Source organism: Chitinophaga sp. MM2321, assembly GCF_964033635.1.
In the GTDB taxonomy this organism is placed as follows: Bacteria; Bacteroidota; Bacteroidia; order Chitinophagales; family Chitinophagaceae; genus Chitinophaga.
This window is the reverse complement of the sequence record NZ_OZ035533.1, coordinates 4844393-4959735: the sequence shown is the minus strand read 5'-3', so window position 1 is coordinate 4959735 and position 115343 is coordinate 4844393. Positions and strand designations below refer to the sequence as shown.

The 115343-nt window shown below is 45.5% G+C and carries 82 protein-coding genes and 2 tRNA genes (2 of these 84 running past the window's edge); 63 read left to right on the top strand and 21 right to left on the bottom strand.

Translation table 11 applies throughout. From position 1 onward, the window contains the following. The 5 genes from ABQ275_RS19135 to ABQ275_RS19115 all read left to right on the top strand — a co-directional run. Positions 1-1362 carry the end of a DUF5107 domain-containing protein gene (locus tag ABQ275_RS19135; RefSeq protein WP_349314767.1) on the top strand. The gene continues 1743 nt to the left of window position 1, outside the view, so the window shows 1362 of its 3105 coding nt (coding positions 1744-3105); its start codon lies beyond the left edge, outside the window; its stop codon occupies positions 1360-1362. 116 nt (positions 1363-1478) lie between these two features. Continuing rightward, entirely contained in the window at positions 1479-2375 is an 897-nt protein-coding gene (locus tag ABQ275_RS19130; RefSeq protein ID WP_349314766.1) for an AraC family transcriptional regulator, read from the top strand. Between the two features lie 280 nt (positions 2376-2655). Beyond that, positions 2656-3675: a 3-hydroxyacyl-CoA dehydrogenase family protein gene (locus ABQ275_RS19125; protein ID WP_349314765.1), complete on the top strand. Its 1020-nt coding sequence runs from the start codon at positions 2656-2658 to the stop codon at positions 3673-3675. Between the two features lie 109 nt (positions 3676-3784). Then, positions 3785-4879: a membrane dipeptidase gene (locus ABQ275_RS19120; RefSeq protein WP_349314764.1), complete on the top strand. Its 1095-nt coding sequence runs from the start codon at positions 3785-3787 to the stop codon at positions 4877-4879. A gap of 12 nt (positions 4880-4891) precedes the next feature. Next, positions 4892-5635 carry an SDR family NAD(P)-dependent oxidoreductase gene (locus tag ABQ275_RS19115; RefSeq protein WP_349314763.1) on the top strand — a complete coding sequence of 248 codons (744 nt, stop codon included), beginning with the start codon at positions 4892-4894 and terminating at the stop codon, positions 5633-5635. A gap of 42 nt (positions 5636-5677) precedes the next feature. Here the strand turns inward: ABQ275_RS19115 and ABQ275_RS19110 are convergent, their stop codons facing one another. From ABQ275_RS19110 to ABQ275_RS19075, 8 genes are all read right to left on the bottom strand, one after another. After that, positions 5678-6553 carry an AraC family transcriptional regulator gene (locus ABQ275_RS19110; RefSeq protein WP_349314762.1) on the bottom strand — a complete coding sequence of 292 codons (876 nt, stop codon included), beginning with the start codon at positions 6551-6553 and terminating at the stop codon, positions 5678-5680. A 270-nt stretch (positions 6554-6823) separates the two neighbouring features. Beyond that, a complete protein-coding gene (locus ABQ275_RS19105; RefSeq protein WP_349314761.1) occupies positions 6824-8755 on the bottom strand; it encodes a beta-L-arabinofuranosidase domain-containing protein in 1932 nt (643 codons plus the stop codon). A gap of 24 nt (positions 8756-8779) precedes the next feature. Beyond that, on the bottom strand, positions 8780-10099 hold the full coding sequence (locus ABQ275_RS19100; protein WP_349314760.1) for a hypothetical protein: 1320 nt from the start codon (positions 10097-10099) through the stop codon (positions 8780-8782). Between the two features lie 58 nt (positions 10100-10157). Next, a complete protein-coding gene (locus ABQ275_RS19095) occupies positions 10158-11474 on the bottom strand; it encodes a hypothetical protein (RefSeq protein WP_349314759.1) in 1317 nt (438 codons plus the stop codon). 45 nt (positions 11475-11519) lie between these two features. Then, on the bottom strand, positions 11520-13265 hold the full coding sequence (locus ABQ275_RS19090; RefSeq protein WP_349314758.1) for a RagB/SusD family nutrient uptake outer membrane protein: 1746 nt from the start codon (positions 13263-13265) through the stop codon (positions 11520-11522). Between the two features lie 20 nt (positions 13266-13285). Then, positions 13286-16600, bottom strand: coding sequence for a TonB-dependent receptor (locus ABQ275_RS19085; protein WP_349314757.1), 3315 nt, complete (start codon positions 16598-16600; stop codon positions 13286-13288). A gap of 265 nt (positions 16601-16865) precedes the next feature. Further along, the gene (locus tag ABQ275_RS19080) at positions 16866-18032 is read right to left on the bottom strand and encodes a FecR domain-containing protein (RefSeq protein WP_349314756.1); all 1167 of its coding nucleotides are present in this window, start codon (positions 18030-18032) and stop codon (positions 16866-16868) included. Between the two features lie 107 nt (positions 18033-18139). Next, the gene (locus ABQ275_RS19075; protein ID WP_349314755.1) at positions 18140-18739 is read right to left on the bottom strand and encodes an RNA polymerase sigma-70 factor; all 600 of its coding nucleotides are present in this window, start codon (positions 18737-18739) and stop codon (positions 18140-18142) included. Positions 18740-19064: 325 nt separating this feature from the next. Here ABQ275_RS19075 and ABQ275_RS19070 point away from each other — a divergent pair, with 325 nt between their 5' ends. Next, complete coding sequence (locus ABQ275_RS19070; RefSeq protein WP_349314754.1) at positions 19065-21434, top strand: ABC transporter permease; 2370 nt, start codon at positions 19065-19067, stop codon at positions 21432-21434. A gap of 12 nt (positions 21435-21446) precedes the next feature. Here ABQ275_RS19070 and ABQ275_RS19065 read toward each other — a convergent pair whose 3' ends face one another. After that, on the bottom strand, positions 21447-22352 hold the full coding sequence (locus tag ABQ275_RS19065) for a DUF6929 family protein (RefSeq protein ID WP_349314753.1): 906 nt from the start codon (positions 22350-22352) through the stop codon (positions 21447-21449). Positions 22353-22460: 108 nt separating this feature from the next. Between ABQ275_RS19065 and ABQ275_RS19060 the strand changes: the two genes are divergently transcribed. From ABQ275_RS19060 to ABQ275_RS19040, 5 genes are all read left to right on the top strand, one after another. Next, a complete protein-coding gene (locus tag ABQ275_RS19060) occupies positions 22461-22853 on the top strand; it encodes an acyl-CoA thioesterase (protein WP_349314752.1) in 393 nt (130 codons plus the stop codon). A gap of 70 nt (positions 22854-22923) precedes the next feature. After that, the gene (locus ABQ275_RS19055) at positions 22924-23409 is read left to right on the top strand and encodes a DUF4126 family protein (RefSeq protein WP_349314751.1); all 486 of its coding nucleotides are present in this window, start codon (positions 22924-22926) and stop codon (positions 23407-23409) included. A gap of 75 nt (positions 23410-23484) precedes the next feature. After that, positions 23485-23555, top strand: a tRNA-Gln gene (locus ABQ275_RS19050). Positions 23556-24325: 770 nt separating this feature from the next. Then, on the top strand, positions 24326-24964 hold the full coding sequence (locus ABQ275_RS19045; protein WP_349314750.1) for a carboxymuconolactone decarboxylase family protein: 639 nt from the start codon (positions 24326-24328) through the stop codon (positions 24962-24964). Between the two features lie 104 nt (positions 24965-25068). Beyond that, complete coding sequence (locus tag ABQ275_RS19040; protein ID WP_349314749.1) at positions 25069-25428, top strand: antibiotic biosynthesis monooxygenase; 360 nt, start codon at positions 25069-25071, stop codon at positions 25426-25428. Positions 25429-25674: 246 nt separating this feature from the next. On the opposite strand, the gene ABQ275_RS19035 is transcribed toward ABQ275_RS19040, so the two are convergent. Then, positions 25675-25842, bottom strand: coding sequence for a hypothetical protein (locus ABQ275_RS19035; protein ID WP_349314748.1), 168 nt, complete (start codon positions 25840-25842; stop codon positions 25675-25677). A 414-nt stretch (positions 25843-26256) separates the two neighbouring features. Between ABQ275_RS19035 and ABQ275_RS19030 the strand changes: the two genes are divergently transcribed. The 17 genes from ABQ275_RS19030 (at position 26257) to gap (ending at position 51842) form a co-directional block, all read left to right on the top strand. Further along, positions 26257-27117, top strand: a complete 861-nt coding sequence (locus ABQ275_RS19030; protein ID WP_349314747.1) for a PQQ-binding-like beta-propeller repeat protein — start codon at positions 26257-26259, stop codon at positions 27115-27117. A gap of 562 nt (positions 27118-27679) precedes the next feature. Beyond that, entirely contained in the window at positions 27680-28006 is a 327-nt protein-coding gene (locus ABQ275_RS19025) for a HipA N-terminal domain-containing protein (protein ID WP_349314746.1), read from the top strand. Next, positions 27996-29000, top strand: coding sequence for a HipA domain-containing protein (locus tag ABQ275_RS19020; protein ID WP_349314745.1), 1005 nt, complete (start codon positions 27996-27998; stop codon positions 28998-29000). Before ABQ275_RS19025 ends, ABQ275_RS19020 begins: the two co-directional genes overlap by 11 nt. 105 nt (positions 29001-29105) lie before the next feature. Then, positions 29106-29732: an RNA polymerase sigma factor gene (locus tag ABQ275_RS19015; protein WP_349314744.1), complete on the top strand. Its 627-nt coding sequence runs from the start codon at positions 29106-29108 to the stop codon at positions 29730-29732. Between the two features lie 63 nt (positions 29733-29795). Further along, positions 29796-31061, top strand: coding sequence for a FecR domain-containing protein (locus tag ABQ275_RS19010; protein ID WP_349314743.1), 1266 nt, complete (start codon positions 29796-29798; stop codon positions 31059-31061). 146 nt (positions 31062-31207) lie between these two features. Then, a complete protein-coding gene (locus ABQ275_RS19005; RefSeq protein ID WP_349314742.1) occupies positions 31208-34522 on the top strand; it encodes a TonB-dependent receptor in 3315 nt (1104 codons plus the stop codon). A gap of 11 nt (positions 34523-34533) precedes the next feature. Next, entirely contained in the window at positions 34534-35961 is a 1428-nt protein-coding gene (locus ABQ275_RS19000) for a RagB/SusD family nutrient uptake outer membrane protein (RefSeq protein WP_349314741.1), read from the top strand. 33 nt (positions 35962-35994) lie between these two features. Further along, a complete protein-coding gene (locus ABQ275_RS18995; RefSeq protein ID WP_349314740.1) occupies positions 35995-37299 on the top strand; it encodes a hypothetical protein in 1305 nt (434 codons plus the stop codon). 209 nt (positions 37300-37508) lie between these two features. Further along, positions 37509-40691, top strand: a complete 3183-nt coding sequence (locus ABQ275_RS18990) for a S41 family peptidase (protein ID WP_349314739.1) — start codon at positions 37509-37511, stop codon at positions 40689-40691. 12 nt (positions 40692-40703) lie between these two features. Beyond that, a complete protein-coding gene (locus ABQ275_RS18985; protein ID WP_349314738.1) occupies positions 40704-41255 on the top strand; it encodes a sigma-70 family RNA polymerase sigma factor in 552 nt (183 codons plus the stop codon). A 115-nt stretch (positions 41256-41370) separates the two neighbouring features. Beyond that, the gene (locus ABQ275_RS18980; protein WP_349314737.1) at positions 41371-42456 is read left to right on the top strand and encodes a FecR domain-containing protein; all 1086 of its coding nucleotides are present in this window, start codon (positions 41371-41373) and stop codon (positions 42454-42456) included. A 152-nt stretch (positions 42457-42608) separates the two neighbouring features. After that, positions 42609-45974: a SusC/RagA family TonB-linked outer membrane protein gene (locus tag ABQ275_RS18975; protein WP_349314736.1), complete on the top strand. Its 3366-nt coding sequence runs from the start codon at positions 42609-42611 to the stop codon at positions 45972-45974. A 12-nt stretch (positions 45975-45986) separates the two neighbouring features. Next, on the top strand, positions 45987-47384 hold the full coding sequence (locus ABQ275_RS18970) for a RagB/SusD family nutrient uptake outer membrane protein (protein WP_349314735.1): 1398 nt from the start codon (positions 45987-45989) through the stop codon (positions 47382-47384). Positions 47385-47415: 31 nt separating this feature from the next. Beyond that, positions 47416-48453 (top strand): cyanophycinase, encoded by a 1038-nt coding sequence (locus tag ABQ275_RS18965; protein WP_349314734.1) that lies wholly within the window; start codon positions 47416-47418, stop codon positions 48451-48453. Between the two features lie 24 nt (positions 48454-48477). Then, complete coding sequence (locus ABQ275_RS18960) at positions 48478-49518, top strand: isoaspartyl peptidase/L-asparaginase (RefSeq protein ID WP_349314733.1); 1041 nt, start codon at positions 48478-48480, stop codon at positions 49516-49518. 248 nt (positions 49519-49766) lie between these two features. Then, positions 49767-50780: a GlxA family transcriptional regulator gene (locus tag ABQ275_RS18955; RefSeq protein ID WP_349314732.1), complete on the top strand. Its 1014-nt coding sequence runs from the start codon at positions 49767-49769 to the stop codon at positions 50778-50780. Positions 50781-50861: 81 nt separating this feature from the next. Next, positions 50862-51842 carry a type I glyceraldehyde-3-phosphate dehydrogenase gene (gap, locus tag ABQ275_RS18950; protein ID WP_349314731.1) on the top strand — a complete coding sequence of 327 codons (981 nt, stop codon included), beginning with the start codon at positions 50862-50864 and terminating at the stop codon, positions 51840-51842. A gap of 30 nt (positions 51843-51872) precedes the next feature. Here gap and ABQ275_RS18945 read toward each other — a convergent pair whose 3' ends face one another. Beyond that, a complete protein-coding gene (locus tag ABQ275_RS18945; RefSeq protein WP_349314730.1) occupies positions 51873-53477 on the bottom strand; it encodes an NAD(P)/FAD-dependent oxidoreductase in 1605 nt (534 codons plus the stop codon). A 160-nt stretch (positions 53478-53637) separates the two neighbouring features. Then, positions 53638-54489 (bottom strand): hypothetical protein, encoded by an 852-nt coding sequence (locus ABQ275_RS18940; protein WP_349314729.1) that lies wholly within the window; start codon positions 54487-54489, stop codon positions 53638-53640. Between the two features lie 114 nt (positions 54490-54603). On the opposite strand from ABQ275_RS18940, the gene ABQ275_RS18935 reads away from it, so the two are divergent. The 3 genes from ABQ275_RS18935 (at position 54604) to ABQ275_RS18925 (ending at position 57894) form a co-directional block, all read left to right on the top strand. Next, positions 54604-54674 (top strand) — tRNA-Gln (locus tag ABQ275_RS18935). Positions 54675-55173: 499 nt separating this feature from the next. Then, entirely contained in the window at positions 55174-56892 is a 1719-nt protein-coding gene (locus tag ABQ275_RS18930; protein WP_349314728.1) for a hybrid sensor histidine kinase/response regulator, read from the top strand. 81 nt (positions 56893-56973) lie between these two features. After that, positions 56974-57894, top strand: a complete 921-nt coding sequence (locus tag ABQ275_RS18925; RefSeq protein ID WP_349314727.1) for a UbiA family prenyltransferase — start codon at positions 56974-56976, stop codon at positions 57892-57894. 19 nt (positions 57895-57913) lie between these two features. Here the strand turns inward: ABQ275_RS18925 and ABQ275_RS18920 are convergent, their stop codons facing one another. The 5 genes from ABQ275_RS18920 to ABQ275_RS18900 all read right to left on the bottom strand — a co-directional run bounded on the left by ABQ275_RS18920 (position 57914) and on the right by ABQ275_RS18900 (position 66297). Beyond that, positions 57914-58693, bottom strand: coding sequence for a hypothetical protein (locus ABQ275_RS18920; RefSeq protein ID WP_349314726.1), 780 nt, complete (start codon positions 58691-58693; stop codon positions 57914-57916). A 174-nt stretch (positions 58694-58867) separates the two neighbouring features. Next, a complete protein-coding gene (locus ABQ275_RS18915) occupies positions 58868-60208 on the bottom strand; it encodes an ectonucleotide pyrophosphatase/phosphodiesterase (RefSeq protein ID WP_349314725.1) in 1341 nt (446 codons plus the stop codon). 21 nt (positions 60209-60229) lie between these two features. Beyond that, positions 60230-61963 (bottom strand): RagB/SusD family nutrient uptake outer membrane protein, encoded by a 1734-nt coding sequence (locus tag ABQ275_RS18910; RefSeq protein WP_349314724.1) that lies wholly within the window; start codon positions 61961-61963, stop codon positions 60230-60232. A gap of 18 nt (positions 61964-61981) precedes the next feature. Then, positions 61982-65302, bottom strand: coding sequence for a TonB-dependent receptor (locus ABQ275_RS18905; protein WP_349314723.1), 3321 nt, complete (start codon positions 65300-65302; stop codon positions 61982-61984). Positions 65303-65319: 17 nt separating this feature from the next. Beyond that, a complete protein-coding gene (locus ABQ275_RS18900; RefSeq protein ID WP_349314722.1) occupies positions 65320-66297 on the bottom strand; it encodes a FecR domain-containing protein in 978 nt (325 codons plus the stop codon). A 199-nt stretch (positions 66298-66496) separates the two neighbouring features. On the opposite strand from ABQ275_RS18900, the gene ABQ275_RS18895 reads away from it, so the two are divergent. From ABQ275_RS18895 to ABQ275_RS18870, 6 genes are all read left to right on the top strand, one after another. Beyond that, complete coding sequence (locus ABQ275_RS18895) at positions 66497-67063, top strand: RNA polymerase sigma-70 factor (protein ID WP_349314721.1); 567 nt, start codon at positions 66497-66499, stop codon at positions 67061-67063. A gap of 803 nt (positions 67064-67866) precedes the next feature. Beyond that, a complete protein-coding gene (locus ABQ275_RS18890; protein WP_349314720.1) occupies positions 67867-71109 on the top strand; it encodes a TonB-dependent receptor in 3243 nt (1080 codons plus the stop codon). A gap of 17 nt (positions 71110-71126) precedes the next feature. Further along, positions 71127-72782: a RagB/SusD family nutrient uptake outer membrane protein gene (locus ABQ275_RS18885; RefSeq protein WP_349314719.1), complete on the top strand. Its 1656-nt coding sequence runs from the start codon at positions 71127-71129 to the stop codon at positions 72780-72782. Between the two features lie 27 nt (positions 72783-72809). Further along, positions 72810-73982: a hypothetical protein gene (locus ABQ275_RS18880; protein ID WP_349314718.1), complete on the top strand. Its 1173-nt coding sequence runs from the start codon at positions 72810-72812 to the stop codon at positions 73980-73982. 225 nt (positions 73983-74207) lie between these two features. Further along, positions 74208-78311, top strand: coding sequence for an RHS repeat-associated core domain-containing protein (locus ABQ275_RS18875; RefSeq protein ID WP_349314717.1), 4104 nt, complete (start codon positions 74208-74210; stop codon positions 78309-78311). A 1-nt stretch (position 78312) separates the two neighbouring features. Beyond that, the gene (locus ABQ275_RS18870) at positions 78313-79236 is read left to right on the top strand and encodes a hypothetical protein (RefSeq protein WP_349314716.1); all 924 of its coding nucleotides are present in this window, start codon (positions 78313-78315) and stop codon (positions 79234-79236) included. A gap of 83 nt (positions 79237-79319) precedes the next feature. Here the strand turns inward: ABQ275_RS18870 and ABQ275_RS18865 are convergent, their stop codons facing one another. After that, positions 79320-80336 (bottom strand): LacI family DNA-binding transcriptional regulator, encoded by a 1017-nt coding sequence (locus ABQ275_RS18865; protein WP_349314715.1) that lies wholly within the window; start codon positions 80334-80336, stop codon positions 79320-79322. A gap of 154 nt (positions 80337-80490) precedes the next feature. Between ABQ275_RS18865 and ABQ275_RS18860 the strand changes: the two genes are divergently transcribed. The 7 genes from ABQ275_RS18860 to ABQ275_RS18830 all read left to right on the top strand — a co-directional run bounded on the left by ABQ275_RS18860 (position 80491) and on the right by ABQ275_RS18830 (position 92735). Continuing rightward, positions 80491-83598, top strand: a complete 3108-nt coding sequence (locus ABQ275_RS18860) for a SusC/RagA family TonB-linked outer membrane protein (protein ID WP_349314714.1) — start codon at positions 80491-80493, stop codon at positions 83596-83598. Positions 83599-83618: 20 nt separating this feature from the next. After that, on the top strand, positions 83619-85175 hold the full coding sequence (locus ABQ275_RS18855) for a SusD/RagB family nutrient-binding outer membrane lipoprotein (protein WP_349314713.1): 1557 nt from the start codon (positions 83619-83621) through the stop codon (positions 85173-85175). Positions 85176-85209: 34 nt separating this feature from the next. Further along, positions 85210-87258, top strand: a complete 2049-nt coding sequence (locus tag ABQ275_RS18850) for an acetylxylan esterase (RefSeq protein WP_349314712.1) — start codon at positions 85210-85212, stop codon at positions 87256-87258. A 36-nt stretch (positions 87259-87294) separates the two neighbouring features. Beyond that, positions 87295-88731, top strand: coding sequence for a Gfo/Idh/MocA family oxidoreductase (locus ABQ275_RS18845; RefSeq protein ID WP_349314711.1), 1437 nt, complete (start codon positions 87295-87297; stop codon positions 88729-88731). A gap of 87 nt (positions 88732-88818) precedes the next feature. Further along, a complete protein-coding gene (locus ABQ275_RS18840; RefSeq protein ID WP_349314710.1) occupies positions 88819-89550 on the top strand; it encodes a glucosamine-6-phosphate deaminase in 732 nt (243 codons plus the stop codon). A gap of 293 nt (positions 89551-89843) precedes the next feature. Further along, on the top strand, positions 89844-91577 hold the full coding sequence (locus tag ABQ275_RS18835; RefSeq protein ID WP_349314709.1) for an ATP-binding protein: 1734 nt from the start codon (positions 89844-89846) through the stop codon (positions 91575-91577). Between the two features lie 150 nt (positions 91578-91727). Further along, entirely contained in the window at positions 91728-92735 is a 1008-nt protein-coding gene (locus ABQ275_RS18830) for a terpene synthase family protein (protein ID WP_349314708.1), read from the top strand. A 47-nt stretch (positions 92736-92782) separates the two neighbouring features. Here ABQ275_RS18830 and ABQ275_RS18825 read toward each other — a convergent pair whose 3' ends face one another. Then, a complete protein-coding gene (locus ABQ275_RS18825; RefSeq protein ID WP_349314707.1) occupies positions 92783-93061 on the bottom strand; it encodes a hypothetical protein in 279 nt (92 codons plus the stop codon). A gap of 154 nt (positions 93062-93215) precedes the next feature. On the opposite strand from ABQ275_RS18825, the gene ABQ275_RS18820 reads away from it, so the two are divergent. From ABQ275_RS18820 to ABQ275_RS18795, 6 genes are all read left to right on the top strand, one after another. After that, on the top strand, positions 93216-93641 hold the full coding sequence (locus tag ABQ275_RS18820) for a VOC family protein (protein ID WP_349314706.1): 426 nt from the start codon (positions 93216-93218) through the stop codon (positions 93639-93641). 304 nt (positions 93642-93945) lie between these two features. Next, the gene (gene rhaT / locus ABQ275_RS18815) at positions 93946-95001 is read left to right on the top strand and encodes an L-rhamnose/proton symporter RhaT (RefSeq protein ID WP_349314705.1); all 1056 of its coding nucleotides are present in this window, start codon (positions 93946-93948) and stop codon (positions 94999-95001) included. A gap of 8 nt (positions 95002-95009) precedes the next feature. After that, the gene (locus tag ABQ275_RS18810) at positions 95010-97130 is read left to right on the top strand and encodes a bifunctional aldolase/short-chain dehydrogenase (RefSeq protein ID WP_349314704.1); all 2121 of its coding nucleotides are present in this window, start codon (positions 95010-95012) and stop codon (positions 97128-97130) included. Between the two features lie 11 nt (positions 97131-97141). Next, the gene (locus ABQ275_RS18805; protein WP_349314703.1) at positions 97142-98416 is read left to right on the top strand and encodes a TIM barrel protein; all 1275 of its coding nucleotides are present in this window, start codon (positions 97142-97144) and stop codon (positions 98414-98416) included. Between the two features lie 12 nt (positions 98417-98428). Further along, the gene (locus tag ABQ275_RS18800; protein ID WP_349314702.1) at positions 98429-99760 is read left to right on the top strand and encodes an FGGY family carbohydrate kinase; all 1332 of its coding nucleotides are present in this window, start codon (positions 98429-98431) and stop codon (positions 99758-99760) included. Positions 99761-99816: 56 nt separating this feature from the next. Further along, a complete protein-coding gene (locus tag ABQ275_RS18795) occupies positions 99817-100848 on the top strand; it encodes a substrate-binding domain-containing protein (protein ID WP_349314701.1) in 1032 nt (343 codons plus the stop codon). A 30-nt stretch (positions 100849-100878) separates the two neighbouring features. Here the strand turns inward: ABQ275_RS18795 and ABQ275_RS18790 are convergent, their stop codons facing one another. Both ABQ275_RS18790 and ABQ275_RS18785 read right to left on the bottom strand, forming a co-directional pair. Beyond that, positions 100879-101643 carry an SOS response-associated peptidase gene (locus ABQ275_RS18790; RefSeq protein ID WP_349314700.1) on the bottom strand — a complete coding sequence of 255 codons (765 nt, stop codon included), beginning with the start codon at positions 101641-101643 and terminating at the stop codon, positions 100879-100881. 44 nt (positions 101644-101687) lie between these two features. Continuing rightward, complete coding sequence (locus ABQ275_RS18785) at positions 101688-102032, bottom strand: hypothetical protein (RefSeq protein ID WP_349314699.1); 345 nt, start codon at positions 102030-102032, stop codon at positions 101688-101690. A gap of 368 nt (positions 102033-102400) precedes the next feature. Between ABQ275_RS18785 and hisG the strand changes: the two genes are divergently transcribed. The 13 genes from hisG to hisA all read left to right on the top strand — a co-directional run. After that, on the top strand, positions 102401-103255 hold the full coding sequence (gene hisG / locus ABQ275_RS18780) for an ATP phosphoribosyltransferase (protein WP_349314698.1): 855 nt from the start codon (positions 102401-102403) through the stop codon (positions 103253-103255). A gap of 12 nt (positions 103256-103267) precedes the next feature. Next, a complete protein-coding gene (gene hisD / locus ABQ275_RS18775; protein ID WP_349314697.1) occupies positions 103268-104533 on the top strand; it encodes a histidinol dehydrogenase in 1266 nt (421 codons plus the stop codon). A 154-nt stretch (positions 104534-104687) separates the two neighbouring features. Further along, positions 104688-105761, top strand: a complete 1074-nt coding sequence (gene hisC / locus ABQ275_RS18770; RefSeq protein ID WP_349314696.1) for a histidinol-phosphate transaminase — start codon at positions 104688-104690, stop codon at positions 105759-105761. Further along, positions 105758-106894, top strand: coding sequence for a bifunctional histidinol-phosphatase/imidazoleglycerol-phosphate dehydratase HisB (hisB, locus tag ABQ275_RS18765; protein WP_349314695.1), 1137 nt, complete (start codon positions 105758-105760; stop codon positions 106892-106894). Before hisC ends, hisB begins: the two co-directional genes overlap by 4 nt. A gap of 259 nt (positions 106895-107153) precedes the next feature. Continuing rightward, complete coding sequence (locus ABQ275_RS18760; protein ID WP_349314694.1) at positions 107154-108569, top strand: anthranilate synthase component I family protein; 1416 nt, start codon at positions 107154-107156, stop codon at positions 108567-108569. A gap of 1 nt (position 108570) precedes the next feature. Then, complete coding sequence (locus ABQ275_RS18755; protein WP_349314693.1) at positions 108571-109140, top strand: aminodeoxychorismate/anthranilate synthase component II; 570 nt, start codon at positions 108571-108573, stop codon at positions 109138-109140. A 52-nt stretch (positions 109141-109192) separates the two neighbouring features. Then, positions 109193-110185 (top strand): anthranilate phosphoribosyltransferase, encoded by a 993-nt coding sequence (gene trpD, locus ABQ275_RS18750; RefSeq protein ID WP_349314692.1) that lies wholly within the window; start codon positions 109193-109195, stop codon positions 110183-110185. Positions 110186-110211: 26 nt separating this feature from the next. Next, positions 110212-111012: an indole-3-glycerol phosphate synthase TrpC gene (gene trpC / locus ABQ275_RS18745; RefSeq protein ID WP_349314691.1), complete on the top strand. Its 801-nt coding sequence runs from the start codon at positions 110212-110214 to the stop codon at positions 111010-111012. A gap of 8 nt (positions 111013-111020) precedes the next feature. Beyond that, on the top strand, positions 111021-111641 hold the full coding sequence (locus tag ABQ275_RS18740) for a phosphoribosylanthranilate isomerase (protein WP_349314690.1): 621 nt from the start codon (positions 111021-111023) through the stop codon (positions 111639-111641). A gap of 65 nt (positions 111642-111706) precedes the next feature. Continuing rightward, complete coding sequence (gene trpB / locus ABQ275_RS18735; protein WP_349314689.1) at positions 111707-112915, top strand: tryptophan synthase subunit beta; 1209 nt, start codon at positions 111707-111709, stop codon at positions 112913-112915. Between the two features lie 8 nt (positions 112916-112923). Further along, the gene (gene trpA / locus ABQ275_RS18730; protein ID WP_349314688.1) at positions 112924-113694 is read left to right on the top strand and encodes a tryptophan synthase subunit alpha; all 771 of its coding nucleotides are present in this window, start codon (positions 112924-112926) and stop codon (positions 113692-113694) included. 86 nt (positions 113695-113780) lie between these two features. Continuing rightward, positions 113781-114374, top strand: coding sequence for an imidazole glycerol phosphate synthase subunit HisH (gene hisH / locus ABQ275_RS18725; protein ID WP_349314687.1), 594 nt, complete (start codon positions 113781-113783; stop codon positions 114372-114374). Between the two features lies 1 nt (position 114375). After that, a protein-coding gene (gene hisA, locus ABQ275_RS18720) for a 1-(5-phosphoribosyl)-5-[(5-phosphoribosylamino)methylideneamino]imidazole-4-carboxamide isomerase (RefSeq protein WP_349314686.1) crosses the window boundary here: on the top strand, positions 114376-115343 show its 5' portion. 178 nt of this gene lie beyond the right edge of the window; 968 of the gene's 1146 nt are visible here — the first part of the coding sequence; its start codon is at positions 114376-114378; its stop codon lies beyond the right edge, outside the window.

Genomic DNA, 115343 nt, shown 5'->3' with positions numbered 1-115343 from the left:
ATGCCGGAACGGGCTGCCGAATATGCTGTAAAGGCAACGGATTACAACAGGTACAATATTACTGCGCTCAAATATGCAGCCATCGCATACCGTTTAAAGAAAGATGCTGCAAAGGCAAATGAAGTGCTGGCTACTATTTCAAACTTCGATGGATTGAGTCATTTTGTAAACTTTGAGAAATATATATCGGGGGGAACAGCAGACAGTAAAAAGCAGTTTACCGGTTTGATAACAGGTGAGGTATCACACGAAGAATATAATGAGCTCGGTGTATTCTATTATGGCGCCGGATGCGTGGCGGAAGCTGAACAATTGTTCAACATGGCGCTCCCGTCTGTAGAGGCGGTTTATTGGCTGAGTTATTTACAAAAGAAGCCGGTTGATTTCACAAAAATGGACATGACTTCATTACCTTTTAGATCAGAAACAGGCGGCGTGATGGAACAGTTGCTTACATCCTGCAATAACTGGCAATTAAAATATCACCTGGCGCTTATTTATGCCAATAGAAACAGGCTGCAGGAAGCCAGGGAACTGCTCCGGAAATGTGGACAGGAGCCCGATCTCGCTCCGTTTTATGCCTTCCGGGCTACCATGAGTGAAAACCCGGAAAGCAGACCGGCAGACCTGAAAAAGGCGTTGGAAATTGATAAAAGCTGGAGATACCATGCACTCCTGGCAAATTATTATGTGGAAAAATCGCAGCTCAGTGATGCGCTGTCATTAACGCAACAATATTACCAGCAGCATCCAAAAGATCCGGCGGCAGGGTTTTATCTCTCAAAACTATATCTTAAAAATGGCGCGTTCAGCATGGCCAATGAGCTGTTAGGAAAGATTGATCTTCTTCCGGCAGAAGGAAGTACAGAAGTGTATGATACTTACCGGGAAATACAGTTGATGCTCGCTGTTGAACAGATGAAAGCAGGGAAATTTACACCGGCCCTCAAATATATTAGCCTGGCGATGAAGTATCCGCAGAAATTTGGGATAGGCGCACTGTATGAAAATGAAACGGATTACCGCCTCGAGCAGTGGATGAGCTATCTTTGTTACCTGAATATGGCGAAAAACAAGGAAGCCGGCCAAATGCTTTCAAAAATAATCGATTATACACCGAGGCCTCCTGTCTGGGGAGCTTTGTCTATGGCCAATCATTTATTAACTGCTTTGGCATATGACAGGCTCAATAAACATGATCAGGCACGCTATTTTATTTCAAACGAAAGTAAAAACACACCCGCACTTGCAGGGGTTTACCAATCATTATTTGAGGAGGAGAAAGCCAACTTCAACCTGATTGAGCAGAGTACCACTACCAGGGTGTTGGAACAGTTGTATGAAATTCAGCACATGAAGTAAGTGATTTATCCGCTTTGGGCAAGGTGGCAGGATAGCGTTTCATGGTTTGATGACTAATAATTATATTTATTGAGGCAGCGTTTGCCCATTGTCATTTTATAAACCGGCCTATTGATATGAAGCTAATCCTTCAGCGACTAATGCAGGATTCGGATGAATCGTTTATTGTATACCACGAAAAGGAACCTTTTTTTTCCTGTCCCTGGCATTATCATCCGGAATATGAACTGGTACTTATTCTGAAAAGTACCGGTAAAAGGATCATTGGCGATCATATAGGAGATTTTATGGAAGGTGACCTGGTATTCATAGGCAGTGGTTTGCCACACGTTTATGATAATACCACTACTGATACTGATGAGGAAGTTGAAACCGGGTTAGAAGCAGAGGCGATGGTAGTGCAATTCCTTCCTGATTTGCTGGGCCGTAAATTTCTGCATTTGCCTGAATTCAAGCGATTCAAAAAAGTGTTGGAAAAGGCCCAGCAGGGCGTTTATATCACCGGTGAAACCAGGGATAAGGTGGCGGCGCAAATGATGGAAATGCATCAAACGAAAGGAATGAACCGGGTTATCGGTCTGCTGTCGATTTTTGCCATACTATCCAAAAGCACAGAATATGAGCTGCTGGCCAGTCCCGGATTCATGCATAATTTCGAGAATAGCTCTACAGAACGCTACCGGCATATAACGGAGTATATCATGAAGAATTTTTCGGAAGAAATTCCATTAGCTACCATTGCCGATGTAGCTAATATGACCACTACTTATTTTTGTACTTTCTTCAAGAATTATTATGGTCAGACTTTCGTTGAATACCTGAATAATATAAGAATAGGATATGCCTGTAAATTATTAGGAAGTACGGAGAAGAATATCGCTGATATTGCTATGGAGAGCGGGTTCAATAACATTTCCAATTTCAACCGGCAATTCAGGAAAGTAAAAGATATCAACCCCGCAGAATACAGGCGCTCCTTATCTGTAAAGTTGCAAAAAACACGAAAAAAGTAAATCCGGGTAGGGTGTCTCATCACCTGTACCCGGATTTATATTTTACCCCCCTCCCCACCATTTTAACCCATGATATATTACGTAAGTACCTGAATATAGTATCAAAAAACACCCTTTTAAGGTAATATTTTTGTGTCCTTGTTAAAGATGCATGAATAAAATATTTAGTTAGCATGACACAAAAGGGAATTATTCACCCAATAAATCCAATCCTGAATTTAGTAGTGGCGCCCGTTCCACGGAATGAATGCTTTTCTCATTTTTTAAAGTTAAGACGATAATGACCGATAGTATAAAGGAGCCTTTGGTTAATCCGGCAGATATAGCTGTAGCGGTAGTAGGGCTGGGGCTTATGGGATGTAGCATTACAACATGTTTGTTGATGGCCGGCCACCCTGTGATAGCAGTGGCCCCTATTCCCGGTGATATGCTGACCGCCTGTCCCCGCATCCGGGAGCATTTGAAGAAATCTTTTGAAGAAGGATTAACGGATAAAACACCTGAAGATCTTCTCAAACGCCTGCATATTACAGAGAATTATGAAGATATCAGTCATTGTACGCTGGTCATTGAATGTACGATTGAAGATATCAGTATCAAGAAAACAGTGTATGCAAAGATTGAGGCCGTGGTGAGTAATCAGACTGTTATCACAAGCAATACTTCTGCTATCCCTATCAGTATACTGCAAAGGGAAACAGGGGTGCCTGAAAGATTTCTGGGATTGCATTGGGCAGAACCTTCCCATACCACCCGTTTCCTGGAGATCATTTGCGGCGATTTGAGTGGCGCCACCCATGCAGAATGGCTCTATCAGCTATCTCACAATTGGAATAAAGAACCCACACTCGTGCGGAAAGATATCAGGGGATTTATCACAAACCGGCTGATGTATGCGATGTACAGAGAGGCATTTTACCTGGTGGAGAACGGCTTTGCAACGATTGAAGATATTGACCGCGCCTGTAGAAATAATCCGGGGTACTGGATGACATTGGTCGGGGTATTCCGCTGGATGGATCTCACAGGGGTGCCTGCTTACCATACCGTTATGAAGGAATTATTTCCAACACTAAATAATGAGATGGAAGTTCCTAAGCTGATCGACGACATTGTAAAATCAGGAGGGAAAGGGATCGCGAATGCTAAAGGGTTTTATGATTACACGCCTGAAGAGGCGCTTATGTGGAGAGAAACATTTGAAGAATTTGGTTTTGAAATCCGGAAGCTCGCTTTGAAATACCCGGCAGATGTGGTGCAGCGGAAGCTGGAAGAAAAGAAAAAGGAGGAAGAGTTGTAACCTTCCCATCGTACTATGTGAAGCAATAAATATTATAAGAGATAACAACCTGAAAGTTTCGGGTAGGGTGATAATCTCCGATGAAAAATAATGATTAGAACAGTGAACGATGAAAAAAAATAGTAACCCTGGTTTCATGATTGATGCGCATCTTGATCTGGCGATGAATGCGGTAGAATGGAACAGGGACCTCCGCATGCCGGTTGCAGGTATCAGGGAAAGAGAGTTGGGTTTGACGGATAAGCTGGATCGGGCAAAAGGTACGGTAGCACTACCGGAGTTGCGGGAAGGAGGAATAGGATTGGTGGTAGCTACACAGATCGCCCGGTATGTAGAACCGGGAAACCCATTGCCAGGCTGGCATTCACCGGAAATAGCCTGGGCAATCACACAGGCCCAGCTGGCCTGGTATAAGGCGATGGAGCGTGCAGGTGAAATGATACAGATAACGAATGTGACGCAACTTGACCAGCATTTATCCCTATGGCTGGAAGACACTTCACCCGCAGCAGAAAAACCCGTGGGATACATTCTTAGTCTTGAAGGAGCTGACTCGCTGGTAAATTTGTCTTACCTGGAGATAGCCTGGCAAAATGGTCTGCGGGCTTGTGGTCCCGCTCATTACGGCCCCGGCAGGTATGCCGCAGGCACAGGGGCACAGGGTGGATTTACCCGCCAGGGAAAGGAATTACTGAGCGAGATGGATAAACTGAAGATGATCCTCGATGTTACGCACCTGACGGATCAGGGATTCCTGGAAGCGATAGAAATATATAAAGGGCCGGTTTGGGCCAGCCATCATAATTGCCGGGCCATTATCAATCATCAGCGACAATTAACGGATGAACAGATAAAAATCCTGGTAGACAGGAAGTCCGTTATTGGAGGTGTTTTTGATACCTGGATGTTAACGGATAACTGGCAACGCGGTATCGATGATCCGTTTCAAAGAGATGTTCGCCTGGAAAGGATTATTGATCATTATGATCATATCTGCCAGATAGCAGGCAACAGTTTGCATGTGGCGATAGGTAGTGATCTGGATGGCACTTACGGGAAAGAACAATCGCCCTGGGACCTTGATACCATTGCAGATCTGAATAAACTGACGGGATTACTACAGGGGAGGGGTTATTCTAATGAAGACATTGATAATATTTTTTATAAAAACTGGCTGCGTTTTCTCAGAACAGCGTGGTCGTAACCAAACAGGGAAATGAAAACATTTAAAGATCAGGTAGCCGTCATCACAGGGGCCGCTTCCGGCCTGGGTCTGGCAGTTGCACGGAAATTATCAGCAGACGGTGTTAAACTGGCGCTGATAGATATTCATGATGAAGCGTTAAAGGATATCGCTGCTTCATTCTCTACAGAAGTGCAAACTTATTGTATTGACATCACGAATGAGTTGCAGGTGAAAAATGCCATGGATAAGATCGTAGAAAGATTTCAGCAAGTGGATATATTGGTCAATAGTGCGGGCATTACCGGAAAAACGAATATTAAAACACCGGAAACACAAACAGCCGATATCAACAAGGTGTTTGATGTTAACTTTTACGGTGCCTATTATACTTCAAAATATGCGATCCCGTATATGTTACAGCAGGATTACGGCAGAATACTGCATATTGCCTCGATAGCAGGGAAAGAAGGGAATGCAGGGATGCTGGCATACTCCGCATCAAAGGCCGCGGTAATAGGGATGACGAAAGTACAGGGAAAGGAATATGCGGAAACGGGCATTACTGTAAATGCATTGGCGCCGGCAGTTATCCGCACACCACTGGTGGAGGCGATGCCCAAAGATCAGGTAACGTATATGACGGAGAAAATTCCTGCCAGGAGATGTGGCAGCCTCGAGGAACTCGCTAATATGGTGGCTTATATTGTATCCCCTATGAATAGTTTTACCACTGCTTTTACTTTTGATCTATCGGGTGGAAGGGCTACTTACTAATGAATGCAGCCCGACGTTTCGTTTGGCTGTTTTGCTGTTTTGCTATAATGTTTTTTGACTGATTAATTCACGGTAGCTGGTAGGACTGGCGCCGTGTATTTTTTTAAACAACCTGTTAAAGGTCGATAAATTGTTGAACCCGCACTCGTACGCTATCTCCGAAATAGTTTTGTCTGCATCTTCCAGCATTTTTCCGGCATAACCTATTCTTATTTTATTAAGATATTCAGCGAATGTTTGTCTGTAATAACTTTTAAAATAGTTGCAAAAATTAGCGGGTGTCATATCCGCTACTTTTGATATCCTTTCAATCGGAATGTCATTTTTAAAATTATGCTGAATATATTCTGTCACCATTTTTGACCTGTGAGAAGTATTATGTTCCTTATTCCCGCTGAAGTCGTGCCGGGAAAGTAAATTATAATCAGTACTCTCAGCAAGGAGGTTAAGGATATTGATTAATGAGATGAGCCTGTCCAGAATATCTAAACCCGGCATTTTTTTCATCTCTGCTGTAATCAATGTATTTGTTTTTCCCCGGATGTTTAATCCGTGATCTGATTTTTTTAGTAATGCCGATATGGCGCTGACTTCGGGTGCATCAAAGAAATCGCCTCCAAGAAAATCAGGCAGAAACTGGATTACAATAGCCTCCGCTCCCCCTGCAATATCTCCTTTGATGATGGCCTCGTCATTTGTATACACATGTGGTAGCCTGCTGCCAATCAATACCAGGTCGCCAGGTTCGAAACGGCCCTCGTGATCCCCAATGATCCTTTTCCCGGTACTCTTCAGAATAAGCACCAGTTCATATTCCGGATGATGATGCCACGGAGACGTGAAATGTGGCTCCTTCTCGTGGAAGACGATGAACGATTTTCCCGGTTCGTGTATTAAGCGTTGAAGAATAAGTTTCATAGCTTAAAGTGCTTTTTAAATGTATGATTGTACTGTAATTTAAGTATCCTGCTGGTTGTACCGCGTAAAGCTATGGTTGACAGAATAAAGATAATTTTTTCCGGGATGTCTTTCTCATTTTAAAAGAGAAATGTAGGTAAATATAGATAGAAAGCGAGTTTTCATGCAGCGCCTCATAACGCATAACTTCAAAGTAAAAGGCTGTCCCATACTGATGAGACAGCCTTTTACTTTCGCTGATGAATATTCTCCGGCAGGTTTGATCTTTATCTAGCCACCCCAGTTTGCTCCCACCATTTGGGGAAACCAAATTCTGTACCGGGAGTCCGGTGAAAAAGTACTGCCTGCTGATGAAAAATTACAGAAGGTCAGGTTAACCGGCTTTGCATCCTCTCCCAATCTCCAGGAACCTACCAGGCAGGGGATAGTGACTGCTATCCAGGCATTGCTTTGAACACCTTGTTTTATGACATCCATTGGAACGGTACCCTCTTTTGTTAAAACGGGTGTAATCGTTTCATCAATATCCACATGACCGGCCATCCTCAGATCCCTGGCGAGAACGAGTGGTCCCCGCAAAATAGCGAGGTACGCAGGTTGTCCTTCTATCCTTTCTATTCTTCCACTCATGTCTAATACCAGTTCCACTTTATCACCTGATGTCCATTTCCGTGTAATGGAAACATAGTCCCCTGCTTTGTCAACCGTCACTGGCTGACCATTAACCATTAATGACGTATGTGCACTCCATACAGGAATCCGGATGCTCACAGCAAATTCTTTCGCTGCCGGTAGTTGCAATTGCATGATCACTTTTCCACTTACAGGATAATCGGTTTGCTGTATTAATGTTGCTATTTCTTTGTCGGATGTTTTAATCTTGTAAATACCATCTGCAAAAAAATTAACAGCCAGGCCATTTTTTTTGCTCATTACTGCTAATGGTGGTATGGTAAACAAGCCTCTCGGTCCGTTTGCAACGCAACAGTTGAGTCCCATTCCGCATTGGTTGCTACCCAGCGACCGGATGCCCATTGCCGGCGTATACATGCCCCAGTTAGATCCATCGGGAGTGGTGGCGCCCAGTAATGCATTATAATAGGAGCGTTCAATAGCATCGGCGTATTGCGCTTTTCCGGTCAGTTGAAGCAATTGGGCGCTTAGCGTTAACCAGGTTACCGTTACACAGGTTTCATTGGCATGTTTGGTTACAAATTGCTGCAGGGCCTTGCCTTCATACCAGCATTCGGAGGCAGAACCGGAACCGGTGATATTGATTTCATGATCCTGGATATGCTGCCAGGTTTTTTCTACGGCGGTTTTATAGGTTTCCTTTCCGGTAAGCCGGTATAAATCCAGCAAGCCATCGTAACAGGACATCATTTCATAAGCCTTCTGCCCCTGTTTAGGCCATTCGTCCGAAGCAGGGAAAGGGAACCGCTTGCCCACATCTACATTTGCTTTTGTGATCAGTTGCGGACCAACCGGTAATTCCCATTGCCGTACTATTTCTTCTGCAAAATCCAGGTACTTCTTTTCATTTGTTCTGGCATACAGCATGACTACAGGTTTCAGAATAGAAGTAGCGGCCATCCCATAGTAATTTCCCTGCTGAACGATCAATGCTTTGCGCAATGCCAGTTCATTGATCAGATAGTCGGCCATCCTGCGCGCTGCCTTCAGGGTCTGCATATCATGTTTTAAATCATAGTAGGCCAGTAATCCCAGCAGGGTGTATTTCTGTCCCCAGATATCCCATTGCTCCAGCCGATTTTTATCAGCATAGTTACCAATATAGCCATCAGGTGTTTGGGTATTTAACAACAACGGAACTGTTTTGTCCAACACTGTTCCCAGCCGCTTTTCGGGAAGATAACTGTAAGCCTGTACGGCAGACGTGAACCATTTTCCCCAGAATTCAGTTTGCCACAGATGGTCTTCGGTTCTGTTCCGGAAAGGAGCAACAAGCCGGTTGTCATCCTGCGCAAGGATGCGGTTTTGATAGGCTGCATCCAGTTTCATACCCAGGTATCCGTTTAGCTGTGCCGACTGCGCTGGCAGCTGGCTGTCATCAACAGCCGGTTTAACCGCAGACTGTGAAAAGACCGGTGTAATGAAGCCGATATTTGCCAGGAGCATAATTGCCAGCAGTTTCCTGCTATGTTTATTATTATAAAGAACTGATATAGGTTTGCTGTACATAATAATTACACTTTTCTGGGATGTTTATTTTTTTATGATATAAAGCGCGCCCATTCCGGGAGCAAGCTTTATATGAATAGCAGCCGTATTGTTTGCAATGGCTGTACCTCGCTGTTGACCCACTTCGGAGACATTGACCCGCTTCCTGAATTTTATTTCGCCTTCCACTGCAGCTGCGTGTCGCTTGTTGGCTATTAAAATATATTTTGAAGCACCGGTATCTCCAAATACACCGATGACCAGATCATCAGGTACTGATGCCAGTAAATCGGATGATTCCATGTTATCCAGGAAATAGGATTCCTTGTTTTCCTGCATGACGCCGGTCTGGTAAAGCTGCTCAGATTTTTTATCCAGCAGGAAATTACCCAGGCGTTTGATCTCCGCGTTTAAAGACTTCAAATCATTATACATCGGTGTTTTATTGGCAGCAGCGTCCAGCAATGCACCGGCAGTATTAAAATAGCTCAGTCCTTTTACACCATAAGCCAGGGCTGCATACATCTGCGCGCTGATCCTGTTTACATCCATGATACTCTTCTCCTCTGCTTTCAGATTTACCGCCTGAAAATAGAACCAAAGTGGTTTGTTATATTCCAATGCTTTTTTCCGGATATAACCAAAGTCTTTCCACAGGTCATTATTGATTAACCCGGTGGAATCATGGTTATCACGGAAAGGATAGTAATCAAAGGACAACACTTCAGGGTCTACTGTCTTCAGATAATTATCAACATACTTCGGGTAGGAGTTATCAGACCAGGTATAATCGCCTTTCGCCCATGTATACACGCCATAGCTGGGAAAAAGAACAGAGAATGCCAGCCGTGGGGCATCATGTTTCTTCAACAGATCACGCAGCTGGCGTAGTTTGGTAAAGTCTTTTTCAAAGGGTTCATCCCAGGCATAGTAGCCTTCCAGCATGGTAAACTTTTTCATTTGACTGACGTTTTGCGCAACCGTTTCTTCCGTAAACGAAGGAACCTTATCGCCAACCCCGCTGATATGCGAAAGATCTTCCGCCAATACTTTAACGCCCACATCTTCGGCAGCTCTCATCGCTGCATACAGGTTATCTGTGCTCAAAAAACTCAGCTCCACCAGGTTGATACCAGCGTCTTTGGTTTGGGTTAATATCTTCCTGTACAGGGTCGTATCACCACCAACAGCATGAAAGGTGGACAGTACAAATTCCCGTTGCTTCCAAACTTTTATCCGGGTATGTGCCGGGTTGTGTTGCTGGCTTGTAACTGACCTGCTACAACCTGTAGTTAATAATCCCGCCAGCACCATCGTACTGAGTAGCATGGTACCGTAGATGCTTTGTATATTTATTTTTTTCATTACCGTCTTATTTGATTTTACATCCGGAGCGATGATTTTTTCCATAACAATGATCAGGTCATTCTATGATATACAGCGCGGCCTCTCCGGGAGGGAGCTGGATGATGATCGAATCTGTACTGTTTGACAGGATAGCAGTGGTGTTAGTGGTTTTGTTGAATTCACTGACTTTTGCTGTCCTTCTGAGCGTTATAACGCCATCCGTTTCAGCTGAAAAGTTTTTATTGGTGACCAGCACATATTTTGTGGTGGTGGAATCGCCGAACAGGCCAATTACCAGGTTATCCGGCGCCGTGTGCAGTAGATCAGACGAATCTATTTTGTCGAGATAATACCTGTTTTGGTTCTGCGCCAGTATGCCGGTCTGGTAAAGTTCTTCCGACTGTTTATTGAATAAAAAATTGCCGATATGCTTGACCGCTGTATTTAATGTCTTCAGGTCATTAAATAAAGGCGTTTTGTCGTAGGTCGTAGCATCGATCAACGCTTCGTGGCTGGTATAATAGCTCAATCCTTTTACACCATAGGCAAGTGCCGCATACATCTGAACCTGTATCCTTTCCAGGTTCATAATGCTCGTCTGCCCTGGTTGCATTCCTATTGCCTGGAAATAAAACCATAAAGGCTTATTGTATTGCAATGCTTTTTTACGGATATAGCCAAAGTCTTTCCAGAGATCATTATTAACGAGATTAACGGAAGCCAGATTTTCGCGGAATGGATAATAATCAAATGACACTACCTCGGGTTCCACCGTGGATAAATAATTATCCACATACGCAGGATAGGAACTGTCTGCCCAGGTGTAGGGTCCGTAACTGGGCAATATAACAGAAAAAGCCAGGCGGGCAGGATCGTGTTCTTTAAACAGGTCGCGGAGGATTCTTACCTGGGAGAAATCTGTTTGATAGGGTTCATCCCAGAGGTAGTATCCTTCCACCATCGGATAATTGTTTAACCAGTTGACCGTATTAATAACGGTATCTTCTGTGAAAGAAGGCGCCGTCGTCTGGAATCCGCTGAAGGAAGAAAGATCTTCTACCAGGGTTTTAACACCTACATTTTCCGCTACATCAAGCGCAGGAATTAATGCTGCTCTGCTCAGAAAGGTAAGCTCCACCAGGTTGATGCCTGATTCCTTTGTATACGTCAGTATTTTTCTATATACCGCCGTATCTCCGCTACCAGGAAGCGCGAAAAAAGTGGAGAGCATAAATTCGTTCTGCGCCCAGGTTGCATCGCTGGTTTTTGGATTTTCCTTTTCGGGTAGCACAGCAGGAGGGTCCTGCTGTGCTATCATTTGTTTCTTTGTGCAGCTGCTTAGTATAATAGTAATGACAGCGAATGCAGTAAGCATTCTATTACATGTGCGCATACATAATTATTTACAGTGAATGATAATTTTTCCTGTTGCTGTTTACTACCATCCCGGGTTTTGGGTGAATGCAGGCAGCGTACTTAATTCGTTCAACGGAATAGGAAATATGCGGAATTGATCAGCCCAGCAGGATCGCCTGTCCACTACAATCCGTTGTTTTGTAAAACTGTTATCTGCCTCTTTCTTCCAGGCGATTCCTGTGGTCAGTTTATCCGTCTGATCAAGGATTTTCCACCTGCGGACATCCCAGAAACGTTGTTCTTCAAACGCCATTTCCACACGTCTTTCCCGATGTATCCTTTCTCTCATTTCCTCTTTTGTTAATCCGTCTGGCAATACCGGCATTTTTGCTCTTTCCCGGATGGTATTAATTGCCTCGTATGCCTCAGGTGTAGCGCCGGCTGCTTCATTTTCAGCCTCGGCATAGTTGAGATAAATCTCCGCCAGTCTGTATTTCTTCCAGCGCACATTGCCTACGTTGCCGATCCGCAAATCAGGATCATTAAATTTTCTTAAATAATACCCATTGTGCGTACGCTGTCTTAATTGTGCCAAACCATCCTCTCCTCCCAGATAGGAAGCTACATAGTGCGGTGTGCCGTTGATTACCCCATAATAGGACTGGTTATACCATACACTTGCATAAAACCTGGGATCTCTGTCTTTATACGGTTGCGCCTCATCATAACCGGAAGCGGTATTGATAACCGGTTGTAAATGTTCCGCATCCCTATATCCTGATATCGCTATTTTACCATTTGCCATATCATAACTATCCACTAATTCCTGGGAAGGTGTTGCACCTGCGAGAGCGGCACCCACCGTAGGTATCCCATTGATGAAGAACAGTATTCCACCATAGGTGGCATCGGCGTTTTTAATCTCGAATATGGTTTCTCGGTCATTGGTATTACTGGAATTTCCCTGGAAATAGCTTTCATAGTCGGTGTACAGATCGTATCCGTTTTGTGTTAGTGCATTCACTGCTTCTTTGCCCGCCGCCGCCGCCAGCTGCCATTTTGAGAGGTCGTTGCCCGGATTCCAGAGTGGGCTGGCATTGTATAATAATGCCTGGGATTTAATGGCATAGGCTACTGCTTTGGTAAAGCGACCCCGTTCTCCTTCAATTGAAATCCTGTAAGGAAGATTGGGTTCGTTAATGGCTGCATTGCAGTCATTAACGATAAACGAAACGCATTCCTCAAAAGAGTTCCGATGTAGCGTGGTATAGTCAAAATTATCGGCGAACTGTTTATCAATAACGGGCATTCCTCCGTACATTTTGATTAGTCCGAGATAGAAAAAAGCCCTGAGTAACTTTACTTCTGCTGTAAATCTTGCTTGCGCATGCTGATCGGCCATTTGCACATTGGGTATTTCTGTAAGAAAGGTATTGGCTTTTCTGATGGCGCCCCAGGCATCTTCGTAGTACTGACCATTCCATTTAATACCGCTCTCCCTGTTTGTGCCGGCATCGAGCGGATTATAGGAAGGCTTCAGCATTCCGCCGTACCACTGTGAAACATTGGACCAGCCATCCTGCGGGTCATCGCTGCCATGTGCTTCATCCGAAAAAACAGCCAGCATTACATTCGGGTAATAACGGGAACCATATAACGGGATGTAGTTATAAATAGAACTTACGTATGCCTCGGTGAGTATGTTGTCTTTAAATACATCCTGCATGGTTATTCTTCCATCAGGTGTAATATCCAGGGGATCTTTCTTGCAACCGGAGATGATGAGAACCGGAAAAAGTATTATAAAGAATATAAGGAGCTTGTTCATACCTAACGTGATTGAAAAAATTAAAAAGTGATGTTAATGCCGGAATTGAACACCCTGTAAACAGGGTAGGTAAAGGAGTTGGATATTTCCGGATCATAGTCTGCTGTATGCATTTTATCCCAGGTAAACAGGTTTACCCCATTGACATAGATCCTTATTATCTGGGCGCCTATTTTACCCGAAATATTTTGGGGTAAAGTATATCCTATCTCGGCATTCTTAAGGCGAACAAAGCTGGTATTTTCCAGGTAGAATGTATTATTTAAGTTGCTGGCAGACAGCCCTGTACTCAAAGCGGGGTAGCGGATCGTTGCATTTGTTGCTGCCCGTTCAGGTGTCCAGGCGTCCAGCATACGTTCGCGGAAATCGTATGTTTCATATACGCCGATGTCTGTTAAGAATTTGGAAACTTTTGCTACTCCCTGGAACAGGGCAGAGATACTGAATCCTTTGTAGTTAATACCAAAAGCTGCTCCATAAGTGTATTGGGGAACTGCAGAATTTCCGATCTTTGTGAGATCTTTTTCATTTATGATACCATCCCCGTTTACATCCTTGTATTTAAGATCACCGGGGCGGGGTGTTCTCCCTATATTATAAGCCGGATAAGCGGCAATATCCTGGTTATCTTTAAAATAACCATCTGTGATATAGCCGAAGTTCTGTCCGATCATATATCCTGTTTGCGAGTAACGGGCGGCATAATCAGCTGCCTTCTCCGGTTCATCTACAAACACTACTTCATTCCGGGCATAATTGAAGTTTAAATTTGAAAAGATGGTCAGATCATTTGTAATAATTTTGTTGTAATTCAGCTCAATTTCATACCCCTGGTTTTTCACGATGCCAATGTTTGCAGGCGGCCGGGCAGCCTGTGATACACCATTCAGTAGCGGTACTGAACCACGGGAAATCAATACATTATTGCGGCTTTCATTAAACACATCAACGGAGAGTTTAAGTTGGTTGAAAAGCCCTACTTCCAGTCCTATATTTGACTTTTTGGCAATTTCCCATTGTATACCCCGATTGCCGATATAAGATTCGTTGATCGTACCACCTCTTCCCAGACTTGGGCTATAACCGCCGCCACTGCGTTGTATATCATCCAGGTATAAGAACCGTTTACCTCCTAATCTATCATTTCCTACTTTTCCATAAGAAGCTCTCAGCTTTAAAAAATCCAGGACAGCTACGTGCTGCATGAATTTCTCATTACTGATGATCCACGCACCTGAAATGGAAGGGAAAAAGCCATAACGTTGCCCTTTGGCAAACTGTTCAGAACCATTGTAACCAGCATTGAACTCCGCATAATACAGATCTTTGAATCCGTAAGTTAAGCGGGAGGAAAATCCTCTTAGATTAAACGGAAGCGCATCACCCGGTTTAATCCTTTGTTCCTGCTGTGCCATTAACAGTCCGGTTACGGTATGTTTGTTTGAAAATGTGCGGTTATAATTGACGAGGAACTGGAAGTTGGTGAAAGACTCAAAGGAAGCGCCGCTGGCAAGGCTCAATGGACTATTGGTACCACCGATCTTTGAATAATACACACTGTCTGCCCCATCAGCCCCTTTTAAACTCGGGTCCATTATCTGCGTCCATATTTCATAGTCGCGGTTTGCGGCCAGCTGGTACGCCGTTTTTGTATCAAAAGAGGCCATGAATTTGGCAGATAACCCTTCTGTAAAAAAATCCAGGTTCTGCTGTAATCCCCATGATGCTGTTATATTGTTATTGGTTCCCTGAATATAGCCACTACGGTTAATCATGGCATAGGGAGAATTAGTATACAGACCAGAGCCGATGACCACTTCACCATCGGGTGTTAATGGCCCGGGTAAGATACTGGGAAACTGATTATTGATATAGCGGAATATGTCTTTCTGATACGGCGAGTTGGCTTTTTCCAGGTAGCCGGCAACGTTCAGAAATGTTTTGAGTGTTTTTGCCTTATTCAGGACGGCATCGATGTTTGACCGGAAATTATATCTTTTCAGATAGGAAGAAGGATCATAGTCTTCCTGGTCTACTTTCCATTGCCCGGCCTGATTTAAATAGCCAACATTTACAAAATACTGTACCTTTTCCCCGCCTCCGGAGATGCTTAAATTATATCTTGTTTGCGGTACAAATTTATACATGAGCATATCTCGCCAGTTATTACTGGGATAGCGAAGCGGATCGTCCTGTAGCCGGTAGTGTTCGAGCGCGTAGTCGGAGTAGGGAGGCTGACTGGTAGGATTGGAGGGATCTGCTTCGGGATGATCATTATGCCAGGCTTCATTTTTTAATCTTGCCCAGTCGTATGAGTTGAGGATGGAGTTTCTTCTGGTGAAATCCTGTATCCCTGTTTCAGCAGTCAGGCTTATCCGGGACTTTCCGGTTTCTCCACGCCTGGTTGTTACCAGGATTACGCCGTTTGCACCTCTCACACCAAACATGGCTGTAGAGGAAGCATCTTTCAGAATGGTTACACTTTCCACCTCGTTAGGGTCAATATAGGAGAGGTCACGTTCCACACCATCCACGAGGATAACAGGATTCTGTCCATTGAGGGTTCCCCGCCCGCGCAGGTACAAGGCGGTGGCATCTCTTCCCGGCTCACCACTACTTTGAATAACGGTTAATCCCGGTAACCGTCCTGCCAGTGTAACAGCCAGGTTGGCCGCGGGACTTTGTTTGATTTCTTTTGTCTGTATAGAAGCAATAGCGCCTGTTACGCTTGATTTCTTTTGCTGACCATAAGCTACCACCACTACTTCGTTCAATCCACCCGGACTGGCTTCCAGCGTAATCTGCATGGGAGCCTGGCTATTTGCCACCACTACCTGCCGCTGATAGCCTACATAGGATATTTCCAGGGAATCGGCCGGTTCCACCAGGAGCGAGAAGACGCCATTTTCATTGGTAAGGGTACCTGTTTCTTTCTTTAGCACCCTTATCGTGACACCAATCAATGGATTGCCCAGCTTGTCTTTCACTACGCCGGTAACCTTTACAGGCACGGGCGCACTTATAAGGACTTTCTCCGGCGGGGCTTTCCTTTTTACGATAATGGCTTTATCCTTCAGCATGTATGTAAACGGCTGGTCTTTAAAGCAGGTTTCCAACACCTTCTCCAGCGGTGCCTTCACGATATCGATGTCTATCTTTTTAGCCTGTTGCAGCAGATTATCTGTATATACAAACTGATAGCCTGTTTGCTTGTATATCTCGTTAAATACCTTCTCAAGGGAAGCATTCTTTTCCTTCAGTGTAATTTGCTGGGCATATGTGCTGGCCCTTAGTTGGAGGCAGGTAACGGTTAGGAGCAGTACCGTGAGCTTCATAACCAGAATATTTCGTTTGTTCAAAAGACCTTTCAAGGGAAAGGTTTTTCCATAATTGTTTAATTGCATAAATTGCAGTGCTGTTTGGATGTTGAGTGAATCAATTACCTGTTAGACGGAATATTGTTTCCAGACAATCCATACTTCCTCCAGGGGCGGGCCAACGCTCCTGGTTTTTTTATATAGATCACCGGATAGAAAAGAGTTAAGTATCATTATACTGCATAAGACTTATGTTTTTTGGTGATAAATGGTCAATTTAAATTCATGGCATTACGGATATCTTACGGCCCTCTATTTTGAAATGAACTTCTCCCGTTGCTTCCAGCATATTGAGTACCTGAGATATATTATTATTCCTGCTGATGACAGCGCCGAAAGAAGCAGGCTTTAGATTTTTTTCATAGTGTACTTCCACATCATACCAGCGGGATAACTGTTGCATAATGCTGTGTATATCTGCTTTCATAAAGCGGAAATAGCCGTTTTTCCAGGCAATTACCTGTTCTATATCGGCATCCGGCTGAAGACTTAGCAGTCCTTCTCCGGTAAGATGGGCCTGCTGCCCTGGCTGTAACAACAGGGTGTGGTCCTGACTGTTTACCTGTACCCTGCCATTGATCAACGTAGTCACCACTTTTGGCTCATCGGGGTAGGCATGTATATTAAATTCCGTGCCCAGTACCCGCACGCTTTGATGGGAGGTTTTCACCACAAACGGATGACTGGCATCCTGATGTACATCAAAGTAAGCTTCTCCTTCCAACGTTACTACTCTTGTATTACCTGTAAATACAGTGGGATATACCAGTTTGGAGTCAGCGTTGAGCCATACGGTTGTACCATCGGAAAGTGTCAGCTGATATTCCCCGCCACGGGGTGTTATCAGGGTATACTGGATCGGTTTTTCAGTATCAGTAGTTATCTGCAGGTTGCCATTGTTGATATTTACCGCATTGCCGGCAAGCATAAAACTGGTGTCATTCCTGTTTAATACCACTTGCCCGTTGCCGGCCTGTATAATCGCTTTAAACTTGCCGGGAGGAACATCATTTACGTTGTTGCTTGCCTTATGGGCAAGCGTGTTGGCCGTTGTATGCTTTTTATTGAAAAGCAGGTAGAAACTGCTCCCTGCTATTAACAGCAACACAGCCGCCGCTGCGGCATAATACCAGCTTATCCTGCGCGCTGGTTGCGCAGGGGAGTCGATTTCCGTATCCTGCTTTATCCGCCGGTATATATTTTCCCAGTCCACATCCGGAAGTTTTTCATGCTGGTGCTCCTGTATCAACTGCTGCACATAATCTTTCAGCAGGGTATCTTCGGAGGTAGATGATATCCATTCAAATAATTCCTGCTCTTCCTCCGCAGTTGCCGTGCGATAGGTATAGGCCTGCAGTAAGTAATAGACCCGTTCTTCAGAAAGTGGCATGATCAATCAATTTGTATCAGTTTATTAATAAGAGTAAAAAGGAAGGGTGGTTGTACTAGTGCGGTGAAAAAAAATCTGCTCCCCAAAAAATATGTTAGCGGAAATAACTAAAGGAGCCGGAAAATGATCCAGCTAAAAAGGGAAAAGAGGAGAGAAGTAATATGATGATAGTGAGACCGGATATACTTCAGGGCTTTCAATAGGTGGTTTTTTACGGTGTGTGGAGAAATCGCCAGGTGATCCGCAATTTCATCGCGGCTAAGGCCCTGCTTCCGGCTTAGCTGGTATATCAGTTGTTGCTGAGGGGGAAGTTGATGAATAATATCCTGGAGCAGTTGCTGGTTTTCCTTGTCTATCAACCGCTCTTCCGTAAGGCATTCTCCTACCGGATGCTGCTCACCGATATTTTGTTTCAATCTTTTTTCTATCGCCAGTTTTTTAAAATGGGCGCGTATACAATTATAAACAATGGTAAACAGGTAGGAGGAAGGATGCTCTACGGCCGCCAGGTTGGCCCGCCGCAACCAAAGGGTAACAAAAACCTCCTGAACAATCTCTTCAGCCGTTTCATCCGAGCGGGTCATTTTCAGGGCCGCTGCGTAAAATGGTTCTTTGTACAGGTCGAAGATCTTCCGGAAAGCCTTTTCATCTCCGTCCGCTACACGCAACAACAATTCTTTTTCGAATAAAACATCGGAAGACTGCATCAGAAAAAAAATGTGATAAGTCTAAATTTATAAAAAAATTAACAAAAACATAAATTTATACTACCCACCCTGTTACGTTGGCGGATGATTATCAGTAATATTATAGGGAGATGCCCACCCTCTCTTTTATATTTTTCGCAATCGCCATTCCGGCTACAGGATGACTAGAGATACGATATATCGGTGGCTGTAATTGTCCGCTACCGGACATCTCCGGTGTAAAACCGGACACCGCAACGGCTGCTTCCTATTGAAAACCAGTAGCTTTGCATCTGGCACTCCTTTGGAGCCGGGAAGTGGTCATCATCATTTTAATAGATCGCTCATGTTCCTGAATTATATCAAAACTGCCTGGCGCAATATCCTGCACAATAAGGTGTATAGTGCGCTTAATATCTTTGGATTGGCTACTGGTATGGCGGTGGCGTTGCTGATAGGATTGTGGGTATTCCGGGAATATTCTTATGACCGCTTTATTCCCGGCTATGAAAACCTGTACCAGGTAAAACTCAATTATAAAAGTAATGATGGTGATACTACTACGATCAGCTCCGCTTCCCTGGCGCTGGCCGAAGCCCTGCGCAAAGAGATTCCGGGAATCCAATACGTAGCAGAAACGGATTGGAACGACCGGCACGGCCTGATGGCAGGCGATAAAAAACTGCTGCTGAATGGTACCGGTGCAAACCCTGATTTTTTACGTGCCTTCGGCTTTCCACTGTTATCAGGACAGGTAGCGCAGGTGTTGAATGATCCTTATTCCATTGTGCTCACGGAAACCACTGCCAAGGCCTTGTTTGGCAATGCTGATCCGGTAAATAAGATCGTACGTCTTGACAACCATTACGATCTTAAAGTGACGGGTATCCTGAAAGATCTCCCGGCTAATTCCTCTTTTGGATTTAAATACCTGGTGCCTTTTAAATTTTATGAGCAGACGCAGGACTGGATGAGATTGGCCCGCACGCAATGGCTCAATAACTCTTTCCAGTTATATGTATCCTTAGCGCCGGGTGTTTCACTCGTGCAGGTATCTCCCAAGATAAAAGATATTATCAGCAGGCATGATAAAGAGATGAAGGCGACCGTTTTTCTGCACCCCATGCGTGCATGGCGGTTGTACAGCAATTTTGAGAACGGAAAAGTGAGCGGAGGTTTTATTGAGTATGTAAGAATGTTTTCTATTGTGGGTATACTGGTGCTGTTGATAGCCTGTATTAACTTCATCAATTTAGCGACCGCACGTTCAGAAAAGCGGGCGCGCGAAGTAGGTGTAAGAAAGGCAATTGGTTCGGGACGGCGCGAACTCATTTTCCAGTTCCTGGTTGAATCCATGCTGATCACGGTGATATCGGCATTTTTAAGTATCGGAATAGTGGAGCTGGCGTTGCCGGTCTTTAATCAAATCATCGGGGCAACGATAGCCATTCCTTACGGCAATCCGCTGGCATGGGAACTGTTGTTGTTATTTGTTGTCGTCACCGGTCTGATAGCCGGTAGCAGACCTGCTTTTTACCTGTCATCTTTTGAAGCCGTGAAAGTATTGAAGGGTACATTCCGGGCGGGCCGGCAGGCCACTTTGCGCAGGAAATCGCTGGTGGTGATACAGTTTGCATGCAGTGTGGCGTTGATCATCAGTACAATTATTATTTATCAGCAGATCCGGCATGCCAAGCAACGGCCGGCGGGGTATAATGCTGACGGGCTGGTTTTTACCGGGATGAGTGAAGATATGCGCCGTAATTATGATGCGCTGCGTAATGACCTGTTGCAAAGCGGCCTGGTGGAAAACATTTCAAAGGCATCGAGTCCTGTTACAGATGTGTGGTCACATACAGCCGTGAATAGCTGGAGAGGTAAAACGTCTGAAGACATGCTGAGTGTTGCCGCTATTGCGGTGTCGCCTGATTATTTCGAAACAGTAGGCATGCAGTTGGCAGCGGGCCGCGACTTTTACCCCACATGGGCGCAGGATTCGGGTACTGTGATCGTGAATGAAGCAGCGGTGAAAAGGATGGGACTTACCGATCCGGTAGGTCAGTATATTGTATGGCAGCAGGATAAGCGTGTAGCCATTGCCGGTGTAGTGAAAGATGCTATTATGGAATCACCTTTTAAACCGGTGGAAGCAGCCGTTTTTGAACATGAGCAAGATGCCGACATGCTGCTGTATCGTTTGTCTGCTAACGTGAACGCACATACGGCTATTGAAAAGATAACACCCATCTTTAATAAATATAATCCTGCATTCCCTTATGATTACGCATTTGCAGATGATGCTTATGCGCAGAAGTTTAACCTCGAAACGCTGGCAGGTAAGCTGGCAGCGATCTTCGCCGGGTTAGCCATTTTCATCTCCTGCCTGGGCTTATTTGGTCTTGCTGCTTTTATGGCTTCGCAGCGGACAAAAGAAATAGCGGTGAGGAAAGTAATGGGCGCTACTGTAATGCAGCTGTGGTTATTACTCTCAAAAGATTTTATCCTGCTGGTCATCGTTGGTTGTGCCATTGCTTCACCGGTATCATTTTATTTTCTGCATCACTGGCTGGCAAAATATACCTATCACATTACCATCGGGCCGGGCGTATTTATTATGGCCACCACAGGCGCTTTGGTGATCACTATCTGTACGATCAGTTTTCAGGCTGTCAGGGCCGCATTTATGAATCCGGTGAACAGTCTGAAGGCGGAATAAGGATTTGAGTGGTTATTTTTCTTCCGAAAAAATCATTTTTACATTGAACAGACTGGTTTCTCCCTGATCGTTATCAGCTACCATATGAAGAAAAAGTGCATCCGCAGATTCCTGCGCTACACAAACCCCTTCGATTTTCTGATGGAGGAAAACGGGGTCGGTTGCCGGCAGATTGAGCACGCCATCCAACGCAATAGTGGGCGCTTTAATTTTTTCCGCCGCATGTGCTATCCAACCGATATAGCTGTCTGCAATTTCTCCATCTTCATAAGCATTGCTGGTAGCTTCGCTGGTAATCGTTACCAGCAAAAGATCGCGGGAGGCTACATAGCAGAGTTCTGAAATTCCCGGGAAATTTTTGGTGAGTGAAGGGATACTTACCCTGGAAATAGTTAGCTGGCAGGGCATGCCTTCTTTCCAAAATTCCGGATGTACCATGATCAGCTGGTTCTCCGTATGGGTATTATTGCCGCGGTTGGCCAGTACCAGTTGTTCCCCGATAATAGTTGCCCCTTCAATATTCATTTGTGTGATACCTTCATTTTTCAGTTGATCGAAAAAATCATCTCCATAAGATTCGGGATAAAAGCGTTTATAATCTGTGGTCATCAACGGAATAAGGATCATTCTTTTTCTTTCTTCCAGAGATGCGGAGCCAAACACCAGCAGGTGCGGCTTGCCTGCCAGCGGGAGGATCACGGATGTTTCAAGATCAGCTTTTACGGGCTTGGGTATCCGCTGTTGCGGATAATCGAACAACATTATTTTATCCACCTGCTGATATTGTGCATCGAGTATCAGCACATAATTGGCATCATCGCCTACGAGGTAAAATTTTTCGTTATAATAGTTGATAGATGACCCCGATGGGAAATCGGGCAATACCTGCGACCGGAGTAGTTCAATAGTTGCTTTCATCCTGTTAAATATACATTAATCGGCCCATCCCCCGAAGGGGAGCCATGTTTTACAGGCAGGAATAAAATAGCTTTGTACTTTTATGGGTAACATCAAAATCAGTTACAGATGAATTTTTACACACGCAAATGGGTAAAGCCGGAAGATCTGAATGCACATGGTACTTTGTTTGGCGGCAGCCTGCTACGCTGGATCGATGAAGAGGCAGCGATCTATTCCATCATCCAGTTAGGTACCAACAGGTGTGTGACCAAATACATGTCTGAAATAAATTTTATTAACTCCGCCAGGCAGGGAGACATTGTAGAGTTGGGCATCAAGGCTATTCATTTTGGCAGAACCTCCCTCACTTTAACCTGCGAAGTGAGGAACAAGATCACCCAAAAAAGTATCCTGACCATAGACCGGATCGTATTCGTAAGTGTAGACGAACATGGTACGCCCGTACCCCACGGGAGATCTGAAATCACGTATACGGATGAACGTTTGAGAGAAGAATAGGGGCTGCCGCGCCGGATCTGTTGCCCACAACCAGGGTATGCATGGCACAATGATTGTGACTGCTGTTAATATGAAAAAAGCGATCCTTCCTACATTATTACGGGTAATTTGTCTGGGTGCTGTTTCCGGTATGCGCAGTACCCTCGGACCAGCATTTGCGAGCCAGTATGTAAACCGGTATCCTTCGCGGAAGCTGAAGGGATCTCCGCTGGGACTGATGCAACGGGATGTGGTGATGCGGGGCTTGCAAACCATGGCCGCCGGTGAGCTGGTACTGGATAAGGTACCGGGTATTCCTGATCGTATTGCCGCTACCGGCCTGACGGGAAGAGCCCTTTCCGGTGGACTGGCAGGAGCCACTTTATACAAGGCAAAAGGAGATAAAGCCTGGCAGGGCGCATTGATTGGCGCTGTTGCCGCCGTGGCTGCGGCGTATGCCTGTTTTTATCTGCGCCGGTCGGCAGGGAGGCAATATAAAGTGAAAGATGCCTTTGTGGGCGGTGTGGAAGACGCCATCGCTGTGGGTATTGCAGCAGCAGCTACCGTCCGGAAATAGTCAGATAACTCCATGAATATTTTGGCCGGATGTGTTTGTTATGAAAAAAAAGCTACATTTGCGTCCCGTTTACGGTGCCTAATAGTATAATGGTAGTACGATAGATTTTGGTTCTATTTGTCTAGGTTCGAATCCTGGTTGGGCAACAAAACTAGAGAGAATGGAATTTTTTCCATTCTCTTTTTTATTTTTTGACCATAAGTCGTTGGTAATGTTATAAATACAATTTAAAACTTCGTTCACTTCATAAGAAAAAAAAGTATAGTTCTTAATCGTTTTTCCCAATTGTGTTCCTCTGATCAGATCGGGATGAAAAATCAAAGCATAGCCCGACGGCTTTGTGACGATGCCTTTGCTATCAACGCCATACACCTGTCCCGGAGCCACAAAAACCAAAGTGCCATCCTCGTAATCATAAGGCTGACAGCCATACAGCATATCACCACACTTTATGTTTTTCAGGAACACGGCATAAACGCCCATATACCGCCGGAAAAGCTGAATGGTGGGCACTTCATCAAAATTAACCACACTTAACAAGCCTAAGTCCCTCATTTATACATTTAACGAAGAATCCGTAAAAATGGTAGAAAGAACTGTATTCTATATAAATCCATTGCAAACAGGATTGATGAACTTTGCCCTATCATGTTATTACAAAATGGATAAGATATGATGAGCACCTTATACATTGGCATGGAGCCAAGCTACCAGCAAGATGGTACACATTGCAGTAACCAATTTTATAAGGCGATGATAATGTGACCTGGTTAACCCCCGTAACAGACGAAGAATTTAACGAAGTAAACAAATAGTAATCGTATAAAATATGAACAAAGGCAAGTTTATAAGATGGATATTGTTTTTTGTTTTAATATTGAACATAGGTACAATGAATGCACAAAACAGAACCGATATGAACAAGGTACTGAATACCCAACAACAAGGCTTAATAACTGTTTCCGCACTTACGGCAACAGGAGATCTGGGTAACTTGAAAATCCAGTTGAATATGGCATTGGATGCAGGGTTAACTATTAACGAAATCAAAGAAGCATTGGTGCAACTATATGCGTACTGCGGTTTTCCGAGAAGCCTCAATGGGATCAATACCTTTAAAACAGTATTGGACCAAAGAGCATCCAAAGGCATTACGGATAGTATCGGAAAAGAAATCATAGTTGTAAACTATACTGAAGACAAATACGAACAGGGCAGACAAGTTTTGGAAACGTTGACAAAAACACCACAGGTAAAACCTGCTCCCGGTTTCGGGGAGTTTGCCCCACGTATCGATACCTTTCTGAAAGAACATTTGTTTGCTGACATTTTTGTTAGTGATGTACTTACCTATCAGCAAAGGGAGCTGGTTACAATTGCAGCTTTAGCCGCTATGCCTGGTGTAGAAGAGCAATTGCAGGCGCATATCGGAATGGGTATGAATACCGGGATTACAGTAGAACAGGTAAAATCCATGTGTGATATCATTGAAAAAGCTATAAGCAAGGAACAGGCTGAAACTGCAAGAGCAGTTCTCTCTAAAATGAAAAAGTAAAAAAGCATTTTAATAAAGGGGATATGGATAAAAATGATTTTCTATACCGTAATTGCTTCAAATGGCCGTTGCAGGCCGTGCTGGTAATAATAATACTCTTTAGTATGAACAACATTGTCCATGCACAACAAAAGAAAATGATGGTGCGTATTTCGGAGATTGAAATACATCCACAATATCTGGAAGAATACAAGACAATACTTAAAGATGAAGCCGAAGCATCCGTAAGATTGGAAGCAGGTGTTATTGCCATCTTCCCGATGTTCCAAAAAGAGAATCTAACACAGATAAGGATATTAGAAATGTACAAAGATCAGCAAGCCTATCTGTCCCATTTGAAAACCGAACATTTCCAAAAGTATAAAACGGGTACGCTCCACATGGTCAAATCATTAAAACTTTTGGACATGGAGGCAATGGATCTGAAAGCAGCTCAGGCGATTTTTAAAAAGTTGAAAAAGTAGAAACCATGGATAAACAATTTTCTCCATTGGAGCTAAACCGTATAGACAATGCAGATGATTTAAAAATATCGCCGCTCCGTGCCGCTGAATTTTATATATACCCGCGCGTTATGTCAATTCAAATTCCTGTATTCATTTGGCGTATAACCTACACGTGTTTTGAATAAGCGACTAAAATGGTCGCCAAAATAATTGGCCGATAAATGAAGTTCATCTGCGAAATAAGCGACTGACGGTAATCCTATACTATGGTTTTTCGGAGGTAAAATAGCTGTTTAACTTTTCTTCAAACTTCTCTAATATTCCTTTATTGATATGTTCCCGGGTGATAAACTGACGGTCGTAAAACCGCTCGCAGTAATTCAGGAACAGTTCGATATTAGAGGTGATCAGCTGTTTGCTATGCTTGTTCACAGAGTGGGTTAATTCATATTCAATCTTGGGAAAGCAATCAAAAACAATTTTCCTTTCCTTTTGAGACAGGTGCAGCTTCTTTTCAATGAAGGGCATCATAGCTGCTACAGCAAACGATTTGGCATTGGATGGTGTACTCTAAATGGCGGGTACAGCCTCTGTTCTGCTGGGCTCCCTGCAATATGCTAGCGGAATACTATCTACTGTTCTGTTGGCGATTTTTGGAGATGGAACCCCTTAGACCATGAGCTGGATCATTGCGCTGTTTACAATATAAAATCAAAAAAAAATGCCGATTGTTAATCAGTAATATTGGTAGAAGAATCTGTAATCTGTATACCCATTTAGTACTTATCAATTCGGAACTTAAATGTATCAAATGTAAGCCGATTAGAGAGTGCCTGGACTTTCCAAATGAATGATCTGGCGCAAGGTCAGGAGCCTGTGTCGAGTCAAAGTAATCCAATAATTGTTGACGGTGTCATGTATACCAATTCTGGTAAGCAGACTGTTTATGCAATTGATGCAGCTACAGGTAAAGAAATTTGGTCATGTAAGACCTTGGAAGAAGGTAAGCCCAGTGCTGCCAGCAGAGGTGTTACTTACTGGAAAAGTGGCGATGATAAAAGAATTTTATATTCTTCAGGTAATTATTTAATGGCAATTGATGCAAGCACAGGAAAGATCATTTCTTCGTTTGGTATAAATGGCAGAGTGAACCTGAATGAAGGTGTAAGAGATGACCCTGAAAAAATTTCGGTTTCACTTTCAACCCCTGGAAGGATCTTCAAAGATTTAATTATTATCGGGTTGCGAACACCAGATCTTTATGGAGCTCCTCCAGGATATATTAGAGCTTATAACTGCAAAACCGGAAAATTAGCATGGACTTTTCATACTATTCCTCATCCCGGTGAACTCGGTTACGAAACCTGGCCACCTGATGCCTACAAATATGCGGGTGGGGTTAATTGTTGGGCAGGACTGAGCATCGACCCGGATAGAGGCATGGTTTTCCTTGCGCTTGGCTCACCCTCTTATGATTATTATGGTGCCGACAGAAAAGGAAAGAACCTATACGGTAACTGTGTATTAGCATTAGATGCGGCTACCGGTCATTACAAATGGCATTTTCAGACGGTTCACCATGATCTTTGGGATTATGATTTGCCTGCCCCGCACGGAGCGAGTGCAGACACAGCCTTTGTTCAGATAGGGCAATTGCGGAGATTGCCATGCTTGCAGACGGCCTTTCAACAGCTCTTTTTTTCGTAAATGCTGAAAAACTAAATTTGTACGGTTGGGCAACATTAGGGCATGAACCCTCGATCGTTAAAGATCATCAATGAATATAAAACCCGCTACAGATACAAGTTGTAGCGGGTTTTATATTTTGGGATCTTCTTCAGGATCCGCTGAAATTTGCGAATTGTTTTACGGTCCGTTTACGATTTGCTTACGGATCCAAAAAACCGAAAAGCGCAATAAACTGCGTTTTTTATATTGATAGTTATTGAAAGGAGGTCGAAAATATCAAAAAGCAAAGTATAGTGCGTATTTTGATGTAAGTGATTATTTTTTTTAGTAATTTTAATGAAAAGCAAAGGATAATGCGGAATGAAGTGATTGATTTAGGAAAAAAACTCCGGCAACGCCGGGAATTACTTAGGTTATTACAGCCACAACTGTCGGCGCTATCAGGTGTTAGTACACGAACAATTCAGTTGGTGGAACGAGGCCAGGGTAATCCATCACTACAAACCTTAATACAATTGATTGAGCCGCTAGGTTTGCAGTTGGACTTGAATTTGAAGGAATCAATAAAAACAGGTGAATAATGAGGACCGCCCAGATATTTTATAACAACCAACTGGCTGGCTATCTTTCAAAAGGGGAGGGTATCTATCGGTTTGTATATGATAAAGAATATTTGACCGCCGCCGGCCGCCGGCCAGTAAGCCTTACACTTCCGATCAGGGAGAAACCTTATGAAAGTGACATCCTCTTTCCCGCTTTTGTAAATCTGTTAAGTGAAGGGGCAAATAAGGCCATGCAAGCCAGGATGTTGAAAATTGATGAGAACGACTATTTTGGGCTACTACTTGCCACCGCAAGCGGCGATCGGATTGGCCCGCTGACAATAAAAGAAGTTTATGGAGATTAATCACTGTCCTTCAACATTGCGTCCTGGTTTTATCACATATAGTCCGGCGGCGGAAGCGAATCTGTTTGGTAGTCGAGCCAGAAAGGTTTCCCATATTCTTCCATTTGGTCCACCAGGTAAAAACAATGAGCTTACCCGGAAGTATAATGAAAAACGCAAAAATATTAGCATAAGCGGTGTTCAGGAGAAATACAGTATAAAGCAGGATAAGGATTCTTTGACACTCACAGACACTGGCGGCACACATATCCTAAAACCGGTTCCGGTAGAAAGACTGGAACGTGTAGAAGACTTACCAGCCAATGAGCATGTAAGCATGCAGATAGCAAAACAGGTGTTCAGCATCAGGACAGCAGCATGTGGTATGATCTTTTTCGATGATGGCTCTCCGGCATACTTAACCAGAAGATTCGATTATAAACCTGATGGTACAGGCAAATATCAGTTGGAAGATTTTGCAACACTGTTGGGTAGATCCCCGGAACGGGAAGGCAATGATTTCAAATACAACGCCTCTTATCTGGACATAGCAAATATGATCAAAGAACATTGTGCAGCGGCTCCGGTAGTGTTGCTTGAATTTTTTACGCTACTGGTGTTTAATTATTTTATTGCGAATGGGGATGCGCATCTGAAGAACTTCTCTCTAATGGAAACCACACAAGGAGATTTTGTCCTTTCGCCCGCCTATGACCTTATTTGCACAAAGCTGCACATTGACGACAACCACCTGGCACTGCATGGAGGACTCTATGATAAGGATTATGACGAGAAAAGCTACTATGATGCCGGAATGTATACCGGTGCATCTTTTCTGGTATTTGCAGAAAAAGCGGGGATGAACCCGAAGCTGGCCAAACAAGTGATTGATAAGATCACGCAAAGAACTCCTATGGCCATCGAAATGATTCGCAGCAGTTTTTTAAGTGATAGTGCAAAAGAAAAGTATATAGATATACTTATACAACGGGAGAAATTATTAAAGCGCATATGAAGCACCAAAGAAGTTGGAAAGATCTATATTAGCATTTTTTAAGGAAGAGGCCACGATCTACAATATTCCTATTCTGAAAAATGGTAGGAGAAACACCCATCAAAATTGGAGCAAATTGTTTTAAACGAAGAAAAAGAACTGCTGCAGCGGCTATCGGAAGCTGATGAGCAGGCATTTATTCAGGTTTATAAACGCCACTACATGGCGGTGCTGCTGTATGCGGAAAGAATCACCAACAATGATTTCAGCATCGCCGAAGAGGCTACTGCGGATGCTTTTATAGAACTCTGGAAAGGACGGCGTTCATTCGGAAATGTAGCGCAGCTAATAAGCTATCTGCGGGTGATCGTTCACCATAAATGTATTGATAGATACCGCCAGTTCAGAAAACAACAAGCCCTGGAAAGTGAATTACTTTATCTTTCTGAGCACCAACAGGAAGCATTATTTTCCGGGGAAATATCATTGGAAGCTGAACTATTAAAGAAAATCAGGGAAGAAGTAGAAAAATTGCCCGCCCACATAAAAGAGGTATTTAACCTGGCCTGTATTCAGGGCCGGCGTAACAGTGAAATAGCCCGGATACTGAACATAAAAGACGCCACTGTAAGGAGAAGGAAAACAGAAGCCTTGCATTACCTCAGACAAGCTTTTAAAGGCATGGACTGGAGTATGCTGTCTCTTTGGCTTGTTTTTGAACTCCATTATTTCAAGGATATAGACCTTTTTTAAAATAATTGATCTTTTTTCCGCCACATTTTTACTATCCGGCCGCTTATACTGTAAGCGACTGCTATGGTACCACAAAATGATCTTGAACGTATTGCGATGCTTCTTCTCAAGGAACATCATACTGGCTTGGATGCTGAGGAAGCGGCCGAGCTGGAAAAATGGCAATCAGTATATCCGGAACAGGCCCAATGGGCCAAAGAACTGATTGCGCAGGGGAAACTGCCGGAGATACTGAAAAGACTTGAATTAGCTGATATAGCCATCAGGAAAAAATTACTGGCAGCATCCGTACCTGTGGAACACAGTCCTGCATTCCATGTGGAGGAACAAGAGCTTTCTTCTTCCCGGTTAAGTGAAGAAAATGCAACCAGGAAAGTATTTTCAATCCGTACCGGATGGTTTAGATATGCCGCCGCCATTGTCATTTTGCTGGGAGTGGGAACCTTTTTCTGGCAACAATCATTACCGGTTAAAACTGTTGGAAGCCACCATAACAATCATCTTGCAGGAAGAGATAGTTCCGGTTCCGGGATGGATAAGGCCGTGCTGACACTTGCTGATGGCAGCGAAATAATTCTTGATAACGCAGAAAATGGCCAGCTGGCTACACTGGGGAATATCAGGGTATTGAAACTTTCCAGCGGAGAACTGAAATATGAAAACAGTGATCCTGCTTCATCCGGATCAGCAGCAACGGGCGGATATAATACTATTGCAACGCCCAAAGCCGGCCAGTTCTCGCTGGTGTTACCGGATGGTTCCAAAGTATGGCTGAATGCAACTTCTTCTATGACCTTCCCCACACGGTTTGATAAAAACCAGCGCAGGGTTTCCATATCAGGGGAAGTTTATTTTGAAATAGCACAGGATATAAACAAACCATTCATCGTGGATGTAAACGGCGCTGCATCTGTTGAGGTGCTGGGAACCCATTTCAATATTAATGCCTATACAAATGAACCTGCCATAAAAACAACATTGCTCGAAGGTAAAGTGAAAGTGTCCAGGGATAAGGAAATGCAGTTGCTTTCTCCGGGTGAACAGGCCATCATCAGCGATCATATTCAACTACACAAAGTGGTGGATATGCAGCAGATTATGGCATGGAAAAACGGGTTGTTCAATTTTGATGATGCAGATATACAAACGCTGATGCGGGAACTGGAGAGATGGTATGATATCAAAGTTAATTACCAGGGTCCGTTACCTGCCATCCGGTTTAAAGGGAAAATGTATAGAAATGAAGACCTGGCTACAGTGTTGCAGTTTCTTTCAGAATACGGTCTGAAGTTCAGTGTAGAAGGGAAAATAGTAACGGTTTCAAATTAACAGAAGAGAAATAAAAAAAATACTTCATTAAGATAATTATCCAAAACAAAGCCAGCAATGGATCAACACTGCTGGCGGGCGTTCGGGTAACTTAAAAACAAAAGTCCGACAAGACAAGAATTTTATCACCCAAACACTGCAAATGTATGAAAAAAACCACTCTTTGTGGCTGGTCCGTCCATGGCGGCTATCGCCGCATTGCCAAGATCTTGCTCGTTATGAAATTAACGCTTGTATTACTTACGGTAGCAGTCCTCCACGTGGCTGCCAAAGGTTATTCGCAAAGCATTACCTACTCGGGGAAAAATGTTCCATTACAGGAAGTTTTCTCGGTTATAGAAAAACAAACGGGGTTTGTATTTCTATATACGGAAAGCTTATTAAAAGAAGCAAACCCGGTTTCCGTAAAAGCGGAAAACGTAAAACTGGATTTGTTTCTGGCGGAAATATTTAAACAGCAACCGTTAAAATATCATATCGGGATCAAGAGCATATTTGTGTCAAGGAAATCAGCAGCATTGTTGACAAACCCTGTTGACCTGGGCATCAGTACGGAGGCCTTTGCTGCCATATCCGGTACGGTTAAAGCTGCTGATGGAACGGTACTTCCCGGCGCTACAGTAAGGGTCAAAAACACCAACAAGTATACTGCTACTGACCAGTATGGCAAGTTTTCAATCGACGCTTCGGTGGGCGATGTACTGATCATTTCTTTTATCGGCTACGATTCCCGGGAGATTTCCCTGAACGAGGAAACGATCAATAGAGGTATCAATATCAAGTTAAGTGTGGCGGATAATTCCATGAATGAAACCGTTGTCATTGGATATGGAACACGGAAAAAAAGTGATCTGACAGGATCGGTTTCTTCCATTAAAAGTACAGAGCTGACTGCCTATCCTACTGCATCGGTAAGTCATGCTTTACAAGGTCGTGCAGCCGGTGTTTTTGTACAACAGAATTCCGGTGCACCAGGAGCTCCTTTACAAATCCGCATCAGGGGTACCAACTCTATTCAGGGCAGCAATGAACCGCTTTGGATTATTGACGGATTTCCCGGCGATCAAAACATGTTAAATACTTCCGACATCGAGCGGATAGAGATTCTGAAAGATGCTTCTGCAACAGCTATCTACGGCTCCCGTGGCGCCAATGGTGTTATTCTCATTACTACTAAGAAAGGGAAAGCCGGCTTAACCCGGGTAGACTTCAATACCAGCGCAAGTTTTCAGCAGGTAAGAAAGAAACTGGACATGATGAATGCACCGGAATATATAAAGTTGTACAATGAATTCTGGCAGAACACACAGGGTTCGGACTACTTTTCTCCGAGTGATATTACCGCAATCGGAGCGGGAACAGACTGGCAGGATGAGATTTTCCGACAGGCCCTGGTACAGGATCATTCCCTGAATGTAAGCGGTGGAAATGAGAAAACACAATTCGCTGTTGGAACCAGTTATCTTAATCAGCCTGGAATTATTGAAAACTCTGATTATAGCCGGACCGTATTGAGAGGCAGTGTAAACCACGATATCAGCAAAAAGTTTTCCATCTCATATAATGCCATTCTCGGGCGGACCAAAGACAATTCCTCCGCCGATAATCAGACCCTTTTGTTGGGCGCATTAACAGCTGCTCCTACGGTTGGTCCTTACAAATCAGATGGACAGTATCGGCTGCTTAATCAGTTATATCCTTTTAGTCCGGATGATATCATAAATCCCAGGGCTTACCTTAATGAGGTTTCCAGAAAACAACTGGCCAATAAAGTAATGGCTAACCTGGCATTTACGATAAAACCCATAGAAGATTTGTCGATTCGTATATCGGGTAATATTACGAATAATGATTTCCGGTCAGATAATTACATCAGTACACGCTATCCGAATTCATCCGGAAGTGCATCGGTAAGTACCGGCAATTCCGTGTATGTAAACAGTGATAATATTGTTACTTATAGCAAAACATTCAAAGAAGATCACGCGTTCGTAGCGATGGCAGGACTGACCTATGAAAACTATTCTTCCAGAACACTGGGTGCTTCCGGATCCGGTTTTCTCAGCAACGTAACGGAGACGTACAACCTGGGTGCGGCGAATACTTTTCAGACACCAGGTTCTTCTTATATGGAGTGGACACTGCTTTCCTACCTTGGCCGCTTGAATTATACATTCAAAAATAAGTATCTCGCAACGGTTAGTTTCCGGGCAGATGGCTCGTCCCGTTATAGCGATGGAAATAAATGGGGGTACTTCCCTTCGGGTGCGCTGGCATGGCGTTTTTCTGAAGAAAAGTTCATGCGTGGGCTGTCTTTTGTATCGGATGCAAAAATCAGGATTGGATACGGAGAAACCGGTAGTACTGCCATTGATCCTTACTATACGCTGGATATGTTAGTATCCGGTAAAGCACCTTTTAATGACGCCTTGTATACCTACTTTGCGCCAGGCTCGCGTTTACCGGACAAACTGAAGTGGGAAACGACGGCTCAAACTGATATTGGCCTGGACCTGGGTCTGTTTAATAACCAGATCCGGTTATCGGCAGATTACTACGTTAAAAATACCAGGGACCTCCTGAATCCGATCCAGTTACCGCGTTCTGTTGGTTATACCAATACCGTTCGCAATATTGGTACAATTCAGAATAAGGGATTTGAATTTCAGGCGGATGCAAATGTATTCAACGGTGACCTGAAGTGGAATATCGGCGCTACGATTTCATTTAACCGGAGTAAGGTGGTTAAACTTTACGATGGACAGGATATACCCGGCAGCACCTACAATTTAGTTGTTGCAAATGATTACGTTAACCTGCTGAGAGAAGGTAAATCAATCAGTGCTTTTTATGGTTATCAGGCAGATGGTTTTGATGCCAGTGGTCACTATAAATACAAAGATCTCAATAAAGACGGAAATATTTCTACAGCAGACAAGGCCTGGATCGGCGATCCCAATCCCAATTTTATTTATGGTTTCAATTCCAACCTGGGCTGGAAAAACTTTGAGCTGAGCATGTTCATTCAGGGCACGCAGGGGAATGATATTTTCGGCTTCGGTATGATCAATCAGAATTATAAATATTACCAGGGATACAATGGCCTGAGAGAGGTGTTGTATGATCACTGGACCCCCGATCATACCACGGCGAAATATCCCGCCATTGACAAAACGATTTCCACAAGGATGTCGGATATGTTTGTTTATGATGGAAGCTATCTGCGCCTGAAAACCATCCGGCTGGCCTACAATATTCCTGTTGGCCGCCTGGGGATAAACTGGATCAAGAAAGGACAGATTTATCTCAGCGGTGAGAATCTGATCACTGCCACTAAATATCCCTGGTGGGATCCGGATGTGAATTCCAGCGGTGGAAGTAACTCCGTTAACCAGGGCATCGATTATTATTCCTATCCTATGGCCAAAGGGTATACACTTGGCGCAAGGTTATCATTCTAAAGAAATATATCATGAAATATAAATTATTCACGGTATTTGTATGGATGATGCTGGCTTCCTGCAGCAAAATTTTGCAGGAAAAGCCGAAGTCCATTGCAACCGAAACATTTTATAATACGACAGAGGAGGTAAAAGCGGCGGTGAATGCTGCTTACTTCCCGATTCAGGCGAATGAATTTAATTCATATTATACTTTGCTGGAAAGCTGCGCCGAAAATATTTATGGGAAAGGAAGCCTGGCTGCGATTGAAGATTATGCAGGTTACAGTGCCGCCAATATTACCAATATGGGAGGTGTATGGACACAGCTCTACCTGGCCATCAGGAATGCGAACCTGGTTATAAAGAATACGCCGAAAGGTACCGGAACCACTGATCAGGAAAAAGCGCAGTTTGTCGGAGAAGCAAAATATGTACGAGCCTTCAGCTACTTTGCACTGGTGAGACTATGGGCAGGTGTGCCGATTCGCACAGAAGAAAACCTGGATTTAATAGATGTTAAGCGGGCTGCTGTAGCGGAAGTATATCAATTGATCCTGAGTGATCTTACTTATGCCGAAGAAAATCTACCTGATAATCCGCGCATGTTAGGTTGTGCATCCAAATGGGTGGCTAAAACATTGTTGGCAGATGTATTGCTGACCCAGGAAAAATGGCCGGAAGCCAGGGATAAAGCCCAGGAAGTGATTGCTTCCGGAAAATATTCGCTGGTAAATATCAGTACGCCGGATGATTTTGAAAAAATATATGGTGCAGATGTACTGACTACTTCAGAAGAAGTATTCTATTTTAAATACAACGACCAGTATGGCTGGGCGCTCATGAACTTCTTCCATATCACCGGTGATGGTTATAAGCCATCAGGCGCTAACTATTTTGCCTTTTACACCGACACGGAAGATAAATTTTACAAGAGCTGGGACGACGGCGATTTTCGTAAGCAACATAATTTTTATCACTGGGATATCGGATTGGGAAATAATACCCTGCTGACAAAAAAATACATTGACCCCAACGGCACCACCGGGGCATCAAACGACTGGCCGGTATACCGGTATGCGGAGGTGTTGCTGATGTATGCGGAAGCGGCCAACCGGGCCAGTCACGGACCCAGTTTGCAGGCCATGGAAAATCTGAATAAAGTACATCGCAGAGCATATGGCTATAATCCGGAACTGCCATCACCGGTGGATTATAATGCTGCCAATTATAATGAAGATACCTTTTTCGACCTGCTGCTCCGGGAAAGAGGTTATGAAACCATACTGGAATGCAAACGCTGGTTAGATCTCCTCAGAACGGGAACCGCGGCTAAAATGGTGAAACTGAATACTGGCAAAACACTGGCCGAAAGCATGTTGCTATGGCCTATCCCGGTATCAGAAATTAGTTACAATAAAGCCATCGATCCCGTGAAGGATCAGAACCCGGGTTACTAATTTAAACCTGTTGGCAGAAAAAAGCATAGCTGTATGAAATTATTTTTCACGGGATTATGCCTCTTGTCTTTCATGCAGACAGGAGGCAACCCTTCACTAAATATAAGCACAGTCACTGAACCGCCCGGTGCTGGAATGCTTTCAGATAACAGCCGGTATGAGGCTCCGGGTGGTAGCATGGCCAAATGTATGGATCAGGCATGGAAGGTTTCATGGGAAAGATTTTTTCTGCCCGGTACCCAAATGTTTTATGACTATTTAAGCAGCTACGAGCCCGGCCGGGGACTGGATCATTTGCCGAAAACGGAGGAAGTGAAGAAACAATTTCCGAATGTTTACGGATATGATACCGGTATGGAAGATTGTATGATCTCCGCAGGGGTAATGCTTTCCATGATTGTGGATCAATATTCGGTGACACGGAATGTAAAGCTTCGTAAAAATGCTTTTTCCGTATTTAAAGGTATACAACTGAGCGCCAGCGTGGAGGACGCACCCGGCTTCCTGGCCCGTTGTGTGTGTGCGGAAGATCGTAAGAGTGTTTATATCAATTCCTCCAGAGATCAGTATACGCACGCAGTGCATGGTTTGTGGAAATATTATAATAGCCCTTTATGCACTAAAGAAGTAAAGATTGAAATCGGGAAAGTCCTTTCTGCTTTTGCTGACAGGATGACTCGGAATGTAACAGCTGCCAATGACTACGACTTCTTAAGGGCCGACGGTGCCAGGGATACGCGCGGTATCAGCAGAATGTGGCATGTTGGTGCACACGAAGCGGCGCGGTTGCCTATGATCTACGCAGCGGCCTGGAACACGACGGGTAATAAGGAATATTTTGAATCGTATCGGCACTATGTAAAGGACGCCATTGACCAGTCTTTTGATATTGCAAAAAATACAACCACTTATGGGTTGTTGCAAATGCAGTGTTCAATGGAATTACTGGGATCACTGGAACAGGATACTGATTTAAAAGTAAAAATCCGGCAGATCGAAGAAAAGGTGTCCGGACTATGTGCAGGCCGGGCTGAAAATGCTGATGACAGGGCCAGGAACCTGGACCTTACCATGGTTGGAACAGACTGGAGAACAGGAGAGGGGCTCAAGCCCAAAGGCGAATACCGGAAAGTCTGGTATTGTATCCGCGAAAGCGGCGAAGCGGCACTGACGCAATTGATGAGTGAAAAAACGGCGTATCCGGAAAGTCAGCAGCAGCTGCTAACCCGTGCCATAAAAAGGCTCGACTATCAGAAAGTTTCCAGTAATGGGATCTTCTATTTACAGGCTGCCTATTGGAAGGCGCGGCAAACCGGGATTTTTACTAAATCGGATTAATAACCGGTTGATTAAACTGGTTTATTCGGACACTGGATGTTGAATAACCTGCTGCGCACAAACGCAGCAGGTTATTTTTTTTATAACCCCACTTACCTTTCAGGTAGCACCGCAAACGCAGGTATGTTTATTTAATAAGGAATAAAAAAACGGAATAACTAAAAGCAATTGATAATTTAGCTTCGCCGGAAGGCAAATCCGTTTTGCTCATGAAAAGGTTTTTCATTTTATTACTGATACTCATTCCAGGGAAAGTATTGTTCTCACAAGATGTTCCCCGTTGGTTGCGCTACCCGTCTATTTCTCCTGATGGTAAAACAATTGTATTTACCTACAAAGGAGATGTGTATAAAGTGGCTACCAGCGGCGGTGCGGCTGTTCCGCTCACCACGGATACTGCGCATGATTTCATGCCGGTATGGAGCCATGATGGCCGGTACATTGCCTTTGCCAGCAACCGTTCCGGCAATTTTGATATTTTCATCATGCAGGCAGATGGCGGGGAAGAGAAAAGGATCACTTTTCATTCAGCAGATGAATATCCGTACGATTTCAGCGCGGATAATAAACACATACTTTTTGGTTCAGTGAGGATGGATGCTGCCGGCAACAGGCAGTTCCCTTCCGATGGGATGCCCGAACTATACCAGGTGCCGGTGAACGGAGGCCGGGTAGAACAGGTACTCACCACCCCGGCGGAAGATGCGAAGGTGAGCAAGGATGGACAGTACATTATTTACCACGATAAAAAAGGCCGGGAGAATGCCTGGCGCAAACACCAGGTGTCTGCCATCGCCAGGGACATCTGGCGCTATAACAGCCGGAATGGCCAGCATACAAAGCTCACCGCTTTCAAGGGGGAAGACAGAAATCCTGTATTTGCCGATAACGATAAAGGCATTTATTATTTAAGTGAAGAGAGCGGGAGTTTTAATGTTCACCACCTGTTACCCGATAACCCCACTCATTCACAACAGATCACCACTTTTAAAAAACATCCTGTCCGCTTTTTGAGTATCGCTGCCGATGGCACCCTTTGCTTTAGTTTTGATGGAGAATTATATGTTAAAGCGCCGGAATCCGCGCCACGAAAGGTACGTGTACGGATAGCAGCAGGTAAGCAGGGGAACGATATTAAAACGGTGCCTGTTGCAGACGATATTAAAACCATGGTGGTATCTCCCACAGGTAAGGAATTAGCATTTATTTTCCGGGGAGAAGTATTTGCGGGAAGTATGGAAAGCGGCGCCATTAAACGCATCACCGAAACACCCGGAGAAGAAGCAGACCTGAGCTTTTCGCCGGATGGCAGATATTTACTGTATGCCAGCGAAAGAAATAATGGCTGGCAGATTTGCCGGATGGAGCGGGTGCATAAAGAAGAATCTTCTTTCTTTGCCGCCACACAGCTGAAAGAAACAGTGCTTATCAGCAACGATAAAGAAAACTACCAGCCTTTATATTCCGGGGATGGAAAAGAAATTGCCTATCTCGAAAACAGGACCACACTCCGGATCTATAACATCGCATCCCGACAAAGCCGTACCATTATAGCTCCCGGACAATTATTCAGCAGAAGTGACCACGATCAGTATTTCCAATGGAGCCCGGATGGTAAATGGTTGTTGGTACAATACAACCCCGAAGGCGCGGGCAACCAGGAAGTGGGGATCATTAGTACGGATGGCAACGGGAAGCTCATCAACCTGACGGAAAGCGGCTTCAATGATGAACATCCGCAATGGGCCATAGGCGGACAAGCCATGCTGTGGAGCAGTGACCGCAACGGTCTGCGTAGCTTTTCCAACAGCGGCAGCCGGCAGCGCGATGTGTATGCGATGTTCTTTTCCCAAAGTGCCTGGGAACACTTTAAACCTGCCGGAACAGATACGGCATCGTTAAATGAACAGGATGGAAAAGGATCCGAAGATTTTAAAATAGCCTGGGAAGGATTGCGAGACCGTACCCTCAAACTCACCACCAGCCCTTCTCTGTTAGCAGGTATGCTGCTCAGTAAAGCGGGCAAAACATTATACCATCTCACAAAAGCTGAAAAAAATTATAACCTGTGGGTGACTGATCTTCGGACGAAGGATACAAAAATACTTCTGACAGTACCGGCAGACGACTACACTATGCAGTGGGACAGCACGCAACAGCAATTATTCCTGTGTGCCGGCGCCCGTGTGTGGCAGGTAGATCCGGCTGGAACGAAACAGCATAGTGTTACTGTTAAAGGAGAAATGAGCGTTAACCTGGCAGCGGAAAGAAACAGTATGTTCCAGCATGTGTGGAGAAGAACCAAAGAAGCGTTTTATACAAAAGGTTATCATGGCGCCGACTGGGATGGTTATAAACGTGATTATGAAAAGTACCTGCCACATATCGGCAACAATTATGAGTTTGCAGAAATGTTGAGCGAGTTGCTGGGCGAGCTGAATGTAAGTCATAGTGGCGCTACCAGCAACGATAAAATGCCCGGAAAAGATGTGACAGCTTCATTGGGGCTGTTTTACAACAACACCTATAGGGGCGCCGGTGTGAAAATTGAAGAGATCATCCGCAACGGTCCTTTGGATGTAGCAGCGTTTCAGCTCCGCCCCGGGATGATTATCGAGGCGATAGATGGAGAGAAAATAATGCCGGATAAAGATCTTCCGCAATACCTGAACCACAAGGCGGGTAAGCGTACCGTGTTAACGATCCGTGATGGAAATAACAGCCGGGATATTGTGGTGGAGCCGGTTTCACCGGAGGAAGAAAATAACCTGCTGTATAAGCGATGGGTAGCACGCAACCGGGAAGAAGTAGAAAAAGAGAGTAACGGGCAACTGGGATATGTGCATCTTTACAGGATGAATGATGCCGCTTACCGCGATGCCTATGGAGAGGTGATGGGCCGTTATTTCAATCGTAAAGGCATGGTGGTGGATACCCGTTTCAACCGGGGCGGCGACCTGGCTTCAGATCTTAACATGTTCCTGAGTGGCCGGGAAATCCGTCGGAATACGACCGATAATTACCAGGAGGGGATTGAACCGGGTTTCCGTTGGACGAAGCCTTCCGTTGTGATTGCGAATGAAGCCAACTACAGTGATGGCCATTGTTTTGTATTTGACTATCAATACCTGCATATGGGTAAATTAATAGGAATGCCGGTTCCGGGCAGTTGTACCTTTATGACCGGGGAGACCTTGCAGGATAACAGCATGCACTGGAGTGTGCCCTCATTGGGCGTAAAAAGTATGGAGGGATATTACCTGGAAAATCATGAAACCGAACCGGATATCCGGGTGATGAATACCTTTGAAAAGGTCAGCAAAGGGGAAGATCAGCAATTGGCAGAAGCGGTGAAACAACTTTTGCAGGAAAACGGGGCCGGTAAACATTAATGTTTTGTATTTATGTCTTATGCAGCAGACAACTGTGATCATTGGGAGCGCCTGAGAAACGGCGACAAACAGGCATTGTTTGCTTTGTATAACAGCACGTATTTTCACTTGGTGAGATTCGGGCTGAAGACCTGTGGTAACGATGAACTGGTGAAAGACTGTATCACCCAACTCTTTCTGCAACTATGGGGCAAGCACAAAAATCTGCGGCCGGTCACCAATGTGCAGGCGTACCTGTTTACCGCATTAAAAAGACAGCTGCTCGATCAGTTGGCGTACCAGTCAAAGATCCACGCTGCTATTAACAGGATGACAGATAAAGAAGAAGAGAATGAATTATCTTATGAAGAGATCATTATCCAGGTTCAACAGGATGAAGAGCTGAAACAACGGCTGCACCGGGCTATGAAAGAATTGACCCCCCGGCAGATAGAACTGATCCGGCTGAAATTTTTTGAAGGACTCAGCTATGAACAGATCGCGGCCCACACTTCTCAAAGTGTAAAAACGGCGTATAATACCATCTATGACGCCGTTAAAGCGTTAAGGAAGATGATGAAATAACGGTAGATAAATACCCCGTTTTTTATCTCCCCTTTTTCTTCTCTCAAAAAAAAATCAATTTCTCTTAGGAAATCCCGGCATTTCTTCCGTCTGTATAATTAAAGACACTCCCTACATGAATTTCCAGGATTATACAGCCGCCGATTTTGCATGTGACGAATCTTTCCAGCGTTATTGCCTGGAGGGCAATGATACAGACAAGTTGTTTTGGGAAAGCTGGATCAGCCAGCATCCCGAAAAGAAAGCTGCTGTGCAGGAAGCAGTGCAGCTGATTGCGATGCTGTCAGCAAGGCAGGGGAACCGCCTGGAGCAACTGGAGCACCTGCGGGATGGCATACAGCAGTATGATATGTTGCAGCATGCCCTGGCAGATGAACCGGAGGAGGAAGTTATGCCGGCGCCGGTTCGTTCCACTCGCCGGATCATGTGGTATGCTGCGGCTTTTGTGGCTATCCTGATAACGGTGGCCGCTGTTTATCGTTTTAATCAACAGACTTCCGGGCTGCCGGGAGCAGAAAATATCCTCATCAGTGCCGGAAATGACCCCCGGAAAACACTGGTGCTGCCAGACGGCTCATCGATCATTTTAAGAAAGAACAGTACCGTGGAACTGGCAGCGGGGTTTAACCGCCTTAACCGGGAGCTTACTTTAACGGGAGAAGCATTTTTTGATGTGGTTCATGATGCACAACGCCCCTTTACGGTACATACCGCCGTGGCGGATATCAGGGTGTTGGGCACCGTTTTTAATGTGAGTGTATACGCCGGTCAACAGCAAATGGAAACGGCCTTGTTCAAAGGTAGCGTGGAAGTGGCCTGGAAAGGAAAACCGGATCAGAAAATCATCCTGACACCCAATCAGAAACTGGTGATCAACCAGCTTACAGCGGGGCAAACAGCCGCCGGTACGCAACCAATCCGGGTAATGCCCCTCGATGCGGACCCGGTAAATCATAAAGCCAAAGAAATTGCCTGGGTACGTAACAGGCTCGAAATTGAAAACGAACCACTGGTAGTAATCGCTGCAAAGCTGGAGAAATGGTACGGTATCCCCGTCACTTTTGCCGATGATGAAGTGAAAAATTACCGGTATTCCGGCACTTTCGAAAGTGAAACGGTGGTAAAGGCACTGGATGCGCTGCAATTATCTTATCCGTTTAATTTTAAAATGGTCGATGGCGGCATTATTATCAGCAAATAAATATCAATACGGGAGCAACCTCCGATGAACGGTTGGCACGGGAATAAGAGAGCAATCAACCAACATAAAAAAAGGGAAGTGCTGTGAACACTTCCCTGCATTAGGTTAGAAAATGTCCTGAAATGAATCATTAACTAAACCAAACCAAAGGTATGTTAAAACTTGTATTCCTGGAATGGAAGGGGAAGTCTGTACCCACCAGCAAACTGCTGTTAACTATGAAATTGACTGTCTTGCTATTTTTTGTCTGCCTTCAGGTGCAGGCCGTTGTCTTCGCGCAGGAAACGATTACCCTGCAGTTGAAAGAGACGAGTATCCGAAAGTTGCTGAAAACAGTGGAGCAACAAACGGATTACCGTTTCGTGTTTCATAACCAGACATTGCCCGAAGAGAAAAAGGTAACGGTGATGGCTACGGATGCCTCTCTTGATGCGGTGTTGTCCCAGGCTTTTATGGGTACCAACCTGGTGTATGCGCTAAAGGAAAATGGCCTGGTGGTTATTTTCGCGGGTACTGCTACAACGAAGCAGGCCGCCGATATGGTCATTAAAGGACGGGTAAATGGTGCTGACAATTTACCGTTGCCGGGTGTAACTGTGCGGGCTACCGGTACTACCGCCGGTACACTCACCAATGTAGATGGTACCTATACCCTGCGGGCGCCGGAGGGTGCAGCCGCTATCCAGTTTTCACTGGTAGGATATACCAGTCAGCAGATTGAAATCGGTGATAAACGGGAGATAAATGTGACGATGCAGGAAGATATAAAAACCCTGAATGCAGTAACGGTTACCGGCTATACGAATTATTCCCGCAGCAGATCTGCCACCGCTTCCGGTGTAGTTGGTGGAGATAAGATCAATGAGGTGCCGATGGCTACTTTTGATCAGATATTACAAGGCCGCGTGCCTGGCCTGGTGGTGTCTGCCGGCTCCGGTCAGCCCGGCACCAGCGCCAGCGTAACCATACGGGGCGTGGGTACTATCAACGGCAATAGCAGACCGCTATACGTGATGGATGGTATTCCTATTGAAGCAGATGCTTTCCAGGGTATTAACCCTGCTGATATTGCATCTGTTACTGTTTTGAAAGATGCATCCGCCAAAGCACTATATGGATCACGGGGTTCAAATGGGGTGATCGTGATCACCACTAAAAAGGGGAAAGCCGGTAGGATAGCCGTGGAATACAAATCGCAATACGGCTTTTCCAACATGACCAACCCGAAATTTCAAATGATGAATGCCGCACAGCGTTTGCAATTTGAAGAAGAAATAGGCGTGGAAACCGGTTCTGACATCGGTCCCGGCTGGGTGTTCTCTAAAAAGAACCCGGACTATGCCGGTAAAACACCTGCCGAACAACAGGAAGCGGATCACATACTGGATAGCCTGCGCAACACAAATACCGACTGGAAAAAGATCTTCACACAAACAGGCCAGTTCCAGGAACATCAGTTGAGTGTAAGTGGAGGTAACGAAAATGTAAGATTTTACAGTTCTGTTAATTATTTTAATCAGCAGGGGATCGCCCGGCGCTCTGATTTAAAAAGATACAGCCTGAAAAATAACCTGGACTTCAACGCCGGCAGGTTATCGGCCAACCTCAATGTAGGACTGGGTTATTCCCAATCTTCCTTTATTGAACGAGAAGCATCCAGCAGCGTGAATAATCCGTTGGCTGCGGTATATTATGCATTGCCTTATGAGTATCCTTATGCTGCGGATGGCACCCTGGTGACCAGCGGTAATGATGACATTTACCCGGTGTATGACCAGCGGGAAGGTAGTAATTCACTGGACGCATTGTTGAATACTACCAGCAAGGACAACCAGTTGAAAAGTGTGATCGGTACTTCGCTGAACTTTATCCTCGCAAAGGGGCTGGTGGCCAAAACAAGGCTGGGACTCGATTTCAGGGAAACTACCACCGAACGTTATATCAACCCCGATTCCTATGCAGGTTCCAGGGTATCTAATGGGAAAAAAGGCAGTTTTGGTGAAGGAGTATCCCGCAACTTCGGACTGGTATCCACTTCAGGATTAACCTACTCAAAAATAGTAGCAGAGAAACACGATTTTGAAGTGTCCGGATATTTTGAATTTACTAAAAATAGCTACCGCGCATTCAACTATACCGGGTATGATATAGATGGCCGTTTACCATCAACACCCGCCGGTATAACACCGGGATCTCCTTACAGCCCGCTGTTGGGAGGACAACGTTTTAAAAGCGCCCTGGCTTCCTACATGGCGGTGGGCAGGTATACTTTTGACGAAAAATATACATTGAACGCCAGCTATCGTTATGATGGTGCGTCTACCGTACCCGCTGATAACCGGTGGCATGGATTCTATTCATTCGGTTTTGGTTGGGAGATCAAGAAAGAGAATTTTTTGAAAGATGTAAGTTTTGTGGATGACCTGCGTTTCAGGGTAAGTTATGGTACCAGTGCCAACCCGTTCAGTAGCAGTGCACTAGGACCATTTGCCTACTTTGCGGCTTATGGAACTAATCAGTATGGCGGTAATCCTGCTATCATTCCTACTTCTCCCGGTAATCCAATGTATAATTGGGAATATGCCAAAGAATTTAATGCCGGTTTCGACCTGGGTATGTGGAATAACCGGATCAGAATCATAACAGATGTGTATAATAAGATAACCAGCAACCTGTTCATAGAGCAGCCATTATCCATTACTTCCGGCTTTGAAACATTATTCCTCAATTCCGGTTCTATGCGCAACAGAGGTATAGAAATGGATGTGCAGGTAGATGTAGTGAAGAACAGAAATATCACCTGGAACGTAGGTGTCAATTTTGCCTATAATAAAAACGTGATCACCGACCTGGGTGGCGCGGATGATATTACGCAGGGCAGCACGCAGATCGTACGGGTTGGATTGCCTTATGGCTCGCATTATGCACCCAAATGGGCAGGGGTAGATCCACAGACAGGTGATCCGCTTTACTATGACCGGGATGGAAAAACCACCAGTGACTACAATGAAACTGCATTAAGCGTTGCAGAATTTGGCACCTACATTCCTCCTTTTACCGGGGGATTTAATACCGGTGTCAACTGGAAAGGTTTTTATCTGAACGCATTATTCACTTTCGCAGATAAAACAATGCGTTATCTCAACGAAGATTATTTCAATGAGAACCCAAGTTTTGCTACCAGTAATCAGTCGGTGCGGATGTTGTACGACCGCTGGAAGACACCTGGTCAAAATGCGATCCTGCCTAAGTTTGACGCCAGCAGGGGATTCTCTTCCAAAGATATCCAGGATGCTTCCTATCTCCGTTTGAGGAATGTAAACCTTGGCTATAATTTTCCGAAGGAATTATTGACTTCGCTAAAATTCGTACAGGGGATACAGATTTTCGTGCAGGCGCAAAACCTGTACACCTGGACCAGCTGGAAGAGTTTTGATCCGGAGAATAACAATGGTGATGGCCGGTTCGATTACCCTGCCGCCAGAACTTATACTGTTGGTCTGAATGTTAATTTCTAAATCACTGACATCATGATGATCCGATATTTTAAACATAAAAGAAACTACCTGGTGCTGTTACTGTCTGTATGTACCCTGGCCTGTAACAAGCAACTGGATCTGACACCTACAGACACTATCGATCCTTCCAAGGCGTTCCGGACAGTGAAGGACCTGAATGGCGGCCTGTTGGGCGCTTATGGCGAATTGACCAACAATACCATTTATAGTGTGTCACTGGTAACAGACGAATGCAATCTGCCCAGTGAAAACGTTACCGGCGGCGGTGTCGCCAGTTACCGGTGGCAGATAGATCCCAGCAGTACTACCATCACCGCTTCTTTTGGTGAAAACTATGTGGCTATTGACAGGGCAAACCGCGTATTGGCCGCATTGTACCAGGTTACCACCAAGCCGGATGAGGAAATATTGAAAAACCAGTACCACGGCGAGTTGCTGGCATTGCGCGCCTATTGTCATTTTGAACTGCTGCAGAGTTATGCATCAGCATATGAACCCGCTGCTATGGGAATCCCCTACATGGATAGTTCCGTTATCGGTAAGCCTTCCAGGAATACTTTTGGAGAGGTGGTAGCTAAAATAGGAAATGACTTGCAACAGGCTAAAACACTGATCCCTGCTTCTTTTGATGATAATACCCGTATCACTAAGGCCGGCGTTTCCGCTATACAGGCAAGGGTAGCATTATATACCCAGCAATGGGATGATGCCATCACCTTTGCTACGGAAGCCATCAATGCTTTACCACTGGCATCAGCAACGGAATTTCCAAACATATGGAAAGATACAGAAGAAGCAGAAGTGATCTGGAAACTGAAACAGGTAATAGGAAATACACCCATAGGCGATGTTTATTTTAACAGGAATATTGTCCTGTATGCACCTTCTTTTGAACTGATCAATCAATTCGACAAAACGAATGATGTCCGTTATGCTGCTTACATAAGATTTGACAATACAAGAGGAGCCGGTAAATCACAGTACCTGGTCAATAAATATGCCGGTACAAGTGGTAACCCGAATCTCACAGATATCAAACTTTTCAGAACGGGTGAAATGTATCTCATCAGGGCAGAAGCGTTAGCGGAAAAGAGCAAGGTGCCTGATGGTGCCGACGACCTGAATGCTTTGCGCAGCGCCCGGATCAAGGGATATACTTCGCAATCATTTGCCAATAAAGATGCACTGATAACGGCGCTTTATACAGAGCGTTTTAAAGAGCTGGCATTTGAAGGGCATCGCCTGTTTGATCTGCGGAGAAGAGGGATGTCAGTGACACGGGAAACGGCAGACGCTATCAACGCACTGGGCGCTGTACTGTTAAAGCCCGGCGACAAAGGATATGTTTTCCCTATCCCTGATGCGGAAACAAAGGCCAACAAGAATATGAAACAAAATCCGGGGTATTGAAACCAGCAAATTTTAACCTAATTTTTTTCAGATGAAAAGTATTTATGCAGGATGCCTGTTGATAACGGCAACGGCTATATGTTCTATGGGTTGTAATAATGGTGAAGCACAGGTGAATACACATCGTCCTGCTTCAATCGGTATTATAGGTGACACGGCGGATGTGGAAACACCCGTGAAAGGCGGTGTGGCACTGATTGGCGGCGGCGGCAACGTAAACGGCGCTTTCCAGTGGATGCTGGAACGCAGTGGCGGCGGTGATGTGGTGATATTGACGGCATCCAACAGCGCCGGTTATAATGAAGATTTCAACGCGCTTGGTAAAGTAAATTCTGTAGAGACTTTAAACATCACTACGCGCGAACTGGCCAATAATGATACGGTGGCCAATATCATCCGCAATGCGGAATTGCTGTTCATAGCCGGTGGAGATCAATCCAGGTACATGGCGCAGTGGAGAGGTACAAAAGTGAATGCAGCTATTAATTACCTGTTGCAGGAAAAGAAGGCGCCGGTAGGTGGTACCAGCGCCGGTTGCGCTATCCTGAGCGGCATGTATTACAGCGGGGAAGGCGGTAGCGCGGTATCAGATTCCGTGCTGGCCAATCCTTATGATTCGCTGGTAACCTTGTATAACAACGATTTCCTGGAGGCGCCTTATCTGCAAAATGTGATCAGCGATCAGCATTATGTAGCCCGTAAACGGGAGGGCAGACACGTTACTTTTATGAGCAGGATTATAAAAGACTGGAACATCTTTCCCAAAGGCATTGCGGTTGATGAAAAAACAGCGGTATGTATTGATGAGCAGGGAGCTGCAAAAGTTTTTGGTGTGAGCAAAGCTTATTTCATCAGTACGGATTCATTGAAAAAGCCGGAGCTTTGTGTGAAGGACCAGCCATTGCAGTGGAAGGATAATGGCGAGGCGCTGAGAGTGTATGAGGTGCCGGCAACAGCTACCGGCAACGGTAGTTTCCAGGTAGCCGATTTTGATCCTGCGAAAGCGAGCGGCGGCACCTGGTATTGGTGGTGGGTAGAAGATGGTCAGCTGAAGCGGAAAGTAATTTAATCATTCAACAAAATAAGCGGGTATATGAAAGGACGGTTTTGTTATGTTTTCTTCTTTATTTGTTTGATACAGTTATGGCAGCCGGTGGCAGCGCAAAAGGGCGCTTCATCTTATGTGCTGGTGATCCACGGAGGTGCAGGTACCATTCTGAAAAAGAATATGACGCCTGAAAAAGAGGCAGCTTATACAGCCTCTCTGAAAAAGGCGCTGGAAACGGGTTATAAGGTATTACAATCCGGTGGTAGTAGTCTGGATGCGGTAGAAGCTACGGTGCGGGTGCTGGAAGATGACTCACTGTTCAACGCTGGTAAAGGCGCGGTGTTTACACATGACGGGCGGAATGAACTGGATGCTGCTATCATGAATGGTAAAACCCGTGCAGCAGGCGCAGTGGCGGGTGTTACAACCGTGCGTCATCCTGTTAGTGCCGCCAGGGCGGTGATGGAAAAATCTGAACATGTGATGATGGTGGGTCCTGGTGCAGAAAAATTTGCCAAGGAAGCAGGACTGGAAATAGTGGATCCTTCTTATTTCAGAACACAGTCACGCTGGGATGACCTGCAAAAAGTATTGTGGGATGACTCCGTAGCAGCAGCTAAAGCACACGCCTATACGAAACCCGAAAAACTGGGCATCATTAACCACGATTATAAATTCGGTACCGTAGGCGCCGTGGCGCTGGATAAGCAAGGGAACCTGGCAGCGGCTACTTCTACCGGTGGTATGACCAACAAAAAATACGGACGTATCGGCGACTCACCGATTATTGGTGCGGGCACTTATGCCAACAATAAAACGGCGGCCATTTCCTGCACAGGTTGGGGAGAGTTTTATATCCGCAATGTAGTGGCTTATGATTTGTCTGCATTGATGGAGTATAAAGGACTGTCTGTTCAGGCTGCCGGTAATACTGTAATTAAGAAAGTAGGCGATATGGGCGGCGATGGCGGCCTCATTGCATTGGACAGGAACGGACATATGACGATGTCTTTCAACACAGAGGGGATGTACCGGGGTGCTGTTACAAAAGATGGTAAAATTGAAGTACACATCTACAAAAATTAATTTTTGAAATAAATAATAAGGGAGATGAATATTTTTTGATGATAAATATTTATTGAATCCCTTCCTTTTTGTTTTGTCATAACTATGCTCAGAAGGGGAAGAAGACCAGCAGGAAAGCTGCTGCTTCTTCCCCTTATTTTTGTTTATGTCAGGGTAATATCCGGAGGAATGGCATAAAAAGTAATCGCATTTTCTTACTTTAACAGGGCAGACGGGGCATTGAAAACCCTGATCTTAACGGAGAAACAATGTTGCATACAAGTAAAAAACTGATCGTAGTGGTACCTATGCAGGGAACGTTGCTGTTGGATATTGCAGGGCCTTGTGATGTATTTACGATAGCAAATAAAGTGCTGGGAAGCGATCCTTCGCTGCATGCGGGCGGGTATGAAATTCTGCTTGCCGCTCCCGATGCCACAAAAAAAGTGATCACGCAAAGCAGTGTGGAACTACTGTGTCCCTTGCGCGTTACTGAAATAGACCGGCCAATAGACACCTTGCTGATAGCGGGTTTGGGCACCGAGTTCCTGAACAACACCCACCAGGGATTTTATAAGTGGCTGCGTGAAATGTATCCCCGGATGCATCGTGTCGGGTCTGTTTGTATAGGCGCCTATGCGCTGGCGCGGGCGGGTATCCTGGATGGTAAGCGGGCTACCACGCATTGGGAGTTTAGCCAGGACTTCCAGGATACTCATCCGCAGGTGAAGGTAGACACCAATCCCTTTTTTATCCGCGACGGCAACGTATACACTTCCGGTGGCGTTTCTTCGGGAATAGACCTGGCGCTGGCATTGGTAGAAGAAGATTATGGACGCGAAGTGGCAGTGAAAGTTGCGCGCAAACTGGTTTTCTACCTGAAACGGCCGGGATATCAGTCACAGTTCGGCGTACTGCTGGATGAACACAGTCTGACCAATACCGTTGCGGGCAAACTGCGGCCCTGGATGACAGCTCACCTGGATCAGGATCTCAGCGTAGAACAACTGGCGATACACATGAACATGAGCCCGCGGAATTTTGCCCGCGTTTTCCTGAAAGAAAGTGGTCTTACCCCTGCAAAATTTGTGGAGAAGCTCCGCGTGGAAATTGCCAGAAAATACCTGGAAGAAACAGATTTGAGTATGGAGCAGATTGCAGAAAAATGCGGACTTGGTGGGACCGTATCCATGCGGCGTGTATTCCTTCGTCACCTCATGATATCTCCCAGCGATTATCGCCGGACCTTCCGGACTTCCCTTGCAGCAGTACCTGTAATCTGATGGCAGAAATTGTATGTTTTTAGTCATTTGAGACAGGTTTTCCATGTGTTATTTTTGTATCGTAACTAAATTATTAAAGCGATGAAAATAGCCATAAACGGATTCGGACGCATAGGCAGAATGACACTGAGAGCACTCCAGGACAAGAAAGGAGTGGAAGTGGTAGCCATTAATGACCTGATGGGTATTGACATACTCACCCACCTGTTGAAATACGATAGCTCTCATGGTAAATTTCCCGGAACAGTCACACACAACGGGCAATATATCCAGGTGAACGGCAAAGATATATTACTGGTAAGTGAAAGAGATCCCGCCAATCTGCCCTGGAAAAAACTGGGTGTTGATGTAGTGGTAGAATCTACTGGTCGTTTTACACAACGTGAACTGGCGCAAGCACATATCCAGGCAGGCGCAAAAAAAGTACTGATCACCGCACCCGCTACAGGCGATGTAAAAACGGTGGTAGCAGGCGTTAACGAAGATATTATTGCACCGGATGATGAAATTCTTTCTACAGCATCCTGTACCACCAATTGTATTGCTCCCCTGCTTTACCTGCTCGACAAAGAATACGGTATTGAATCAGGATTTATGAGTACCATCCATGCTTTCACCATGGATCAGCTTTTGCAGGACGGTCCGCACAAAGACTTCAGACGGGCACGTGCCGCCACACAATCCATCATCCCTACTACTACCGGTGCAGCAAAAGCCATAGGCGCTGTATTGCCTGCATTAAAAGGAAAGCTCGACGGATTTTCTTACCGCGTACCGGTGATAGATGGTTCTATTGCAGAGCTGTCATTGAACCTGAAAAAAACGGTATCCGCCGCAGCAATCAATGATCTTTTTAAACAACATGCAGCCGGCTCTTTGAAAGGTGTGCTTGAATACACAGAAGAGCAGTTTGTATCCACAGATATTATTGGTAACACGCATTCTGCTATCATGGATGGCACCTTGACCCGTGTGATAGGCAACCTGGTTAAAGTAGTGGCGTGGTATGATAACGAAGTAGGTATCTCAAACAGGATAGCTGAGCTGGCAACAAGACTTTAGAAAAAGGGAAAGAGGGTTCTTTCCCTTTTTTCATTTTTTTTCTTCATGATATTCCTGCTCTGTATTGATAGACCAGATATTTGTTTTGGTAGTAATGCCTTCGCTGATATTATCTACGGCTACCATGGCGGTGAGCATGGAGTGGTCTGAGTTGTTGTATTTATGCATGCCGTTGCGGCCTACGAGGAACATGTTTTCAAAGGTGTCTATATAGTTTCGTACTTCATCAAAACGGCTGTAGGTGCCGAAGTAGGCGGGGTATGTTTTTTCCATTCTGAGTACAGTTGCATCGAGTACGTCTTCCTGTCTTGCGAGGCCGATTTTACAGAGTTCATGTATAGCATTTTGCCGGATTGCTTCATCTGTGAGTTCCCAGAAATCATCGCCTTTATTGCAGAAGTACTCCATACCTACCCAGGTGGTGGTGGGGTCTTTTACCATGAAGGGACTCCAGTTGTTGAACAGTTGTAACCTGCCTACTTTCACGTCTTTTTCCTGTATATAGATCCAGGTATCTTTTAGTGCCAGTGGTTGATGTGTACCTGTTTTGTTATCCTGCCAGCTGAGATTTTTTAGTAAGATACCGATGGTGATAAAATCCCGGTATTGCAGGCCGGCGGCTATTTCCCGGACATCGGGAGGGACATCTGCTTGCAGACCGGCAATCAATTCCTGTACGGGCATAGTAGAAAAGAAATAATCTCCTTCCAGCAGGGAAACCTCCCCGGTGGCGCGGTCTACCGCTTCTATGCCGGTAATGAGATGGCCGGCTGTAAATATTTTCTTTACATCATGTTGCATCAGGATGGTAGCGCCGCGGGCGGTAACCTGGTGTGCTACTTCTTCCCATAACTGGCCGGGCCCGTGTTTGGGATACAGGAATTGTTCAATCAGGCTGGTTTCTACATTTTTTTGTTTGAGATCTTTTGGTTTACCGGCTTCCCAGGCAGATCTGGCGGCGTGCACAATAGCTTTACCGATAGAGATGCCTTTGATGCGTTGCGCGCCCCATTCAGCAGAAATTTCTTTACAGGAAACGCCCCATACTTTTTCTGTATAGTCTTTGAAGAAGAGGTTATACAGTGTTTTCCCAAAATGGTTTACCATGAAGTCTTCCAGCGTTTTTTCCTCTTTTCGTGGAAACAGTTGCGCTTTTAAATATGATACCATGATACTAACGGTGGTGGGTATACCGAGTTTTCGCAGGGTATCAAAAGATAGTTGAATAGGATAGGTAAAAAATTGATGCAGGAAGTAGATGCGCGACAGTCGTTTTCTTACCAGCATGACAAGATCGGGGCTGGGAGCTACCAGTGTGTCTGTGTTGGTATGATTGGTACGTGATGATTTTACTTCCCTGGTTTTTTTCTGATAGCTGATCGTAAATATTTCAGCGGCTTCTTTATCGAGTGGCATCATATTCATCCACCAGTCCATAACGCGGTCTGATTTGGAGAAGAAGCGGTGTCCGCCGATGTCGATGCGGTTACCTTTGTAGTTAACTGTTTTGGAGATACCGCCGATATCTGTACTTTTTTCCAGGATGATTGGGATAACATCTGTGCGTTGGAGTAACTCATAGGCAGCAGTCAGACCGGCGGGGCCCGCGCCAATGATAATAGCTTTCTTTTGCATGAGAGAAAAGAGATTATGTGCGTGAATGGTTATTTGAGGCGCAGGGGATAACAGGTTTCCCCGCGTATACAAGTATAAAATAAGCTACTGAAATGAGACGTCAGCAGGTAGGAAAGGGGGCCTGAAGTGGGGTTGCAATGTTATTTCCGGTGGGGTGTAATCAGAACTTCCATTTATAATAATACACGGGTGCATTTTCTCCTTCGCTGATGGTTACATATCCATCAGCATTTGGTGTGATGGTGATGGCTTCTCCTTGTTTTTCAACCTGGTAAGGCAGTTCTTTGGCGGGTTTTGCCATGGCTTGTTCTACGGTTTCATTTGTATTGCGGTGCCAGTAGTATATCATTGTTAAGGTCTTGATCACAATATGATGACCATCTTTAGAGATATCGCCGGAGGTAACCCAGGTATAGGGGAGCGTGATCAGTTTTTGTAATCCTGTTTTGTCACCATTTTTAAAAAAGAGCTGATCAGTTTTATAGAGGCTTACCTTTTTCTCTCTTTTACTGACGATGTAGATTTTTTTGCCGATGGGGTCAATGAGCATTGTTTCCGCATCGCGGGCGCCATTGGGAAATTGCAGGGAGAGTATATCGGGTGTGATGGTGGTGTCGTTGCCGGGAATTTTGGCCGGTTCTTCAAAACGATAGATGCGGATATTTTTCCGGGCACCGTGATTATCGCCGATATCTCCTACATATACATAGCGTTTACTCTTTACCGGGCCGATGCCTTCTGCGATTTCCTCACAGTCGCGGTTACCGGCGCCTTTTAACTTTATGGTGCTGATGACCTGTGCTTTGTTATTGAGGAGAAATACCTGCGGTTTGTTGCCACTGTCGTTATGTGTCCAGTAACAACCAGGCAGGATAGAGCTGGAAGCAATTCCGGAGGCTTCTGTGAGCTGATCCGAGTTTGTATGGCCCAACATGGCCGGTTTGGCCGATTGGCCAAAGGAGTGGCCTGAAAATAGAATTAAGCTGCCAAAGAGTATCCTGGGTAGTCGCATAGCTTGTAAATTACTGAAAATCAGCAATTATCAGCAAGCATTTTTTTTCAGTTTTTTGCAGATATTTTTGTTTGTTTCAGAAAATGTTATAATTTCGCGGTCCTGAATTGATAATGCCTGATAGTATAACGGTAGTACGACAGACTCTGACTCTGTTTGTCTTGGTTCGAATCCAGGTCAGGCAACTTTCTTTAAAACCCGCTACAATAGCGGGTTTTGTCGTTTTTATATCTCTCCCTCTCTCGTTTTTTTTAAAAAGTTATCAAAAGATTAAACGGTGATCGAAAATTATTCGTTATATGCGCGAATTACCTAATGGGTGCAATTGGCTTTTAGTGTATTAGCATATATAATAAGGATACCTGGTTGCTGCACCGGGATAATACTGCAGTGATGTTCGCATTCAAATTTTAGGGTGTATTTTCGTAAATAATATTTTCGTATCTTATGTCGGATTCCTTATTTCAATGAATGAAAAACACTGGAATGGCCTACATCCTGTTTGATTTTATTCCCATAAATTATTGCTGAACTACGTGGTATGAGCTGTACTTGATAATATTTTTTCACGATTCTACGTTTGGAATTGCTACAACCTAAAAAAAACTATTTTCCCTGAACCTATACAGCAACCCTCGAAAAAACCTGAAGCCTACTACAATGTTTACTAAGAATGTTTCTACAATGAAAAGATTCCCGGCCTGGATACATAGCTTGTGTCATCTTGGTGTGGATAAGGTTGGCCTGGATGATAAATCATCGGTGATAATAATCAATACCCTTGCTATCGTTACCGGCTCAATGGTATTTGGTATTGGCTTGATTTTTTTCTTTTTAACAATGTCTAAACTGTTGTTAGCTGGTGTATTAATAGAAGGCACTGCCTTTTTTAGTCTGCTGCTATTAAATAAACAGGGAAAAAACACCTATGCCACCTTCGGCATGCTATTCATTCACTGTTTTTCAGCGATTTATTTTGGCGCATTGCTCGGGATGGCCATTAGTATAGAATTGGTGGGCGCTTTTCTGATCGCCTTTCTTGTGGGCGGCTCCTTTTTTATTTTCCGGAGAAGGAAAATGGTATTTATTAGTTTGCTCATTACTGCCATATTAATAGCTACCATAGAGGTAAACAACTATTACAGGATCATTGAACCTATTCCCCTGGCTCATCTTAATCTGTTTGTTTTCAGGTGGTTTAGTATTGGAGGAATGCTGGTGCTTATCCTGGCAGTCATGTTATATTATGCAAGGGAAAATGAACACCTGTTTAACTCGCTTAAGAAAGCAGATATTTCAAGGAAAGTGTTTTTGCGCGAGATCAGCCATGATCTCAGAACGCCAATGATCTCTGTACACATGAGTGCCTTAATGCTAAAGAGTACACTTGCCAGGTATGTTTATAAATATCCGGAACTGGCAGAGTTGGAGCAATATCTCAATAAATTAATACCCGCCACCGTATATGGCACCAACATCATTAATAATATCCTGGATCTAAGCAAAATAGAAGCGGGACAACCCAGTGAAATTGTAAATACGTGTTTCCATACCTATACCTGGATAAATGAGGTGAAACGGATACTGGATCCACTGGCGGAAGAAAAAGGGCAACGGATTCTGATTAAATTTAATCGTGCCGAGGTGCCGGCAAAGATTACCACCGATAAGCAGATGCTAAACCAGGTGATTATTAACCTGGTCGCCAACGCGGTAAAGTATGGGGTAGCTGATACTGAAATAATAATAAAGATGGAAGGGAAGCACGATTCCATCAGTATCAGTGTGAGTAACCAGGGACCAGGTATTTCTAAAGAGCATCAGCAATTGATATTTGATCCATTCGTTTCCTCCGATAATCGTACCCAGGGAGGAAATGGGCTTGGTCTGCATATAGTTTCCCAGATAGTCAGGCGCCTGAAAGGAGAAATTATACTGGAAAGTGAGCCAGATCGGGGGTCAACTTTTATGGTAACCATTCCTTGTGTAACGGGCAATGATCCGGAAATATGTAACGGGGTAAGGATCATGGGAACCGATTCATTAAAAGGCAAGAAGATTTTGATAATTGATGACGAAGAAATGATGCATGTTGCCATGAAGATGTTCTTTAAATCGAGTCAGCTGTTTAAAGCCGAAAATGGTAATGAAGGATTAAAAGAGGCCAGGAATATAATACCCGACCTGATAATACTGGACTCCCAGATGCCGGAAATGAATGGTATAGAAACGCTGAAACATATCAGAAGGGATAATGCGCTGCAAGGCATACCCATAATCCTGGCCAGTGCGGATGCTTTTAAGGAAGCAGGAGAGGAATTTATCGCAGCCGGGGCAGATGAATTCATTCGTAAACCGGTAGAATTCACAGAACTAAGATCCGTACTTGAACGATTGGTATAATTTATCTGATAGCGAAATTTAATACTGTTATGAGTTTACTGTAGTATTTCTTATTTTAGGAATACAACCTTTTTATACGCCATGTCAACTCATCGTCAAACAGGATTGTCATTCGTTTTCCATGAGATACATGTACTATGGAAATTCATTAATAACGACATATGGGATACCATCCTGCCTTCCCTCATTGCCTTTTTTACAGCCTGGATATATTGTGAACATTCCTGGAAAGGGTTACCCATGCACCTTCTGTGCTCACTGGTATATGCCTGTCTTTATATTTATACCTTTTGCATGACCAACCAGGTCAATTCTATTGAAGAGGACAGGATCAATAAGCCATACCGGCCCTTACCCACCGGGTTGGTCACAAAAAAAAGCACTTATTACCGGATCATCATCTATAATATGTTGTTTTTGCTGCTGGCATACCGGCTGGAAATATTCTGGATCTCTGTAGGATGGCAGTTGATTACCTATCTGCTGAATGTTTATGGCTGGAGCGATCACTGGATAACTAAGAACCTATTCGGGATGAGCATAGGCACCTTCCTCCTGTTAGCTGCCCAATGGGGGATTGCCTCTCCTGGGGAAGGGGTTTCTTTAAACATTGTATGGTATTTTATATGTATCAGCCTTTGGGCGGGGTTTGCACTTCCCATACAGGATTTCAGGGATGAAAAGGGAGACAGGGAGATGGGTAGAAAAACGCTGCCAATAGCTATTGGAGACAAAAACGGCAGGGTCCTGATGGTCATTCATTACCTTACCCTGTCACCGGCGTTATTTATTGCGGCCATGTTGACACAAATGCCTTTTTTTGAAATTATAAAAACACCAGTTCCCTTAATCATTCTTGTTATCCAGTTACTCGTACATTGGAGTATCGCGATAAGATTGTGGCGGCAACGTTCTCCGGAAAAGGATAACCAAACCTATCATTTATTTGTATACTTATTCTGTGCGGGAGTTCCTGTTATATGTTATATAAATATAACTTAGGGGAGTGGGGAAATTAACATTATGTCGTTTCCTTGGGTGTTAAAGTCGCAACATGATGTCCTTGCCCACCCAAATAGTATTTGATAAGATATCGTCCTTTTACAATGATGAACCCATGTTCAAAATAAACCAGGTCTTTATTAATTTTATTAATGATGACTGTACATTCTGTTTCGTCCTCAGTCCAATAATAATTTTGAATTTCTTTATCACCATTAATATAGGTATGCGGTGATTTTGAACGTGCACTAAATACTAAATTAGTATACCCCCCGTCATCATTTTCTTTAGCATCTTCCACCACAAGAGACGTTTTAGAGAAGGTACTGCCTTCGATGGTTGTGTCGTCTCCCGGGAAAGGATGATTTACGGCATCCATTAAAATATTGAGATTAATAATTTTTTGGTCATTTTCTTCCAGAAACTCAGCAAATGAATCTACCTCGATTTTGTCAATATCATAGGTCGGAACTGTACCTGCCAGATTAACAACAATATTGCTGCCGGAAATATTAGTGTTATTATCTCCATTGGATTCTATATGATGATCATCAACATTGATAGTATCCTTTTCGTTCTTACCGGTAGCTTCCGCTTTTTGGGTATAAAAATAGCCAATAATACAGGCGATGGACGCGAAGAAAATCAGAAGAATGATGAGTCTCAAAATCTGATAGGAATATTTCTGATTTAATCTGCTAAAAATATTTTTCCTGATGATGTCCTTAAAAAGAAAAAAGAGCAAGGTAATCGCTAACCCTGCAATACCGGTATATTTTAGAATTGGCTCTAAATTCATGGGGGATAAGTTTTAGGGTACTTCTATTTGCAAAGTAGTAAATAAAACTTATTTCATAAATAGTTCCTGAACCCCCACTGAAAATGAAAGCAAGGACATTAAATCTAAAATGCATACTTCTGATAGTATCACCTGATACTATCAGAAGTATGTCGCCGCACGGTAAAAGGCTGCTTATTTCGCTATCGCTGCTGCGGGGGCTTTACCCGTTGCCTTTTCAAAAGGAAGTCCAAGTAACCGGGCTATCAGCGGTGCTACATCAGTTACATTCATTTCTTCCACATGACCACCGGTGGTAATACCGGCGCCATAGGCTACAAAGCCGGTCTGTATTTCTTTAAAGTCGGGGTAGTAGCCGTGTGTGCCGCCTTTGGCTGCTTTCACCAGTTCTCCCTTTGTGGCGCCACTAATGGTAACACCCTGGGATGCTGCGATGGCGATGGCCGCATGTGGATCGGCGCCCACGGCATCCAGTTGTTTGCGGTCAATCACCTTAAACATTTGTTGCTGATCAGCCGGCAGTGTTTTTAAAAGTGTTAATACTTTATGGAGCGTCTGTTTGTCTGATGCATCTTTCAGGTGCAGAAATGCGGCGCCTCCCGATGCATGGAACTGTGCTTTCCAGTTGCCTGTTTTCACATCCGTCAGCAGGCCGTTCTGCGCCAGCAATACGTTGGGTGAAAAGGCTTTGTTGATGTCTACAAAGCCATGATCACCGGTAACAATGATCGCCGTATTTTCGTAGATACCTGCACGTTTGAGTGCTTCTATAATAGTACCCAGTGCGCGGTCTGCACCGGCTACGGCTTTCCGTACCAGGAAACCGTCGCGGCCTTCTTCATGCTCAAAGTGATCCGTACAGGCCAGGTGTAACGTCGTGAATGTTGGTTTGTAGGTGGTGATCAGGTAAGCCGACATGCGCGCTACATTTTCATCCATGATCATTTCTTCTTTTTCCATCGCGAAATCAGCGGGCCCTAATTTGCCGGTGGCATTTTCCTGGATTTCCTGCCATAGTGAAGCCGGATTGGCACTGGCCGCCGTAGCTTTCCGCCTGTCCTTATCTTTCCCTACCGGCCATACATCCGGAATATTATAATCGATGGGCGCATCCACCGTTACAGGCCATATAACATTGGCGGAAGTTTTTCCTGCCTTACGCACGGCATCATAGAGTGTGGGCGATTGGACGGAGGCATAGTTAAAATACCAGTAGCCGGTGGCGCCATTCGGCTCAAAGGGTGCGTTGTAATAGATCCCGTGCTGTGCGGGTGTTACACCGGTAATCAGCGACGTATGATTGGGATAGGTGACAGATGGGAATACGCTGTTTACTCCATCTGCATAAGTACCTTTCTCCTTCATCATCCGCAGGTTCACCATTCCCCAGGAGGGATCCATGTAAAAATCAGGCCGGAAGCCATCGATGGTAATGAGTACTACATGAGCAGCCTGCTGCGCAAAGGAAGAAAAACCTATCATTAATAATCCTGCAATGCCTATTATCTTTTTCATGTGATGTGGTTTTCTTTAAAATTAATCCCAGCCTTTATTCTGACCGAGTGCCGGATTCAGTACCGTTTCATTATACGGTATCGGGTATACGTATTTATAGTCTTCCCATTTCCTGACGATATTACTTAACCAGATGAGGTTTCCTTTGGTTCCTTCAGATAATTTTGACTGGTCGTCATCAATAAGGAAATAGTATACACCCGGTACTTTGGTGGCTGGTGTTTTCTTTACAAAGGATACATCCGGTTTGCCATCTTCATTCAAATCCATCAGTGCATCCATGGCGGGCACGTACAGTCCTACATATACATTTTCCAACAACTTGCTCCTGTTCCAGCGGATGAGATCATAAAAGCGGAACCCTTCGAGCGAAAGTTCAATACCCCGCTCCCGGCGGATTTCCAGGATGGCTACATCTGCAATATCCGGAAAATAATTTTTAACCAGGTATTGATCCGCTGTAGCCGGCATGGCAGTTTGCTGCAAACCTGCACGTGCCCTTAATAATTTGACTGTAACATTCCAGTCGGCTTCTGTAAAAGTACCCAGTTCAGCTTTGGCTTCTGCTTCATTCAATAATACTTCTGCATAACGGATGATAGGAATAGAGTTGTAGTTTTCTGCCACACCATCGGTCGCTTTTGAATCGAGCGTGTATTTGATGGGTTGGTAACCTGTATAGGTATACGTAAAGTCAGGCGGCGCCGCAACCCCTTCCCGGCTGTATTTGCCCATACGGATGGTTTGTTGCAGCCGCAGGTCCCGGTTCTTTACTTCTTCATTGAAAGGCAGGTTATCGAAACCTGGTGTGTCGGTAAACCTGCTGCCGTCTGCATTCAGGTAAGTATCGGTAAATGTTTTTATAAAGCTGATCCTGGTACCATAAGTAGCACTGGTGTAATACCAGTTGGCATCATTGAAGATCCGCAGGCTTTTGTTGCATACAAAGGCCAGGATCACTTCATTGGCGTTGGGGGTTTCGCTGATGAACAGGTTACGGTAGTTCATGGCGGCATCTCCGCTGGTATTGAGTGAATACTGTCCGCCTTTTCTCACGGCTTCTGCTGCGGTGGCAGCGGCGTTCAGCCATTCGGTTGCTTTCGGCAGCTGTAGCTCCGGATGATATTTGCGGAAGGTACCCTCAAACAAACATACCCTGGATTTATATGCCAGCGCCACCCAGCGGGTGATCTGGGAACTGCTGTTGTCTTTTGTGGAACGGATGTTTTCGCAGGCGAAATCGAGATCAGCCAGCACACTATCCATCACCATTGTACGTGGGTCGCGGCCTTTATACAGTTCAGGATCATCGATGGTCATGCTTTTACTATACCAGGGCACATCACCGAAACGTTTTACTTTTTCAAAATAAAACATGGCACGGAAAAAACGGGCGATACCGGCGAAATGATTTTTATCTTCCGTAGCTATCTGCGCATTGCCATAACGTTCCAGGAAGTAATTGATATTACGCAGGTTGTCCCAGCTCCAACTGCCTGACTGCGTAGCGTCGTAGGCACCCGGACGGATATACGCATTGGCATCTTTGCCCGCTATATAATCGCTCATTACATCTGCCTTAATAATATCATTACCGGTGGGAAGAATATTATAAAACGAGTTGGCATACAACTGAAGGTCCTGTGTTGTATTAAAGGCATTATCAGGATTCAGCTTATCAAATGGTTTCAGGTTAAGATCCTTTTTACACGATGCCAACACCAGGATCAATAACAGGTAAATATTATTTTTCATTTCAGAAAGAATTAAACATTAAAAAGTTACGCTTACACCTACAGTATATGTTTTCAACATCGGGTAGGACATACCGTTACCCGCTCCAGGGCTCAGTTCAGGATCTGCACCTTCAATTACTTCGGGGTCCAGTGTTTTCATGATCTTATACATAGGTGACCATGTCCAGAGATTCTGACCGGTAAAGTAAAGCCGTGCACTTTGCATTTTTATTCCTGTAAACCAGTTCTGTGGCAGGTTGTATCCTACCGTCATATTTTTCAAACGGATGTAGGCTACGTTCTGCACATATTTGGATTGCTGTACCACCAGCTCTGCATTGGAGTTAAGGGCAGTGTAACCACGGAAGCGCGGGAAATAGGCATCCGGATTACTTTCCGACCAGCGTTGATCAAGGATTTCTGTTGGCATCCAGCTATAAGGACGGTTGTACTGTCCCCAGAATAAAGAGGCGTCTGTACCAGGCCACCAATCTCTTTTTCCAACACCCTGGAAGAAGAAGTTGACGAAGAAATTATTCCAGTTGGCGCCGCCGGTGATACCAAAAGCATAGCGTGGTTCTGTGTTACCGATGATCTGCTGATCTCCCGGATCTTGTAAGGTTCCTTTACCTTTATCAATTTTGCCGTTACCATCCAGGTCTTTAAAACGAATATCTCCCGGCAGCAGGATGTTGTTTCCAGACACTTTGATGAAAGACTGGTCTGCTGCATTTTTGATTTCATCTGCATTCTGGAAGTAACCATCATTTACAAATCCCCACATATCACCTACACGCATACCTTCATAGTAAGTGTTGATCAGCTCATTAGGATTATTAAACCTGGTGATGTAAGATTGATAATCAGATAATACAAAGCCAAAGGAATAACTGAAAGGTTTACTGCCTGCATTGAACTGATCGTTCCAGTTGACAGAGAGTTCCCATCCTTTTGTTTTCAGATCGGCATAGTTGCCTTTTGGTACTGCTGCACCAAATACAGCAGGAACGGGCAGTCCCACGGTAAACATGTTGGTGGTTCTGCGGGTGTATTTATCATACACCACTTTCAGGCGGTTGTCCAAAAAGGCAACGTCCACGCCTATATTAACAGTGGTGGATTTTTCCCAGGTAAGACCATCCGGAATAACGTTGGGCTTTTGGGTATAATCGGGCAACACACCGTTGATAGACCGGGCTAATTTGCCTACAGACATAGTTTCCAGGAACTGGTAAGGGCTTACATTACCATTACCCAATGAACCATAGGATGCCCGCAGTTTGAAATCAGAAACGGCTTTCGGAGAAACTGTCCAGAATTTTTCTTTTGACACGCGCCATCCCGCAGAAGCAGATGGGAAGAAGCCATACTGCTGACTTTCCGGGAATTTTGACGAGCCGTCATAACGGCCGTTTATTTCCAGTAAATATCTTTCATCATAATTATAGTTCAACCGGAAGAAGCCACCGAGTGTACGCCACTCATAGCCACCGCCTGTCAACGTATAGTTGAGGCCATTCATCAGGGAGAAATCGGGCAGACTGGAATTAATTAATCCATCATGCTGATAGTAGCGGGATTTAAAAAGGGTGTTCTCATAGTTATAACCCACCAGTGCTTTGAAGTAGTGTTTGGCAAAACGTTGTTCATAATCCGCGAACAGGTTCATGCCGGTATAACTGGTTCTGTCGTTATCTTCATTCATCTTGCTTTCGCCGCGGGTGAGTGTCTGGCCGGGCATTTTGCTATAAGGAACGGGTGTGTATAAACGTGTTTCAATACTGGAAGTGGATGCATAGGTAAAGTCCCCGTTTATATGCAACCTGTTATCCAGGAAGGAAGTAGAAAAGCGGGAAGTATTACGGAGCAGTTGCTGCGTTTGGTCGGAATAGTTATTACCTGTCAGGAAGCTGCCGAAAACGATGGCGGCATTTTCTGTTAATGAACCATCCGGGTTTTTCATCATCGCTATCGGGAAGGCTTCGTCGGAAATCCTTCTCCACACCGGCGTATTGCTGGGATGATTCAGGATAGGGTAGAAGTAGGTACGTTGGGAAAAGTCGAAACTATTTTCCAGTTTCAGCCAGTCGAAAGGCCGTACGGCACCATTTCCACGCACGTTGTACATTTTGAATTTATCGGGATTATAGCGGAAAATACCACTTTGTGACATATATCTTCCGGAGAGATAATATTCCGATTTGGCATTACCACCGGATACGGAAAGGTTCTGTTCTGTTGACGGGTTCTTATCTGCATACAGTTCCTTGAACCAGTCAGTATTGCCGTAGTATACATAGTTGCCGGTAGTAGGATCGATATCTGTTTTTGGTAAAGAGGGATCATCATTGCGGCGTTTCAGTTCATCCAGGTAGTCCAGTGAAAAAGGGAATACGCTGTTGGCTTTGGCCGGATGTGATTTGTAGTCATTCCATGCATTAAATGCTTCATCAAAGTTTTTGGCCCATTCGTAACCGTTAGTTACGAAATCGGGTTTTACGGTGCGGTCATTCAGCGAATAGTTGCTGGAATAAGTGAGCTGCGTTTTATCTTTGGCCGGATGCTTGGTGGTAATGAGTACCACGCCGAAACTACCGCGTGCGCCGTAGATGGCGGCGGAAGCGGCATCTTTCAGTACAGATACGCTTTCAATATCGTTCGGGTTCAGCAGATCCGGATCGCCGGGTACACCGTCAATCAGTACCAGGGCGCTGCCGCCGGCGCCTATAGAGGTAGTTCCACGCACGTTGTAAGTGGCGCCACGGATAGGCTTACCATCCGTCATGCGGATGTTGAGGTTGGGCAATACGCCCTGTAGTCCCCTGGTAGCACTGGTCATCGGTTTGTTTTCAAATACTTCTTTCCCTACCTGGTCTACTGCACCGGTGAGATTTAATTTCTTTTGTGTACCATAACCTACCACTACTACTTCGCTGAGTGCAGAAGAAGATTCTTTCAGTACCACGTAAATGGATTGCTCCTTTTGCGGGTCCAGATTGGGTTTGGTAATGGTTTGTGTAACGTAGCCTACGTACATAATGGTAAACACGAACGGACCTTGCTGATGTGTATTGTCGAAAATAAATACACCTTGTTCATTGGTGATGGCAAAGCTTTTAATGCTGTCTGCACCACTTTTTAGCTGCACAGATGCACCCGGAATGGGTTGCCCTTTTTCGTCTTCAATCAAACCTTTGATCCAGGTTTTCTTTTGTGCCTGTGCCGGTAACAGGTTGATGGTAGACATAATCAGCAGCATGCAAAGAAATCTGCAACATTGCAGTGTCCACGATGTAGCGGACAAACGGTTAATAGGGGGCAAAGCTCCGCCCTTCACTACCAGGTAGCGATGTGTCATAATGCGCGAATATTTAGTTAGTGATTCTTTTCTATACGGTAACCTGTATGCGTTGACGTTATTCTCAGATCATGCAGCATGGCAATACGATGCAGCACCTGCGCCAGGGAGTCGGTATCGCGTATTACGCCACTGAAGGCGATATCGCGGTATACGGCAGCCTGCACACTTATCTTTATATGGTATCCTTTTTCTATCGTATCAAATACATCAGACAATGGTGTCTGATCAAATGTGGCCGTAAAGCCACGAAGCGATCCCCAGACAATGACCGGCTTCTTTTCCACTATGGGCCGGGTTGCGATCTTTTGTGTACGCAGGTGCGTAATGCCGGTACCTGTTTCGCAGGTAACCAGTTGCCCCGGTGTGAGGTAAATGGTTTTCATCTTCCCCTTCACCATTACTTTACCGGTATGTAACAACACTTTTACTTTATTGCCCGCATTGGTGATGGTAAACGAAGTACCCAATGCGGTGGTAGCCACATCCTGGCTCAGCACTGTAAACGGGGACGGCGCATTTTTCGTGACATTAAAAAAGCCTTTTCCTTTAAGCAGCACTATCCTGTCTTTAGCCCCAAATGGAGTGGCATAGCGCACTTCAGCGCCATTGTACAATGTTACCAGCGATCCATCCGGTAATGCCACATCCCTGTTAATACCATGGGTGTTACGAATGGTGATGGTATCTGCATGTACACTTTCTTTTACGGCTACCTGTTTACGTATATTCCTATCCGTTGTATTAAAGATCCACAGGGAACCCATGGCCATGATTATCGCCGCAGCCGCTGCGAAACGCCAATAATTTATTTTCTTTCCCTTTATACCGACTGCAATAACATGGTATACCTGGTCCACTTCCGTTTGTGTAAAAACAGGTGGGCTAGCTGCCTGCGGCTGGTCGTACCACTGGGCATATTCCGCCGCCTCGGCTTCGGTAGCGGTTCCGTCCAGGTATTTTTCCAGTAAATATTGCAGGCGCGCTGGCGTCATGAAGTGGGTGTTTGCAATACTTATCACTTCAACAGGCATTTACCCCCACTCCATTTTCTGAAAAAGGGTGGAATTCATATTTAGTTAACATTGGGAATATGTTTACCATAACTTAATATGAGGAAACAGCGATAGCCAATATCTTTGCTGGCAAAATCGAAAAGTTATCTTCCTGACTGCTATTCATACATGTGATGGCTTGTGGCAACAAGCAAAGAACGGTGACACTACGGCGTTTGAAGCCCTGTATAGGGCTACGGTGGCAACACTCAGCAACCAGGCCTTCCGTATTCTGAAGGACCGCGAACAAACAAAGGATATTATACAGGATGTATTTATCAGTCTATATATAAAAAGGGATGAACTGCCTGCAGATGTGAATATCAGCGGCTACCTGAGCAATGCGGTGAAGTATAAGGTATCCAATATTTTAAGGGATAGGCTGGTAAAGGAAAATCATCACCAGGTATTGCTAAAGCAGGGACACCAGCAGGAAGCAATTTCACCCACTGCTTTGGAACATAATGAGCTGAAGAAACAGATTGCACAAAGCATCAGTACACTGCCGTATAAGTGCAGGGAAGTGTTTATGCTGAACTACTATGGCAACCTGGGATATAAAGCTATCGCACAGGAAATGGGAATCTCCGTAAAAACAGTGGAAAAACACATGAGCAAGGCGTTACAGGTATTACGCAAAGAGTTGAAAGAAGAATACTACCTGGGTGCATTGTTGCTGGCCGTAAGTATTTGCAACACTATGTAAACATTTACCTTGTTATACTGGCTACTGTAGGGAGAAGAAAGTATTAAAGCGGTATTTTCTCTGCCTGTCTTCCTGGTTTGTGCAGCGACAGCGAATGAATACATTGTATAATAATGAGCTAATATTGTATGTTATTTAAGTAGTAATCTATTTTAACTTTGAACAGGAAGTTGGAGAGAACCCGAAGAATTTTCACTATCAACCAGTTCACGTTATGTATAAAAAGTTATCCTCGTCAACCTGATTCACAGACGCCGGCTATCATGCCATCAGGCGTTGTTTCGTAATAAACACATATCTGTATCGTATCTTATTCTGCCTACCTCTTAAAAGGTGCAGGGGTGTTACTATTCGTTGATAAATTGAATAAGATCGGAAAAGCATTATTATTATAAACTACTTATTCTGGCTTTGTTGGGATTGTTTTACTAGTTAAAAAAACTGATAGCACTTGAGTTTCTACATCATTTTTATTTGACGTACGTGCATAACGTAGCGGTGGGACCCGGTTGTACGTTCAGGAAGCCTTTACAGCGTAGCGGAAGAGGCAGCAATCATACACATCATTTATTGCTTTAAAATAGATGTAGCATAAACAGCTATGTAGCGACGTACGTAATTGCCGACCGTTCCGGCACTGGCGTGACTTCTTATGTAGCCAATATATTCACAGTAGTACTGTGGCGGATGACTGTGTGTATATGAAAAACCAGCAATGAACCCTGATGCCCGGGAGTTATTTCAGCATGAATGCAACCATACTTAATCTATATCTAAATCTAATAACCAAAATCACTTCCGTTATGAAATTGTTTTTAAACTATTGGCTCCTCTTTAATCGGAGGAACAGCTCCCTTGTTTTCAGGGTATGTTCCCGATTATCACTAGTGCTGCTCCTTTTCCCTTTTATACCAGCCAGGGCAGGTATGCATGACCTGGATATCGGGAGAGCGCCTGCTTTTATTGCAAGTTTAGCAGACAAACAAATCTCCGGTGTCGTACAGGATGAAACCGGGGGCGCGGTGGTAGGCGCCACTGTACAGATCAAGGGAACAATGGTTGGTACGATAACAAATGCAAAAGGAGAGTATACATTGAAAGTTCCTGACAATGGTGTACTCGTAATTTCTTCTATCGGGTATGAAACGCGGGAGATGGCTGTGGATAGCAGAACGCGTTATAATATTATATTGAAATTCTCCAAAGAAGGGTTGAACGAAGTAGTGGTAGTAGGTTACGGAACACAAAAGAAAAGTGATCTTACGGGTTCTGTTTCAAGATTAGGCCCCGACAAATTGTTAGATAAACCCGCTTTTAATGTCGGACAGGCATTACAGGGAAAAGTGCCGGGTGTGCAGGTAGTACGCCAGGGAGGCGGTGTTCCGGGAAGTGATCCTATGGTACGTATCCGTGGTACAAACTCCATCAATACAAGCAGTGATCCGTTATTTGTGGTAGATGGAATTGTAGGCGTAAGCAATGCGCTGTCAATTCTGAATCCCGAAGATATCCTGTCAATGGATATCCTGAAAGACGCTTCGGCTACCGCTATTTACGGTGCCCGTGGCGCGAACGGCGTTATTATCATCACTACAAAACGTGGTGTGGAAGGAAAGACCCAGGTCGATTACAATGGCTATGCTACCCTCAACGTATTGCAAAGACATCTGTATACGTTAGATGCTGATCAGCTGATGTACGTGTACGAACAGGCTATGGCAAACGGAGAAAAGTACGGGACTGTTAACAGGGCAAAAGATTTCAGGGGCCCTTACGCATCATCATTATCCTATTCTGAAATGCCATGGCTTTTCGAGAAGGTATCTAAAGACGGCTATCTGCTGGATCTGGTCGGGAAAGATGGTAACTACTATAAACCACGGTTTAATTCAAACTGGGAAGACATGGTTTTCCGCCCCTCCCTTTCCAATAACCATCATGTGGACGTAAGAGGAGGAAATGAAAATGCACGGTTCTCTATGTCGCTGGGTTATTCTGACCAGCAGGGCCTGATGAAAGAATCTTATTTTAAACGTTATACCGGCCGGATCACAGGAGATATGAAAGTGCTGAAATGGCTTGATCTGAGTACACAACTCAGCTTTATAAAGAGCCGGCAGACGGCTGATGATGGTATCACCAGGTCTACTGCAGAGGTGTGGAGTATTTTGCCGGTGAAGTACCCCGATGATCCTGCCACATATGGCACCTATGCCAACAGGTGGGGAACCAACGGTGACTTCAACGTAGGCGAACAATGGTATAATATTATGTTCCGCAGATCGGAAACATCCGGCATCACTGACATCAACCAGGCTACAGGAAGCATTGTGCTGGATGCCCATATTACATCTGATCTCAGCTTTAAAAGCGATTTCTCATTTGATTACTGGGGATCAAAATATAACTATTACGATGGTAAATATTATGGAAGGGATGGTTCAGCCACTATTACTTCTACCGGTAATTTTTACTGGCAGAACCAGGACTATTTCAACTACAATAAAAAAATCGGAGATGATCACACCTTGAATGCCATGGTGGGGCTGGCCTGGTCAAAAAACGTGCGGGATACCCTGGAAGGAAAGAACAGCGTGTTCTTTTCCAACTTTTACAGATGGCATAGTATAGGGGCCGGCGCTGCTACCAGACCGGTACCAACCAGCAGTGACGGGATGAACTCACTCAATTCTTATTTCGCCCGTGTGAATTATGGCTACAAGGGTAAATACCTGTTAACCCTCACCGGCCGTTATGATGGCTCTTCGAAATTCGGCGTCAATTCCAAATATGGTTTCTTTCCTTCCGCCGGTTTGGCCTGGCGGGCATCTGAAGAAAAATTCCTCAAAGAATCAAGGACTGTTTCCAACCTGAAGCTTCGTGCCAGCATTGGCCGCACCGGCAACCAGGAGATCGGCAGCTATGTTACCCAAACTTACGTAGGCGCCTCCGGAGTGGTGCTGGGTGGCACTTCCTACACCGGTATCTATCCTAATTCTGTGGGTAACCAGGATCTCCGTTGGGAAGCAACCAACCAATACGATATTGGGGTAGAACTGGGGTTATTTAAAAGTCGCATTAATCTCGAAGTGGACTATTATCATAAGGTTACAAATGACATGCTGCTGGATGTTCCCCTGCCTTACTCCACCAGTGTGGGAACGGTTAAGAGAAACTATGGCTCCGTACAGAACAAGGGATGGGAATTTTCCATCAATACTGCCAATATCCAGGGCAGGGATTTTACCTGGAATACATCCATTGCTACCAGTTTGAATCAGAACAAGATCATCGGATTAGGCCCCACAGGCACCGATATCTACGTGAGTACCGGCGCTGGTAATGGTACTTCTGTACTGCGGGTAGGATCAGAGATAGGATCCTTCTTTGGCCTTACACGCTTGGGTACATACAGTACTGAAGAAGCTTCGCTGGCTGCCCGTTACGGCATGAAGCCAGGTGACCTGAAATTTTTTGACAAGAATGATGACGGCAAAATTGATCTGATCTCCGATGGAGATATTATCGGTCATGCTTTCCCGAAGGTGCTCATGGGTATTAACAACTATTTCAAGTACAAGAATTTTGATGCCAGCCTGGATATCAGGATTGTAACCGGTCAGGATAAAGCCTTCGTACATGAATCGGCGGAAGACAGGCAATTGGTGTCAGGAGGGCTTAATACAGTGCTTACTGCATGGCGGCCGGATAACCAGCATACCATGATTGCACAGGTGCGGCCAGGTAATGGTGGCGGATATTATCAATCCTATCCTGATGATCATATGATCTATGATGCTTCCTTCATACGTGGTGCGGGCGCTTCACTGGGATATTCATTGTCGGCCGACAGGGTGAAAAAGATGCGACTCCGGAAACTGAGGGTGTACCTGAGTGCGGAGAATTTCTTTCTCATAACAAAAGCGGCTGGCTATGATCCGGAAGGTAGTTCACTGGATAAAAAGTATTCGCTGGTACCCAATATTGACAAGTATCAATATCCTACTCCTTCCTCTTATTCAATCGGTGTTAACGTTGGGTTTTAATTCTAAAATTACTAATCATGGAATATAAATATAAGCATAGTCACACCGGCAGAAAGCTCGTTCTTATCTGCCTTTCCTTATCACTTGTTTTCAGCGGCTGTAAAAAGTTCCTGGATGAAGTTCCCACCGGAACAATGACAGATCAGACGGAGTTTACCAGCGCCGCTGACGGGGCAGCACTGGCTGTTGGTCCTTACCGCTCCCTGGCCCTCTGGGTAGCTACTGCTGCGGATTGGGGCAACTATCTTCCTGCAACCCTCGAATATCCAACGGGCGGTGCATTTACTTCTGATACGCATGTTCAGTTCTGGAAGTTTCAGACCAACCAGGTTTCCGGAGATCTGCTGGATGATTTTAATAACCAGTGGAAGAACTGGTACCAGGGTCAACGCGATTGCAATTTCTCTATTTCAAAGCTGCCCGGTGTAACTGGTATGTCTGAAAGTGACAGATCGAAAGCCCTGGGTGAAACGCGTACATTGAGAGCATTCTATTACTTCTGCCTGGTACGTTATTTTGGAGATGTAGTGATGGATACCGCTATTTTGAAAAATGTGACCGAAGCTGAACAGCCACGTGTTTCCCTGAAAAAGATCTATGATGAGATCATTATTCCCGATCTTGAATTTGCAGTGAACCAAAGTGCGCTGGAAGATAAAAAATCTGCTGATGGCCGCATCACCAAATATGTAGCACGTGCTATTCTGGCCGATGTATATCTCACCTGTGCCGGTTATCCCTACCAGGAAGTGGCTACTGATCCCGCAAAAAAATGGTGTGTAGATGGATTATGGACACAACAGGGTTACCCGGTTAATACACCCAGTGCAAAAACCTTTCTGAAAAAAGCACAGGAGCAACTCAATGTACTGTATGGCAAATACACATTGGGCACCTATGATGATTTGCATGATCCGGCGATGAACAATAAAGGGGAAGCGGTTTTCCAGGCGCAGTTTAAAGATGGGGTAACCGATAACAGCGTAGTGGCAACTTCGTTACCAGGTCTGAGCCATGTGTCTATGTTTGGAGATGAGTATGGAACTTTTATACCGGCCATGGCCTATATTAATTCCTATGATCCTTCAGACAAGCGTATACAGGACCGGCAGATGTTCTACTACTCAGATACAAAATCAACAAAGTATGATCCCAAAGAAGGCGCCGCAGAAGATTTCGGTCGTCCATACCTGTACAAGTATTACGACAAGGTGGCGATAAAATCAAGCGGGCACTCAGGATTGAACTGGACATTTTATCGTTATGCAGATATTGAACTGATGTTGACGGAAGTTAACTGGGCGCTCCGGCAGCTGGGAGAAGGCGTTTCAGACAATGACCTGATCAAAGGTATCAACGATGTGCGGGCCAGGGCAGAACTGCCTGCTTATCGCGCATCCGAGATCAATGCACTGACTATTTTTGGTGAAAGAGCCTGTGAACTGGTTTTCGAGAACAAGATGTTATGGGATCAGCGCCGCACCAGGTTATGTCTCGTATACGGAGACGGGCAGTTTGCAGGTATCAGGAATTTTATCGGCTACAGGCCGTCGGATTTCAGCTTCTCTTTTGCAGCCATGAATCTGCTGTCTCCTGTTGCTGGTCGGGAAATTTCTACCAATGCGCAATGCCTGCAGAATGCGGGGTATCTTCCTAAACAGGCTGGTCAGTAAGTGTATATTTCTAAAATTATTTTCAATATGAAAACGATCAAATTCATTGCTATCATACTCCTTTTTACAGGACTCTTTATCACTGGCTGTACCAAACAACCATACTATGATGTTCCAACAGACCCGAGCGGGAATGTGGTGATTACGGATATTGCCACGGCGCAAACGGACGGAATTTCTTTGCTGGATGACCATTTTACTGTGGTGGCAACCCTCCCGAATGCAAAATCCGGAGATGTGATGAAGGTGGAACTATTAAAGTTGCAGCCTATGGGAACCAGCGGTAGTAATCAGCTGTTGCCTTTGGCTGGTACACAGAAAGACGTAACGGTAGGTGCCGATCTGAAAGCCACCATTACCTATACAAGAGCAGAAGCCAAACTGGAAAATGTCGGCGACTATGTTACCGTAACATTTGCCGGGAAAACCGAGTCTGCCATCAAACGGATTGACATGGTTTCCGCAGCTGCATTATCTGGTCCGAAATACAATGGTAATGAAGTAGCCCTGACACGGGGCGCGGGCACCGCTTACCTTGACTTTGATGTACATCCGAAAAATGGAACGTATGAAGGAGAAGTAACCGTTAAGCGGAAGAATGGTGCAAACGACGCATGGGTAACTGTTGGAAATTATGCGGCACCGGCAAAAATTCCCATCTCCGGAACTGATTTTTCAACTGGTAAGGATACGATGTTCTATTCCTTTGTAGCTGCACAGGATAGCTACACTGAAGAAATAAACACCCAGATCGTTATCAGCGAACCGGCCTTTTTTGCAAAACGGACAGGTAGCCTGGTGCTGGCTGCAAAAGGAGGAGTAAACCCTATAAGCGGAACTGCCGTTACTGCGGATGATGCTAATGCCATGCTAGCGGTGAGCGGTTCCTCACTCGCTATAAAAGGAGGCGCCCAGTGGGAAACAGGCGGCAAAAGCGTAACCTTTGTACCTTCCACACCGGAGTTGTATAGCAAGGATAACGCAAAGGAAACGATGGATGCCTTCAACGCAGGCGCGCCGGTATCTTCAGCTGATCCGGCTGCCGGGACAGGCGTTTATATTTTTAAGCTGGTAAACGGACCGGCCGCTGCAGATACCTGGTATGGGATCATGAAAGTTGTGAAAGTGGTTCCGGGTGCATCCCTCGATATTGAGTATCGTATCGGATATACTTACGAGCAGCTTTCCCAGATGGAATAGTTTGAGTAAAATAAAGTAAATCGTCATCAAAAGTAAAAGCCGTCCGCTGGTATGCATTATACCCGGATGGCTTTACTTTTTAATTTATCAGTTGAGAAGTAACATCTTTTCACATTCAATTTTTCCCCCATATTCCTAATTTGAAAGGAATGCTTATATTTATATTATTGGTTATTTTCCATTAATTGTTCGAACCCGGCCGTTAGGGTCCCAAACCATATCTAGATGCTTGTTAGTAACAAACATTTCATTCCTGTAATAGGACTTGATATACACATTGTTATTCTCTTCGGATTTCCGGTACCATTGCCCCATCCATACATCGGGCTTGTGATAGACCCCATGGACTATGTGCCGTTTATAGGCGCTACCACCAAGATAAATCATGTGCCCCGCGGCAAGAGCGATACCAGCGGCATGCTGGTATTCCTTTTTCACATTCCCATGGGAGGCCCTTTTTTACTGGCGCCAATGATAGGGCATGATTCCGTTAATTTTTTCGGCAGTAAGAAAGTAAAAGTAGATGGAAACCTGATGAGCCCTTCCGGCCATATGCTGATGACCTGCAACGATATAGGCATACCATTGTCGCTTACACCGGGCAAGAAATTTATTCCCATTCCCAGTTTATACCTGCCCACTTCTTACTCTATTCCGCTGTCGTTTGGCAAGCCGGTGATGGTGGGCGGCCCCTTTGTACCGGATTGGGCGGGCGTAATACTAAACCTGCTCATGTCCTATGGATTTGGCGCCGCTTTGAAGGGCCTGGGCAAAGCAGGAAAAAAACTGACCACTAAATTTAATCACGCGTTAAAGAATAAAGTAGGCAGCAATAAACTGAGCAAAGCCCTTTGTAAGAAAGGCTTTGAGCCGGTAGACCTGGTACAGGGAATTGTGATCTATGATGGTGTTGACTTTGAACTGCCGGGTCCTCTTCCATTGAAGTGGGAACGTTCCTGGAATAGTGATAGTTCGTTTAAGGGCTTGCTGGGTCATGGTACCCACCTGGGTTTTGATATGCGCGTACAGGAATTTTTTGGGGAAGATGTGACCGTCGTTTTGCTCGGAGATGGCCGCAGTGCCGTATTTGAATCATTACCGTACAATGGCGACCGTGATTATAACCGGCATGAAAAACTGACGCTCACACGCACTAACCTGGATGAATATACGTTGTTTGACCAGGAAGAAAGACTTACCCGCACTTTCCGTAAACAGCACCCGCGGGACGATCAATACCGGCTGATCAGCATAGCAGATGAAGCGGGCTTTATGATCAGTTTTCATTACAATGCACAGGGGCACCTGCTACGCATCATTGACAGCGCCCGCAGGCACCTGCTGATCAATAATGACCCGGCAGGCAGGATCACCCGCGTTACCGCGCAGCATCGCGGGCAGCAACGCCTCCTGGTAAGCTACGCTTATAATGAAGCCGGGGATCTATGCGAACTCACAGATGCATTAGGTCAAACTACGTATATCCAATACCGTGATCATCTCATGGTAAAGAAAACAGACCGCAACGGCCAATCCTTCTACTGGGAATATGACAAACAGCAACGCTGCATCCACACTTCCAGTGATGACGGTGTACTCGAAGGCTTCCTGGAATACCATCCGGAAGCGGGTTTCAACCGTATCACCAATGCACAGGGGAATACCACTACCTACTATTATACGCCTGATTTTGTGGTTTCGCAGATTAAAAACCCCTTGAATAATTCCATCTTCTTCACCTATACGGAAGATATGGAAGTATACCGGATCGTAGATGCAGAAGGTAACGCTACCGGCTATACGTATGATGACATGGGCAATCAGATCAGCATTGTAAATCCTGACGGTTCGGGCCCGGCTGCTTCCTACGATGCCACCGGCCGGCTGCTGCGTGTTGCAGACGCAGCAGGTAACAGCCGCACCTATATTCATGATCCGGAGAGCGGGTTACTGCACACACTCACAGAAGCGGATGGCAGGATGCGCATCTTCCGGTACAACGAAAATGGGTTGCTGAGCAAAATAGAAGACGAAGAAGAAAACGCCACCTTACTCACCTATGATGAGGATTTTAATTTAAACAGCATCACGCTGCCGGATGGCGGCAAAACTACCTGGGAATACGATGCCTGGGGGCAATGCGTACAACTGGCTAACCCGTTGCAGGAGCAGCAGGTATTCCGTTATGATGCACTGGGCCGCGTTACGGCTGTCCGCCTGCCGGATGGTAACCAGGTCACATTACAGTACAATGCATATGATGAAGTGGTGAGCGCAAAAGATAAACACAAGGAAGTACGCTTTAAATATACCGCCCTGGGCAGTATAAAACAGCGGGAAGAAAATGGCGCCAGTATAAATTTTATCTATAATAAAGATGAAGAGCTGACCGGTATCGTCAATGAATATGGAGATACCTATCGTTTCGCGCGTAATGCCAATGGGGAAATCATCCGCGAAACAGGCTTCGATGGTATTACCCGTCACTATGAACGGGATGCCGCCGGACGGGTCATCAAAGTTCATCGTCCCGGTGGTAAATGGACCAGCTACGAATACAGTTACAACGGACTGCTTACCCGCGCAGAATACAGCGATGGCAGCTGGGAAGCCTATAGCTATGATCGTAACGACCAGGTAATAGCAGCCATGAGCAATAATAATACGGTGAACTTTGAATACGATGCAATGGGCCGCATCGTTGCTGAAATACAGGACGGCTATACCGTCAGCAGCCGCTATGATGCGGAAGGAAGAAGAACCGGTCTGCAAAGCAGCCTGGGGGCTGATATCACGACGCAGTGGAGTGAGATGGGAAACCTTACAGGCATACACGCTTCAACAGCAGCATCCGCTCATCCGTGGGTGGCGCATATGCAGCATAATCTCCTGGGACTGGAAATTGAACGCACTTTGCCGGGTGGCGTAAAAAGCAACTGGTCGTATCATCCCGGTTCTGCTACCAATGGTACACCCGATATGCATACCGTTACCAGCAACGGTAAAACCCTGCGTAAACGCGCCTATCACTGGGATGCCAGCCAACGGCTCAAACAGATCATGAACGGCATCACCGGCAGTATGGTGAAGTTCGGACATGATGAAATAGGCAACCTCGCGTGGGCACAATATGAAGACGGTAACTATGACTACCGGTTGCCCGATAAAGCCGGTAATGTGTACGGAACACAAACGCGCAAAGACCGTAAATATACTGCCGGTGGCCGTTTACAGGAAACAGACGCTGCCCGGTTTATCTATGATGAAGAAGGAAATCTGATCAAAAAAATTGTTACACAATCTTCCTTTCCTGTAACATGGGAATATGAGTGGTATGGCAATGGTATGCTGAAACAGGTGCGCCGCCCTGATCAGAAAACAATCAGCTACCAGTATGATGCCCTGGGCCGCAGAACAGAAAAAATTTTCAACGGGCAGATAACACGCTTTCTGTGGGATACACAGGTACCCCTGCACGAATGGCGCTATCCGGCTGCGGAGAAACCACAATCCATCGTGGATGAATATGGAGAGATACGGCAGGATCATGCGGAGCCGGTGCCCCCGGAAACCCTTATCACCTGGGTGTTTGAAGGTGATACTTTTAAACTGGCCGCTAAAATAACAGCACAACAGCAGTATACGGTCATTACCGATCACCTGGGCACACCCTGTGAAGCCTACGATGAACAAGGACAAAAAGTATGGAGTGCTGAATTGGATATTTATGGAAATGTACGTAAGTTGGAAGGTAGCAAAGACTTTGTTCCTTTCAGGTACCAGGGGCAGTATGAAGATGCGGAAACAGGCCTGTATTATAACCGGTTCCGGTATTATTCGCCCGCAGAAGGGATCTATATCAGCCAGGACCCCATCAGGCTGGAAGGCGGTAATAAATTGTACAGCTATGTGCATGATACAGCATCATGGATTGATCCGCTGGGGCTTGACAGCGTTTTAGGTGCATGGGGAGAAAAAGTAGCTGCCAAGTACCTGTCCGCTAATGGGCACAACGTGTTGGGGTCCATTCAAAACTCATCGGGGCAGGGGTTTGACCTGGTAACAAAAGAGATTAAAACAGGAGACATCCACGTGGTAGAAGTGAAGGCAAGTCATACGAGATGGAGAAGTAAAGCGCGTATGCCCGGCTGGACCAATCGCAACATTGCCAAAATAGGCGGTAATACCAATGGCATGTGGGGCAGTATGCCGACTTACCAGGACGACCTGCTGGATATAATAACGAAAGCCAAGGCAAAAGGTAAATTGAAAAACACCTTGGCACAGATCAATGTACAGGAACGTAGTATCAGAATAAAATGTAAATAGTATGTCAAACAAGGCGGGGTATTCAAAGGAAATAGAAAAGTATATCAAACATTACAGGTATGATGAAGTGATTGATCAGCGATCTTTGTTGAAAGATTTTACCCGGAAGTATAATTTTTTTACAGATAAAGATACCCTGAAGAATTTCCCGCAGGCTATATACAGCGTGTTTTCCGGCGTTCCTAATTGTCATCATATAGCTGCCAAAAACCTGTTGTTTCAGGGTGATGATGAATGCTGGGAATTCTTTGACCGTACGGCGTATTTCCTCACGTATAGCCAGTCGGATGATTTCATAGACCTGGTAACACCGGCGTTAAATTACGCATTGTATATGCAGCGGGAAGAACTGCTGGAAATCCTGCATCGTAAAATGGAAACATATCTGGCCAATGACAATTACAAAACAGACAAAGAACATATAAAACAGGAAGTATACCCCAGTAGTTACCTGGTACATTTTTTATTAAGCAAATATGAGAACAATGATGTGCAGTATAACCAGGTGAAAAAATATGGCAAAGGCGCAGGTATTTACCAGCGTATTATTGATGAGTGGGATACCAGTTTCCAGGAGATAGAACAATCCTATTGGAGCAGTCTTTGTGATTATCACCTGCAGAATTTAAAAGGCACCAAACGTACTGATGAAGAGCATCTCTGGTATGGGCTTATTCCTATGGAGCTGATCAATATGTTTATTGTACGGAAAGAAGCCGGCCTGGATATACCAATCATTGAACACGATCTTTTCAGGACGCCTATGGCCGTATTTCCTCCGGGCAAAACAGGCTATCATCCTGAACTGGATGCGAAATTTCAATTGGTACACAGAACGGTGGAGAACAGGAAAAAATATTCCTATGGTGAAATAATTACTGACTTACAGCGGGAAAATGGTCCGGATGCAGTCATATTTTATTGAAACGGGCCATGATTTTTTAGTAAACCATATCCGCTTTTTCCTCCTGTAGAAGAGGAAACTCCTTCTGTTTACAGGCAATTTTTTTATTGTCGTATACTGCTTTCCCGCACAATCAGTTTACCCGGCAGTATAATTTCTTCTGCGATGAAATTTTTCTTCTTGATATGATTCAGTAGTAAGCGGCAACTCATCTGTCCTATCTCAAACGCAGGTTCTGCAATGGTGGTGAGGGAAGGAGAGATGATGGCAGCAACCGGATCATTGGTAAAGCCCACCACGCCTACTTCTTTTCCGATGGCGATGTGCATGTCTTTCAGCGCCAGCATGGCGCCTACCGCCTTACGGTCGTTGACCGCAAAAACAGCATCCGGTTTGTTGGGAAGTTGCCATAGATCCCGCATGTCTTTTTCGCCGTATGCCTGTGTAAAACCGGAGTGGATGATCCACTCTTTACGCAGTGGTAATTTATGTTTATGCAAGGCATCCGTATAGCCTCTGAGCCGGTTGTCAGTAAAGGTAAGCCCGGTAGGACCGGCAATATGTGCAATTTTTTTGTACCCGTTTTTAATAAGATGTTCGGTGGCTTCAAAGGCGCCGTTATAATCATCCTGCATCACTTTCGATGTGACGATATGTTCTGCTACACGGTCAAAAAATACAACCGGGATACCATCATCCATTACATCCTGAAAATGCTGACAGGCATCTGCTTGGGAAGAAACGGATACCAGTAGCCCATCCAGGCTGCTGAAAGAAAGGTTCCTGATAATGTTGTGTTCCCGTTCTGCATCATCATTGGTAACATACAGGATAATGTTATACCCGTTTTGATAAGCTACTTCCTGGATACCCGTAAACACGGTAGAAAAATAATAATTGGTGATGCCCGGTAATATCACCGCGAGGTTGTGGGTACTGTTTTTTACCAGTCCGGTGGCATTGAAGTTTGGTTTGTAATTCAGCTCTGTAGCTTTTTCCAGCACAATCTTCCTTGTTTCTGCACTTACATCATGCGTATCTCTTAAAGCACGGGATACAGTGGCAACAGAAATCTTCAATGCCTGGGCAATATCTTTTATAGTAGCATAGTGTCGGCGCATTCTCTTACAGGTCTGTTGGAATGATTAAATATAGTGAAAATGGGGCTGTTTCCGATAACGTTCTCGCTGATATTTCTGAAGAACGTGCCGGTACAACGTAATTTGGGGTTAACAAATCAGCACGACCAGGATCACTCATTAAATTTCTTTGTGTATGAAAAGCTGTAATATCCACCATCGATACTTTTATTTTATTTTGATGTTTGTCATGGCCATACCATGGCGTGTTTCGGCTCAAACACCTGCTACTGTAAAAGGTACTGTCACCGATGCAGGCACCAGGTCGCCTATTCCCGGCGTGACCATTACGGTGAAAGGAACTACCCGTGGTGTTACGACCGGTGTGGATGGAAAATATGCCATTCCTTCTTCCGAAGGAGCAGTACTGGTATTTAGTTTTGTAGGATATGAAAAAAAGGAAATTCCTGTGCAACAGCAGTCATCCATAGATGTGGCTTTGCGGCAGGTGTCTTCCGGGTTAAATGAAGTAGTGGTGACTGCACTGGGTATCGAGCGTAAAACCAGGTCACTGGGCTATGCTACGCAGCAGCTGAATAACGCTACTATCAATACGGTAAAAGATCCTGGCGCCAATATTATGAATACGCTGAGCGGTAAAGTAGCCGGCGCAGTAGTAACACCGGCGGCTTCCGGCCCTGGTGGCGCAGTTAGGGTGGTATTGCGTGGTAACCGTTCCATTAGTGGTAATAACAATGCGCTGATCGTAGTGGATGGGGTGCCTATTGATAATACCATGAGTACAGAAGCCGGTGGCGGTGGTTCTGCCAATGCAGTGGCTACCCAGCCCAAAGGCATCAGCAGCGGTTATTCCGGTAGTGATGGCGCCGCCAGCATCAATCCACAGGATGTGGAATCTATCAACGTGTTGAAAGGTCCTGCTGCTGCGGCACTGTATGGTAGCCGCGCTGCAAATGGCGCATTGATCATCACCACAAAAAGTGGTAAAAGTGGCCGCATGTCCGTGAATTACAACGGCGGTGTTTCCGTTGATCAGCCCAATATGCTGATGAAGTTTCAGAATACTTATGGCCGTGGTAATGGTGGTGAATTTGGCGCACGTGCCGGCGCGAGCTGGGGCGCACCTGCAACCACCTATGCCGATAACGTACGCAGTTTCTTCAATACAGGTACGGCCATCAATAATTCCATCGATGTATCCGGCGGTACTGATAAGCTGCGTGGATACGCTTCTTATGCAAATACTTCCAACAAGGGTATCATTCCTGAAAACAGCCTGGAGAGAAATACACTGAATCTACGTGTAGCCGCTGAGGTTATTCCCCGGTTGACAACAGACGTAAAGCTCACTTACATGAGCCAGGATATAAAGAATAAACCCAGGCTGGGTGATCAGGGCATTCCTAATGAAGCATACATTATGCCGCGCGACCTCAGCACCGATTCGCTGAAACGCTACGAGGGCGTTGATGCTACCGGCAAGCCTTTCCCATTATACTGGACAACTTCTTCCATCTTTCAGAATCCTTACTGGGATGTATACCGCAACAGTGTAAATGAATCGCGCAACAGGATCATGCTGATGGGTTCTGCCAAATACCAGTTGAACAGCTGGCTCAGCTTGCAGGGCAGGTATAGCCTGGATCGCTATGATGATAAGATCACTGCATCCTACTACGATGGTACCGTTGCCTTTCCGGTACAGCCGGGCGGCCGTTACATGGAAGCCTATATAAACCATTGGGAACGCAATATGGACGTATTGTTGTCAGGTAATAATACCATCTCCAAAAGTTTTCATGTTAACTATAACATAGGTGGAAGTGTACTGAGCAGTAAAGGATACAATACACAATCACTGGCCGATGGGCTGAGTATCCCCAACCAGTTTAACCTGAACTTTGCTTCATCGCCTGCATTTTCCAATACAACGATAAAGAAGGAAATTCAATCTGTGTATGCTAATGCGCAGCTGGATTTTAAACAATACCTCTATCTCGATGTCAGCGCCAGGAACGACTGGTCATCTACCTTACCAAGTCCTTACAGCTATTTTTATCCTTCCGTAGGATTGTCTGCTGTAATATCTGATATGGCTACGATGCCTTCATGGATTTCTTTTGGTAAAGTACGGGGTGCATATACACAGGTGGGTAATGATGCAGAGCCTTATCTGCTGCTGCAAACCTACAATTTCACACAAGGCGCCGGCAATGGTTTTGTATCAAGGGATTTTACAAAAGCCATCAATAACCTGAAACCGGAACAAACCAAATCGTATGAAGTGGGTACCGAGTGGAGGTTCCTGGATGGCCGCCTGGGACTGGATGCTACCATCTATAAAAATAATACGATCAACCAGTTGATCTATATCGGTCTGCCACAGGCAAGCGGATTTGATCAGCAGTATATCAACGCCGGTAATATTGAGAACAGGGGCGTAGAAGTGATGGTTACCGCTACGCCGGTACAGAAGGATAATTTTACCTGGAATACTTCGGTAAACTTTGCCACCAATAAAAATAAAGTGATCTCCCTGAAAGAAGGGATTGATCAGGCAGACCTGTCGCCTTCCGAAAACTTTGGCAGCCTGCTGATCAGGCCGGGCGGCGCTTATGGCGACATATATGGTTATGCCTGGGCAAAAGACGCAAAAACAGGACAAAACCTGATTTCAGATGCAGGACTGCCTGTGGTGGAAGCTACACAGAAACTGGGAAATTTCAATCCTGATTTCACACTGGGTTGGAGCAACCAGTTGCAGTATAAAAACTTCAGTATGTCGTTCCTGCTGGATGGCAGGGTAGGCGGGATCATCGTATCCGGTACAGACGCCATGCTGGCGGCTTACGGTGTAGCGGACTATACGACCAGTTTCCGTGATGGCGGGTTAGTGCTTCCCGGTGTACATGCAGATGGCAGTACCAATACCACTGCTATCACATCGGAAGACCTGTGGACAACCGTTTCACAAAATGGCCGCAATGCTTTTGGACAGTTCTTTACTTATAGCGCCACTAATTTCCGTTTGAGGGAATTATCCTTCTCTTATAATTTTAAGTTTGATAATAAACTGGTAAAAGGCGCCAGGCTTTCACTCACCGGTCGTAACCTTTTCTTCCTCTACCGTGGAAAATCTGTACTGGATATTCCGGGTATCGGAAAACGTACGTTGCCGGTAGATCCTGAAATGGCGCTGGGTACCAGCAACTACCAGGGCATAGAAGCCGGTCTGCCACCTGCTGTGCGCAGCTTCGGTCTGAATCTGAATGTATCCTTCTAGTCAAACTAAACTTAACAGCCATGAATAAGCAGATAAAATATATTCTCTCACTGATGCTGATGGTATCGCTGGGTAGTTGTACAAAAAATTTCGATGAGCTGAATACAGATCCAGCCAGCCTAACGGAAGCGGGTAAACGTGAAATGCCGTTTATGTTTTCGAGGGCGCAATCTGCAGCAGCCATTAACCAGAGCTATTATCAAACTGTACAAAATCTGTATGCAGATCTGTACGCGCAATATTTTGCCCTGAGTACAACCAGCTTTCAGACAGACCGTTATGTAATAAATGATGGTTGGTTACCCCGCCCCGGTATCATTGCGTATGTACAGGTAGTACCACAGTTGCGTAGTATATTTGAAAATACGGACAGCACTTCCGGTGAGTATGCGCTGGCGGAAATTATGTGGGTATATGCGTTTCATCATCTCACAGATTATTTCGGACCGGTAGCTTATTTTGATGCCGGTAAAGCACAGGATGCGATCGCGTATGATCCGCAGGATAAAATTTATGACGACTTCTTCAAACGCCTGGACCATGCCGTGAAGAACCTGAAACAGGGCCCGGCGACCAATATTTTTGGCACTTATGATCTGATCTATAAAGGTGATGTACAGCAGTGGATCCGTTTTGCAAATACACTGCGTTTAAGACTGGCGCTGCGGGTATCAAAAGTAGATCCCGCACGTGCAAAACAGGAAGCAGAAGCTGCGGTGACAGGAGGCGTGATGACAGAAATTTCCCATTCTGCCAGGATGGAAAAGTCGCTGGAAGGAGGTGATGGCAATGGGTTAGCGCGGGTGGCTTCTTACAATGAATTTAGTATGAGTTCCACAATGGCTTCCTACCTGAAAGGATATAATGACCCACGTATGGAAATATTTTTTCAGCCTGCTGTAGCATCCGGTGCTTTTAGAGGTGTACGCAATGGTTCATCACCGGCTGCTATCAATAAGCCATTGAATCAGCCGGCGGAAACATCCAATGCAGGCGAGTATTGGGCTATCTGGAATTCAGATGGAAAGTCCTGGCTACCACAGCTGGAAGCTCCCAAACACGTGATGCTGGCGGCTGAAGCCTGGTTCCTCAGAGCAGAGGGCGCCATGAATGGATGGAACATGGGCGGCACGGCGCAGTCGCTGTACGAAAAAGGAATTGAAACCAGCATGCTGGACTGGGGTATAAAAGATCAGGCTATCATTAACGCCTATACGCAATCAACTGCTGTACCGGTAGCACCGGATGATGTGGAAAATTCACCGGCAGTTGCGAATATTCCTGTTAAATTTGGTACAGCAGCAGCAATACAACGGCAACAGATAGGTACCCAGAAATGGTTGGCCATTTATCCGGATGGTATGGAAGGTTGGGCAGAATACCGCCGCAGTGGCTATCCTGTGATGTATCCGGTGGCGCAATCCAACAACAGCGACCTGCCCGCAGGTACTTTTATCAAACGTTTACCCTATCCTACTGCGGAGGCAACTACCAATGCGGTAGAGTTGAAGAAAGGGATAGCATTGCTGGGTGGTCCTGATAACGCTGCTACCCGGTTATGGTGGGATGTAGAATAACGATCCGTTTTATAGTGATTAAAAACTTTTATACTTGAATATACTCGTTCCGATACTCATGGTGCTATCCTCACTTTTCGCTGTTCCACAGGAGCCCCTGCCAAAGGTACTCCCCGATGATCATACGGATGCTGTTGCCTTACAACTGCAACAACAGGCAGCACAAGCCTTTCAGTCGCAGGTGCTGCCGCATACGCGGGAAGCATGGGAGCAACAGCGCAGTAAGCTCAAAGCATCGGTTATGCGGGAAACCGGTACCGTGGTAGATCATACGTTGCCATTGCATTACCGGGAAACAGGACATACACAGCTAAAGGGCTATTCCGTAAAGAATATTTTATTTCAGACACGCCCGGGTGTATATGCAACGGCCAGTTTGTATGTGCCGGATGGCAAAGGTCCTTTCCCGGCGGTGATGAACCTGCATGGCCATTGGCCCAATGCACGTATGGCAGACATGGTGCAGCCCATTGCCCATAGCCTGGCGCTAAATGGCTACGTATGCCTGAGTATAGATGCCTGGGGTGCAGGAGAAAGAACCACCATCTCCGGTGAAGCAGAATACCATGGTTCCAACCTGGGCGCTTCCCTGATGAATGTAGGCAACACCCTGATGGGCATGCAACTCACCGACAATATACGTGGGGTAGACCTGTTATGTTCTTTACCACAGGTAGATAAAAATCGTATAGGCGCCACCGGTGCCAGCGGCGGTGGTAACCAAACCATGTGGCTGGCAGCGATGGATGAACGCATCAGGGCCGCCGTACCCGTGGTGAGCGTGGGCACTTTTGAAGCCTACATCCTCAACAGCAACTGTGTATGTGAGCTGCTGCCTGCCGGACTTACCTTCACAGAAGAAGCCGGTATACTGGCCATGGTAGCGCCCCGCGCACTGAAAATATGTAATGGAAATAAAGACGCAAATAAATCATTCTTTCCATCGGAGATGTTGCGTAGCTATAAAAATGCGGCACCAGTATATGAAATGCTGCATGCATCCGACAAACTCGCCTATGAATTGTTTGACGAGCCACACGGCTACTGGCCGGAAATAAGATCTGCGATGGTAGGCTGGTTTGATCTGCAATTAAAAGGAACAGGTACCGGCGCATCCGTAAAGGAACCGGCCTTTGACCTGCTCTCTCAGGATCAGTTACGGACCTTCCCGGTAAATCAGCGGGATACAGCCGTAACCACTACAGTAAGCTGGTGTACGCATACCGGCAGCGAATTACGCGCCCACCTGTTTGAAGAACAAACCATTCATACAAGGGCAAAGCGGGATGCATTGCGTGCGGTATTGCGGATGGGACAGCCTTTACAACTGAAAACAATACATCCTTACGGGCAAGCGCAGGGATGGGATAAGATCGCACTGGAAACAACGGATGGCGAGTGGTTGCCATTGCTGCACAAAGCGCCGGCAAAAAAAGAAAACGGCTATGTGGTACTGAGCAATCCCGGTGGAAAAGACAGCATTCCGGCGGAACTGATCCGGTCGATCCTCAAAGAAGGAAAAGGAATTGTACTGGCGGATCTGTGGGGAACAGGAGAACAGGCTTCACCGGTTGCCACTAAAACAGATGGCAGCCTGCCTCCGTTTCATACGCTGGCCAGGTCTGTACTATGGCTGGGCGGTACCATCCAGGGCAAATGGGTCAACGACCTGGAGCTGATCACTTCGTGGCTGCGTACCAGTTATAGCGCACTTCGTATAGACCTTGACGGTAGTAAGGAAACAGGACTCGCTACTTTATTTACAGCGGCACTTGGCAATGAGGTGAAAAAAGTAACGCTGCATAACAGCCCGGTAAGCTATCAGTTTGCAGGACGCGATGGTATCGACCATTTTAATATGTCCGTACACGTGCCCGGTATCATGAACTGGGGAGATGTATCACTTGCAGCGGCGCTGGCCGGTACCACTGTATTATTTGATACACCGGTGGATATGTCCGGAAAGATGATCAACGGAAAATCTTTACAATATTATAAACAGGAATTCCAGTTACTGAAAAAGCGTAGCCGTCAAAAAGGGCATACGGATTTTATAACAGCAGCAGCAGGCCAGGTACAATAACCGGACGGCTGCGGAAAGCAGAAAAATGCATGTTCCATGAAGAATAACCGGAGAGATTTTTTAAAACTGGCAGGACTGGCCGGGGTAGGTATTACCGGATCAGCCTTATTGCCGGGGTGCGCTACTACCAAAGCAGCGGTACCAACGGATATCATCCGCCGGCAAGCTGGTAAAACCTACCACCAGCAATTTAATATGTCGGGTTATGCAGCGCCAAAAATTGATACCGTGCGGATTGGTTATATAGGACTGGGCAACCGGGGTTCTGCAGCAGTAGAGCGGATCACCTATATCCAGGGCATAGAAATAAAGGGACTGTGCGATATCAGGCCGGAGATGATTGCCAAAACAAAGAAAAGAATTGAAGGCTCCGGTTATAACCCCAACGAATACACGGGAAGTGCAGATGCCTGGAAGCAACTCTGTGAACGGGATGATATTGACCTGATATACATTGCTACTCCCTGGCATCTGCATACGCCTATTGCCTTGTACGCAATGGAACATGGAAAGCATGTGGCCACGGAAATTCCTGCTGCTACTACCGTGGAAGATTGCTGGAAGCTGGTAGAAACATCAGAGCGGACAAAAAAGCATTGTGTGATGCTGGAGAATTGTTGTTACGATTTCTTTGAAATGCTGACCCTCAATATGGCGCGACAGGGTTTCTTTGGTGAAATCGTGCATTGCGAAGGCGCCTACATCCATCATCTGCTCGAAAGCCTTTTCTCCAAAGATGCCCGGTATGATCTGTGGCGGCTGAAAGAGAATACCAAACGTAATGGTAATCTCTATCCCACACATGGTCTGGGGCCTATATGCCAGGTAATGGACATCAACCGGGGCGATAGCATGGAATACCTGGTATCCATGGAAAGCAACGATTTTATGATGCATGATAAGGCTGTAGAACTGGCTGCAACGGATAGTTCCTACAAGCCTTATGTGCAGGCGCATTTCCGCGGTAATATGAATACGACCTCCATCCGCACCCGGAAAGGCCGTACCATTATGCTGCAACATGATGTTACCTCGCCACGCCCTTATTCACGTATTCACCTGGTAAGCGGTACCAAGGCTACTGCACAGAAATATCCACTGGAACCCAGGATTGCTATCAATCATGAAGGATGGGTATCTCCCGAAGAATTTAAAAAACTGGAAGAAAGATACACACCGGATATTGTTAAAAAGATAGGAGAAATGGCAAAGAAAGTAGGCGGTCACGGTGGTATGGACTTCCTGATGGACTGGCGTTTGATTGACTGTTTACGCAATGGACTGCCGATGGATATGGACGTGTACGACGCTGCTGCATGGAGTGTTATCGGTCCTTTGAGCGAATGGTCTGTAGCCAACCGCTCCGGTTCCATCGACATACCCGATTTTACAAATGGTGCCTGGCAACATAATAAACCGGTGGACATCTCCCTGCAACAGGGCGGTACTACCGGTGTACGCAACAAAAAATAATTATCTCACTACATACAAGTGATACCGGCCTTACGGATGCCTTGACATCCGTAAGGGGGATTTATGTCATAAAAAAACTGATATCTGATGAAAGTTATCCGATCAAAAGATCCGCAGGAACTGGGGACAGCAGCAGGAAAAGCTGCGGCTGCACTGATACGTGCCGCCATCAATGAAAAAGGAAGTGCTAATGTTATCCTGGCTACCGGCACCAGCCAGTTCGAAACTATCCGCCAGCTGATAACGGAAAGTATCGACTGGTCAAAAGTAAATATGTTTCACCTCGATGAATATATCGCACTGCCCATCACACATCCGGCCAGTTTCCGCAAATACCTGAAGGAACGTTTCCTGGAAAAAGTACCTTCCCTGAAAGCGGTCTACCTGATCAGCGGTGAAACCGATCCGCAGGCGGAATGTGAGCGGCTGTCGGCCCTCATAAAAGCGCATCCGATTGATGTGGCGCTGGTAGGCGTGGGAGAGAACGGACACCTGGCATTTAATGATCCTCCGGCTGATTTTGACACCACTACACCTTATATTATTGTAAACCTGGATACTGCCTGCCGGCAGCAGCAAATGAATGAAGGCTGGTTCCCTTCCCTCACCGATGTGCCATTACAGGCCATCAGTATGTCTGTACAGCAGATTATGCAGTCCAAACATATCATCTGTTCTGTTCCCGGTGAGCGTAAGGCACAGGCGGTAAAAGACAGCCTGGAACAACCGGTGAGCAACCTGTTTCCGGCCAGCATTTTACAGCAACACAAGGATTGTATTTTTTACCTGGACGAAGCAGCTGCATCGAAACTCACCTGACGACCTGACCAGGATTATAAGATTAAAAAGATTTGCCCGATGGGCGTAGATTGAACTGGATAAGTATTTATATTGTACTTATACTTTTATTCAATCTACGCCCATCGGGCAAATCTTTTTAATCTTATAATCTTGGTCTTTGGTCTTTGGTATTCAAAAATAACTTAACTTAACCCTTACACTGAAAACACTTATTGTAGATATTTTTAGAGATTAATACCGATTGAACCCTTACAAAATAACTGTATTTACACGCGGAACATATCATATCAGGAACCGGCAAACCCTACAACATGAATACCTCTATTATAACCAATATTATCACCGCAGGTGCCAGTAACCTGGAGCATGCACAACGAAAGAAGATCCAAACAGCTAATTCCCTTAGCCTTATATCAGCCCTGGTTGCCATCGGAGTAGGCTCTTTTTTCCTGATCATTTTTAATCAGCAAACCATTTTCCTGGGATCTGTTATTGAAACAGTGGCCTTCCTGTATGCTATTTACCTGAATAAGATCAGGCGGTATGAAGCGGCGCTGGTAGCGATCCTTTTTACTTATTGCCTGGCCACCTTGTTTTTCGGGATCTACCTGGGCCCTGTTATCAACGTACCGCTCATGAGCGTGTTTATGGCGGGAATCGTTCTATTGTTATTTGACAGGAAGATTATAAGGATTATCTGTCTTACAGCCATCGGATTAACATTGACCGCCGTATATGTAAACAAGTTTATAGCATTGATTAAACCCGTGGAATTCAGCCCACTCGGTATGATTATCCTTGAAACAGTGGTGGCTGCTACCATTCCGACTTTATGTATCATCATGCTGACCTTTTACCTGAAAGCCCGGAAACATACTGAAATCAGGCTGGTACATCAGAATAAGATCCTGGGAGATACCAACGAGTCAAAAAGCGCCTTTATTAAAGAGTTGAGCCACGAAATCCGTAACCCCCTGAATGTGGTGTATGGTATTTCCAATTTGCTGACCAGTGAGCCCGCCAATGTGAATGATCCCGATTATATGCTCATTGAGAGAGAAGCATTAACGGCTATCCATACAGGCGGCCGGCAGGTGCTGGACATTATTAATAACTCGCTGGACTGGGCCAGGATAGAAGCCGGCGCACCCGAAAGTATTCATGATGCACCGCTGAACATGTCCGAATGGATCCGGGAATTAATGGTGGTTTATAAATACATGGCTTCCAAGAAATCAGTACACCTGGAGCTGGAACTCGCCACCGGCGTACCTAAATTAATATTGACAGACCGCGTAAAACTGACCAAAGTACTAGGAAACCTGGTATCCAATGCGATCAAATTTACCAGGGAGAAAACAACGATTGAAGTAAAGATAAAAAGTGATGACACCCTTATATATATTGAAGTAAAAGATGAGGGTCCCGGTTTATCATCGGAGAAAATGAACGAAGTTTTCGAGCCTTTTTACCGGAGCAGAAGCGACTGGGAAGGAACCGGGCTGGGACTACCCATTGCCAAAAAAATGATCGGTATCCTTTCCGGCGATTTGAAGGTGGACAGCGAAGAGGACAAGGGGACTACCTTTACCATCTCCTTTCCTTATAAACTGGCCGGTGACGCCGGTGAATTATCCTATTCCGTGCGTAAGTTCGGTCGCTTTACAGATAGCCGCGTTTTAGTGATTGAAGATGATAAGATCCAGCAGGTGATGTATAAATTCCTGCTGAATAAAGTAGGCTGTGAATACGAGTTTGCTGCCAGTGTAGCAGAAGGCGTAAAAATGGCCCGGCAGTTCCAACCACACCTCATATTATGTGATATGAGATTGCCTGATGGCAATGGTAAAGATTTTCTGCAACAGATCAGGAGCATGGAAAACATGAAAGACATACCCGTGGTAGCCGTTTCCGGGGGAGCATTTGATGATGAGCTGCAAGCCGCAGCTGAAGCCGGATTTAATAGTTATCTCACAAAACCGGTTGAGTTTTCTGTCTTCTACAAACAATTGGAATGTTTTTTAACACTGCATATAGATATCTGATTTTCTAACATGCTGATTATCTTTTAATTGTAAAGCTGCGAGAAAATCGCGGCTTTTTTTAGTACTTTTTATACCGATCCCTTTTTTGTTTTTTCCCCCGCCGATTGTCATTCGCCAAGCGCATTTTTTCACACAATAAATAGCAACACAATGCAAACCATTACCGTACCGGGCCTTTATTGCCCCTTTTCTCCGCGTATTAACAAGTATGTTATCGACACGCATCTCCGTACCAGTCAATGGGTAAGGAAGTTTAATCTTTACGACGAGGCTAAGTTTGTAAAGTTTCTGAGCGATAACTATACCTGGATGGTAGCCAGGTTCTTCCCCACCGCCAACCGGGAACGGATGCAACTGGCCAACGACAGCCATGTACTTTTATTTGCCATGGACGACGCCCTGGATAACCAGATGAATAAAAGCTCCGTTATTGAAAACGCTGCCAGTCTGCATGGATTTACAGAAAAATGTATGCATGTATTACAGAACAAGGAACGCTTTACCCTGGCTGATGGTGGCCCTTTGCTGGCTGGTTTGACCGATGTCTGGGATCGTACCAAGGCACTGAGCAGTGCGCAATGGCAGCAACATTTTGAGAACGGTATCCGTATTTTATTTGATGCCGCTGCATGGGAATACCGCAATACCAGTACGGACCGTATTCCGGGTATTGAAGAATTTATGAGGATGCGGCCTTTTGCCGGCGCTGCGCATATTTCTACCGATATGATAGAAATAGTGGAACAGATTTATCTGCCGGAAGAAATTCTGCAACATCCGAAAATTGACCGGCTTACGAAACTGGCCAGGGGATTGGTTTGCTGGGCCAACGATCTCTATTCCTGCTCCAAAGAACTGGAACATGGGGATACACATAACCTGGTCAAAGTTATTTCGCATGAAAAAAGGATCAGCCTTCAAAGGGCAGTAGCCAAAGCAGTAGAAATTCATGATCAGGAAATGAATGAATTTGCGACACTTTCTGCCAATTTACCTGTATTCTCTATTTCAATGAATAAAGTAGTGGAAAAATATGCCTTTGTTTTAAGTGCAATTCTCCGTGGCAATATCGATTGGAGTACAATGGAAACAGCCCGCTATCGCTTCGTGTACGGCCCCATATCTGCTACCCGCAAGCAATATGGTTCTGTTAAATAGCATCATCCCCCCAAAACACCTGGCGTCTGCCGGGTGTTTTCTTCCTGCTATCCCTTCATGGGGCCTTTTTCCTTTTCATCTCCTTCTTCCAGTGCATCACTTTGTATATCCTCATCTGTAATTTTTTCTTCTTCCAGTAGTTCATCCAGTTCTGCATCATCTGCTTCTTCGTCCAGTAATTCATCTTCTGTATTTTCATCTCCTGTGCGTGATTGCTCATCCTGGTTGCCTTTAGGAGGTAGCGGCTGCTGTTGGTGATTAATGATATCATCCGGTTGCAGTTCATCATCGCGTAATGGTCCGGGAGTATTCTTTGGTGTTGCCATAATGTTTTTATAAAGCAGACCTCAAAGATTGATCCAATACCTGATTTCCACAGGTCGTATTTCCCCCTTACAATGTCCTGTTTACCCCCTTTTGATTTGCATATATCGGGATATATTTGAGTAAGTAATCCTTCACATTTTAAAACTTAAAAAAATGGCAGTAGTTAATCCTTATCTGAATTTTAATGGTCAATGCGAAGCCGCATTTAATTTTTACAAATCAGTATTTGGTGGAGAGTTTATGATGATTTCAAGGTTTAAAGAAGTGCCGCCAGAATATACACTTCCGGCAAGTGAAGCAGAGAGTATCATGCATGTTGCCTTACCAATTGGAAAAGGAAGTGTTTTAATGGGTAGCGATATACCGGAATCATACGGAAAGGGAACACCGGGTACGCTTTATAACATCGCTATTAATACAGATAGTGAACAGGAAGCGACTGATCTGTTTAATGGTCTTTCCGCAGGAGGAAAAATAACGATGCCGCTTGCCAAAGCTTTCTGGGGCGCCTACTTCGGAATGTTTGTTGATAAGTTTGATGTGCAGTGGATGGTTAGTTACGATGAGAATAACCACTAAAATAAATTGTTTGCATTCCTGATCATCCATTGTTTTTATGCATCTCAGTACCGCAGTATACAACCGGCTGCGGTCATCTCCTTTAAAATCCATGATCACCTTTCGGGACCGTTTTTCTCCGATGTCCCGGTAAGCGGAGCTGTACCTGCTCCTGAAAACCTGGCGGACCGGCGCCGGAAATCACCTGTTAAATATTTAAAATACCAAAATGATAAAATAATCAATATCCGGCATAACAGTGCATGACAGCACTGCCCCTTGTTTTCCATATTTTAGTGAAAACAGATACGGTAAAAAATTCCACATGGAGGTTATCTCAGGTATTATATTCCACTTCATTGGCGGGTTCGCCTCGGGCAGTTTTTATATGCCCTTCAAAAAAGTAAAAGGCTGGCATTGGGAGAGTTATTGGCTGATTGGTGGGTTGTTTTCCTGGCTGGTTGTTCCTCCGCTGGCAGCATGGCTTACCCTGCCGGGTTTTTCGGAAATTATCTCACAGGCTTCCTGGTCTGTTATAGCTACTATCTATATATTCGGATTGCTTTGGGGTATTGGAGGGCTCACCTATGGGCTGGGTATCAGGTACCTGGGGATGTCATTGGGTAACTCCGTGATGCTGGGCTGCTGCTCCGTATTCGGGGCGCTGGTGCCGGCTATCTATTATAATATAGTACCTACTGCGGGTAAAACATCCCTCTCGGAAATGCTCAGCAGCACCTGGGGACTGGTAGTCCTCCTGGGATTGCTGGTATGTCTCACAGGTATTTTTATCTGTGGCTGGGCGGGCATCATGAAAGAAAAGGAACTGACGGAAGAAGAAAAGAAGAAAGCAGTAGCAGAGTTTAGTGTCGTGAAAGGGCTGATTGTGGGCGTGATCTCCGGGATCCTCAGTGCTTGTTTTGTATACGGCATCGAAGCCGGTAAAGACATGGCTGAGGTGGCCGTGGCAAACGGGCTGAACCCATTGTATCAGAATAATGTTACTTATGTGGTATTGCTTTGGGGTGGGTTGACGACTAACTTCGTCTGGTGTATTATCTTAAATATACGTAACCGGTCGTACCACGACTATACGAATAAAAGCACCCCATTACTACGCAACTATCTGTTTGCCGCAATGGCGGGTACCACCTGGTTTTTACAGTTCTTTTTTTACGGTATGGGCGAAAGTAAACTGGGCAATGGCGCCAGTTCATGGATCCTTCATATGGCCTTTATTATACTCATTGCCAACATGTGGGGCCTCGCCCTGCGCGAATGGAAGGGTGTGAGCAAAAAGGCCACCGCCACTATTGTAGGTGGGATCCTTACCATTCTTTTGTCTGTATTGATTGTAGGATATGGAAATTCTCTTAAATAAAATATAGTATGTCGCAGGAAGTAAATCAGTTTAAACACGTCAGTTATTTATGGGACAACGCACAGGCTGCGGCGCTGGCTGGTGATGAAGTGGCCCTGCTTATATATCGCTCCAACTTACTGGGAGCTGATCTCCGACTCACCAACTACGGTGGTGGCAACACCTCCTATAAGGGATCGGTGCATGATCCGCTAACCGGAAAGGATACGGACGTTATGTGGGTAAAAGGCTCCGGGGGCGACCTCGGCACACTTAAACGCAATGGCCTGGCCGCTTTGTATGTGGACCGGCTCCATAACCTCGAAAACATTTATCGCGGAATTGAGCATGAAGATGAGATGGTAGGGTTATTCAATCATTGCATGTATGATCCTGCTTCCCGGCCTCCATCCATTGATACTCCGTTGCATGTGTTTTTACCCTTTCAACATATTGATCACTTACATCCCGATGCGTTGATAGCAATTGCTGCCGCAAAAGATGGTAAGCGTATTACACAGGAGCTATTCAACGGTACCATCGGGTGGGTTGACTGGCAACGCCCTGGTTTTGACCTGGGACTGCAACTACGTAAATGCCTGAACGAAAATCCCGGCATCCGTGGCATCGTTCTCGGTTCGCATGGCTTGTTTACCTGGGGCGACACTGCTTATGAATGCTATATAAATACCCTGGAAGTAATTGAGCGCGCGGCTGAATATATCAATACAGCTGTAGCTAAGAACCCCGCTGTTTTTGGTGGTGCTAAAATCTCTTCCCTGGCTCCTGAGAAGCGTTTACAGCAAGCGGCTTCCCTGGCGCCCATCCTGCGCGGATTTGCCTCTTCGCACCAGAATATGATCGGTCATTTTACAGATGATGCGGATGTACTGGAATTCATTAACTCCAACGATCTTTCAAGACTGGCCCCTATGGGTACCAGCTGCCCGGATCACTTCCTGCGCACAAAAATATCTCCCCTTATCCTGCAACTTACACCGGATGAAGACCTGGGTGATGTGAACGCCATTAAACAAAAGATTTCCCCTTTGTTTGATGAATACAGGGAGATGTATACCGCATATTATAATAAGTGTAAGCATGACAATAGTCCCGCTATGCGCGACCCTAACCCGGTAGTGATTCTTTATTCCGGCGTTGGTATGTTTACTTTTGCAAAAGATAAACAAACAGCCAGGGTAGCAGCGGAGTTTTATATCAACGCTATTCATGTAATGCGTGGATCTGAAGCAATTTCTGAGTATATTTCGTTACCAAGACAGGAAGCATTCGATATAGAATACTGGTTGCTGGAAGAAGCCAAACTACAGCGTATGCCTAAACCCAAAGCCCTGAGCGGACGTATAGCCCTGGTAACAGGCAGCGCCGGCGGTATTGGAAAGGCTATCGCAAAGAAGTTTGCAGACGAAGGCGCCGTAGTGCTTATCAGCGATAACGATAGCGAGCGGCTGGCAACTGCCATCACCGCGGTGGAGAAAAAATATGGTAAGGATGTATTTACCGCCGCATTGCTCGATGTAACCGTTCCTGCTACCATTCAGCAGGCATACGATCAGGTGGCACTGGCTTTTGGTGGGGTGGATCTTATCGTGAACTGTGCGGGATTGTCTATTTCCAAACCACTGGAAGCACACACAGAAAAGGATTGGGACCTGCTGTATGATGTACTGGTAAAAGGCCAGTTCCTGGTTACACAGGCAGGTGTAAATATGATGCGGAAGCAGCATCTTGGTGGCGATGTCATCAATATTGTGAGCAAAAACGCACTCATGAGTGGACCTGATAATGCGGCCTATGGCTCTGCTAAAGCTGCACAGCTGCACCTTAGCCGGTTAAATGCTGCTGAACTGGGGAAAGATCGTATACGCGTCAACGTGATAAACCCTGATGCGGTGATCTCCGATAGTAAAATATGGGAAGGCGCCTGGGCAGAAGGCCGTGCCAAAGCATATGGTATCGCTGTAGCAGACTTGCCGGCTTTTTATGCCAAACGCACGCTGCTCAATGAAATCATCCTGCCGGAAGATATTGCCAACGCCTGTTTCGCTTTTGCCGGCGGCTTACTGGGCAAGTCCACAGGTAATGTATTAAATGTAGATGGCGGTATTGCCGCAGCTTTTGTCAGATAAAAAGAGTTTATATGCAGATAGAAAAATATAAGATAGCCGCGCATAACGACGGACTAACTACCGCGCATAAACGTAGATTTGAGTTTATCAGCCAGGAAATAAAGAACGTAGATGAAATAGTGAATAAACTGGCTGTATTTCAGGTCGCTATACCCAGCTGGGCGCTGGGTACCGGTGGTACACGCTTTGGCCGCTTCCCGGGTGGAGGCGAGCCAAGATCCCTGGAGGAAAAACTGGAAGACATCGGATTGCTGCACGCACTCAACAGATCGGGCGGCGCCGTTTCCCTGCATATTCCGTGGGATATTCCCACCAATACCGCACATATCCGCAATATGGCGGCACAGCTGGGACTGAAATTCGATGCCATGAATTCCAACACCTTCCAGGACCAACCCGGACAGGAACACAGTTATAAATTCGGCTCGCTCTCTCATACGGATAAGCATACACGTCAACAAGCTATCGATCATAATATTGAGGTGATCCGCTATGGTGCGGAGCTGGGCTCGGAAGCACTAACGGTGTGGCTGAGCGATGGCTCCTGCTTTCCGGGACAGCTTAACTTCCGCCGCGCTTTTGAAAACACGCTGCGTAGCTTCGAAACGATCTACCAGGCCCTCCCTGATCAATGGAAGCTGCTGATAGAATACAAAGCCTTTGAGCCTAACTTCTATTCCACTACCGTGGGCGATTGGGGACAGTCGCTGCTCTACGCCTCCAAACTGGGAGAGAAAGCCTATACACTGGTGGATCTCGGTCATCATCTCCCGAATGCCAACATAGAACAGATTGTTGCATTACTGTTGATGGAAGGAAAACTCGGTGGATTCCATTTCAACGACTCCAAATATGGTGATGACGACCTCACTGTAGGCAGTATCCGCCCATACCAGTTGTTCCTTATCTTCAATGAACTGATTGACGGAATGGACACTCGTGGCATGCAACACGCCACAGACCTGGGCTGGATGATAGATGCCAGCCATAATGTAAAAGATCCGCTGGAAGACCTGCTGCAATCTGTAGAAGCGATCAAGATAGCCTATGCGCAGGCTTTGCTGGTAGATCGTGCACAACTTACTGCTGCACAGAACAACCACGATACTGCCCTGGCGCAGGAGCTTTTACAACAGGCTTACCGTACTGATGTACGGCCGCTGGTAGCGGAAGCCCGTCTCCGTGCAGGCGGCGCCCTGGACCCGCTGGCCATATTCCGGAGCGAAAAAGTAAGAGATTCTCTGGTGAAAGAAAGAGGTAAAACCGCCGTTGCCACCGGCTTGTAAATTTAGACCCACATGCGGATTCCCGTTATAGCAATATTTGATATTGGTAAAACCAATAAGAAACTGCTTTTATTAAACGAGCAATATAAAATTGTTTTTGAAGAACAACGTAGTCTGGAAGAGACAACAGATGAAGATGGTGATGCGTGCGAAGATGTGGATAAGCTCCGCAGTACTGTGTTGCAGCAACTGGACCAGGTGCTGCAACATCCCGATTTTGACGTGAAAGCTATCAATGTGGCCGGTTACGGCGCCAGCTTTGTACACATCGATGAAAAGGGAAACAGTGCCGGACCTTTATACAGCTACCTGAAACCATACCCGGAAACATTACATAACCGGTTTTATGAAACCTATGGCGGCGTGGAGGCTTTTACGCACAGAACCGCTTCCCCGGTACTGGGCAGTCTGAACTCCGGTATGCAGCTTTACCGCATCAAATACATGCAGCCGGAACTGTTTGCTCGGATCCGTTATGCCTTACATCTGCCACAATACATCAGCTACCTGTTTACCGGCTTACCTGTTTCTGAAATGTGCAGCATCGGCTGCCATACCAACCTGTGGGATTTTCAACACAACTCTTATCATCCCTGGGTAGCAGCAGAAAACATCCTGGAAAAAATGGCCCCCGTATTTCCGGCGGACTATACCACCATCCTGAAACATGACGACAGGTCCATCGTAGCCGGTATCGGCCTGCACGACAGTTCTGCGGCGCTGATCCCCTACCTGCTGAATTTCCAGGAACCGTTTATATTAATATCCACCGGTACCTGGTGCATCAGTATGAATCCATTCAATCATTCACCGCTGACCACTTCGGAACTGGAACAGGACTGCCTAAACTATATCACTTATAAAGGCTTGCCTCTGAAGGCTTCCAGGCTTTTTGCCGGGCATAAACACGAAATACAGATCAAAAGGATCGCCGCACATTTTAAGGAAGATGAAGCGCAATACAAGCACATGGAATATGATGGCAGCATCATAACCACGCTGCAAGCGGTGCCGGATAATCTGGATTTCAGTAACAGGGATTTATCTTACTATCAGAATAGTACAATTGCCTATCATCACCTGGTGATGGAACTGATTGCACAGCAACACATTTCTACCAGCCTGGTGATAGGAGATACGGTTGTAAAAAGGTTATTTGTAGACGGCGGATTTGCCAAGAACTCGATCTATATGCATTTGCTGGCATTATCTTTCCCTGATATGGAAGTATTTGCTGCATCTGTATCGCATGCCACGGCAGTAGGCGCTGCACTGGCTATACATCATGCCTGGAATACCAAGCCGGTACCCACCGACCTGGTTGAACTAAAATATTATGCCTGACAGGATAGCTGCCTGTCAGCTGTGAATAGCAGTTTTTAATGTACATTGGAGGTAACATGAAAGAACAGAGACTAATAGACCTGATTGTGATAGATGAGTATTCCGCTACGCCGAAATACATGCAGCTGGCCAATTCCATCCTGAAAGGACTGGAAACAGGCCAGATCCAACCGGCAGATCTGTTGCCTTCTATCAATGAACTGAGCTTCGAGCTGGATATTTCCCGCGATACGGCCGAAAAAGGCTACCGCTACCTGAAGAAAACCGGTGTCCTGGGCTCTGTACCGGGCAAAGGATACTTCATTCCTGATAAGGGCGTGCGCGCCATTCCCAAAATATTTCTGCTTTTCAACAAACTGAGTGCACACAAAAAAATTGTGTACGATGCTTTTATGAAGGCTTTGGGTGAAAACGTAGCCGTGGATTTTTACATCTACAATAATGACTATGCCCTCTTCAAAAAATTACTGACCAATAAACGCGAGGATTATTCCTATTACGTGATCATCCCGCATTTTACGGAAAGAGGGGAGAAAGCACATGCGATCATCAACACCATTCCGAAAGATAAACTGGTGATCCTGGATAAGAAGGTAGGCGGTATCACCGGCGATTTTGGCGCTGTGTATGAAAATTTTGAAGAAGATATTTATAACGCCCTCCAGGAAGCGAGGGTGCCCTTGGGCAAGTATCACACTATTAAAATTATCTTCCCTGAAAATTGTTATATCCCTTCTGAACTGCTGACCGGGTTTATCCGTTTTTGCCAGGATTATGCCTTCGCTTATAAAATACTCAACCAGGCTACTGATGAAGCCATCAAGGAAGGCGAAGTATATATTACGCTGATGGAAGACGACCTGGTAGCCCTCATCGAACAGATCACGGAGCTGGAGCTGACCGTAGGGGAGCAGGTGGGCGTTATTTCCTATAATGAAACGCCGCTGAAACGCATCATCCTGAATGGTATCACCACTATATCCACAGACTTCCGCAGAATGGGGGAACTGGCCGCAGAATTAGTGACAGACCGCTCGGTAGCACACCTGGAAGTGCCATTTAAATTGCGGCTGAGGGCCTCTTTATAAGCTGTTCATCTCATCATTTCCTGCAAAAAATCATTCCTGTACATCCTTCACGAGGGCGGGTAGTCCTTCGTATTGCACCGGCGTAATCACGGTGGCGTCATCCGGTTTCACTTTGCGAACGGAATTTACCGGCCAGCAGTCGAGACCGGCGGGTGGCAGCTGATAACGCAGCAATTCCTGTATAGCCGTATCCGTTAGTTGTGGGTGCAGCCATTCCTGTGCCAGGTCGTTGGTGAGCATCATGGGCATGCGGCCCGCATTGTCGCCACCATTATGGATCTGCCGCATCACGGTATTGGCGCTGCGGGTGAGCAGTGTGAAAGTGGGGATACGCGCGGGCTTATCCACATCCCAGGAATTGGAATGCGCCCACAGTCCTGCGATGAAAAAGACATCCTGCTCGCTGGATCTGATGTAATACGGCACTTTATTTTTCCATCCGGGGATTTGCCGGTATTCAAAAAAGCCGGTAGCGGGTATGAGGCAACGCTGGTGCCGGATGGCATTCCACATCGTGCCGCTTTCCAGCACTTTTTCACTGCGGGCATTCAGGAAAAGTTGCCGTTGTTTTTTTACTTTTTCTGCGGTGTCCAGCATTTTGGGAATAGGCCCCCAGGTGAAGGTATCCAGGGTAGGTCCGTCATTGTTTACGATTACAGGCCACTGCGGATATGACATCCCTATTTTATGATAAGTAGGTTCAAAACCCAGGTCGGGGTTAATGCCTGTTTTGAGCAGGGGGATGGCTTTGAGCACACTTTGCAGTTTAGCGGCAAGGGCTATATCGTAACACATATGATCAATAACTTTCTGTGACGGATAAAGGTACTTTTATTTAATTATTCTGTGGCGGTGGCTGTTTCATCCGGCAGGAATGTTTCAGCGGGCGTGAGAGCTACATATACTTTGTAGCCGGTGGGCTGTGATGCCGCCTTGTAAAGCTTTTCCACTTCTTCCACATGGTGCGACTGGTAAATATATTTCCTTTTATCAAACCGGATCTGCTGAAAATGCTGGTTGGCTTCCCCTATATCTTTATAAGGTGTGATAAGAAATATTTCCCGTGTGCGGGCGTCTGTATGATCTCTTCCGTCCTGATAACTCTGGCGGACAAACAGCGTAAAGCCATTTTCAAGCATCGCTGCTACCAGCGGCGCCGATAATAATACCAAAGGATGGTCCATAACTGATCTGTTTCACTATTTACCTACAAATAAATACTAATATTATTAGCAAAATAAAGCTAAATATTTTAGTTTGACAAGATCTTTAACAGATCATTTGCAAAGGCCGTAAAACCGCAGTGGGAGAGCTGTAAGCCGGAATATCCGGTAATTAAAACAGGCGCGTTCAAATAATTAAACAAAAATAAATTTGATTTCCCGATTTACTTACTATTTTTGTACCCGAATTATGACAACAAACATACATATCCATCATCACCATCATTTCTTACCAAAGGGGTAGGCTGGGATGTTAATGTGTATTATTACCATATTAGATCATCATCAGGGGCTTACCAGACGGTAAGCCCCTTTTTTATTTTGTCCAAATGAAACTAAAAATCGCCATCCAGAAATCTGGCCGCCTGCACGAAGATTCCATCAAACTGTTGAAGGAATGCGGGATAGACATCAACAACGGTGTTAATAAACTGAAAACAGAAGCCAGCAACTTCCCGTTGGAAGTGTTTTTCCTGCGTGACGATGATATTCCGCAGTACATTGAAGATGGTGTAGCTGATATCGGCATAGTAGGAGAAAACGTAGTGCTGGAAAAACAGAAGCAGGTAAACATCGTAGAAAAACTGGGCTTCGGTAAATGCCGCCTTTCCATGGCAGTGGAAAAAGCAATGGACTACACTTCTGTAAAAGATCTGCACAACAAAAGGATTGCTACGAGCTACCCGGTGATTGTGGAAGATTTTCTGAAACAAAATGGTATCACAGCCGAAATCCATGAAATCAGCGGTTCCGTGGAAATAGCGCCTGGTATTGGTTTGGCAGATGCTATCTGTGATCTCGTGAGCAGCGGTTCCACCCTGTTTATGAATGGCCTGAAAGAAGTGGAAACCGTACTCAAATCAGAAGCGGTACTGGCAGCGTGTCACAACCTGCAACCTGCACAACAGCAGTTGCTGGACAAGCTCGTATTCCGCATCCAGGCAGTAAAGAAAGCGAAGAACACCAAATACATCCTGCTGAATGCACCCAATAATAAACTGAATGAAATTATTGGTTTGCTCCCCGGCATGAAAAGCCCTACTGTATTGCCTTTGGCGCAGGAGGGATGGAGTTCTGTACACTCTGTACTGAATGAAAATGATTTCTGGGATATTATTGAAAGCCTGAAAGCCGCCGGTGCACAGGGAATTCTCGTAGTGCCCATTGAAAAAATGGTGATCTAAAACTGAGTAGCGATGCAAATAATAAGGTTTCCCGATACATCTTCCTGGAATACATTGTTGCAACGGCCTGTTATGGATACTTCCATGCTGGAACAGAAAGTAGCTGCCATCCTGCAGGATGTGCGCAGCAATGGCGACCAGGCTATACGAAAATATGCGGCGGAATTTGATAAAGTGACCCTGACAGATTTCCAGGTTAAGCCGGCTGATTTTGATAAAGCAGCGGAAACGCTGGAACCTGCGCTGAAAGCAGCTATTCAGCAGGCGGCGAAAAATATTGAAACCTTCCACCGCGCGCAACAGGAAACGTCAAAAGTGATTGAAACCATGCCGGGTGTACAATGCTGGCGCAAATCGGTCGGCATTGAAAAAGTAGGTTTGTATATACCCGGTGGTTCTGCACCGTTGTTTTCTACAATCCTGATGCTTGGCATACCAGCCACTATAGCGGGTTGTAAAGAGATCGTACTTTGTACGCCCTCGCTGCATCCGGCCATTTTATATACGGCGCAACTGATCGGTATCACCAAAGTATTTACCATCGGCGGTGTACAGGCTATCGGCGCAATGGCCTATGGTACGGAAACGGTACCGCAGGTATACAAGATCTTCGGCCCGGGAAACCAGTATGTTACCTGCGCCAAGCAGCTGGTCAATAAAGGCGGTGTTGCCATCGATATGCCTGCCGGTCCTTCTGAAGTGGCCGTGCTGGCAGACGACAGCTGCATCCCTGATTTTGTAGCGGCCGATCTGCTCTCACAGGCGGAACATGGTCCGGACAGCCAGGTAGTATTGGTAACCACCAGCGAAAAAGTGATCAGCGACGTGGAAAATGCACTCCGGGCGCAGCTGGACAAGCTGCCCCGCAAAGGCATTGCCACAGCAGCACTGGACAACAGTAAAATGATCCTCGTGGCAGATGCCGCGGAGGCGGTAGCCATGCTCAATGCCTATGCACCGGAACACCTGATCCTGGCCTGCCAGGACGCAACCGCCATCGCTGACCGCATCACCAATGCAGGCTCCGTTTTTATCGGCAATTATACCCCTGAAAGTGCGGGCGATTATGCATCAGGTACCAATCATACACTGCCTACCAATGGCTATGCAAGGGCTTACAGCGGTGTATCGCTGGACAGCTTTGTGAAAAAGATTACCTTCCAGCAGATCTCTCCTGAAGGTTTGCAGCACATCGGCGCTACCATCGAAACCATGGCCGCCGCAGAAGGATTGGAGGCGCATAAGAATGCAGTAACGATAAGACTGAAAAATATGTAGGGATTTTTTGATTTTCGAATTTTTTGATTTTGTTTGATAGATGAAGTTGCTACATCAAAAAAACCTTAGCAGTCGGAAATCGTACATCAAAAAATTCGAAATTGTTTTTTTTCAGTTGGAAAATCAGAAAATCCGTAAATCAAAAAATTCGAAAATGTTCAATTTGGCTTCTCTTCTCAGAGACAACATAAAAAAACTGGTACCTTATTCTTCCGCCAGGGATGAGTTTAAAGGGGAGGCATCCATTTTCCTGGACGCAAATGAAAATAGTTTCGGATCGCCGTTACCGGTGAATTACAACCGCTATCCTGATCCGATGCAATGGCAGTTGAAATATAAGCTCGCCGATATAAAAGGGGTACCGCCGCAGAATATTTTTATCGGTAATGGCAGCGATGAAGCCATCGATATACTGTACCGCGCTTTTTGCAGACCCGGTGTGGACAACGTGGTATTATGCCCGCCCACGTATGGTATGTACGAGGTAAGCGCCCATATCAATGATGTGATCGTGCGCAAGGTGAGCCTCACAGAAGATTTTCAGCTGGACATACCCGCCCTCCAGCAGGCGGTGGATGAAAATACAAAACTGATCTTCATCTGTTCTCCCAATAACCCCACAGGCAACTCTATCAACAGATCGGAGATTGAATTGCTGCTGAATAATTTCGATGGGATTGTGGTGATCGATGAAGCTTATATTAACTTCTCCCGTCAGAAAACTTTTATACAGGAACTCACAGAATATCCGAACCTGGTAGTACTGCAAACCCTGTCGAAAGCATGGGGACTGGCTGCATTGCGCCTGGGTATGGCGTTTGCGGGCGAGGAAATTATCAATGTATTCAACAAAGTGAAGCCGCCTTATAATATTGGACAGGCTACACAGGAACTTGCCTTGCAGGCGCTGGAAAATGTAAACCGGGTGAATGAATGGATCCGCGAGATTGTGATTGAGCGCGATCTGCTCTCCGCCGCCATGGAACAGCTTCCGCTGGTATTGCACGTATATCCCAGCGATGCCAATTTCATCCTGGTGAAAACCACCGATGCAAAAGGTATTTACAACTATCTCACCGAACAGGGTATTGTGGTGCGCGACCGCTCCAAAGTAGAGTTGTGCATGGGTTGTTTGCGTATCACCGTTGGTACGCCGGCTGAAAACCTGCGCCTGCTGGAGGTATTGAAATCTTTTAATCTGAAAACAACAACATCCGCTTCCGTATGAAACGAGTACTTTTTATAGACCGCGATGGTACGTTAATAAAAGAAGTGCCACCTACTTACCAGATCGATAGCCTGGATAAGGTGGAATTTTATCCCAAAGTGTTTGTAAACATGGCCCGCATCGCTGCGGAGCTGGACTATGAGCTGGTGATGGTCACCAACCAGGATGGACTGGGAACCGCTTCTTTTCCCGAAGAAACTTTTCTGCCTGCACAAAATATGATCATTAAGGCTTTTGAAAATGAAGGCGTACAGTTTAAGGAAGTGTTCATTGACCGCTCTTTTCCGGCGGATAATGCACCTACCCGCAAGCCTGGTACCGGTATGCTGACAAAATATTTTTCGGAAGATTACGATCTCGCTAACTCCTTCGTGATCGGCGATCGTATTACGGATGTACAGCTGGCCAAGAACCTTGGCGCCAAAGCGATCTGGCTTAATGAAGGCAATGGCCTGGGAAATGCAGAGATCAGCGATGATGTAGCGGCGCTGCAATCCGTGATAGCACTGGAGTCTACCGACTGGAACCGGATCTATGAATTCCTGAAATTAGGACTTAGAACGGTAACGCACATACGAAAAACAAATGAAACAGATATCAGCATTGAACTCAACCTGGATGGTACCGGCAAAGCCAATATCCACACGGGGCTGGGCTTTTTTGACCACATGCTGGATCAGATTGCACGTCATGGCGCTATAGACCTGAATATCACCGCCAAAGGGGATTTGCATATCGATGAGCACCATACGATTGAAGATACCGGTATCGCGCTGGGAGAAGCCATCGCCAAAGGTTTGGGCGATAAACGCGGTATTGAAAGGTACGGTTTCTGCCTACCCATGGATGATTGCCTGGCGCAGGTAGGCATCGATTTTGGTGGCCGTAACTGGCTGGTATGGGAAGCGGAGTTTAACAGGGAAAAGATAGGGGAGATGCCTACCGAAATGTTCTTCCACTTCTTCAAATCCTTTTCTGACGGGGCTAAAGCCAATCTGAATATAAAAGCAGAGGGTCAGAATGAACATCATAAAATAGAAGCCATTTTTAAAACCTTTGCCAAAGCCATCAAAATGGCGGTGAAAAGGAATCCGTATAATATGCAGTTACCAAGCACAAAGGGCGTATTGTAGGAACGCCGGGTAAAGGCGCAAAAACTTTGCAGACAAAAAAAAATTTGCATTTGTTGTAAAAATGTTTCAATTTTGTTCTCGCTATGCAAAATATCATGACAAATAAATATTGGTGGTGGCACGGAATCAATCCTTGATCTGTGTTACAGTGCCATGTTTCGTCTGAAATATAATTGGAAGGCTCGCTGTTACACAGCGGGCCTTCCGACTTTTTAGGCGCTTCCATTTTTTACACAAAACCACTTTCACCCAAAATATCATGCGTACCATTCAAGTAAAAACGAGATCCAAACAGATGCTGGCGGACATTTTCACGCCGGTGGGCATCTATCTGCGGCTGCGCGATAAGTTCCCCGGCGCTATCCTCCTGGAAAGCACGGACTACCGCGCCAGCGAAAACAGCTACTCCTTCATCTGTGTGAAACCTATTGCAGGTATTGAAGTTACCTCTACTACCAACTTCGAATTCAAGTATCCCAATCTACCGGTAGAAAAGAAACAACTCAAAAATAAACAAAGCGTACTCGATGAAATAGGAACGTTCCTGGGTAATTTTTCCTTCTCCGGCAAACACCCGGTACCCATGGCGCAAAGCCTCTATGGATATACTACTTTCGACGCCGTACAGTTCTTTGAAACGATCACTTTTAATGAGCAGAAACAGACGGAGAAAGATAATACGATTCCGTTGATGCGCTACCGTTATTATCAATATGTGATCGCCATCAACCACTTCAAGGATGAACTTTATCTCTGCGAAAACCTGGTAGATGGCCTGGACAGTGAGTTTGACCTCGTGGAATCACTCATCCGCCACAAAGATTCGCCCGGTTATCCGTTTATCGCCGTTGGGGAGGAAGAAAGCAACATGACCGACGCAGCATACATGCAGATGGTGGAGCAGGGCAAGCAACACTGTTTTCGCGGAGATGTTTTCCAGGTAGTGCTTTCCAGGGCTTTCCAGCAATCTTTCACCGGCGATGAATTCAACGTATACCGCGCCCTCCGCTCTATCAACCCCTCTCCTTATCTTTTCTTCTTCGATTACGGCGATTATAAATTAATGGGCTCTTCTCCGGAAGCGCAGATCGTTATCAAAAACGGACAGGCCACCATCCACCCGATTGCAGGCACTTTCCGCCGCACCGGCGATGATGTGCAGGACCGCCTGCTGGCAGATAAACTGCTGCATGACCCGAAAGAGAATGCAGAACATGTGATGTTGGTGGATCTTGCCCGCAATGATCTCAGCAGGAACGCGAAAGAAGTGCAGGTATCCAAATACCGGCAGGTACAATACTACTCGCATGTTATTCACCTGGTGAGTGAAGTAACCGGAAAGGTGGACCCTTCCATCAACCCCTTCACGCTGATGGCTTCCTCATTCCCGGCGGGTACACTTTCCGGTGCACCGAAATACCGCGCCATGCAAATCATTGACCAGTACGAACCTACGGCCCGTGGCTTCTATGGCGGTTGTATAGGCGCTGTTGGTTTTGACGGCAGCTTCAATCACGCCATCATGATCCGCTCCATCCTCAGTAAAATGAATACATTATACTATCAGGCAGGAGCCGGTGTGGTAGCCAAATCCGTGGCATCTTCCGAACTGGAGGAAGTAGGTAATAAACTCAATGCATTAAAACAAGCCATTCTGCTGGCACAAAAGATCTGACATGAACATCCTGGTTTTTGATAATTACGACTCCTTTACATACAACCTCGTACACCTCGTTGAAAAGATCATCGATGGAAAAGTTACCGTTGTACGCAACGACGATATTCCTTTGGAGAAAGTGAATGACTTCGATAAAATAATTTTATCTCCCGGTCCGGGTATCCCGGAAGAAGCCGGCTTATTACTGCCGCTCATCAAAGCATATGCACCCACCAAATCCATCTTCGGCGTATGTCTTGGATTACAGGCCATAGGCCAGGCTTTTGGCGCCTCGCTCACCAACCTGAAAGAAGTGTATCACGGCGTGGCAACCAATGTAAAAGTGATAGCCGACGATGGTCGTCTCTTTAAAAATATGCCCCGCGAATTACAGGCCGGCCGTTATCACTCCTGGGTGATAGACAAAACAACCTTACCATCGGAATTAATACTTACCGCAGAAGATGATGATGGTTTTATTATGGCATTACAACATAATAAATATGATGTAAGTGGGGTACAGTTTCACCCGGAAAGCGTGCTTACACCAACAGGAGAGCAGATTTTGAGAAACTGGCTGGAGATGTAATCATCTTCCCGCAGTATTATCTTAATCAATTAAATAAAGCTTAATCATCGTCATGAAAAAGATTCTTAATTACCTCTTCGAACATAAATCATTCAGCCGCGAAGCTGCTAAGGATATCCTGATCAACATCTCCAAAGGTGTATTTAATGATAGTGAGCTGGCCGCTTTTATGACGGTCTATCTCATGCGCAGCATTACGATCAACGAATTACTCGGTTTCCGGGATGCGCTCCTGGAGCTGTGCGTACCTGTAAACCTCAACGGTTACAACGTACTGGACATCGTAGGTACCGGCGGGGATGCAAAAAATACCTTTAATATTTCTACCTTGTCGTGCTTTGTGGTAGCAGGTGCAGGCGGAAAAGTCGCCAAACACGGTAACTATGGGGTGTCTTCCATCAGCGGAGCCTCCAACCTGATGGAACTGGTAGGCTATAAATTTAAGGCAGATGAAGGCAAACTGAAAACAGAACTGGAAGAATCCGGTCTTTGTTTCCTCCATGCGCCGCTGTTTCACCCTGCCCTCCGGCATGTAGCCGGTGTGCGCCGGCAGTTGGGTGTACGCACGTTCTTTAACATGCTCGGCCCCCTGGTAAACCCGGCCCTGGCTCAACACCAGCTGATCGGAGTTTACAGCCTGGAAATGGCACGGGTGTATAACTACCTGTTCCAGCAAACAGACAAGCAGTTCGTGATTGTTCACAGCCTGGATGGCTACGATGAAATATCACTGACAGCCGATACCAAAATTATCACCAACAAAGGCGAACGCGACTGGACACCGGAACAACTGGGCAAACGTAAAGTACATCCGGAAGATATCTACGGCGGTAACTCCGTAGAGGAAGCCGCAAAGATCTTTATGAAGATCCTGAAAGGGGAAGGTACCTGGGCGCAGAACTCCGTGGTATTTGCCAACGCAGCCATGGGATTGCATAGTCTGGGTAACTATAATACCTACGACGATGCATTCAATGCCGCAGTAGCATCCCTGGAATCTGGTAATGCATACAAGGCATTTAAGAAACTGATTGAATTACAATAAAACATATCACCGGCAGGAAAAGGATCATGAAAAATATATTAGCAGAAATAGTTGCACATAAACACATAGAAGTAGCCGCGCGCAAACTACAGCGCAACGCACAGGAATTGCAGCAGACATCGATGTTTGCCCGTGAAACTTTATCATTGTGCAACTTCCTGCAACAGCCCGATAAAACAGGTATCATCGCGGAGTTTAAACGCCGCTCACCCTCCAAAGGGCTGATCAATGGCGATGTAACCGTGCAACAGGTAACGACAGCGTATACACGCTACGGTGCTTCCGGACTATCTGTTTTAACAGACGAGAAATATTTCGGAGGATCTTCGGATGACCTGCAACAGGCACGCAGCTTTAATCAGATCCCTATCCTGCGCAAGGATTTTGTGATAGATGAATACCAGATCCTCGAAGCCAAAGCCATTGGCGCCGATGTGATCCTGCTCATTGCGGAATGCCTGGAAGCCGCAGAGGTAGCACACCTCGCCGCTTTTGCGCACAACCTCGGACTGGAAGTATTGCTGGAAGTACACAGCGAAGCACAGCTGGAAAAGGTAACCGCGCATACCCACCTGGTGGGTGTAAACAACCGCGACCTGACCACTTTCCAGGTAGACTTTAACCGCTCCTGTGAACTGGCGCCCAAAATTCCGGCTGATAAAGTGAAGGTAGCAGAAAGCGGGATCAACGATCCTGCAGCTATTGTAACGCTGAAAGCCGCCGGGTTCCAGGGGTTTCTGATAGGTGAGCATTTTATGAAACAGGAAGATCCTGCCCGTGCATTCGAAAATTTTGTACAAACGCTCAACACTTTGCAGGCTAAATAAATAACAACATGCGTATTAAAGTTTGCGGTATCACAAGAGTAAATGATTTGCAGGCCCTGGTAGATAACAAGGTAGATTACGCCGGTTTTATCTTTTATGAGAGATCACCGCGTTTTGCTGCCAATAAAATAGATGCCAGAACAGTACGCGAAACAACCGGTATAAAAAAAGTAGGCGTTTTTGTAAATGCGCCGCTGGAGCAGGTGCAACGCACGGTTACGGATTATGCGCTGGACCTCGTACAATTACATGGTGATGAAACACCGGAATTTTGTGCCACCATTCGTAAGTCTGTTCCGGTGATCAAAGCATTTCGTATAGGCGATAACGTTAACTGGAAAATGGAACTGGCGCCTTATGTGCCGGTAACCGATTATTTCCTCTTCGATACCGCCTCCGAAAAAGGCTATGGCGGCACCGGCGAAAGTTTCAACTGGGAACTCTTGGCGCAATATCCTTTTGATCATCCATTCCTGCTAAGTGGGGGTATCACTCCTGAAATGGCGGAACAGATCAATGGATTACAACTGCCTGCTTTATTTGCAGTAGATGTGAACAGTAAGTTTGAAGACAGTCCCGGTGTAAAGAACATCAAAAAGGTTGCTCTTTTTGTGAGCGCCGTCCATTAACAACAGCTGGTAGTACCGGCAACAGGAAAAATAAAATTAGTTCATCAATATTAAAATAAGCGGTCATGGATATTGCAATAGATACAGGCAACTCCAGGTATCAGGTGGATAAAAATGGTTATTACGGCAGGTTTGGTGGTGCATACATCCCGGAAATGCTTTATCCCAATGTGGAGGAGCTGCAACGGAAGTATCTTGAAATACTGCGCGAGCCGGCCTTTCAACAGGAGTTTGAAGCACTGCTGCGTGATTATGTAGGTCGCCCTTCTCCCTTATACTTTGCTAAACGGTTGTCTGAGAAATACAATGCACAGATTTACCTGAAGCGGGAAGATCTTAACCACACCGGCGCACATAAGATCAACAATACTATCGGTCAGATCCTGCTGGCACAACGCCTGGGCAAGAAACGCATCATTGCGGAAACCGGCGCGGGGCAGCATGGCGTAGCTACCGCTACTGTTTGCGCCCTCATGGGTCTGGAATGTGTGGTGTATATGGGTAGCATTGATATTGAAAGACAAGCGCCGAACGTAGCCCGCATGAAAATGCTCGGTGCTACCGTGGTGCCTGCCACCAGTGGCAGCAAAACCCTGAAAGATGCTACCAACGAAGCTATCCGTGACTGGATCAATAACCCGGTAGATACACATTATATCCTCGGTACAGCAGCAGGCCCGCATCCTTACCCGGATATGGTGTCGCGCTTTCAGTCTGTGATCAGCGAAGAAATAAAGAAGCAATTGCTGGAAAAAACGGGTCGTGCAAATCCTGATTATGTGGTAGCCTGTATCGGTGGCGGTAGTAACGCTGCCGGCGCTTACTTCCATTACCTCGATGAGGAAGACGTGAAACTGGTGGCCGTAGAAGCCGGTGGAAAGGGCGTACACAGCGGGTTTTCCGCTGCTACCACGCAGCTGGGCAAAATCGGGATCATCCATGCCAGCAAAACATTGCTTATGCAAACAGCCGACGGACAGATAGTAGAACCACATTCCATTTCAGCAGGACTGGATTACCCGGGTATAGGCCCCATGCATGCTAACCTGTATGAAACCGGTCGCGCCCAGTTCCTGAGTGCCACCGATGAGGAAGCACTGGCAGCTGCCTATGAGCTGAGTAAACTGGAAGGTATCATTCCTGCTATGGAATCTGCGCACGCACTGGCCAAACTGAAAGACTTGCCTTTCAACGCTGATGACGTGGTGGTAGTATGCCTTTCCGGCCGTGGCGACAAAGACCTGGATACCTATATCCGTCACCTGAATAAATAAAATGGATTATGCAAAATCGTATTGATCAACTGTTTGCCAATAAGCAACACGGCATTTTAAATATATATTGTACGGCAGGTTTTCCGCAGTTAAATGATACCCTGCCTATCATGACTGCTTTGCAGCAACATGGTGCGGACCTGATAGAACTGGGTATGCCCTTCTCTGATCCGCTGGCAGATGGTCCTGTGATCCAGGAAAGCAGCATGAAAGCATTGCAGAACGGGATGAGCATTCATACCCTGTTTGAACAACTGGCCGGCTTCAGAGAACGTATACACGTACCCGTTATCCTGATGGGTTATCTCAATCCTGTTTTGTTATATGGTGTGGAAGAATTTGTGAAGAAGTGCGCCGAAACAGGTGTAGACGGCGTTATTCTGCCTGATTTACCCATGGCGGAATTTGAAGCGGACTACAAAACAGTGTTTGAAAAATATAATGTACACCTCATTTTCCTGGTTACACCGGAAACAAGTGAAGCGCGTATCCGGAAAATAGACAGCCTGAGCAAAGGCTTCCTGTATGCCGTATCCTCTTCTTCCACTACGGGAAAAGACAAGGATATGGGTAATCAGCAGGACTACTTTGAACGGCTGCAACAGCTCAAACTAACCAACCCGGTATTAATTGGGTTTGGTATAAAGGATAAAGCTACTTTTGATACAGCATCGAAGTATGCCAGTGGCGCTATCATTGGTACAGCTTTTATTAAGGCGATAGAGAACAGTAAGGATCTTGATGGAACGGTTCAAACGTTTATTAAATCCATTAAATAAATAATTACTGATGACGGATTTGTGAGGAGATCCCTTGAAACATCACTTCATAAATCCGTAATTCGTGATCCGTAATTTTTCATGAAATGAAAACAGTCATTATTAAATATAACGCCGGCAATATCCGCTCCGTTCAGTTTGCACTGGAGCGTTTAGGCGTTACCGGTATAGTAACAGACGATCCCGCAGAGATCATGTCTGCCGATAAGGTGATCTTTCCCGGTGTAGGCGAGGCCAGCACGGCCATGCGCTACCTGAAGGAAAGGAAACTGGATCAGCTCATTACCAGTCTGCAACAGCCAGTACTGGGCATCTGCCTGGGTATGCAGCTGTTATGCCGTTATTCTGAGGAGAATGACACCGGTTGCCTGGGTGTTTTTGATGTAGACGTAAAACGCTTTCAGTCGCCGGTAGAAAATCTGTTGAAAATACCACAGATAGGCTGGAATAATATCGCCGGGCTGCACAGCGTAATGTTTGAGCATGTGCCCGAAAATACCTACATGTATTTCGTGCACAGTTATTACGCTGCATTGGGTGCTGATACCGTGGCGATCACCAACTACGTGATCAATTACAGCGCCGCCCTGCAGAAGGATAATTTTTATGCGGTACAGTTTCACCCGGAGAAATCCGCTGAAGGAGGCGCCCGCATCATCGAAAATTTTTTGAATTTATAAGATGAATATCAGGAAGATCAGTGTAGACGATACCCTGCAACTACGCAGGGACGTTTTATATCCGAATTGGGAGTTGTCTGCTGTAAAACTGGACCATGATGTAGATGGCCTGCACTTCGGCGTATTTGAAAGCGGACAGCTGGTAACAGTGGTATCACTTTTTTTAGGCCGCCAGGAGGCACAGTTTCGTAAACTGGCTACCACACCGGCTGCGCAGGGAAAAGGATATGGCAAGGCGGTGTTGTCTCACCTGATTGACATCTGCAAAAAAGAAAAAATAAAACTCCTGTGGTGTAATGCCCGCGATACGGCTGTGAGCTTTTACGACAAACTGGGTTACACCCGCAAAGGGGATTACTTTATAAAAGACGGCATCTCCTTTATCAGAATGGAGCTGCCGCTGGAACAACATAATATGAAGGCCAGATCTTTCGAAATAATACCTGCTATTGATATCATTGATGGCAAATGTGTGCGCCTGACGCAAGGCGACTATAACCAGCAAAAAGTATACAACGAGCATCCGCTGGAAGTAGCCAAGGAATTTGAGGCGCTGGGCGTTCGCCGCCTGCACCTGGTAGACCTGGATGGCGCCAAAAAAGGTGCTGTGGTGAACTGGAAGGTGCTGGAGAATATTGTTGGCAAAACAACCCTGGTCACTGATTTTGGTGGCGGTATCAAAACGGATAAAGACCTGGATATCGTATTTGAGTGCGGTGCGGCTTTAGCCACCATCGGGAGTGTAGCGGTAAAGTCACCGGAGCTGTTCTTTAGTTGGGTGAAACGCTACGGCGCTGCTAAAATATTCCTGGGCGCCGATGTAAAAGAAGAAAAGATTGCGGTAGGCGGTTGGCTGGAAACCACGGAGCTGTCTGTTTTTGATTTCCTGGAAAGCAATATTGCGCAAGGGGTGAATAACATTTTTTGTACAGATATTGCGAAAGACGGCCTGTTACAGGGACCTTCCAT

Coding starts and splice junctions, on each gene's coding strand:
- ABQ275_RS19130 (WP_349314766.1), top strand. CDS start 1,479: ATGAAGCTAATCCTTCAGCGACTAATGCAGGATTCGGATGAATCGTTT.
- ABQ275_RS19125 (WP_349314765.1), top strand. CDS start 2,656: ATGACCGATAGTATAAAGGAGCCTTTGGTTAATCCGGCAGATATAGCT.
- ABQ275_RS19120 (WP_349314764.1), top strand. CDS start 3,785: ATGAAAAAAAATAGTAACCCTGGTTTCATGATTGATGCGCATCTTGAT.
- ABQ275_RS19115 (WP_349314763.1), top strand. CDS start 4,892: ATGAAAACATTTAAAGATCAGGTAGCCGTCATCACAGGGGCCGCTTCC.
- ABQ275_RS19110 (WP_349314762.1), bottom strand. CDS start 6,553: ATGAAACTTATTCTTCAACGCTTAATACACGAACCGGGAAAATCGTTC.
- ABQ275_RS19105 (WP_349314761.1), bottom strand. CDS start 8,755: ATGTACAGCAAACCTATATCAGTTCTTTATAATAATAAACATAGCAGG.
- ABQ275_RS19100 (WP_349314760.1), bottom strand. CDS start 10,099: ATGAAAAAAATAAATATACAAAGCATCTACGGTACCATGCTACTCAGT.
- ABQ275_RS19095 (WP_349314759.1), bottom strand. CDS start 11,474: ATGCGCACATGTAATAGAATGCTTACTGCATTCGCTGTCATTACTATT.
- ABQ275_RS19090 (WP_349314758.1), bottom strand. CDS start 13,265: ATGAACAAGCTCCTTATATTCTTTATAATACTTTTTCCGGTTCTCATC.
- ABQ275_RS19085 (WP_349314757.1), bottom strand. CDS start 16,600: ATGAAGCTCACGGTACTGCTCCTAACCGTTACCTGCCTCCAACTAAGG.
- ABQ275_RS19080 (WP_349314756.1), bottom strand. CDS start 18,032: ATGCCACTTTCTGAAGAACGGGTCTATTACTTACTGCAGGCCTATACC.
- ABQ275_RS19075 (WP_349314755.1), bottom strand. CDS start 18,739: ATGCAGTCTTCCGATGTTTTATTCGAAAAAGAATTGTTGTTGCGTGTA.
- ABQ275_RS19070 (WP_349314754.1), top strand. CDS start 19,065: ATGTTCCTGAATTATATCAAAACTGCCTGGCGCAATATCCTGCACAAT.
- ABQ275_RS19065 (WP_349314753.1), bottom strand. CDS start 22,352: ATGAAAGCAACTATTGAACTACTCCGGTCGCAGGTATTGCCCGATTTC.
- ABQ275_RS19060 (WP_349314752.1), top strand. CDS start 22,461: ATGAATTTTTACACACGCAAATGGGTAAAGCCGGAAGATCTGAATGCA.
- ABQ275_RS19055 (WP_349314751.1), top strand. CDS start 22,924: ATGAAAAAAGCGATCCTTCCTACATTATTACGGGTAATTTGTCTGGGT.
- ABQ275_RS19045 (WP_349314750.1), top strand. CDS start 24,326: ATGAACAAGGTACTGAATACCCAACAACAAGGCTTAATAACTGTTTCC.
- ABQ275_RS19040 (WP_349314749.1), top strand. CDS start 25,069: ATGAACAACATTGTCCATGCACAACAAAAGAAAATGATGGTGCGTATT.
- ABQ275_RS19030 (WP_349314747.1), top strand. CDS start 26,257: ATGAATGATCTGGCGCAAGGTCAGGAGCCTGTGTCGAGTCAAAGTAAT.
- ABQ275_RS19025 (WP_349314746.1), top strand. CDS start 27,680: ATGAGGACCGCCCAGATATTTTATAACAACCAACTGGCTGGCTATCTT.
- ABQ275_RS19020 (WP_349314745.1), top strand. CDS start 27,996: ATGGAGATTAATCACTGTCCTTCAACATTGCGTCCTGGTTTTATCACA.
- ABQ275_RS19010 (WP_349314743.1), top strand. CDS start 29,796: ATGGTACCACAAAATGATCTTGAACGTATTGCGATGCTTCTTCTCAAG.
- ABQ275_RS19005 (WP_349314742.1), top strand. CDS start 31,208: ATGAAAAAAACCACTCTTTGTGGCTGGTCCGTCCATGGCGGCTATCGC.
- ABQ275_RS19000 (WP_349314741.1), top strand. CDS start 34,534: ATGAAATATAAATTATTCACGGTATTTGTATGGATGATGCTGGCTTCC.
- ABQ275_RS18995 (WP_349314740.1), top strand. CDS start 35,995: ATGAAATTATTTTTCACGGGATTATGCCTCTTGTCTTTCATGCAGACA.
- ABQ275_RS18990 (WP_349314739.1), top strand. CDS start 37,509: ATGAAAAGGTTTTTCATTTTATTACTGATACTCATTCCAGGGAAAGTA.
- ABQ275_RS18985 (WP_349314738.1), top strand. CDS start 40,704: ATGTCTTATGCAGCAGACAACTGTGATCATTGGGAGCGCCTGAGAAAC.
- ABQ275_RS18980 (WP_349314737.1), top strand. CDS start 41,371: ATGAATTTCCAGGATTATACAGCCGCCGATTTTGCATGTGACGAATCT.
- ABQ275_RS18975 (WP_349314736.1), top strand. CDS start 42,609: ATGTTAAAACTTGTATTCCTGGAATGGAAGGGGAAGTCTGTACCCACC.
- ABQ275_RS18970 (WP_349314735.1), top strand. CDS start 45,987: ATGATGATCCGATATTTTAAACATAAAAGAAACTACCTGGTGCTGTTA.
- ABQ275_RS18965 (WP_349314734.1), top strand. CDS start 47,416: ATGAAAAGTATTTATGCAGGATGCCTGTTGATAACGGCAACGGCTATA.
- ABQ275_RS18960 (WP_349314733.1), top strand. CDS start 48,478: ATGAAAGGACGGTTTTGTTATGTTTTCTTCTTTATTTGTTTGATACAG.
- ABQ275_RS18955 (WP_349314732.1), top strand. CDS start 49,767: ATGTTGCATACAAGTAAAAAACTGATCGTAGTGGTACCTATGCAGGGA.
- gap (WP_349314731.1), top strand. CDS start 50,862: ATGAAAATAGCCATAAACGGATTCGGACGCATAGGCAGAATGACACTG.
- ABQ275_RS18945 (WP_349314730.1), bottom strand. CDS start 53,477: ATGCAAAAGAAAGCTATTATCATTGGCGCGGGCCCCGCCGGTCTGACT.
- ABQ275_RS18940 (WP_349314729.1), bottom strand. CDS start 54,489: ATGCGACTACCCAGGATACTCTTTGGCAGCTTAATTCTATTTTCAGGC.
- ABQ275_RS18930 (WP_349314728.1), top strand. CDS start 55,174: ATGAAAAGATTCCCGGCCTGGATACATAGCTTGTGTCATCTTGGTGTG.
- ABQ275_RS18925 (WP_349314727.1), top strand. CDS start 56,974: ATGTCAACTCATCGTCAAACAGGATTGTCATTCGTTTTCCATGAGATA.
- ABQ275_RS18920 (WP_349314726.1), bottom strand. CDS start 58,693: ATGAATTTAGAGCCAATTCTAAAATATACCGGTATTGCAGGGTTAGCG.
- ABQ275_RS18915 (WP_349314725.1), bottom strand. CDS start 60,208: ATGAAAAAGATAATAGGCATTGCAGGATTATTAATGATAGGTTTTTCT.
- ABQ275_RS18910 (WP_349314724.1), bottom strand. CDS start 61,963: ATGAAAAATAATATTTACCTGTTATTGATCCTGGTGTTGGCATCGTGT.
- ABQ275_RS18905 (WP_349314723.1), bottom strand. CDS start 65,302: ATGACACATCGCTACCTGGTAGTGAAGGGCGGAGCTTTGCCCCCTATT.
- ABQ275_RS18900 (WP_349314722.1), bottom strand. CDS start 66,297: ATGACGCCAGCGCGCCTGCAATATTTACTGGAAAAATACCTGGACGGA.
- ABQ275_RS18890 (WP_349314720.1), top strand. CDS start 67,867: ATGAAATTGTTTTTAAACTATTGGCTCCTCTTTAATCGGAGGAACAGC.
- ABQ275_RS18885 (WP_349314719.1), top strand. CDS start 71,127: ATGGAATATAAATATAAGCATAGTCACACCGGCAGAAAGCTCGTTCTT.
- ABQ275_RS18880 (WP_349314718.1), top strand. CDS start 72,810: ATGAAAACGATCAAATTCATTGCTATCATACTCCTTTTTACAGGACTC.
- ABQ275_RS18875 (WP_349314717.1), top strand. CDS start 74,208: ATGCTTGTTAGTAACAAACATTTCATTCCTGTAATAGGACTTGATATA.
- ABQ275_RS18870 (WP_349314716.1), top strand. CDS start 78,313: ATGTCAAACAAGGCGGGGTATTCAAAGGAAATAGAAAAGTATATCAAA.
- ABQ275_RS18865 (WP_349314715.1), bottom strand. CDS start 80,336: ATGCGCCGACACTATGCTACTATAAAAGATATTGCCCAGGCATTGAAG.
- ABQ275_RS18860 (WP_349314714.1), top strand. CDS start 80,491: ATGAAAAGCTGTAATATCCACCATCGATACTTTTATTTTATTTTGATG.
- ABQ275_RS18855 (WP_349314713.1), top strand. CDS start 83,619: ATGAATAAGCAGATAAAATATATTCTCTCACTGATGCTGATGGTATCG.
- ABQ275_RS18845 (WP_349314711.1), top strand. CDS start 87,295: ATGAAGAATAACCGGAGAGATTTTTTAAAACTGGCAGGACTGGCCGGG.
- ABQ275_RS18840 (WP_349314710.1), top strand. CDS start 88,819: ATGAAAGTTATCCGATCAAAAGATCCGCAGGAACTGGGGACAGCAGCA.
- ABQ275_RS18835 (WP_349314709.1), top strand. CDS start 89,844: ATGAATACCTCTATTATAACCAATATTATCACCGCAGGTGCCAGTAAC.
- ABQ275_RS18830 (WP_349314708.1), top strand. CDS start 91,728: ATGCAAACCATTACCGTACCGGGCCTTTATTGCCCCTTTTCTCCGCGT.
- ABQ275_RS18825 (WP_349314707.1), bottom strand. CDS start 93,061: ATGGCAACACCAAAGAATACTCCCGGACCATTACGCGATGATGAACTG.
- ABQ275_RS18820 (WP_349314706.1), top strand. CDS start 93,216: ATGGCAGTAGTTAATCCTTATCTGAATTTTAATGGTCAATGCGAAGCC.
- rhaT (WP_349314705.1), top strand. CDS start 93,946: ATGGAGGTTATCTCAGGTATTATATTCCACTTCATTGGCGGGTTCGCC.
- ABQ275_RS18810 (WP_349314704.1), top strand. CDS start 95,010: ATGTCGCAGGAAGTAAATCAGTTTAAACACGTCAGTTATTTATGGGAC.
- ABQ275_RS18805 (WP_349314703.1), top strand. CDS start 97,142: ATGCAGATAGAAAAATATAAGATAGCCGCGCATAACGACGGACTAACT.
- ABQ275_RS18800 (WP_349314702.1), top strand. CDS start 98,429: ATGCGGATTCCCGTTATAGCAATATTTGATATTGGTAAAACCAATAAG.
- ABQ275_RS18795 (WP_349314701.1), top strand. CDS start 99,817: ATGAAAGAACAGAGACTAATAGACCTGATTGTGATAGATGAGTATTCC.
- ABQ275_RS18790 (WP_349314700.1), bottom strand. CDS start 101,643: ATGTGTTACGATATAGCCCTTGCCGCTAAACTGCAAAGTGTGCTCAAA.
- ABQ275_RS18785 (WP_349314699.1), bottom strand. CDS start 102,032: ATGGACCATCCTTTGGTATTATTATCGGCGCCGCTGGTAGCAGCGATG.
- hisG (WP_349314698.1), top strand. CDS start 102,401: ATGAAACTAAAAATCGCCATCCAGAAATCTGGCCGCCTGCACGAAGAT.
- hisD (WP_349314697.1), top strand. CDS start 103,268: ATGCAAATAATAAGGTTTCCCGATACATCTTCCTGGAATACATTGTTG.
- hisC (WP_349314696.1), top strand. CDS start 104,688: ATGTTCAATTTGGCTTCTCTTCTCAGAGACAACATAAAAAAACTGGTA.
- hisB (WP_349314695.1), top strand. CDS start 105,758: ATGAAACGAGTACTTTTTATAGACCGCGATGGTACGTTAATAAAAGAA.
- ABQ275_RS18760 (WP_349314694.1), top strand. CDS start 107,154: ATGCGTACCATTCAAGTAAAAACGAGATCCAAACAGATGCTGGCGGAC.
- ABQ275_RS18755 (WP_349314693.1), top strand. CDS start 108,571: ATGAACATCCTGGTTTTTGATAATTACGACTCCTTTACATACAACCTC.
- trpD (WP_349314692.1), top strand. CDS start 109,193: ATGAAAAAGATTCTTAATTACCTCTTCGAACATAAATCATTCAGCCGC.
- trpC (WP_349314691.1), top strand. CDS start 110,212: ATGAAAAATATATTAGCAGAAATAGTTGCACATAAACACATAGAAGTA.
- ABQ275_RS18740 (WP_349314690.1), top strand. CDS start 111,021: ATGCGTATTAAAGTTTGCGGTATCACAAGAGTAAATGATTTGCAGGCC.
- trpB (WP_349314689.1), top strand. CDS start 111,707: ATGGATATTGCAATAGATACAGGCAACTCCAGGTATCAGGTGGATAAA.
- trpA (WP_349314688.1), top strand. CDS start 112,924: ATGCAAAATCGTATTGATCAACTGTTTGCCAATAAGCAACACGGCATT.
- hisH (WP_349314687.1), top strand. CDS start 113,781: ATGAAAACAGTCATTATTAAATATAACGCCGGCAATATCCGCTCCGTT.